The organism is Labilibaculum antarcticum (assembly GCF_002356295.1).
In the GTDB taxonomy this organism is placed as follows: Bacteria; Bacteroidota; Bacteroidia; order Bacteroidales; family Marinifilaceae; genus Labilibaculum; species Labilibaculum antarcticum.
The window spans coordinates 230,686-346,028 of record NZ_AP018042.1 but is presented as its reverse complement, the minus strand read 5'-3'; the positions used below and the strand labels follow the sequence as shown (position 1 = coordinate 346,028).

95 protein-coding genes, 1 other RNA gene and 1 pseudogene (1 of these 97 running past the window's edge) are annotated in these 115,343 nt (G+C 35.3%); 68 read left to right on the top strand and 29 right to left on the bottom strand.

Annotation, left to right across the window (positions count from 1 at the left end; all coding sequences use genetic code 11):
* Positions 1–722 precede the first annotated feature (722 nt).
* Positions 723–1,001: a hypothetical protein gene (locus tag ALGA_RS22725; RefSeq protein ID WP_145957556.1), complete on the bottom strand. Its 279-nt coding sequence runs from the start codon at positions 999–1,001 to the stop codon at positions 723–725.
* A 952-nt stretch (positions 1,002–1,953) separates the two neighbouring features.
* Between ALGA_RS22725 and ALGA_RS01310 the strand changes: the two genes are divergently transcribed.
* The 5 genes and pseudogenes from ALGA_RS01310 to rnpB all read left to right on the top strand — a co-directional run bounded on the left by ALGA_RS01310 (position 1,954) and on the right by rnpB (position 6,874).
* Entirely contained in the window at positions 1,954–3,843 is a 1,890-nt protein-coding gene (locus tag ALGA_RS01310; RefSeq protein ID WP_096427583.1) for an OmpA family protein, read from the top strand.
* Positions 3,844–3,982: 139 nt separating this feature from the next.
* Entirely contained in the window at positions 3,983–5,170 is a 1,188-nt protein-coding gene (locus tag ALGA_RS01305; protein WP_096427582.1) for an SPOR domain-containing protein, read from the top strand.
* Between the two features lie 485 nt (positions 5,171–5,655).
* Positions 5,656–5,958 (top strand): annotated as a pseudogene (locus tag ALGA_RS01300) (four helix bundle protein); the annotation flags it as partial.
* The gene (locus ALGA_RS01295) at positions 5,959–6,342 is read left to right on the top strand and encodes a four helix bundle protein (RefSeq protein ID WP_096427581.1); all 384 of its coding nucleotides are present in this window, start codon (positions 5,959–5,961) and stop codon (positions 6,340–6,342) included.
* A 182-nt stretch (positions 6,343–6,524) separates the two neighbouring features.
* Positions 6,525–6,874, top strand: an RNA gene (rnpB, locus tag ALGA_RS01290) — RNase P RNA component class A.
* 1,971 nt (positions 6,875–8,845) lie between these two features.
* Here rnpB and ALGA_RS01280 read toward each other — a convergent pair.
* The gene (locus tag ALGA_RS01280) at positions 8,846–10,027 is read right to left on the bottom strand and encodes an MraY family glycosyltransferase (RefSeq protein WP_096427579.1); all 1,182 of its coding nucleotides are present in this window, start codon (positions 10,025–10,027) and stop codon (positions 8,846–8,848) included.
* Positions 10,028–10,683: 656 nt separating this feature from the next.
* On the opposite strand from ALGA_RS01280, the gene ALGA_RS01275 reads away from it, so the two are divergent.
* From ALGA_RS01275 to ALGA_RS01140, 29 genes are all read left to right on the top strand, one after another.
* On the top strand, positions 10,684–13,104 hold the full coding sequence (locus tag ALGA_RS01275; protein ID WP_096427578.1) for an SLBB domain-containing protein: 2,421 nt from the start codon (positions 10,684–10,686) through the stop codon (positions 13,102–13,104).
* Positions 13,105–13,194: 90 nt separating this feature from the next.
* The gene (locus ALGA_RS01270) at positions 13,195–13,584 is read left to right on the top strand and encodes a GxxExxY protein (protein ID WP_173803983.1); all 390 of its coding nucleotides are present in this window, start codon (positions 13,195–13,197) and stop codon (positions 13,582–13,584) included.
* Positions 13,585–13,658: 74 nt separating this feature from the next.
* Positions 13,659–14,822: a Wzz/FepE/Etk N-terminal domain-containing protein gene (locus ALGA_RS01265; RefSeq protein WP_096427577.1), complete on the top strand. Its 1,164-nt coding sequence runs from the start codon at positions 13,659–13,661 to the stop codon at positions 14,820–14,822.
* 73 nt (positions 14,823–14,895) lie between these two features.
* Positions 14,896–15,021: a GxxExxY protein gene (locus ALGA_RS23530; protein WP_145957555.1), complete on the top strand. Its 126-nt coding sequence runs from the start codon at positions 14,896–14,898 to the stop codon at positions 15,019–15,021.
* A gap of 106 nt (positions 15,022–15,127) precedes the next feature.
* Positions 15,128–16,546: a UDP-glucose 6-dehydrogenase gene (locus tag ALGA_RS01260; protein ID WP_096427576.1), complete on the top strand. Its 1,419-nt coding sequence runs from the start codon at positions 15,128–15,130 to the stop codon at positions 16,544–16,546.
* 211 nt (positions 16,547–16,757) lie between these two features.
* Positions 16,758–18,059 (top strand): MOP flippase family protein, encoded by a 1,302-nt coding sequence (locus tag ALGA_RS01255; RefSeq protein ID WP_096427575.1) that lies wholly within the window; start codon positions 16,758–16,760, stop codon positions 18,057–18,059.
* A 10-nt stretch (positions 18,060–18,069) separates the two neighbouring features.
* Entirely contained in the window at positions 18,070–19,170 is a 1,101-nt protein-coding gene (locus tag ALGA_RS01250; protein ID WP_096427574.1) for a hypothetical protein, read from the top strand.
* Positions 19,167–20,420: an alkaline phosphatase family protein gene (locus tag ALGA_RS01245; RefSeq protein ID WP_096427573.1), complete on the top strand. Its 1,254-nt coding sequence runs from the start codon at positions 19,167–19,169 to the stop codon at positions 20,418–20,420. The genes ALGA_RS01250 and ALGA_RS01245 overlap by 4 nt, the downstream gene beginning before the upstream one ends.
* 94 nt (positions 20,421–20,514) lie before the next feature.
* Positions 20,515–21,420, top strand: a complete 906-nt coding sequence (locus ALGA_RS01240) for an SDR family oxidoreductase (protein WP_096427572.1) — start codon at positions 20,515–20,517, stop codon at positions 21,418–21,420.
* Between the two features lie 24 nt (positions 21,421–21,444).
* Positions 21,445–22,494: a glycosyltransferase gene (locus ALGA_RS01235; protein ID WP_096427571.1), complete on the top strand. Its 1,050-nt coding sequence runs from the start codon at positions 21,445–21,447 to the stop codon at positions 22,492–22,494.
* Positions 22,495–22,987: 493 nt separating this feature from the next.
* Positions 22,988–23,983, top strand: a complete 996-nt coding sequence (locus ALGA_RS01230; protein ID WP_096427570.1) for a glycosyltransferase — start codon at positions 22,988–22,990, stop codon at positions 23,981–23,983.
* A 45-nt stretch (positions 23,984–24,028) separates the two neighbouring features.
* Positions 24,029–25,135, top strand: a complete 1,107-nt coding sequence (locus ALGA_RS23525; protein WP_096427569.1) for an EpsG family protein — start codon at positions 24,029–24,031, stop codon at positions 25,133–25,135.
* 25 nt (positions 25,136–25,160) lie between these two features.
* A complete protein-coding gene (locus ALGA_RS01220) occupies positions 25,161–26,249 on the top strand; it encodes a glycosyltransferase (RefSeq protein WP_096427568.1) in 1,089 nt (362 codons plus the stop codon).
* A complete protein-coding gene (locus tag ALGA_RS01215; RefSeq protein ID WP_096427567.1) occupies positions 26,236–27,159 on the top strand; it encodes a D-glucuronyl C5-epimerase family protein in 924 nt (307 codons plus the stop codon). The genes ALGA_RS01220 and ALGA_RS01215 overlap by 14 nt, the downstream gene beginning before the upstream one ends.
* A 13-nt stretch (positions 27,160–27,172) precedes the next feature.
* A complete protein-coding gene (locus ALGA_RS01210; protein WP_096427566.1) occupies positions 27,173–28,162 on the top strand; it encodes a glycosyltransferase family protein in 990 nt (329 codons plus the stop codon).
* A complete protein-coding gene (locus tag ALGA_RS01205; protein WP_096427565.1) occupies positions 28,140–28,931 on the top strand; it encodes a hypothetical protein in 792 nt (263 codons plus the stop codon). The genes ALGA_RS01210 and ALGA_RS01205 overlap by 23 nt, the downstream gene beginning before the upstream one ends.
* Positions 28,921–29,667, top strand: coding sequence for a glycosyltransferase family 2 protein (locus ALGA_RS01200; RefSeq protein WP_096427564.1), 747 nt, complete (start codon positions 28,921–28,923; stop codon positions 29,665–29,667). The genes ALGA_RS01205 and ALGA_RS01200 overlap by 11 nt, the downstream gene beginning before the upstream one ends.
* A gap of 5 nt (positions 29,668–29,672) precedes the next feature.
* On the top strand, positions 29,673–30,827 hold the full coding sequence (gene gmd, locus ALGA_RS01195) for a GDP-mannose 4,6-dehydratase (RefSeq protein WP_096427563.1): 1,155 nt from the start codon (positions 29,673–29,675) through the stop codon (positions 30,825–30,827).
* 1 nt (position 30,828) lies between these two features.
* Positions 30,829–31,755: a GDP-L-fucose synthase family protein gene (locus ALGA_RS01190; RefSeq protein WP_096427562.1), complete on the top strand. Its 927-nt coding sequence runs from the start codon at positions 30,829–30,831 to the stop codon at positions 31,753–31,755.
* Positions 31,748–32,917 (top strand): DegT/DnrJ/EryC1/StrS family aminotransferase, encoded by a 1,170-nt coding sequence (locus ALGA_RS01185; RefSeq protein ID WP_096427561.1) that lies wholly within the window; start codon positions 31,748–31,750, stop codon positions 32,915–32,917. Before ALGA_RS01190 ends, ALGA_RS01185 begins: the two co-directional genes overlap by 8 nt.
* Positions 32,838–33,026, top strand: a complete 189-nt coding sequence (locus ALGA_RS23520; RefSeq protein WP_394339908.1) for a sugar phosphate nucleotidyltransferase — start codon at positions 32,838–32,840, stop codon at positions 33,024–33,026. Before ALGA_RS01185 ends, ALGA_RS23520 begins: the two co-directional genes overlap by 80 nt.
* A gap of 1,522 nt (positions 33,027–34,548) precedes the next feature.
* A complete protein-coding gene (locus ALGA_RS01175; protein ID WP_096427559.1) occupies positions 34,549–35,286 on the top strand; it encodes a DUF6261 family protein in 738 nt (245 codons plus the stop codon).
* 2,072 nt (positions 35,287–37,358) lie between these two features.
* A complete protein-coding gene (gene rfbA / locus ALGA_RS01170) occupies positions 37,359–38,237 on the top strand; it encodes a glucose-1-phosphate thymidylyltransferase RfbA (RefSeq protein ID WP_096427558.1) in 879 nt (292 codons plus the stop codon).
* A gap of 174 nt (positions 38,238–38,411) precedes the next feature.
* Positions 38,412–38,789 carry a GxxExxY protein gene (locus tag ALGA_RS01165; RefSeq protein ID WP_096433312.1) on the top strand — a complete coding sequence of 126 codons (378 nt, stop codon included), beginning with the start codon at positions 38,412–38,414 and terminating at the stop codon, positions 38,787–38,789.
* Between the two features lie 113 nt (positions 38,790–38,902).
* A complete protein-coding gene (rfbC, locus tag ALGA_RS01160) occupies positions 38,903–39,478 on the top strand; it encodes a dTDP-4-dehydrorhamnose 3,5-epimerase (protein WP_096433310.1) in 576 nt (191 codons plus the stop codon).
* Positions 39,466–40,329 carry a dTDP-4-dehydrorhamnose reductase gene (gene rfbD / locus ALGA_RS01155; RefSeq protein ID WP_096427557.1) on the top strand — a complete coding sequence of 288 codons (864 nt, stop codon included), beginning with the start codon at positions 39,466–39,468 and terminating at the stop codon, positions 40,327–40,329. Before rfbC ends, rfbD begins: the two co-directional genes overlap by 13 nt.
* Before the next feature lie 208 nt (positions 40,330–40,537).
* Positions 40,538–41,587: a dTDP-glucose 4,6-dehydratase gene (gene rfbB, locus ALGA_RS01150; RefSeq protein ID WP_096427556.1), complete on the top strand. Its 1,050-nt coding sequence runs from the start codon at positions 40,538–40,540 to the stop codon at positions 41,585–41,587.
* Between the two features lie 42 nt (positions 41,588–41,629).
* Complete coding sequence (locus tag ALGA_RS01145; RefSeq protein WP_096427555.1) at positions 41,630–41,986, top strand: four helix bundle protein; 357 nt, start codon at positions 41,630–41,632, stop codon at positions 41,984–41,986.
* Positions 41,987–42,079: 93 nt separating this feature from the next.
* Positions 42,080–43,189, top strand: coding sequence for a mannose-1-phosphate guanylyltransferase (locus tag ALGA_RS01140; protein ID WP_096427554.1), 1,110 nt, complete (start codon positions 42,080–42,082; stop codon positions 43,187–43,189).
* Positions 43,190–43,441: 252 nt separating this feature from the next.
* On the opposite strand, the gene ALGA_RS22895 is transcribed toward ALGA_RS01140, so the two are convergent.
* A complete protein-coding gene (locus ALGA_RS22895; protein ID WP_153244834.1) occupies positions 43,442–43,579 on the bottom strand; it encodes a hypothetical protein in 138 nt (45 codons plus the stop codon).
* 1,869 nt (positions 43,580–45,448) lie between these two features.
* On the opposite strand from ALGA_RS22895, the gene ALGA_RS01135 reads away from it, so the two are divergent.
* A complete protein-coding gene (locus ALGA_RS01135) occupies positions 45,449–46,849 on the top strand; it encodes a capsule assembly Wzi family protein (protein WP_096427553.1) in 1,401 nt (466 codons plus the stop codon).
* A gap of 1,834 nt (positions 46,850–48,683) precedes the next feature.
* Positions 48,684–49,853: a hybrid sensor histidine kinase/response regulator gene (locus ALGA_RS01125; RefSeq protein WP_096427551.1), complete on the top strand. Its 1,170-nt coding sequence runs from the start codon at positions 48,684–48,686 to the stop codon at positions 49,851–49,853.
* 179 nt (positions 49,854–50,032) lie between these two features.
* On the opposite strand, the gene ALGA_RS01120 is transcribed toward ALGA_RS01125, so the two are convergent.
* The 4 genes from ALGA_RS01120 to ALGA_RS23125 all read right to left on the bottom strand — a co-directional run bounded on the left by ALGA_RS01120 (position 50,033) and on the right by ALGA_RS23125 (position 53,562).
* Positions 50,033–50,392 carry a four helix bundle protein gene (locus ALGA_RS01120; RefSeq protein WP_096427550.1) on the bottom strand — a complete coding sequence of 120 codons (360 nt, stop codon included), beginning with the start codon at positions 50,390–50,392 and terminating at the stop codon, positions 50,033–50,035.
* A 152-nt stretch (positions 50,393–50,544) separates the two neighbouring features.
* The gene (locus tag ALGA_RS01115; protein ID WP_162845359.1) at positions 50,545–52,467 is read right to left on the bottom strand and encodes a DUF3857 domain-containing protein; all 1,923 of its coding nucleotides are present in this window, start codon (positions 52,465–52,467) and stop codon (positions 50,545–50,547) included.
* A 267-nt stretch (positions 52,468–52,734) separates the two neighbouring features.
* Positions 52,735–53,397, bottom strand: a complete 663-nt coding sequence (locus tag ALGA_RS01110) for a DUF2461 domain-containing protein (protein WP_096427548.1) — start codon at positions 53,395–53,397, stop codon at positions 52,735–52,737.
* A 9-nt stretch (positions 53,398–53,406) separates the two neighbouring features.
* Positions 53,407–53,562, bottom strand: coding sequence for a hypothetical protein (locus ALGA_RS23125; RefSeq protein ID WP_197705662.1), 156 nt, complete (start codon positions 53,560–53,562; stop codon positions 53,407–53,409).
* Between the two features lie 726 nt (positions 53,563–54,288).
* On the opposite strand from ALGA_RS23125, the gene ALGA_RS01100 reads away from it, so the two are divergent.
* The 5 genes from ALGA_RS01100 to ALGA_RS01080 all read left to right on the top strand — a co-directional run bounded on the left by ALGA_RS01100 (position 54,289) and on the right by ALGA_RS01080 (position 60,823).
* Positions 54,289–55,461: a hypothetical protein gene (locus tag ALGA_RS01100; protein WP_096427547.1), complete on the top strand. Its 1,173-nt coding sequence runs from the start codon at positions 54,289–54,291 to the stop codon at positions 55,459–55,461.
* A 91-nt stretch (positions 55,462–55,552) separates the two neighbouring features.
* Positions 55,553–56,842: a YaiO family outer membrane beta-barrel protein gene (locus tag ALGA_RS01095; protein ID WP_096427546.1), complete on the top strand. Its 1,290-nt coding sequence runs from the start codon at positions 55,553–55,555 to the stop codon at positions 56,840–56,842.
* A 6-nt stretch (positions 56,843–56,848) separates the two neighbouring features.
* The gene (locus ALGA_RS01090) at positions 56,849–58,162 is read left to right on the top strand and encodes a CotH kinase family protein (RefSeq protein ID WP_096427545.1); all 1,314 of its coding nucleotides are present in this window, start codon (positions 56,849–56,851) and stop codon (positions 58,160–58,162) included.
* A gap of 97 nt (positions 58,163–58,259) precedes the next feature.
* Positions 58,260–59,357 (top strand): HEAT repeat domain-containing protein, encoded by a 1,098-nt coding sequence (locus ALGA_RS01085; protein WP_162845358.1) that lies wholly within the window; start codon positions 58,260–58,262, stop codon positions 59,355–59,357.
* Complete coding sequence (locus ALGA_RS01080) at positions 59,354–60,823, top strand: glycosyltransferase family 2 protein (protein ID WP_096427543.1); 1,470 nt, start codon at positions 59,354–59,356, stop codon at positions 60,821–60,823. The genes ALGA_RS01085 and ALGA_RS01080 overlap by 4 nt, the downstream gene beginning before the upstream one ends.
* On the opposite strand, the gene ALGA_RS01075 is transcribed toward ALGA_RS01080, so the two are convergent.
* From ALGA_RS01075 to ALGA_RS01060, 4 genes are all read right to left on the bottom strand, one after another.
* Positions 60,807–63,866 (bottom strand): ABC transporter substrate-binding protein, encoded by a 3,060-nt coding sequence (locus tag ALGA_RS01075; protein ID WP_096427542.1) that lies wholly within the window; start codon positions 63,864–63,866, stop codon positions 60,807–60,809. The genes ALGA_RS01080 and ALGA_RS01075 overlap by 17 nt on opposite strands.
* Before the next feature lie 127 nt (positions 63,867–63,993).
* On the bottom strand, positions 63,994–64,575 hold the full coding sequence (locus ALGA_RS01070) for a DUF3332 domain-containing protein (protein WP_096427541.1): 582 nt from the start codon (positions 64,573–64,575) through the stop codon (positions 63,994–63,996).
* A gap of 174 nt (positions 64,576–64,749) precedes the next feature.
* Positions 64,750–65,991, bottom strand: a complete 1,242-nt coding sequence (locus tag ALGA_RS01065) for an ammonium transporter (protein WP_096427540.1) — start codon at positions 65,989–65,991, stop codon at positions 64,750–64,752.
* A gap of 36 nt (positions 65,992–66,027) precedes the next feature.
* A complete protein-coding gene (locus ALGA_RS01060; RefSeq protein WP_096433308.1) occupies positions 66,028–66,375 on the bottom strand; it encodes a P-II family nitrogen regulator in 348 nt (115 codons plus the stop codon).
* 819 nt (positions 66,376–67,194) lie between these two features.
* Here ALGA_RS01060 and hisG point away from each other — a divergent pair.
* The 8 genes from hisG to hisIE are packed head-to-tail and all read left to right on the top strand — an operon-like array spanning position 67,195 to position 74,313.
* A complete protein-coding gene (hisG, locus tag ALGA_RS01055; protein ID WP_096427539.1) occupies positions 67,195–68,055 on the top strand; it encodes an ATP phosphoribosyltransferase in 861 nt (286 codons plus the stop codon).
* Positions 68,056–68,072: 17 nt separating this feature from the next.
* Positions 68,073–69,365 carry a histidinol dehydrogenase gene (gene hisD, locus ALGA_RS01050; RefSeq protein WP_096427538.1) on the top strand — a complete coding sequence of 431 codons (1,293 nt, stop codon included), beginning with the start codon at positions 68,073–68,075 and terminating at the stop codon, positions 69,363–69,365.
* Positions 69,365–70,429 carry a histidinol-phosphate transaminase gene (gene hisC, locus ALGA_RS01045; protein WP_096427537.1) on the top strand — a complete coding sequence of 355 codons (1,065 nt, stop codon included), beginning with the start codon at positions 69,365–69,367 and terminating at the stop codon, positions 70,427–70,429. The genes hisD and hisC overlap by 1 nt, the downstream gene beginning before the upstream one ends.
* Positions 70,426–71,580, top strand: a complete 1,155-nt coding sequence (gene hisB, locus ALGA_RS01040) for a bifunctional histidinol-phosphatase/imidazoleglycerol-phosphate dehydratase HisB (RefSeq protein ID WP_096427536.1) — start codon at positions 70,426–70,428, stop codon at positions 71,578–71,580. The genes hisC and hisB overlap by 4 nt, the downstream gene beginning before the upstream one ends.
* Positions 71,581–71,582: 2 nt before the next feature.
* Entirely contained in the window at positions 71,583–72,173 is a 591-nt protein-coding gene (gene hisH / locus ALGA_RS01035; protein ID WP_096427535.1) for an imidazole glycerol phosphate synthase subunit HisH, read from the top strand.
* Between the two features lie 8 nt (positions 72,174–72,181).
* Positions 72,182–72,913 (top strand): 1-(5-phosphoribosyl)-5-[(5-phosphoribosylamino)methylideneamino]imidazole-4-carboxamide isomerase, encoded by a 732-nt coding sequence (gene hisA, locus ALGA_RS01030; RefSeq protein ID WP_197705661.1) that lies wholly within the window; start codon positions 72,182–72,184, stop codon positions 72,911–72,913.
* Positions 72,914–72,916: 3 nt separating this feature from the next.
* On the top strand, positions 72,917–73,672 hold the full coding sequence (gene hisF, locus ALGA_RS01025) for an imidazole glycerol phosphate synthase subunit HisF (RefSeq protein ID WP_096427534.1): 756 nt from the start codon (positions 72,917–72,919) through the stop codon (positions 73,670–73,672).
* 20 nt (positions 73,673–73,692) lie between these two features.
* Entirely contained in the window at positions 73,693–74,313 is a 621-nt protein-coding gene (hisIE, locus tag ALGA_RS01020) for a bifunctional phosphoribosyl-AMP cyclohydrolase/phosphoribosyl-ATP diphosphatase HisIE (protein WP_096427533.1), read from the top strand.
* Between the two features lie 2 nt (positions 74,314–74,315).
* Here hisIE and ALGA_RS01015 read toward each other — a convergent pair whose 3' ends face one another.
* Positions 74,316–75,959: an ATP-binding protein gene (locus ALGA_RS01015; protein ID WP_096427532.1), complete on the bottom strand. Its 1,644-nt coding sequence runs from the start codon at positions 75,957–75,959 to the stop codon at positions 74,316–74,318.
* Positions 75,960–76,113: 154 nt separating this feature from the next.
* Positions 76,114–76,632, bottom strand: a complete 519-nt coding sequence (locus ALGA_RS01010; protein ID WP_096427531.1) for a nitroreductase family protein — start codon at positions 76,630–76,632, stop codon at positions 76,114–76,116.
* A 218-nt stretch (positions 76,633–76,850) separates the two neighbouring features.
* Between ALGA_RS01010 and ALGA_RS01005 the strand changes: the two genes are divergently transcribed.
* The 8 genes from ALGA_RS01005 to ALGA_RS00970 all read left to right on the top strand — a co-directional run bounded on the left by ALGA_RS01005 (position 76,851) and on the right by ALGA_RS00970 (position 88,029).
* Positions 76,851–77,882: a carbohydrate-binding family 9-like protein gene (locus ALGA_RS01005; protein WP_096427530.1), complete on the top strand. Its 1,032-nt coding sequence runs from the start codon at positions 76,851–76,853 to the stop codon at positions 77,880–77,882.
* A 388-nt stretch (positions 77,883–78,270) separates the two neighbouring features.
* On the top strand, positions 78,271–81,453 hold the full coding sequence (locus ALGA_RS01000) for a TonB-dependent receptor (RefSeq protein ID WP_096427529.1): 3,183 nt from the start codon (positions 78,271–78,273) through the stop codon (positions 81,451–81,453).
* A gap of 276 nt (positions 81,454–81,729) precedes the next feature.
* Positions 81,730–83,427 carry a gamma-glutamyltransferase gene (gene ggt / locus ALGA_RS00995; protein WP_197705660.1) on the top strand — a complete coding sequence of 566 codons (1,698 nt, stop codon included), beginning with the start codon at positions 81,730–81,732 and terminating at the stop codon, positions 83,425–83,427.
* Positions 83,428–83,792: 365 nt separating this feature from the next.
* Positions 83,793–84,134 carry a helix-turn-helix domain-containing protein gene (locus ALGA_RS00990; RefSeq protein WP_096427528.1) on the top strand — a complete coding sequence of 114 codons (342 nt, stop codon included), beginning with the start codon at positions 83,793–83,795 and terminating at the stop codon, positions 84,132–84,134.
* A 388-nt stretch (positions 84,135–84,522) separates the two neighbouring features.
* Positions 84,523–85,047 (top strand): NUDIX hydrolase, encoded by a 525-nt coding sequence (locus tag ALGA_RS00985; protein WP_096427527.1) that lies wholly within the window; start codon positions 84,523–84,525, stop codon positions 85,045–85,047.
* Between the two features lie 4 nt (positions 85,048–85,051).
* Complete coding sequence (locus ALGA_RS00980) at positions 85,052–85,801, top strand: hypothetical protein (RefSeq protein WP_096427526.1); 750 nt, start codon at positions 85,052–85,054, stop codon at positions 85,799–85,801.
* Positions 85,802–85,808: 7 nt separating this feature from the next.
* The gene (locus tag ALGA_RS00975; protein WP_096427525.1) at positions 85,809–86,861 is read left to right on the top strand and encodes a glycosyltransferase family 9 protein; all 1,053 of its coding nucleotides are present in this window, start codon (positions 85,809–85,811) and stop codon (positions 86,859–86,861) included.
* Between the two features lie 64 nt (positions 86,862–86,925).
* A complete protein-coding gene (locus ALGA_RS00970; RefSeq protein WP_096427524.1) occupies positions 86,926–88,029 on the top strand; it encodes a CDP-glycerol glycerophosphotransferase family protein in 1,104 nt (367 codons plus the stop codon).
* A 33-nt stretch (positions 88,030–88,062) separates the two neighbouring features.
* Here ALGA_RS00970 and ALGA_RS00965 read toward each other — a convergent pair whose 3' ends face one another.
* The 6 genes from ALGA_RS00965 to ALGA_RS00940 all read right to left on the bottom strand — a co-directional run bounded on the left by ALGA_RS00965 (position 88,063) and on the right by ALGA_RS00940 (position 93,778).
* Positions 88,063–88,788 (bottom strand): SDR family NAD(P)-dependent oxidoreductase, encoded by a 726-nt coding sequence (locus tag ALGA_RS00965; protein ID WP_096427523.1) that lies wholly within the window; start codon positions 88,786–88,788, stop codon positions 88,063–88,065.
* Complete coding sequence (locus ALGA_RS00960; RefSeq protein ID WP_096427522.1) at positions 88,789–89,259, bottom strand: adenylyltransferase/cytidyltransferase family protein; 471 nt, start codon at positions 89,257–89,259, stop codon at positions 88,789–88,791.
* A 919-nt stretch (positions 89,260–90,178) separates the two neighbouring features.
* Positions 90,179–90,991, bottom strand: a complete 813-nt coding sequence (locus ALGA_RS00955) for a glycosyltransferase family 2 protein (protein WP_096427521.1) — start codon at positions 90,989–90,991, stop codon at positions 90,179–90,181.
* Between the two features lie 59 nt (positions 90,992–91,050).
* Positions 91,051–91,764, bottom strand: a complete 714-nt coding sequence (gene ispD, locus ALGA_RS00950) for a 2-C-methyl-D-erythritol 4-phosphate cytidylyltransferase (protein WP_096427520.1) — start codon at positions 91,762–91,764, stop codon at positions 91,051–91,053.
* A gap of 133 nt (positions 91,765–91,897) precedes the next feature.
* Complete coding sequence (map, locus tag ALGA_RS00945) at positions 91,898–92,677, bottom strand: type I methionyl aminopeptidase (protein WP_096427519.1); 780 nt, start codon at positions 92,675–92,677, stop codon at positions 91,898–91,900.
* A 243-nt stretch (positions 92,678–92,920) separates the two neighbouring features.
* Positions 92,921–93,778: a PPK2 family polyphosphate kinase gene (locus tag ALGA_RS00940; RefSeq protein WP_096427518.1), complete on the bottom strand. Its 858-nt coding sequence runs from the start codon at positions 93,776–93,778 to the stop codon at positions 92,921–92,923.
* Positions 93,779–93,984: 206 nt separating this feature from the next.
* Between ALGA_RS00940 and ALGA_RS00935 the strand changes: the two genes are divergently transcribed.
* Entirely contained in the window at positions 93,985–97,026 is a 3,042-nt protein-coding gene (locus ALGA_RS00935; RefSeq protein WP_096427517.1) for a hypothetical protein, read from the top strand.
* Positions 97,027–97,312: 286 nt separating this feature from the next.
* Positions 97,313–98,017, top strand: coding sequence for a queuosine precursor transporter (locus ALGA_RS00930; RefSeq protein WP_096427516.1), 705 nt, complete (start codon positions 97,313–97,315; stop codon positions 98,015–98,017).
* A gap of 20 nt (positions 98,018–98,037) precedes the next feature.
* On the opposite strand, the gene ALGA_RS00925 is transcribed toward ALGA_RS00930, so the two are convergent.
* From ALGA_RS00925 to ALGA_RS00915, 3 genes are all read right to left on the bottom strand, one after another.
* Positions 98,038–98,220, bottom strand: a complete 183-nt coding sequence (locus tag ALGA_RS00925; protein WP_096427515.1) for a hypothetical protein — start codon at positions 98,218–98,220, stop codon at positions 98,038–98,040.
* Positions 98,221–98,610: 390 nt separating this feature from the next.
* Positions 98,611–99,036: a large-conductance mechanosensitive channel protein MscL gene (gene mscL, locus ALGA_RS00920; RefSeq protein ID WP_096427514.1), complete on the bottom strand. Its 426-nt coding sequence runs from the start codon at positions 99,034–99,036 to the stop codon at positions 98,611–98,613.
* Between the two features lie 678 nt (positions 99,037–99,714).
* Entirely contained in the window at positions 99,715–100,980 is a 1,266-nt protein-coding gene (locus tag ALGA_RS00915) for a metallophosphoesterase (RefSeq protein WP_096427513.1), read from the bottom strand.
* 189 nt (positions 100,981–101,169) lie between these two features.
* Here ALGA_RS00915 and ALGA_RS00910 point away from each other — a divergent pair, with 189 nt between their 5' ends.
* On the top strand, positions 101,170–101,742 hold the full coding sequence (locus ALGA_RS00910) for a nitroreductase family protein (protein ID WP_096427512.1): 573 nt from the start codon (positions 101,170–101,172) through the stop codon (positions 101,740–101,742).
* Between the two features lie 138 nt (positions 101,743–101,880).
* Positions 101,881–102,828 (top strand): NAD(P)-dependent alcohol dehydrogenase, encoded by a 948-nt coding sequence (locus ALGA_RS00905; protein ID WP_096427511.1) that lies wholly within the window; start codon positions 101,881–101,883, stop codon positions 102,826–102,828.
* Positions 102,829–102,896: 68 nt separating this feature from the next.
* On the opposite strand, the gene ALGA_RS00900 is transcribed toward ALGA_RS00905, so the two are convergent.
* Both ALGA_RS00900 and ALGA_RS00895 read right to left on the bottom strand, forming a co-directional pair.
* Complete coding sequence (locus tag ALGA_RS00900) at positions 102,897–103,496, bottom strand: thioredoxin family protein (RefSeq protein WP_096427510.1); 600 nt, start codon at positions 103,494–103,496, stop codon at positions 102,897–102,899.
* A gap of 11 nt (positions 103,497–103,507) precedes the next feature.
* On the bottom strand, positions 103,508–104,002 hold the full coding sequence (locus ALGA_RS00895; protein WP_096427509.1) for a TlpA disulfide reductase family protein: 495 nt from the start codon (positions 104,000–104,002) through the stop codon (positions 103,508–103,510).
* A 511-nt stretch (positions 104,003–104,513) separates the two neighbouring features.
* Here ALGA_RS00895 and ALGA_RS00890 point away from each other — a divergent pair.
* A complete protein-coding gene (locus ALGA_RS00890; RefSeq protein WP_096427508.1) occupies positions 104,514–105,353 on the top strand; it encodes a prephenate dehydratase in 840 nt (279 codons plus the stop codon).
* Here the strand turns inward: ALGA_RS00890 and ALGA_RS00885 are convergent.
* Together ALGA_RS00885 and ALGA_RS00880 are read right to left on the bottom strand one after the other, a co-directional pair.
* Complete coding sequence (locus ALGA_RS00885; RefSeq protein ID WP_096427507.1) at positions 105,350–105,619, bottom strand: 4a-hydroxytetrahydrobiopterin dehydratase; 270 nt, start codon at positions 105,617–105,619, stop codon at positions 105,350–105,352. The genes ALGA_RS00890 and ALGA_RS00885 overlap by 4 nt on opposite strands.
* Positions 105,620–105,739: 120 nt before the next feature.
* Positions 105,740–106,705, bottom strand: coding sequence for a hypothetical protein (locus ALGA_RS00880; protein ID WP_096427506.1), 966 nt, complete (start codon positions 106,703–106,705; stop codon positions 105,740–105,742).
* Positions 106,706–107,115: 410 nt separating this feature from the next.
* Here ALGA_RS00880 and ALGA_RS00875 point away from each other — a divergent pair, with 410 nt between their 5' ends.
* Positions 107,116–109,107 carry a monovalent cation:proton antiporter family protein gene (locus tag ALGA_RS00875; RefSeq protein ID WP_096427505.1) on the top strand — a complete coding sequence of 664 codons (1,992 nt, stop codon included), beginning with the start codon at positions 107,116–107,118 and terminating at the stop codon, positions 109,105–109,107.
* Positions 109,108–109,121: 14 nt separating this feature from the next.
* Here the strand turns inward: ALGA_RS00875 and ALGA_RS00870 are convergent, their stop codons facing one another.
* Together ALGA_RS00870 and ALGA_RS00865 are read right to left on the bottom strand one after the other, a co-directional pair.
* The gene (locus tag ALGA_RS00870) at positions 109,122–109,700 is read right to left on the bottom strand and encodes a tetratricopeptide repeat protein (protein WP_096427504.1); all 579 of its coding nucleotides are present in this window, start codon (positions 109,698–109,700) and stop codon (positions 109,122–109,124) included.
* A gap of 117 nt (positions 109,701–109,817) precedes the next feature.
* Positions 109,818–110,168 carry a hypothetical protein gene (locus ALGA_RS00865; RefSeq protein ID WP_096427503.1) on the bottom strand — a complete coding sequence of 117 codons (351 nt, stop codon included), beginning with the start codon at positions 110,166–110,168 and terminating at the stop codon, positions 109,818–109,820.
* A gap of 185 nt (positions 110,169–110,353) precedes the next feature.
* Between ALGA_RS00865 and ALGA_RS00860 the strand changes: the two genes are divergently transcribed.
* From ALGA_RS00860 to ALGA_RS00845, 4 genes are all read left to right on the top strand, one after another.
* Positions 110,354–111,622: a sensor histidine kinase gene (locus tag ALGA_RS00860; RefSeq protein ID WP_096427502.1), complete on the top strand. Its 1,269-nt coding sequence runs from the start codon at positions 110,354–110,356 to the stop codon at positions 111,620–111,622.
* Positions 111,623–111,631: 9 nt separating this feature from the next.
* A complete protein-coding gene (locus tag ALGA_RS00855; RefSeq protein WP_096427501.1) occupies positions 111,632–112,330 on the top strand; it encodes a response regulator transcription factor in 699 nt (232 codons plus the stop codon).
* Positions 112,331–112,402: 72 nt separating this feature from the next.
* Complete coding sequence (locus ALGA_RS00850) at positions 112,403–113,068, top strand: YggS family pyridoxal phosphate-dependent enzyme (RefSeq protein WP_096427500.1); 666 nt, start codon at positions 112,403–112,405, stop codon at positions 113,066–113,068.
* Between the two features lie 110 nt (positions 113,069–113,178).
* Positions 113,179–114,183, top strand: a complete 1,005-nt coding sequence (locus ALGA_RS00845) for a dihydroorotate dehydrogenase-like protein (RefSeq protein WP_096427499.1) — start codon at positions 113,179–113,181, stop codon at positions 114,181–114,183.
* A gap of 37 nt (positions 114,184–114,220) precedes the next feature.
* Here ALGA_RS00845 and ALGA_RS00840 read toward each other — a convergent pair whose 3' ends face one another.
* Complete coding sequence (locus tag ALGA_RS00840) at positions 114,221–114,742, bottom strand: hypothetical protein (RefSeq protein ID WP_096427498.1); 522 nt, start codon at positions 114,740–114,742, stop codon at positions 114,221–114,223.
* Between the two features lie 383 nt (positions 114,743–115,125).
* Here ALGA_RS00840 and ALGA_RS00835 point away from each other — a divergent pair, with 383 nt between their 5' ends.
* On the top strand, positions 115,126–115,343 hold the 5' end (the start) of the coding sequence (locus tag ALGA_RS00835) for a hypothetical protein (RefSeq protein WP_096427497.1). It continues 640 nt past the right edge of the window; 218 of the gene's 858 nt are visible here — the first part of the coding sequence; the start codon lies at positions 115,126–115,128; the stop codon falls past the right edge of the window.

Here is a 115,343-nt window from a genome sequence, read left to right as displayed (position 1 = left end):
CCATGTGGCTTTAGCCCATGGTTTTGGGAAGATATCTGTTTTGTAACTTTTATAATATTGCCAACTGCTTTAGCTGTTGCAGGGAAGGGGGTTTGTAAGTCTAGAAGAGTCTTGAAAGGTCCAATAGTCCAATAGTCCAATAGTCGAAAGTCGAAAAGTCCAATGTCTAATGTGATTGTAGTTTTGATAAGATCCTGAAGAACTCAAAGATCTTAGCCCAGGGTAAAGGAGCGAAGCGAATGCCACCCTGGGATTAAATGATGAGATACGGGATCGGCGCAAGATGGAATGCATTTATAGAAAGCGATTCTCATTTGCGCCGGAAAATACAAAGGTTTAAGAGTCGAAAGGTCCAATAGTCCAATAGTCGAAAGTCGAAGGTCCAAAAAGTCCAACGGTACAGAAGTCAAAAGTCCTGTGTCTAAATTGAAACTTGCATGTTTCGGAGCCTGAAGGGCTCGAAGATCTTAGCCCAAGGTAAAGGAGCGAAGCGAATGCCACCCTGGGATTAAATGATGAAATACGGGATCGGCGCAAGATGGAATGCATTTATAGAAAGCGATTCTCATTTGTGCCGGAAAATACAAAGGTTTAAGAGTCGAAAGGTCCAATAGCCCAATAGTCGAAAGTCGAAGGTCCAAAAAGTCCAACGGTACAGAAGTCAAAAGTCCAATGTCTAATGTGATTGTAGTTTTGATAAGAGCCTGAAGGGCTCAAAGATCTTAGCCCAGGGTAAAGGAGCGAAGCGAATGCCACCCTGGGATTAAATGATGAGATACGGGATCGGCGCAAGATGGAATGTATTTATAGAAAGCAATTCTCATTTGTGCCGGAAAATACAAAGGTTTAAGAGTCGAAAGGTCCAATAGCCCAATAGTCGAAAGTCGAAGGTCCAAAAAGTCCAATGGTACAGAAGTCAAAAGTCCAATGTCTAATGTGATTAAATGATGAGATACGGGATCGGCGCAAGATGGAATGTATTTATAGAAAGCAATTCTCATTTGCGCCGGAATATTCAAAGGTTTAAGAGTCGAAAGGTCCAATAGTCCAATAATCGAAAGTCGAAGGTCCAAAAAGTCCAACGGTACAGAAGTCAAAAGTCCTGTGTCTAAATTGAAACTTGCATGTTTTTGGAGCCTGAAGGGCTCAAAGATCTTAGCCTAGGGTAAAGGAGCGAAGCGAATGCCACCCTGGGATTAAATGATGAAATACGGGATCGGCGCAAGATGGAATGTATTTATAGAAAGCGATTCTCATTTGCGCCGGAAAATACAAAGGTTTAAGAGTCGAAAGGTCCAATAGTCCAATAGTCGAAAGTCGAAGGTCCAAAAAGTCCAATGGTACAGAAGTCAAAAGTCCAATGTCTAATGTGATTGTAGTTTTGATAAGAGCCTGAAGGGCTCAAAGATCTTAGCCCAGGGTAAAGGAGCGAAGCGAATGCCACCCTGGGATTAAATGATGAAATACGGGATCGGCGCAAGATGGAATGTATTTATAGAAAGCGATTCTCATTTGCGCCGGAAAATACAAAGGTTTAAGAGTCGAAAAGTCAAATAGTCGAAAATCTAAAAGTCCTGTGTCTAAATTGAAAATTGCATATTTTTGGATCCTGAAGGGCTCAAAGATCTTAGCCTAGGGTAAAGGAGCGATGCGAATGCCACCCTGGGATTAAATGATGAGATACGGGATCGGCGCAAGATGGAATGCATTTATAGAAAGCGATTCTCATTTGCGCCGGAATATTCAAAGATCCAAAGGCCTCTAAGTCTTGAAAATTTGATTGTTATAGTTTTCCCTTTTCAGGTGATTCCGAAATCTTTCGAGGGCCCGATAGGGAGAGGGGTGTTTGAATATCAAAAGCTTAGGAAGTTCCCGCTTTTTATTAATCTCTGTTTTGTTATTGTGTTTAAAACACTTAAATTTAGTTTATGTTTTTCTTAAATCTAGCCGGATATGATTCACAAGCTAAAACTACTAGTTCTATTCTTACTCCTTTACAATGTCCTCTTTGCTCAAAGTAAATTCGAAAAAAAAGGGGATAAAGCTTTTCTAAAAAAAGAGTTCGCAGAAGCCATCATTCACTTTAAAAATTCCAAGGAAAAAAATACTGTAATCATTCGAAAGATTGCTGAATGCTACTTTATTTTGGGGAACTACGATGAATCGGAGAAGTTTTTTAATAGCATTAAGGAAGAAGAGAAAATTTCGACGGATTTACTTCATCTTTCTCAAATATATCTGGCTAAAGATAATTTTGCGGCAGCGGTTCTTTTTATCGAAAGAGCCGGCGAGTTAGGGGCAGAGCCTGCCGAAATTCAAAATAGGGTAGGTGTTGTCCGTGAATTGATTGAGTTTAGAAATGAAAATCAGGATTCGAAAATTATACCAATAGGAGTGCAGCCCAAGGGAAAGTGTTTGGGTATTTTTTTGCAGCCGGAAGGAATTATTTATTCTGATACCGGCAGTAGTACAATCAAATCAGATAAAAATTACCAGTTGTTTATTGCTTCAGGTGAAGGTTTAGAATTTGCTTCTTCAAAATCTTTTGCCGGTACATTGGAACCTAAAACAGATCTTGGAGCAGTTTGCATTTCTCCCGATGGAAATACGATGTATTATACCCGTTGGTACGTTCGAAAGGGGAAACAGCAAATGGAAATTGCGATTGCCAAAAAGCAAAAGGGAGAGTGGATCTCGAAGAAGAGTCTGGCTTTTTGCAATCGTAAATATTCCTGCTGCTATCCATTTTTATCCCCCGATGGAAAAGCGATGTATTTTTCCTCAGATATGGAAGGCGGGTATGGTGGAATGGACTTGTATGTAAGTCAACAAGAGGGTCGTAAATGGACCGAGCCAAAGAATTTAGGGGTATCTATCAATTCGGCACAAAACGAGATTTATCCACGAATGCTGTCTAATAATCAGTTGTGGTTTTCGTCCGATGGGCGCGCGGGTTATGGTCAGTTAGATTTGTTTTTCACTTCAAAAAATGAGAATGGTGCTTGGGCTCAGGTTGTGAATCCGGGAGCGCCTTATAATTCTCAATATTCTGATTACTCTATTCTAGATATTCCTGATGGTAACATTCAATTATTTGTTTCTGACCGTGAGGATAAAGGCTTGCGGGATCGAATTTATCAATTGAAAAAAGAGACTACGGAAAGTGTTCAGATTCTTGTTCAGGACAAGCAATCTAAGCAGTTCATTAAAGATGTGAATATCTCTGTTCGGAAGGCTTTTGAAAATAAGGAAATTACTCTTCAAAATAAGGAGAATAGTGAAGGTGAAATCTCTTTTAAAATCCCAAAATCTGAATTCGATAAGGGGATATTGTACGAGATCGCAGTTAAAAAATCAGGATATATTGATCAGATCATCGAGTATTATCCATCCAATAAAAAGATGAATGTAGAAGTAAATTTGGATCGAATAGTTGAGACGAATCAATTTAATTTTGTGTCGGAATTGATGCCAATAGCATATCCTGATAAGAAGATTACCTTTCAAAACATCTATTTTGAGAAGAACGTGGATGATTTTAGCGAGGATGCTAAAAAGATCTTGGATCGCTTGTACCGGTTCTGGAAAGAATTTCCCGAATTGGGCATCAAGATAAATGGACATTCCGACTCAAAAGGAATGGAGCAAATGAATTTGGATATTTCCTTACAGAAAGCAGCAGAAGCCAAAAAATATTTGGTGGGCAAAGGGATGAAACCTTCTGTTATTGAGCTTGGTGCTTGGGGTGAGGAGTTTATCCTGAATGGCTGTTTTGATGATTCGGAATGTTCTGAAAAAGAGCATCAAGAGAATCGAAGATTGGAATTGATTTTTGTATTGTAAAGCAATTAGTTGCTGCCTCTTATGCAGAGATTCACTTTTATAATATTAATTTTCATTAATTAATGATTTTATTATATTTACTACTGTTAATTTTTGTTATTTTTAAGCATTAATCCGACACTCTATACTGCCATCTGTTATGAGGAATATCTATTTTTTACTTTGTTTTTTCTTGACCGTGGGGACGATTGGTTTCTTTTCTCCCTTTTTCGATATTAATTTGACTAGCTCTACCGCAGGAGGTTCAACCTATGGCGTGGAAATAGCTAAATTTAAATATCCCGTATACACGGACTATTTTGAGGAGATGGATGATGTTGTTGAGTTGAGTGGGAAAGATGGTGAGTATCATTATGTAGCCGGTTTAACCAATTCGATAAGTAGCGCAGAGAAGTTAGCCGAAGAAATAAAATCGTATGGTTATGCTGACGCAAAAGTTTTAGATTTAAATTCCGAATTCTCCAAGGAGCAAATTGCAAGAGTTCTTGATAATGAAAGTATCGATCAGGATCAAACAAAAAAGCAGAATATTACCACTCAAACGGTTCCAAAAAATAAAGCCGCCGAAATTGCAATTGGTAAGCTGACAAATATAGGCAATGCCTATTTTTACACAATTCTTCTTCAAAAGAGCAAAGATATTCTGAATGCAGAAAGTTTTTCCCCTCATAACTCAGTGAAAATTTTAGAGGCGAATGGAAAGTTTCAATACGTATTGGGTCGATTTGAAGATGTAGGTGATGCCAAGAAGTATCTGAAAGAAAAAATTATAGTAGATTTTCCAAATGCAGTAGTTGCTGTAGTCAACAAAGGCAAGTTAGCGGAAGTAAGAGAAGTACAAAAAGTGAATACTAAGATGGAAATAGCCTCGAATCAAACCGGATCCTATAACATGGGGCGAAAAATGAGAGGGAAAGAATATGTTGACTATTATTATGAGTTGGGCCGATTAAAGATATCCGAAAAACCACTCTATGTCATCGAAATTGGAGAATTTAACGATAAAGCGCTTGCTGACGAAGCAGTTCAAAAATTGAAAGATCTCGGGTTTACTCAAGCAAGAGTTAAAACTCCATCAAGTTCGAAAGTTGGTGCTGTTACAGAAAGCCTTTCGGTAAATGCACATTTTACCATACAGGTGTTTGCAAGCAAAGCGGAGATGAGTGTGAAGCGTCTCACAATTAAGAATCTGACAAGAAGATTCGATCAGGAAGATGAATTGTATCGCTATTTCTACGGTGACTACGATAATTATTGGGTTTGTCGTCGCGAATTGCGCGAAATACGCGAAAAAGGCTACGGCGATGCGTTTATCGTGAAGTTGTAGGAACAAGTAACAAGTAACAAGGGACAAGGGAAAACAAGGAACAAGTTTCAAGTAGCAAGGGACAAGGAACAAGTTTCAAGTAGCAAGGGACAAGGAACAAAGGAAAACAAGGAGAAATCAAGGAACAAGGAACAAGGAAAAGGGAAAAACGAGTAATAAGTTTCAAGGGATAAGGAAAATTGAAGGAAAAAGGAAAAAATAAGGAACAAGTTTCAAGGAGCAAGATAAATTGAAGGATAAAGGGAATAATAAGTAACAGTAATAAGGGGTAAGGAAAAAACAAATTCCAAGTTTCAAGGAAAAAATCAAGTAACTGGAAAAACCGAAGGAAAAGTAAAGGGATAAGGAAAGAATTAGGTGAGAAGTTGGTGGTTAAGGAGGTTAATGGAAAAATAAATTAGATGGAGAATAATTTACAAAAGCGTCTTTTCCAGTTTTTAATTGATATAATTAAAGAAGTCTGAAATCTTCTAAATTCGAAAGAGTATCAGGTGATATCCTACCAAATTCTTAAATCAGCAACTTCTGTCGGGGCAAATTATGAAGAAGCTCAGGGAGCTGTTTCAAAAGTCGACTTTGCCAATAAAGTTGGCATCTCTCTGAAGGAAATCCGTGAAACCAATTATTGGATCAGAATTATTATTGCCATTGATAATCAAAAAATAAATTGGGTTGTCTTGGAAAAAGAATCCAATGAGTTAATCAGGATACTAGGTACAATTTATAACAAGACTTCCAAGAAAGGAGTATCCCTTAAGGTGTGTAAGCTAAAAGGAAAAATAAATTAGATGGAGAATAATTTACAAAAGCGTCTTTTCCAGTTTTCAATTGATATAATTAAAGAAGTCCGAAATCTTCCAAATTCGAAAGAGTATCAGGTGATATCCTACCAAATTCTTAAATCAGCAACTTCTGTCGGGGCAAATTACGAAGAAGCTCAGGGAGCTGTTTCAAAAGCCGACTTTGCCAATAAAGTTGGCATCTCTCTGAAGGAAATCCGTGAAACCAATTATTGGATCAGAATTATTATTGCTATTGATAATCAAAAAATAAATTGGGCTGTCTTGGAAAAAGAATCCAATGAGTTAATCAGGATACTAGGTACAATTTATAACAAGACTTCCAAGAATAAAAAAGTAGTATCCAGTAGAATTCCAGACACTATCTCATAAAGTGTGTAAATTATTGTTCCTTGATCTTTCCTTGTTCCTTTCTCCTTGTCCCTTGTTTCTTAATCTTCCCTTGGTTCTTGCCCCTTTCTCCTTGTCCCTTGTTCCTTAATTTTTCCTTACTCCTTTCCCCTTGTTCCTTCCTTTTTCCTTGTTCCTTGAATCTTTTTGACTTACTTTTGGCCTCGGCAAACCGTTCTATCGCTGCTTTGCAAAAAGGAGAGGAAAGTCCGGGCAACAAAGAGTAACATACTTCCTAACGGGAAGAAGGTTGAAAGGCCTTAGTAGTGGAACAGAAAATAACCGCCTTCGGGTAAGGGTGAAAAGGTGAGGTAAGAGCTCACCAGCACTGGTGGTGACATTGGTGGCTGTGTGCCTTATGTGTTGCAAGATCAAGTACACCGGCGTATGTAGGCTGACTCGGCTGATGTTCGGGGGGTGGATTGCTTGAGGCATTTGGTGACAAATGTCCTAGATAAATGATAGAAATTCTTTTCGGAGAATACAGGACCCGGCTTATAGGTTTGCCTTTCTTTAAAAAAACACAAATGACTGACTCATGATTGAGTTGGTCATTTTTGTTTAGAAGGGGCTTGAAAAGTCGAAAAGTCAAAAAGTCAAAAAGTCGAAAGTCCAAAGTCCAAAATCCAAAAGTCCTGTCTATAATTGAAAATCGCATGTTTTTGGAGCCTGAAGGGCTCAAAGATAATAGCCCAGGGTAAGGGAGCGAAGCGAATGCCACCCTGGGATTAAATGATGAGATACGGGATCGGCGCACGCTAAAATGTATATTAGGAATTCGATGCTCATTTGCGCCGGGAAATACAAAGTCCAAAAGTCGAAAAGTCGAAAGTCGAAAGTCAAAAAGTACAATCAGAGCATGATTTTGGGAAGATATTCCTGTTGTAACTTTATCCATTGCCAACTGCTTTAGCTGTTGTAGGGAAGGGGTTTGAAAAGTCAAAAAGTCAAAAAGTCAAAAAGTCAAAAAGTCAAAAAGTCGAAAAGTCGAAAGTCCTGTCTATAATTGAAAATCGCATGTTTTTGGAGCCTGAAGGGCTCAAAGATAATAGCCCAGGGTAAGGGAGCGAAGCGAATGCCACCCTGGGATTAAATGATGAGATACGGGATCGGCGCACGCTAAAATGTATATTAGGAATTCGATCCTCATTTGCGCCGGGAAATACAAGGTCCAAAAGGCCAAAAGTCTAAAGTCCAAAAGTACAATCAAAGCATTATTTTGGGAAGATATTCCTGTTGTAACTTCATCCATTGCCAACTGCTTTAGCTGTTGTAGGGAAGGGGTTCGAAAGTCTTGAAGGGTCTGGAAAGGTCTGGAAAAGTCCAAAAGTCTAAAGTCCAAAGTCCAAAAGTCCAAAAGTCCAAAGTCCAAAAGTCCAAAGTCCAAAAGTCCAAAGTCCAAAAGTCCAAAGTCCTGACTATAAATTGAAACTTGCATGTTTTTGGAGCCTGAAGGGCTCAAAGATAATAGCCCAGGGTAAGGGAGCGAAGCGAATGCCACCCTGGGATTAAATGATGAGATACGGGATCGGCGCACGCTAAAATGTATATTAGGAATTCGATCCTCATTTGCGCCGGGAAATACAAAGTCGAAAAGTCGAAAGTCTAAAGTCTAAAGTCGAAAGTCCAAAAGTACAATCAAAGCATGATTTTGGGAAGATATTTCTGTTGTAACTTCATCCATTGCCAACTGCTTTAGCTTTTGCAGGGAAGGGGTTTGAAAAGTCGAATGGTCGAAAAGTCCTGTCTATAATTGAAAATCGCATGTTTTTGGAGCCTGAAGGGCTCAAAGATAATAGCCCAGGGTAAGGGAGCGAAGCGAATGCCACCCTGGGATTAAATGATGAGATACGGGATCGGCGCACGCTAAAATGTATATTAGGAATTCGATCCTCATTTGCGCCGGGAAATACAAAGTCGAAAAGTCGAAAAGTCGAAAGTCGAAAGTCGAAAGTCCAAAAGTACAATCAGAGCATGATTTTGGGAAGATATTTCTGTTGTAACTTCATCCATTGCCAACTGCTTTAGCTGTTGCAGGGAAGGGGTTTGAAAAGTCGAATGGTCCAAAAGTCGAAAGTCCAAAGTCCAAAAGTCCTGTCTATAATTGAAAATCGCATATTTTCGGAGCCTGAAGGGCTCAAAGATAATAGCCCAGGGTAAGGGAGCGAAGCGAATGCCACCCTGGGATTAAATGATGAGATACGGGATCGGCGCACGCTAAAATGTATATTAGGAATTCGATCCTCATTTGCGCCGGGAAATACAAAGTCCAAAAGTCGAAAGTCGAAAGTCGAAAGTCGAAAGTCGAAAGTCCAAAGTCTAAAGTCCAATCAGAGCATTGTTTTCCAATTCTCCCATTTTGAAGATATTTCTCTTGTAACTTCATCCATTGCCAACTGCTTTAGCTGTTGTAGGGAGGGGGATAAAAATCAAAAAAAACGCCTCCGTTTTCACGAAAGCGTTCTGTTGTGTATTATAGGATGTTCTATGTCGTTTGAAAAGCGGATTCTTTTTTTGTTTTCATTTCAGATTCTCTTTTTGTTTGTACTGCGGGTTCTTTTTTTGTTTGCAATACTTCTTTTTTGATTTGTAATGCAGCTTCTTTAGCTTTTTTTCTATTTAATAAGTAAGAAGGAAACCAGGAGAAAAATGATCCCATGCAGATAACTAAACTTAAAAGGATCGCATTTCCAGTCCAGTCTAAAAGAAAAGCAGTGACTATAAAAAGAATGTTTACGGCCATAATGCGAAAAGTTGCAGCTGCATGTTTGTAACCTAAGCTGACCATACGGTGATGCACATGGTTTTTATCTGGTTGAAAAGGTGATTTTTTGTTTTTAATACGAATTAGCATTACGCGTATTGTATCAAATAAGGGAATTGCTAAAATTCCAATTGATACTGCAGGGGCAGCTACAATCGCATATTTAAAATCAGGATTAATATTAAGTTCGTTAAATTGAATGGTCAGTATTGAAATTAGCAAACCTAATATCATGGAACCGGTATCACCCATGAAAATTTTCAGATCCTTTCCAAAGACATTAAACTTGAAAAATGAAATTAAAGCTCCCAATAAACTTGCTGAAAGAAGAGCATACTGATAGTTTCCTGTAAGATAGAACCACAATCCAAAACTAAAGGTGCATAAACCACTAATTCCAGAAGCTAAACCATCAATTCCATCGATCAAATTAAAGCCATTGGTTACAACGATAATAACAAAAATGGTAAAGACGACACTCGTAAAATAGTTGAGTTCATGAATGCCAAAAATTCCGTGGAAATTGGTGAACCGAATACCACCCATGACAATAACAACAAGAGCCGCGAAAATTTGTCCAGCCAATTTTTTCTTAGCCGAAATATCCATAAGATCATCTTTAATTCCCAATCCAAACATGATTAGGGTGGCAGCAATAATGTATTTCAATTCATGAATCATGTATCCATTACTAAATATCAATACGGATAATGTAAATCCAAGGAAAATGGCAACACCTCCCAATGAGGGAACCACTTTTTTATGAGAAGATCTGTGATTGGGTTCGTCGTAAAGTTTCTTTTCCCTAGCCAACTTGATAACAGATGGAATTACACGGTAACAAACGAGCAATGAAAATAAGAAACTTGCAATGATGTAGAAGTAGTGTGTGAAAGGGTACATAAAATATTTTGTTGATTATAGACTTAGCTGTAATGTATGTTTTGCAAAAGTATAAATAATACATTTAATATAGACCTGTCAAATCTGCCAAGTTGAAAAAAAGAACAGTTTGTAATGATTTACCGAACATGCAATTGTTTACCCTACGCAAAATTACAGAATTATTTTCGGGCATTATAATTTAATCGGTGTTTTTGGCCTGTTTTTTCTTTTAAGTACAAAAAAGAGCCTTTAATCACCGTCATAAATTTACTAATCCTGTTTTTTTTGCTCCACGGGATCGTTTGCAATTACATATTGATGATGTAGTTAAGACTTGCAATAGGCCGTTTGATAGTTTTAGGAGATTCGGTTATTGTTAACAGAACTTCACTACTATTGAATGCTGAAAAAGGAAGAGAAAGGTCAGTTGGCACATTTGACAGGCCGTATAAAGGGTGAAAAATACTACTATTGCACCCAATTAATTAGTCAATTGAATATGTTCGTTAAAAATTGGAAGTAAAATGGCTAAAAAAATTAGGGAATTGGAGATCGGTTGCTTATTTTTGCGCTACGAAAAAAAACTTTCGTCTTTTTGAAATAGGGTTTTGTCAAAACAAAACGGATATAGCTGATAAGAATTAATAGTACACACTATAAATGTTATTGAAATTATGATTGGGTCGATTAAAAAAATGTTTCTGACTTGCTTGTTTGCGCTACTAGTACTTGGGGCTGCAAACTCTCAAAACACAAATATCAATCCTGCAAGTGTAAATGTTGAGGCAATGAGCGACGCTCAGATAGAAAAATTGATTGCCGAAATGGAGAAAAATGGCATGAGCATGGAAGGGGCAATGGCATTGGCAAGAGCCAGAGGAGCTTCTCAGTTGCAGATCGATCAAATGGTGAAAAAGATCAGCGAGTATAAAAGTGGAAAGAGAAACGGAGTCACCAAGGACGATGAATTGGAAGAGATTTTGGTGCCGGAGGAAAAGCTTTCTGAGAAAGTAGCCTTTAAAGCCACTGATAAAAATAAAGAGATTTTTGGCTTTCAATTTTTCAATTCAAAAAATTTAAGTTTCGAACCGACAATGGACGTACCGGTTTCTGAATCCTACGCTTTAGGAATAGGCGATGAGGTGAATATTGCTGTTTATGGAGCCTCTCAGCAAAATTATCAGTTAACAGTTCAAAAAAACGGCGCCATTTCTATTCCAGACTTAGGGCCTGTTCATGTGTATGGTATTTCTTTTAAAGATGCACAGCAAAAAATTAAAAACAGATTGATTTCCATCTACAATGGCATGGGTGACGATCGTCCAAATACGTTCTCTGATGTTAGTATGGGTAACCTAAAAGGGGTGAAGGTAAACGTAATTGGTGAAGTGAATTTACCAGGCACCTACTCCTTGCCAGCCACAGCATCAGCTTTTAATGCCTTGTACTTGGCCGGAGGGCCCAATGAAAATGGATCGTTTCGTTCCATTGATGTTTTGCGCGATGGAAAATTGGTGTGCAGTGTAGATGTATACGCTTATTTAATTGATGGAAAAACTCAAAACAACATACAGTTACGCGATCAGGATGTGGTTTTGGTTCGTCCTTATGCCAAAAGAGTGAGAGTGGAAGGCGAATTTAAACGGACTGGCTTGTTTGAGGCGCAAAGCGATGAAACAGTAGCCGATTTGCTTCGTTTTGCAGGTGGCTTTACGGATAAAGCATACACTCACCGTTTGGAATTGTACCGTAACAATACCCGAACACTTACTTTTAAAGGAGTCTCTTCAGATCAATACGATCAGGTTCAATTGATGAATGGTGACAGATTGGTTGCAGGAATGCTTACCGAACGTTTCGAAAACCGGGTAAGTATTGATGGTGCAGTATACCGACCAGGGAATTACGAATTAACCGAAGGTTTGCAGCTTTCGGAATTGATTCAAAAAGCGGAAGGACTCAAGGAAGAAGCTTTTATGGAACGGGCAGTAATTACAAGAAAGCAGGAAGATCTGAGTCTGAAGGCTGTTTCTTTTTCAGTTCGTGATGTTGTGAATGGAAAAATTGATTTTGAACTTCAACGGGAAGATCGGGTTCAGATTTCATCCATATTTGATATGCGTGAGGCACGCACGGTTGAGATTGTTGGTGAAGTTCAGTTTGCCGGAACCTTTGCATGGGCAGAGAATTTACGCATTGGAGATTTGATTTTTCAGGCAGGTGGTTTTAAAGAGGAAGCCGAAGTTGCGGGTATTGAGGTGAGTCGAGTGTTGGATTATGACGAAACAAGCGAATTGACAAAATCTTTACTGCATACCTTCCAATTTTCATTGGATCGAAATTTGAAATTAAATCCTCAGGATGATTCCTTTCTCTTACAGCCTTTCGATAAGGTATACGTTCGCCGTGCACCGGGATACCGCCCACAAGGAGTTGCCAACATTCAGGGAGAAGTAAAATATGCCGGCGATTTTGGAATTACCCGTAAGGATGAAAAAATATCGGATATCATCCGAAGAGCAGGAGGAATTACTCCTGAAGCTTATGTGAGGGGAGCCTCTTTGCGAAGAAGAATAGAGATGAGTGAGGCCGAATATCAGGCCAAGTTGGCCATTGTGGCTCAGGATACCACCATGATGGGTCAAGAGATTGAAAAGGTGAGCTATCAGATTGTAGGAATCGATTTGGCGACTATTCTTGCAAATCCAGGAGCCGTACAAGATTTACAGCTGCAGGGCGGCGATCAGATCTTGGTGCCTTCCAAGTTGGAGACCGTAATGGTATCCGGTTCTGTTTTGAGCCCGGTGGCACATACCTTCACCCAACAGAAAAAATTAAAAGATTACGTGAACGGCAGTGGTGGTTTTTCAGAACGGGCCAAAAAAGGAAAAGTATACGTCTTGTATGCCAACGGAACTACTCAGGCTACCAAAGGAGGACTTTTTGGCCGTCGTTTCCCCAAGGTAGAACCAGGTTGCGAGATCATCGTTCCTGAAAAACCCGAAGTCGATAAAGCCGCGAGTGCAAGTAAATGGTTGGCCATTGCATCCACCTTAGCAGCATTAATTACCGCCATGGCGGTGGCTACCAGATAAAGTTCCCCCTCTCAATGAATGTCTTTGCGAGGAGGTACGACGAAGCAATCTGCATACTATGAATTGCACGAATTTAAACTAATTACGCTAATGGTTGACTTGTTACATAAGGATGAGTGTTATGCAATTGTTGGGGCTTGTATGAATGTTCATAGTCAATTAGGATCTGGCTTTTTGGAAAGTGTTTATGCTGAGGCGTTGGGTAAAGAATTTAAGAAGAGAAATATACCATTTGTTAAAGAGAAGAAACTTGAACTTTATTACGATGGCGAAAAAATGAATAAATACTTCAAAGCAGATTTTATTTGTTTTGGTTCAATTATAGTTGAACTGAAAAGTAAAACGATTTTATTGAAAATTGATGAGCAACAGACGATAAACTATCTGAAAGCGACAAACTATCAATTAGGCTTGTTAATCAATTTTGGTGAACGTTCACTAAAATATAAGCGATTTGTTAATACAATTGAAAAGAATTAATCACTAACGATAAATTAACGCAAAAAGGATCCATTAGTGTAATTGGCCTTAATTAGCGTCATCATTATAGAGCAATGAAAGAAATACAAGAATCCAAACATACAGAAACAACTAGTGCCAACCGTGAGGATGAAATCGACTTAATTCAGTTGGCTAAGACCCTCTGGAACGGCCGCCGAACCGTAATCCGTACTACCCTTATCTTTATGGTACTGGGCTTATTCATCGCCATTTTTTCGGCCAAGGAATACACAGCTACCACCACCATGGTACCACAATCGGCCGAAGGCGGATCAAAATTGGGTGGCTTAGGCGGACTGGCAGCCATGGCAGGAATTAATTTGGGAAGCATGGGCGGAGGATCAAGCATCCCCCCAACATTATACCCCAAAATAATCAAAAGCATTTCTTTCCAAAAAGAATTGATGCAAACCCTTCTTTCTATTGAAGGACAAAGCGGGGAAGTAACATTTGCAGACTACTATCTGGAAATCAAAAAGCCTGGATTATTGGGCTACATTAAAAAATACAGCATCGGCTTACCCGGCCTCATTATTGGAGCCACCATCAAAGCCATTAAAGGAAATAGTACAGACGCAACGCTTGCGTCTTCTTCAGATGAAATTTTATCTATTTCCATGGAAGAAAAGCAGCTCATCGAAATCCTAACAGCTCAATTGTCTTTGGAAGTAAACGACAAAGACGGTTACGTATCCTTATCTGCCTGCATGCCGGAGGCTAAAGCCGCCGCTCAACTGGCCAAAAAAGCCCAGAAGCTTTTGCAGCAAGCTATTATCGATTTTAAAATTCAAAAAGCAAAAGATCAATTGGATTTTGTGGAGGAACGTTTTGCCGAAAAGGAAGCCGTATTTAATGCAGTACAAGTTAAATTGGCCCGATTTCGAGATCAAAACAAGAACGTAAGCTCGGCTGTAGCTCAAACCCAATTGGAACGCTTGCAATCAGATTTTTCCATGGCTTCATCGGTGTATACCGAACTGGCCAAACAATTGGAAACCCAAAAAATACAGGTAAAAGAAGATACGCCTGTTTTTACCATTATTGAACCGGTATCCATTCCCCTCGAAAAATCAAAACCTAGACGAACTATAATTCTGGTGATTTGGACTTTTTTGGGTGGAATTGTTGGTGTGGGGATGGTGTTTGGGAAGGAGTTCTTTGTCAGTATTAAGGATAAGTGGAAGGAAGAAGGTGTCAATTCCACGAATGAAAGCTAATTGCGCTAATGGGAGATTTACTATATAAAGAAGGATCTTTTACAATGATTGCCTAAGTAAAATTTATTAAACGATGTTGAAAATTGACGAACAACAAACTATAAATTATCTAAAAGCAAGCAATTATGAATTAGACTTACTAGTTAATTTTGGTGAACGTTCATTAAAATACAAACGATTCGTGAACACAAAGCACTAACGCCACATTCGCGAAATTCGCTCTAATTCGTGAAATTTGCAATAATTAGCGAAATCTGCTAATAAAAGAGAGAAACATAAAAACAATACGATACACTGGATAAACAATGACTAAAGTAAAAACAATAACAAACATCTGCTGCATAGGCGCCGGTTACGTAGGTGGCCCAACCATGGCCGTGATCGCTCAAAAATGTCCGCACATAAAGGTGACAGTGGTGGATGTAAATGAGCAACGCATTGCAGATTGGAATGATGCTGATTTAAATAAATTACCAATATACGAGCCAGGATTAGCCGATGTGGTAGCCGAAGCCCGTGGAAGAAACCTATTCTTTTCTACGGATGTGGATCAAGCCATTGATGAAGCGCAGATGATCTTCATTTCGGTAAACACTCCAACCAAAACTTATGGTGTGGGTAAAGGAATGGCTGCTGATTTGAAATACATAGAATTGTGTGCCCGTCAAATTGCCAAAGTTTCTAAAGATGATAAAATAATTGTTGAAAAATCAACCTTACCTGTTCGCACGGCAGAGGCATTGAGTACCATTTTAAATTCAACAGGTAATGGAGCGAATTTTGATATTTTATCGAGTCCTGAATTTTTAGCCGAGGGGACTGCAATAAGCGATTTGCAAAAGCCCGACAGAATATTGATCGGGGGAGACGAAACTGAAAAAGGTCAGTCTGCCATTAAATCTTTAGTTGCTGTTTACGAAAATTGGGTACCTCGCGAAAACATCATCACCACTCGTGTGTGGTCTTCCGAATTATCTAAACTAACGGCGAACGCCTTCTTGGCACAGCGGGTCTCTTCCATCAATGCAATCTCAGCACTTTGTGAAAAAACAGGAGCTGATGTAGATGAGATTTCACGTGCAATTGGTGCGGATTCTCGTATTGGTTCAAAATTTTTAAAATCTTCCGTTGGTTTTGGAGGGTCTTGTTTTCAAAAAGACATTTTAAACTTGGTTTATCTTTGTCGTCATTTCAATTTGCCAGAGGTGGCCGACTATTGGGAGCAGGTGATTAAAATGAACGACTACCAAAAGCACCGCTTTGCAAAAAATATCATTGATACCCTATTCAATACCGTTTCGGGTAAGAAAATCGCCTTCTTGGGCTGGGCTTTCAAAAAAGACACCAACGACACCCGCGAATCTGCCGCTATTTATGTGGCTAAAGAATTATTGGAGGATCGTGCAGAAATACACATATATGACCCTAAGGTGAGCAAAGAACAAATTTTTGCAGATCTTAAAAGTGTATGTCATCCTGAGGGAAGCGAAGCGACGAAGGATCTGTTTAAAAACGTAATCGTCCATAAAGATCCCTACACCGCCATGCAATCCGCCCACGCCATTGCTATCCTCACCGAATGGGACGAATTTAAAACTTATGATTGGAATAAGGTTTACGATGAAATGTTGAAACCTGCTTTTCTTTTTGACGGACGTAATGTGGTTTCAAATGAGGAACTCGAAAAAATCGGCTTCCAGGTTTATAATATTGGGAAGGGTTAAGAATCTATTGTTATAGCGAGGAGGTAGGACAAAGCTATCTCATAATAAAAGAGCTATTGCCAGTTGTCTGTTATTGGATGAATGATTTGAATTTTTTCATCCCGTCATCCTGAACTAGTTTCATGATCTAATAGCCGATAAGTAGAGATGCTGAAATAAGTTCAGCATGACGTCTAAATAATTTGAAAGCACAAATAAGTTATATCAATTTATGAACCTAAAAAAAAAGAGTATAGATGGAGCAAAGTGGACGACATTTTCTACTGTCGTTGTAGCATTGTCTGCAATTATAAAAGCTTCAATACTCACTAGAATTATTGAAGTTTCTGATTTTGGTTTAATGGCGTTGGTTACTTTTATTTTAGGGTTTATCATTATATTTATTGATTTAGGATTAACAACTGCGATTCTTCATAGACAAAAAATTACTAAAAATGAATATTCTAGTTTATTTTGGTTAAATCTAGGATTTAGTATATTTTTGTTTTTTATTTTGTTTTTGGTTACTTCTTTTATATCTGAATTTTATAAGGAAAGTGAATTGATGACTTTAATTCCATTAGCGTCTATTGGGTTAATAGTGAATGCGATGGGGTGCCAGTTTAGAACAGTTGAACAAAAAGAATTAAACTTTAAATTATTGGCTTTAGTCGATATTTTTTCATCTGTAGTTTCTTTAGGTGTAGCAGTAATTTTAGCAATAAATGATTTTGGGGTATATTCGTTAGTTTATTCAAGTTTGGCATATACTACATTAGTCTCTTTCTTTTATTTTATAAAAGGATTAATAGCAAAGAGGTTGAAGTTTCATTTTATGTTTTCTGATGCAAAACCATTTTTGAAAATTGGAGTCTTTAACATTGGAGGGCAAGTAATAAATTATTTTATTAAAGAAGTAGATATCCTAATTGTTGGAAATGTTTTTGGAACAGAAGTTTTAGGGGGGTATAGTCTGGCGAAGCAATTGGTTGATAGGCCATTGAGGGTTATTCGTCCTGTAGTTCTAAAAGTGATGGCACCTATATTATCACTTATTCAAGGAGATAAAATAAGTCTTCGCGAAAACTATTTGAAGATTATAAAGTTTGTGTCATCAATAAGTATTCCAATTTACTTATTATTTATCCTTTTTGCTAAACCAATAGTATTACTATTTTATGGTGCCGGATATCAGGAAATTGAAATTCTTGTAAGAATATTGTCAATATATATGTTTTTTATATCAATAAAAATACCATCTGGAAGCCTAATAATTGCAACGGGTAAAACTAATTTGGAATTTTATTGGTTTTTAGCATCGTTTATTATCATGCCAATTGGAATATTAATCGGATCAAAATTTAGTATAGAAGCTGTTGCTTCGGCAATGGTAATAGTAATGGTTATTTATTTTATACCTATGTGGAAATTCTTAATTAATCCCTTAATTAAAGTAGAATTTAGTGATTATTATAAAGCTCATATTCCTAGCCTAAAACTGTTGAAGCAAGTTTTTATTAAAAAAAACGATTAAACTAAATAGTATGTGTATTATAGAAGAGGTCGATATTAACAATAAATTAAATAATGAAATACAAATTATTGTCAATGAATCTATCAAGTTAGTGAGTGATTCTCTCCTTGCGATAGTTTTATATGGAAGTTATGGAAGAGGAGAAGGTGCTTTTTTTTCTGATGAAGAAGGAAAGATTCGTACTTACAATGATTTTGATATAATACTAGTTGTCAGTGATTTGTTAGAACAAGAAATAATTAATGAAATATCAAATACATTAAGTGATAAGTTGGATGTAAAATGGATAGATATTTCACAAAAAAGTAAAAAGACTTTAAAGAATTTGAAATTATCGATATTTAATTATGATTTTAAATACGGTAGTAGAGTTATTTATGGCGACAATTTAATCTTAGAAGATATACCAAAATTCCAAAATATTCATTTATCCTTAAAAGAAGCTGAAACTTTATACTTCACACGTATATGGACTTTTTTGGGATCTTTGCCTAAAAATGGATTTGAAAGTGGTGTTTCAGGTGAAGATTCAAGGTTTTTTAAAAATCAAATGGCTAAGGCTATTTTAGCTATAGTTGATATAGTTTTATTGCAAAAAAAATGTTATGACACTAGTTATAGAAAAAGAGTTGAATTAATAAATAATACATGTCAGAATAAACCAGATTTAATTAAATGGTCAAATTGGGCTATAAAAGAAAAATGTAGGCCTAGTGGTAATAAATTAAGTCCGTTGGATGTTGAAACTATGTATAGCGAGATTGCGAATATATTTTTAGTAGAAATGTTCCATGTGTTAAGTATATATTATAAAAAGAAAATAAATTGTTCTAAGGATATTGAGTCATCTTTGAGGTTTTCTTTTTCGGAATTTGTAGTCACTACAAAATTATTTTTAAAGAATAAACGATTAAAATACATTAAAAATAAAAAAATTGGACTTGCACAATCCTATTTGCTGGAAGCCTATATAAAGGAAGGTAAGCAAAAGGTAGACTTAATTAATAAATCAAAAAAAATAGTGAAGAGTATTGATTCTTCGATAGATTTGCGTAAGCTGGATTGGAATGAATTAAGATTATTAGTTTCTGAATTAAGAATGTATTTATGAAAGTAGTATTTTTTTTGTTAGATGCATTTAAGGAAGAGTATTTATCTGAAGATATTACTCCATTCTTATTTGAAAAAGCTAAAGAAGGAAAGCATATTAAGAAAATTATACCAAGTGCTGGGTTTTGTGAGAGAACTGAAATATTTTTTGGTTTACGACCAAAAGAATCTGGTTTTTTTACAGCTATTGGCTTTGATTATGAAAAAGGATTGTATAAGAATTTATGGACATTGAATTTTTTTGGCTGGATTGAAAATGTAATTTCTTATCTGGCTATTGTCTTATTGAAAAGGAAGAAAAACATAATAGATAAATATTGTCATAGTATTTTACTCAAAATTTATCTAAAGTTTTTTGGAACGTCTAAAAAATTAAAACCTTATAAAATTCCGTTAAGTTTTTTAAGCTATTTTAATTTAACGGAGGATGAGTTTGATCTGTATAAACGAGATGAGATTAATTCTAAAAAATCGCTTTTTAAAGTAGTAGAAGAATTTAAAGGAAGAACTTATATCGATGCATTTACTTCTTTGGGTGGAATCTCCAATGGGGATGATGAAAACAGAATCAAATTAGCTATAGAAGCTAGTAAAAATGTGGAGAATGTTTTTATTCCAATATACATAAGTATATCTGATTCAGCGGGCCATTACCACGGTCCTAATTCGGAAAGACTTAAGAGTGAGCTTTTGAAGTTGGATAGCTTATTACAAAGTAGTGTTGAGAAATTTAGCGAAATTGATTCGTCTACAAAATTTTTATTTCTTGGAGATCATGGAATGACTGAGGTCGTTAAAGATATAGATGTAAAGATGAAAATTTCAGAAATAGCAATAAAGCATAGGCTCAAAACGGGCACTGATTTTATATATTTTCTGGATTCAACATTGCTGAGGATGTGGTTTTTTAACGACAAATCCAGAAATATATTTAGTGAAGAAATTAAGAATGATTCTTCGTTTAATGAAAATGGAATTGTGATAAATGCTGACGTCTCAAGCAAATATTATTTGCCTGTAGGTGATAGAAAATATGGCGATCTTACATGGTGGGCAAATGAAGGGGTCTTAATATTTCCTGATTTTTTCCATAATGATAAAGCTTTGAAAGGGATGCATGGATATCGACCTGATACACAGTCTACATATGGGACTTGTATTGTTTGGGATGAGCATAAGGTTAATGATGAGGTTGAAAAATTAGAATTATTTCAAGTTTATGATTTGATTAATAATTTATTAAAAGATTAATATATGAGTATAAAAAATATTCTTGTGTTTTTTATTAAAGGATATGTTTTTATAATGGAATTAAATAGTAATTGTAGTACTAAATAGTTTAAAGATGAAAAAAATTTACATTGCTGGTTCTGGTGGAATGCTAGGTGAAGGATTTTATAAAATATTTAATAATGAATATAAGTTAAAATGTTCTGATAAAGATGTTAATGAGGATTGGTTAACTTTTTTGGATTTTAGAGATTTTAACGCCTATAGAAAAGATGTGTTGGATTTTAACCCTGATTATTTGTTTCATTTAGGTGCCTATACTGATTTAGAGTATTGTGAAGAACATTCTGATGATACTTATATGACAAATACTTTAGCTGTTGAGAATGCGGTAAGAATTGCCAATGAACTAAACATTCCTTTACTGTATATAAGTACTGCAGGTATTTTTGATGGAAAAAAGGATTTTTATGATGATTGGGATATGCCTAATCCTTTAGGTGTATATGCAAGATCTAAGTATATGGGCGAAAGGTATGTATGTGAGAATGCAAATCGATATTTAGTTTGTAGAGCAGGGTGGATGATGGGCTCAGGTCCAAAAAAAGATAAAAAGTTTGTTCAAAAATTAATGATGCAAATTAAAGATGGAAAACAAGAATTATTCATCGTAAATGATAAGGATGGTACTCCTACTTACACACACGATTTCGCTAATTCGGTTAAAGAGCTGATACAAAAAGAATATTGGGGGTTATATAATATGGTATGTGGAGGACAGACAAGTAGATTTGAAGTTGCCAAAACATTAGTCAAATATTTACAGCTACCATATGATATTAAAATTACTCCAGTAAGTTCAGATTATTTTAAGGAGGAATATTATGCTCAGAGACCTGCTTCAGAAAGATTAGTTGCTAAGAAGTTAGATTTAAGAAAGGTTAATAAAATGAGGGATTGGAAAATTTCTTTAAAAGAATATTTGGATAGTTATTATCAAGGGTTTTTAGATAATAAATAGTTTTTGTTTTACTTAGTGATAATTATGAATGATATAGTTAATAAGCCTAAGATTTCTGTAATAGTTTGTTGTTATAGGGGTGAGGATACAATTGTAGCGTGTTTAGAAAGTTTGTTACATCAAGATATACAAAGTGAATTATTTGAAGTAATTATTGTTGATGATGGCTCAATAGATAGATCTTCTGAAATAATTAAAAATTTCCTGAAAACTCATCTAGATTCAAAACATCCAGATTTTAAATATTTTAGTAAAATAAATGAAGGGTTAAGTATTGCCAGAAATTTTGGAATTGATAAAAGCAATTCAGATTTGGTTGTATATATCGATGAAGATGCAGTTGTTTATGAAGATTATTTAAAAATCATAATAGATTATTTTGATTGTAATCCAAGTGTGAACTGTTTGGGGGGGGAGGTCGAATTGTATAATAACAATATTTATTTTGCTCGGGTACTACAGGATAGTATTTTTTCACATTATATGAAAAACGAAAAATCTGTTATTGGTACAAATATGGCTTTTAGAAAAATATTTCTGAATGATGTTGGTAGATTTCAGCCAGAATTTACATATAGAGGGGATGAGACAGCTTTATTTGCAAAAGCAAATGATAAATTGGTTATAGGGAGGTCACAAATGATGAGAGTTAAACATTTTCAGCCTCCAAATATCAAATCTTGGTTAAAAACAAGATTTGAAAATGGATATTTTACAGCGGCTATTGATCATTTTATTGGAAAGTCTACACGTGGAATTTTACTAAAATTATTGAAAAGTTCCTTATTCGTTTTGGTTCCACTATTTCTTTTAATAGCATTAATTTTATTTGGTTTTTCAAATTCACTTGCTCTTTCATTATTAGTTATTATTGTACTGATTATTCTTAAGAAGTTCTTTTTGAATGGTTTTGTTATGGATGTTATAAAAGAGTTTCGAGTAAAAAGAAACAATCGGAATCAACTTAAAGATGAAATATTTATCCTTTATTTAATAATAATTGGTACTTATAAAGAGGATTTTGGTTATATAAAAGGGTGTTATTTTTTTAGGAATCAAAAATGGTGTTCCTAGATGCAAGTTAAATGGAGTGTTTACTAGTTCTAGCAAGATTAATATTTGATTGAGTATAATTATCACTGTATACAATAGGAAAAATAGTGTTGTGAATTGTATGGGTAGCGTATTGATGGGTACAGCAAAAATGAAGCGTGGGTTTATTTTAGTTATCCATGCGCTAATTCATATGGACAATCTATATTGTTAACAATCAAAATATATTTATCAGTTATTTGAGTTTAGAATATGCAAATATTCAGGTGTTCTGCGGAAATTATTATTAGCAATTTAAACTATGTTATATTTATTTGCATTTTTTCATATTCTTGTTGATTTTATTTATTGTCGGGTTTTGATAATAGGTCGAAGCGGGTTGGGCAGGTTATAAATTCTATATAGGAATTAAATGATGATTTGACACATAGATTTTAATAATGTAAATAAATCTTTTAAAAATGAGAAGGAGAAATCTCAAAATTTCATTTTTAGTTCATTAAAATAATTTAAAATGATTTGTAAGCTTTCATTTATTATTCCTATGTATAATGCAGAATTGTATATAGATAATTGTATTAGATCTCTAGAAAAACAAGATTTATTAATTGAAGAATATGAAATAATTATAATTAATGATGGCTCTAGTGATTCGTCGATGGGTTTGGTAAACCAATTGCAAGTAGAGTTTTCCAATATAAAACTTTTTTCCAAAAAGAATGGAGGAGCTAGTTCTGCAAGGAATCTCGGACTAAAGAAAGCTAAAGGTGAATATATATGGTACATTGATTCGGATGATACAGTTCTTCCTAATATATTATCTGAGATATTAAACATATCGATTTTTAATAATCTTGATGTTTTAAGCTTTGGTGTAAATTCTATCAAAAATGGAGAAGAAAAAAAAGGGAATCTTGAGAATAAACCATTGGGTATAGTTTCTGGATTAGAATATATTAAAGATTATGATGTGGAACATTCCCCATGTTTTTTTATAATAAAAAGAAAGTTGTGTATTGAAAAAATGATTTATTTTATTGAAGGTATAACACAAGAAGATTATGAATTTACGCTTAAACTTTATAGTTATTGTAATCGAATAATGCATTTTAAAAAAGCATTATATAATTATATGCTTAGGTCAGGTTCTGTTAGTCGACCAACAAATTATTCAGATCTATATAAAAACATTTTTAGTTTAATTTCTATTTTACAAATACTTAAAGAACAATTCCCACTTAATAAGAAATGCAAAAATTTTTCTTATTATGCTAATGAATGGATAAATGCCTATAAGTATTTAGTTATATTGAATGTGCTTGGATTCCCTCTTAAATTAAAGGATAAATTATATTTTTATAGTCTTTTTAAAGATCATGAAATACTGAAAATAGGAAAAATGAGAATATATACAGGAAAACATAGAATTGTTCGGTCAATATTGACAGTTCCTATTGTATATAAATCAGCTATCTACATTATTCATAGAATGAAAGGCTCAATTAATTAAATTCCAAATATTGGTACGAATATAATTTACCTTCACAAGTCAAATATGATCATAAGTCTTTTATTATATTTTATATTGCTATCACTAATGGTGATTTCTTCACATATTTCAGTTTCGATTGCTCGATCTTCAGTATATGATGATAAGTTATTAGGTAAGGGTTTTTATTATTTACCAATATTAATATATTCATTATTTTGGGGGTTAAGGTATAATGTTGGAACTGATTTTCAGTCTTATGAGAATTTCTTTAGAAGTGTTAAAATGAATACTTCTAATATTTATAAACTTGAACCAGGATATCATTTCTTAAATGAAATCCTGGCAAACTTAGACTTAACAAGCACTAGTATATTTATTGTAACATCTTTTATAGTCGTATATTTTTTATACAAGTCAGTTAGTACTAAATCTAACCTTTTACCTATAGTTATATTCTTTTATTTTACAACTTCGACAGTTTTGTTCTCTCAGAATGGAATCAGACAATCAATAGCGCTTTGTATTTTATTTATAGTAATTAGATTTTTTGTTGAAAAAAAATATATAAAATCAATTATACTATTGATTCTTGCTTTTTTATTTCATAAAAGTGTATTAATTCCAGCAATGTTAATTCCTATTTTTTATAGGAACATTTTTTCTAGCCGAATTTTAGTCCTTATTGCAATGTTATTCACACTGATTTTTGGAACTGAACTACTACCTTATTTACTTAAACAATCAGCTTTTATTTTTACGGCATTAAATTACGACCAATTGGATCGGATTTTAAAATTTAGCGTAACCTTTGAAAAAGGATCTGGAATTGGATTTCTGCTTAAAATTAGTATATATATATTAACTATATACCTAAGTCCTTATGTAAAAAACTATTTTAAATTAAGTCCATACATTATTTTTTACAATTTTTTTATTTTAGGAATAATACTTGAACCAATCATTTCTCAGAATTATTTTTTAAACCGTATAAATATGTATTTTTTACCAATGCGAATATTTGTATATGCCTATTCATGTTTGTATTTAATGAAAAATAACACTACGAAGAATTACCTATTTGCTTTGTATTATTTCATTGCGCACATTTTATTCTTTATTGCTTCTGTATATTCTAATTCTAATGATTGCGGATATTTTCAATTTCGATAAGATCGTATTTTAACAAACTATATAAATGAAAATTTTACACATAACTTTAGATTTCGGAGATGGCGGCGCCGAAAAGTTTGTTGTTCATCTTAGTAATGAACAAGTAAAACAAAACGATGTAACTGTTTGCTCATTTTGGGATTTGAGAGAGGAAGATTATTTTCATAATCAATTACACCCTAATGTTAAATTTATTTCGCTTGGCAAACGAAAGGGATTTGATATAGCCATTTTTTTAAAGGTATATCGATTATTAAAAGAAGTAAAGCCAGATATTGTTCATTCACATCGATCTGTTGTTAATTATCTTGTTTTATTCACAATTTTATTTAAAAACATTAGATTTATTCACACTATTCATAATGATGCATTCAAAGAAACCCAGTCAAGATTAATTAGATTTGTGAAAAATATATTTTTTAAAGTTGGATTGATAAGGCCTGTAACAATATCTGAGGATTCACATAAATCCTTTAAAGCCGCATATAGTTCGAACGCCACTTTAATATATAATGGTATTCCAATGCCAACCAAGAGCTCTCATTTTGATGATGTTAAGAAAGAGGTAAACAAATTGAAAATAAGTATTAATACTAAAGTACTATTAAATATTGCACGAATAAGTACACAAAAAAACCACGAACTCCTGGTTAATGTAACAAATAGGTTAATTGATGAGGGATATGATATTGTATTATTAGTGATTGGTAAGTTGGATAAATCTATTATAGATGACAGATCAATGAGTAATGATCGAATTAACTTTTTGGGTTCGAAAGGTAATGCAACTGATTATTTGTTTTTTGCTGATGCTTTTTGTTTGTCCTCTTTGTATGAAGGTATGCCTATTTCGTTAATTGAAGCTTTAGCTGTTTCATGTGTTCCTGTGGTAACTCCTGCTGGTGGTGTTAAGGATATGATTACAGACAAATTAAATGGATTTATTTCAAGTGGTTTCGGTTATAACTCATATCATGAAACTCTTAAAACTTTTTTAAATAGCGAGAGTGAATTAGTTCAAGAAATTAAGAATCATTGTATTATGGATTATGAGAAAATTTATAATATATCAAATACAAACCAAAATTATTTGAAATTATATGAACAAGGATAAATTGATTTATAGCTTTAATCGATTACTAGATGAGATATTAGACCGACCAGATTATTGGCATCCAAGATTAAAGTTTCGTCAAGATATTTCTTATAGAGAATATTATTATTTGGATTTTTCAGCAAAAGGGAATTACCCTTATGAGTTAAAAGATGGTATTCCTTTAGTTGAGATGAACAATGTATCTCGGGAGTTTTCTATCACAATTCTAAATTATGGATTAGGATTGATTGACTTGTATACAAATAAACATAGTGATCTTTTAGCAAAGAGAATTGAATCGATACTGAGTTGGGTTTTAGAAAATCAGGAGAAGGATGGAGCTTGGCGAAATTATTATGAAGTTGATTTTTTAGGATTAAAAAGTGGATGGACATCTGCAATGGGACAAGGATTGGCGATTTCATTTGTATATCGATGCTATAATCATGGTTTTTTATACTATGATGTTGCCTACAGTGTTATAGATAAAGCCAAAAGTTACATGTTGACTGAGGATTTGAATGTCTTAACTGATTCTGGATACGTGTTACAAGAATTTGGAGGGACATCCGAAAATGTTTTGAATGGATTTATTTTTGCGTTATATGGGATCAGAGATTACTGTTCTTTCATTAATGATATGTCCCTGTTTAAACAATATGTTTCGACTTTAAAAATATTAAGTAGTAAATATAATTATTTTAAAATATGGTCTTATTATAATACTAATAAAGCTATTTCTAGTTCATTTTATCATCAACTTCATATTGAGATGATGAATAGTATGTTTTTTCTAACATCTGAGAAAGCATTTTTTAGCATTGCAAAACGATGGGAATTAGGAAAATGGATAAAATTACCATTTATTGTTTTAAAGTCGACCCAAAAGTTAATTAATCATAATTCAATAACAACTTTGTCAAGTTAGTAAATATCAAATTATGAAGATTTTATTTATTTCGAATCAAATTTCAAATAGTGATGGAGTTGGTAACCCTGTGATAAATAATTTGATGTCTGAGATGAAAAGACTGAAGCCAAAGGATAAAATTGATTTTGTTGGTTTTAGTTATAAGTTTGAGACTTTAAGAGAATTGTATATTGCACGAAAGAAAAAATATGATATAATTCATTTTCAATTTGGAGGGATTTATATTTATCTTGCTTTGTTACCTTTTGTTTTTCAGAATAATAGGCGAGTTGTGACTTTTCATGGTACTGAAATTCATGGTGTTTTAGTTAATCAAAACAAAAATAAATATCGAAAATTTAAAGTAAAATTAAATAGGCTCTTTGCTTTATTCTCTTTTGTGATGTTTTCTAGAATTGGTTTCGTTTCTCATGTATTGATTGATTCGGTTCCGAAATACTTCAAGTACCTTTATAATTCTAAATTTTTTATTCAGCGACTTGGAGTTGATTATAACTTATTCAAACCAATTCCTAAGAGTTATGCAAGAGAGTACTTAGACTTAGATTCAGATAAAAAATTATTTCTTTTTTCTTCTATTAGTTCATCTCCTGTAAAGAGATTAGATTTGGCGGAAAAAATAGTTCAATACATGGGTGAAGGTTATCAATTGCTTCTAATGAATGCGGTTCCTTCGGATGAGGTGCCATTTTTTATGGCAGCAACGGATTATGTCTTATTAACATCAGATGCAGAGGGTTCACCTAATATAGTTAGAGAGGCATTAGCCATGAATAGACCTGTGTTTGGTGTTAACGTTGGTGATGTTAAAGACCAAATAAGTAATTGCAAGGAGTCACTAATAATAAGTGTGAATCCCGAAATAGCGTCAGGGCAGATAAAGCAAAAATTGAAAAATTCTCACGAAGAAAATACAAGGGATCGTTTTAAGTTTAAAATTTCGTTGGAAAATACAACTCGTGAATTAATAAGTTTATATGAAAAATGCATTTTTAAATAATACAGCGTTCTTAGTACTATCATGTGATAATTATAGTGACCTTTGGACAACATATATTGATACATTTGAAAAATATTGGCCAGATTGTCCTTTTGATAAATATTTTGCTACTAATCATAAGGATATTCCAGAATCTTCTTTTTTTTCAATAAAAATAGGAAATGATGAATCATGGTCTGATGGAGTAATGAAGGTCTTAATTGAATTGAAAAAGAAATATGAATTTGTTCTAATTACATTAGAAGATTCGGTTCTTATAAGAAAAGTGAATAATGAAGAATTTACAAAAATTATATCTGAATTTGAGAAATGTGAAGGGAATTATTTGAAATTCATTAAGAAACCCAAACCGACAAAAGTTAAAAATAAATTTTTTGGAGAAATAGAAAAAGGTTCTTTGTATCGTCCTACTTGTGTGTATGCTCTTTGGAATATTGATGTGTTTTTAGATCTTCTTAAGGAAGAAGAGAATGCATGGGAATTTGAAAGGTTTGGTGCTGTTCGTAGTGATTATTATGATGGTTTCTATGTGGTTAACAAGAATTTTTTCAATATTCTAAATACTGTTGTTCAGGGGAAATGGGTTCCGTCAGAATTAAGTAGGTTAAAAAAGATAGGTGTATACCCTACAATTAGTAGAGAAATATTAACCTTTTATGAGGCGTTAATTTTGAGTTTTAAAACTATTTTATTTAAGATCTTTACCCGTTGTGTATATTGGAAATGGCGTAGGTTTATTGTATTTAAATTGAAAGGATATGAAGGTTAGTATTATTACACCAACTTATAATTCAGAAGCTTATATTGTACAAACAATTTTATCCATTCAGAGGCAGACTTATGATAATTGGGAACTCTTGATCACTGATGATTGTTCATCGGATAAAACGATTGATTTATTAAATGAGTTTGCTGGAGAAGATAATAGAATAAAAATCTTTCAATTAAATATTAATAGTGGAGGAGGAATAGCTCGTAATAATTCTATAGAGAATGCTACAGGTAGGTTTATTGCCTTTTGTGATAGTGATGATCTATGGACTCCTGACAAGTTGGAGAAGCAGATAAAATTTATGGCTGAGAATGATCTGGCATTTACTTATTCAGCTTATCAAAAAATAAATGAAGATAATGAGAAGGGTGGTATTGTAAATCCTAATCCTAAATTAACTTACTCAGATCTTTTGAAATCATGTCAAATAGGATGCTTAACGGCTATATATGACACATTCAAATTAGGGAAAGTTTATTTGCCAGAAATAAGAAAGAGGCAGGATTATGGTTTATGGTTGAAGATTTTTCAGGTAATTGGTGAGACAAGAGGACTTAATAATAATGTTTTAGGTTACTATAGAGTTCGTTCAAACTCTGTCTCGAGTAATAAATTTAAGGCTGCAATTTACCATTTTAAGGTATTAAGGCAAGTTGGAGAATTAGGAAAAATAAAAGCCTGTATGTATTTTTTTAATTATACTATTAAGGGATTGTTAAAATATTTAAAATAAAAAACATGTCAAAAAAAATAGCATTAATCACCGGAGTAACTGGTCAGGATGGAGCTTATCTTTCAGAATATCTATTGAAATTAGGCTATATTGTACATGGTATAAAACGTAGATCATCTTTATTTAATACTGATCGTATTGATCATTTATATCAAGATCCTCATGTTGAAAATCAGAATTTTATTCTTCATTTTGGTGATATGACGGATAGTATGAATATTACTCGTATCATACAAGAGGTGCAACCGGATGAAATTTATAATTTAGCGGCAATGTCTCATGTTGCAGTTAGTTTTGAAATACCGGAATATGTTGGTAATGCCGATGGTCTGGGGACTCTTCGTATTTTGGAAGCAGTACGGTTTTTAGGTTTAACAAAGAAAACACGTATTTATCAGGCATCAACATCTGAGTTGTATGGTTTGGTGCAGGAAGTGCCTCAAAAGGAAACTACTCCCTTCTATCCACGCTCACCTTATGCAGTAGCTAAAATGTATGCCTACTGGATGACGGTAAATTATCGAGAGGCTTATGATATGCATGCCTCCAATGGAATTTTATTTAATCATGAATCTCCATTACGAGGGGAGACATTTGTTACTCGTAAAATTACCCGTGCAGCCGCTCGCATTGCTTTGGGTGTGCAAGATAAAACATATTTAGGTAATCTTTCTTCGAAGAGAGATTGGGGACATGCTAAAGATTATGTAAGAGCCATGCATGCCATTCTTCAACAAGATGAACCTTCTGATTATGTAATTGCTACAGGGGTTACAACAACTGTGCGTGATTTTGTGAAATTTGCTTTTGCTGAATGTGGTATTATTGCAGAATTTAAAGGGGAAGGGAAAGCAGAGAAAGCTTATATTTCTTCAATTGATGAAAAACTATTTATTCAAAGTGTTGGCGAATTCTATTTGTCATCTATTAAATCACGAATTGGTGACTGTTTAGTTGAGGTAGATCCGCGATATTTCCGTCCAACTGAGGTTGAATTGCTTATTGGTGACCCAACTAAATCAAATACTGTTTTAGGATGGAAGCCTGAGTATGATTTACCTGCTTTGGTTAAGGATATGATGGAGTCAGATATCAAACTGATGAAAAAGGAAGACTTATTGAAGTCGTCTGGATATAAAACATTAAACAATTTTGAATAACATGAAGATTCTCCTTACAGGTGGCTCAGGATTGGTTGGCCAGAATATTATTGAAAGGATACCAAGTCAAATCAAATTATTAAAACCTAGCTCCAGTGATCTGGATTTATTAGATTTATCTTCAGTTCAGAATTATTTGCAAATTCATCAACCTGAGATAATTATTCATGCAGCAGGTATTGTTGGTGGTATTCAGGCAAATATTGCTAATCCCGTTAAGTTTCTGTTTGAAAATACAGAAATGGGAAAAAATATAATAAAAGCTGCTTTAGATAACGGGATTAAGAAATTCATTAATCTGGGTAGCTCATGTATTTATCCAAGAAATGCTACAAATCCTTTGGTAGAAGAATATATTCTGCAAGGGGAATTAGAGCCTACCAATGAAGGTTATGCACTTGCAAAAATATTTGCATTACGATTCTGTGAATATATTAATAAGGAATATCCTGAAATGCAATACAAAACTCTTATCCCATGTAATCTTTATGGTCGTTGGGATAAGTTTGATCCCAAACACAGCCACATGATTCCAGCAGTTATTCGGAAAATTCACCTTGCTAAGAAAAAAGGAGATTCTGAAGTTGAGATTTGGGGAGATGGCTGTGCACGAAGGGAATTTATGTACGCTGGTGATTTGGCTGAATTTATTTGGTACAGTGTGAATAATTTCGATGAGATTCCTGATTTGATTAATGTTGGATTAGGGTATGATCATTCTATTTTAGATTATTATGAGGCCATTAAAGAGGTTATTGGTTTTGAAGGAACATTTAAGTTTGATTTAGATAAACCAGTTGGGATGAAGCAAAAATTGGTTTCAGTATCAAAACTAGAATCATTAGGATGGAAAGCCAAGCATAATTTAAAGGAAGGTATCGAAAAAACATATCAATTTTATCTTGAAAAATTTGAACAATATGATTAATTATCCTTTAGCGACTTCATCTTGGGGAGATGAAGAAATTGACGCAATACAAAAGGTTATTTCTACTGGAATGTTTTCAATGGGAAAACACGTTAGTCAATTTGAAAAAGAATTTGCTCAGCATTTTGGGAGTAAATACTCCGTGATGGTGAATTCAGGCTCTTCCGCAAATCTATTAGCGGTGGCAGCTTTGTTTTTTAAACAAGAGAATCCTCTAAAAGCCGGAGATGAAGTAATAGTGCCTTCAGTGTCGTGGTCTACAACATATCATCCTTTGCAGCAGTATGGCTTAAAGTTGAAATTTGTTGATGTTGATATTGAAACCTTAAATATCTCTGTTGATGCTTTAAAAGAAGCGATTACTGACAAAACGCGTGCCATTTTTCTTGTTAATCTTCTTGGTAATCCTAATGAATTTGAAAGAATAAATGAGCTAATAAAAGATAGAGACATTTATCTTCTAGAAGATAATTGTGAATCTATGGGTGCTGAATTTCATGGACAGAAGACAGGTACATTTGGCTTGCTTGGAACTTATAGTACTTTCTTTAGCCATCATATTTCTACAATGGAAGGTGGAATGATTACCACTGATGATGAAGAGCTTTTCCATATTTTGCTTTCAATAAGAGCACATGGTTGGACTAGGAATTTACCAGAAGTTAATAGAGTTACTGGACAAAAAGATACAAACGCTTTTTTGGAGTCTTTTAAATTTGTTTTACCAGGATACAATGTTAGACCTATAGAAATGAGTGGGGCTGTTGGTACAGTTCAACTTTCAAAATTGAACGATTTTGTACAAAAGCGAAGAAGTAATGCTGAGGTATTTATTGAAGAACTTCAGAATCAAAATAAATTTATTTTACAAAAAGAGATAGGACTTAGCAGTTGGTTTGGATTTTCTTTTATCGTAAATCCAGAAATTGGGATATCACGCGAGTTTGTAATGAATAAATTGCAGAGTTCTGGAGTGGAGGTTAGGCCTATAGTTGCTGGCGACTTTACTAAGAATCCTGTGATTAAATATTTTGATTATGAAATTCATGGCGTATTAATTAATTCTCAAAGAATTGATAGAGATGGATTTTTTATTGGAAATCATCATATTGATTTACAATCAGAAATTCGTAAAATTGGATCTTTGCTTAAATCCATTTAACAATATGAACAACAACTACATCGTTATCATGGCTGGGGGATTAGGTTCCCGTTTTTGGCCCATGAGTAACGAAGAAAAGCCAAAGCAGTTTTTGGTTATTCATTTTTAATTGTGTGGAATTATAATTAGCTATTTTGTTAATGGTATATTCTATACGCTTTTTTTCAAAAATGAGTCAAAAAAATTGACTTTAAAGGTTAAGTTGATTTTGATACAATAAAAACAGACGGAACCATACGCAAACTAACCGTTCCTTCAAAACTGCATACTTGAGGCTGGAAATACAGCATTGAGCTCGAAGAAGGAATCAAATTGATGTATGAGTATTATTTGAAATAAAACGAACCTTACGAAGCCGAGGAATGAGGCTGCGGCAATCTCCTCGCGAACAGTAAAACAAAAAAAAAGAAGGAGTCTCACATTTGGCAGTTTGCCACTTATCTGAGGCTCCTTTGCAATGCCAATGCTTGCTGTCATTGAAGCATGAGGTGGCAATTTATTCACAACCCGCATAACTTCATAATCAATCTGATTTCCTTACATGAGTAGACTCTACTTGCAATCTAGATAGGCTACTCCACAAAAGAATGTTTGTGGAGTAAGCTTGGTAATGATTGCCTGCTATGGGAAGTCTTATAGATTTTTATAGCGTGGGAATGCGTTTCCAGATTGATGGGTAAAAGAAAGTAAAGCCGAAAGAACATGAATTCTTTCGGCTTTTCCTTTGTAGTTCTGACTTTCCAGAAGGTCCTGATTGCTAAACTCTAGGCATAGATTAGAGCGATTTTGCTTTGGATTGCTGTACTCTAGGCGTGGATCAGTGCGTTTTTGTTTTGGATTGCTGCGCTCTAGGCATGGATCAAAGCGATTTATGCATGCTCTCATGAAGGAGTCAGGAGGAGGCTTTTTCTTCTGTATCCCTTATTATATAAGGCTTTTCTGCATTTGAAAATTTCAAAATACTAACTCCAAACTTTTTGGAGAGACTAAAAATCTCAAAATGTTGTCTCCAAACTTTTTGGAAAGGCTAAAAATCTCAAGATGCTATCTCCAAACTATTTGGAAAGAGTAAAAATCTCAAAATGCTGTTTCCAAACTTTTTGGAAAGGTTGAAAATTTCAAAATACTATCTTCAAACTATTTGGAAAGAGTAAAAATCTCAAGATGGTATCTCCAAACTATTTGAAAGGGTAAAATGCTCCAACAAAAAAAGAAACTTATCATATGATAATAATTGTATGTTTTTGCCATATAGCCTGTCCCGAATTTATCGGGAGAACTTACCATGCTGGTATAATCATCTCCTTTTGTGTCAAAATCGCTTAGGCATGTACGTTTCAGAATTCCATTTCTTTTTTTCGATGTAATCGGAACTTTTTATTTTTTGCTACTGCCTGGGGGGGACAGCTTTAGCTTGCGATTCTCTTGTCATAACAAAAGATATTCGATCTTTGTGTTTTTTAGTAGGAAAAATATGATCCTGGATTATCATCAATAAGGAGCTGTTCAGAGCTTGTGTTTTTATTCGGTGAAAAAATACATATAAATAGTATGTGTTTACTTCTAAAATTTCTATTTTTATTATTCTGTTAATAAATGGTGGGAGTATTAATCATTAAAAATCTAGAAGTATGTTTGTTAAAATGATTTTTAGTTTTCTGCGTATCAACGAATTGTTGGGGTATTGCAACGAAATTAAAACGTTCCTTAGCTCGTTGAATTTAGAGGCTTTGCCTGTAAAAGATCCAGCCGGGAAATTAAGTTTAAAGTTAGAGGAAGCTCTTGCAGCTTCGAATCGAAGTCGTTCGAGTGAATATACCGAATGGTTGAATGTGAAAGATCATCGTCGTGATGAATCTTTTCTTGCTTTCCGCAATTTGATGGAAGCTTTTACTCACCGTAAGGATGAAAGTATGCTTGCGGCTGCCGAAAAAATAATCCTCATCATTAAAGGTCATGGCTGGACTTTGCAAAATGGAGGGAAGAAAGTGCAATCGGCAAAAATGGCCAGTTTAGTCAAGGAATTGAGTTCGGAAGAGAATCAAGCCCTAATCACCAGTTTATCAGCCAATGATTGGTATCAGGATATGGTAGCCGACAATGCTGTTTACGATCAGATGTTGGAAGAGAAATCAAATACGAATAACAATCAGACTGTTTACGATATGGCTACTGTTTATCAGGAATTGCAAACGGCTTGTGAAGAATTGTTCGAGGCCGTTGAGGTGTTGAATCGTATTAGCCCGGATGTTGCTTACACTCAGATTGCTACTTTTAGCAACGATTGTACGCAAAGGTATTTGGCTGCTGCACGCACTCGAAAAACCAAAAACGAGAATTCAGCAGTCGAAAAAACTGAGGCAGAATAAAAAGCCGAGGCTCCTTAAATTCTCCAGTAAACCGGCGAAAGTTTAAAACGGGAATTGAGGGCCTCGGCTTACTAGCAAAAGTAATATCATTTTGTTAGTATTTATGACTCCTCGAAATTTTAAGTTATACCATTTCATTTGTAACAGAACATCCCCCTTGAGAAAGGGGGATTTTTTATGAAAACGTACAGTTTAAGGGAAAGGGAAACAAGGCTAAAGGAAAAAAAAAGGAACCACAAATTCCACAAATGAACACAAATTAAGGGTAAAGGAAAGAATGATCATCATTGCACGTCATCCTGAGGGAAGCGAAGCGACGAAGGATCCCTAACAAATTAAGGAAAACAAGGGTAAAGTGAAACAAGGTTAAAGTGTAAAGGGAAAAAAATGGAAAACCACAAATTCTACAAATTTTCACAAATTAAATCTAAAGGAAAGAATGATCATCATTGCACGTCATTCTGAGGGAAGCGAATCGACGAAGGATCCCTAACAAATTAAGGAAAACAAGGGTAAAGTGAAACAAGGATAAAGGGTAAAGGAAAAAAGAGGAAAACCAAAATTTCACAAATGAACACAAATTAAGTGTAAAGGTTAAAGTTTTATATTCTGCAAAATGGGAACAGATTGCCACGTCGTTCCTCCTCGCAAAGACAGCCATTAACAAATTAAGAATTAACAATTAGAAATTAATAATTGGACGCAAATACCGCATAAAAAAAGGAAAACCACAAATTTTACAAATTCCACAAATCTCAATAAGGAGGATTCGGAATTTAGTCCGGAGACCGGGACCCATTTGGTGAAGAAGGCGTGAAACAAAAGACTGTCTGAGCGAAGCGAGTTTCTTTTGTTTAGCCTTCGAGCTTTAATGGGTGGTTGAGGACGCCACCGAGGATTTTTTGCTTACTTTTTCATCGGAAAAATGTAAGAGCCCCTCTGGCTTGAGGAGAAAGAAGAGACATAAAGGCTAAAGGGAAACAAGGATAAAGGAAAAAAATGAAACCACAAATTCCACAAAGTTTCACAAATTAAGGGTTAAGGAAAGAATGATCATCATTGCACGTCATCCTGAGCGAAGCGAAGCGACGAAGGATCCCTAACAAATTAATAATTCAAATGTTCAAACAGGGCCGTTCGACATGGACAAGGCATCCCGAAAGCTTTCGGGAGGGGTCCCCATAGCAGAAAAAGTCGTGAAGAAAAAAATCCGTTTTAAAAATGGACTTCATTTTTGATAGAAGCAGTAAGCTGGAAAATGACCAGTATTCGAAAAAGGAAAATAGGATGAATCATTTTTTAAACATTACTTTTTTTTAGCCTTTGAGGCGTAATGGGTCACCGATTGTCGAGGTCTTGATCTTTTTGCTTCGTTTTTGTATTAAGACAAAAATGAAGTCGGGTTTGGGCGAAGCGCCAAAAGGAAGAAATAGAAGGATCAAGTGTAAAGAAATTCAATGAAATAGCCTCCCGCCTATTTATTTTGCCCCGTACTTTAGCATCGGGGATGCAGAAATGCTTGAACAAATAGGGTGGAATGGTCGAACAGTCAAGCAACATTTCTGCAAGATTGAAACAGATTGCCACGTCGTTCCTCCTCGCAAAGACAGTCCCTAAGTAGAAATTCTAGGGAAAACTACGAAGAATGGAAGGTTAATATAGATAGTTGGAAATTTGTAGGCTGTTGAATTTGTCCGTAAATTTGATTTTCTTTTTCGGGAGATGTCTGAAATTTGCAGATGATGGATAGGAAGGAGGGTTTCAGCCCTATTGAAAGCAAGGATTGACACAGAAGAACAAAACAAATCGGACTCAAAAGTAGGGAGTAAGGGGCTGTTTTGAATTCGAATGGAGAATCAGTAGAGAAAATTAAGCAATTATTGGATGTTTAGGTCATAAAAATAAGCTGTTTACAGTGCATAGAATATTGAATTAGTGTATCACACGATCATAAATAAAATTTCATGAAACGTCCATGCCAAAGTGATTTTGACACACAGGGGATGATTATTTTAGCATGGTAATCCCGGAAGTTTTCGGGACGATATAGCAACTAAAAAACACATTATTATATGAAAGGAATCATTTTAGCAGGAGGCAGCGGAACCCGTTTGTATCCAATAACCAAAGGAGTTTCGAAACAGCTTTTGCCTGTTTACGACAAACCGATGATTTATTATCCATTATCAGTTTTAATGCTGGCAGGGATTCAGGAGATACTTATCATTTCCACTCCTGAGGATCTACCTAATTTTGAAAAATTATTAGGATCTGGTGAAGATTTGGGATTAAAATTATCTTACAAAGAACAACCAAGTCCTGATGGATTGGCTCAGGCTTTTATCATTGGGGACGAATTTATTGGCGATGATTCGGTTTGTTTGGTATTGGGAGATAATATTTTCTACGGTCACAACCTTACGGGCATGTTGAGAAATGCGCGTAAAAATGTAGAGGAAGAAGGCAAAGCTACTGTTTTTGGATACTATGTAAGAGATCCTGAGCGTTATGGCGTTGCTGCTTTTGATGAAGATGGAACAGTAACTTCCATAGAGGAGAAACCAGAGAATCCTGCATCGAATTATGCTGTTATTGGTTTGTATTTTTATTCCAATGATGTGGTGCAAGTCGCAAAAAATGTGAAACCCTCTCATCGTGGCGAGCTGGAAATTACCACTGTCAATCAGGAATATTTAAAGCAAGGTCGACTAAAAGTAGAATTAATGGGTAGGGGGTATGCCTGGTTGGATACAGGAACACATGAATCTTTACTAGATGCAGGTCGTTTTATCGAAACCATCGAAACCCGCCAGGGCTTAAAAGTGGCTTGTCTGGAGGAAATAGCCTACAATATGGGTTACATAACTGCCGAACAAGTTAAAACATTGGCCGAGCCATTGAAAAAGAATGGGTATGGACAGTACCTTTTAAATCTTGTTGCGGACAAATAAAACCTCAAATAATATTAACCACAAATTTCACTGATTGTCACAAATTTTTAAGTGTCAAAATGGAGTCTTGCCTCCCTTATGATGGAGGATTGATCATTTTGCTTATTTAAATAAAGCTTTTTTCATTTGTGAAAATTGGAGAAATTTGTGGTTCGAAATTTACTTTTTTACAAAATGAAGCAAGACTATATTCTGAAGAAAGAATGCTACAAAATTATTGGTAGTTGTATGGAAGTTCATTCAGAACTCGGATGTGGTTTTTTGGAAGCGGTTTATCAAGAAGCTCTGGAAATAGAATTAGTAGAAAAAGAGATTGATTTTGAAAGAGAGGTAGAACTTGGAATTGTATATAAAGGAAATCAGCTTGATAAGAAATATTACGCTGATTTTCTTTGTTTTGATGAAGTTATTGTTGAGTTAAAGGCTGTAAAAACTTTGGATGATATTCATACTGCTCAAGTTTTAAATTATTTGAAGGCTACGGGTAAAAGAGTAGGGCTATTAATCAATTTTGGAGCAACAAGTTTGCAGTACAAAAGATTCATTTTGTAGTTAAAAGTTAATGAATCACAAATTACACGAATGAGCACAAATGAATTTAATCTGTGTAATTTGAGAAATTTGTGGTTGTTATTTTGAATTTAAAAGTGGTTGAAAAAAAAACTATGAATTTTATAAAAACAGAAATACCCGAAGTAGTCATCATCGAACCTAAAGTGTTTGGGGATGATAGAGGCTACTTTTTTGAATCTTTCAATCAGAAAGAGTTTGAAGAAAACATAGGGAAAGTTGATTTTGTTCAGGACAATGAATCAAAATCATCAAGAGGAGTGTTGAGAGGTTTGCATTTTCAAAAACCTCCTTTCAATCAAGCCAAATTGGTTCGTTGTATAGAGGGAGAAGTATTGGATGTAGCGGTAGATCTTCGAAAAGATTCAGCAACGTATAAAAAATATGTAGCGGTGAAATTGAACGGGGAAAACAAACGACAGTTGTTTGTTCCCAGAGGATTTGCACATGGCTTTGTAGTATTGAGTGAGAAAGCAACTTTCGCCTATAAAGTTGATAACTGGTATGCTCCTAATCACGATTCAGGCATTGCCTGGAATGATGAAGAGATTGCTGTTGATTGGCAAATTGCAGCAGAAGAAGTTCAATTGTCGGGAAAAGATCTGCAATTATTGCCATTGTGTGAGACTGAAAATCCTTTTACTTTAAAAATGGAATTATGCGAATATTGATATGTGGTGCAAATGGTCAATTGGGTTCAGAAATAAATGAGCTTAGTGCATCATTTTCAAATTTGGAATTTGTTTTTTCCGATCTACCGGAATTAGACATTTGCAATAGAGAAATGCTTGCCCGGTTCGTAAGCGAAAATCAAATAAAAGGAATCATTAACTGTGCAGCTTATACGGCTGTGGATAAGGCAGAAGAAGATTCTAAAACTGCTGAATTGGTAAATGCAACTGCTGTCGGGAATTTGGTGGCTATTGCTGAAGCTCAGAATTTGAAACTGATTCACATTTCTACAGATTACGTTTTTGATGGAACTGCTCATTTTCCTTACTCAGAAGATTGTGAAGTATCACCAATCGGGGTGTACGGAAAGACAAAAAGAAAAGGGGAGGAGTTTGTTCTTACTTCTTCGTCTGAATCTATTGTAATTCGAACGTCATGGTTGTATTCTTCGTTCGGGAACAATTTTGTGAAAACCATGCTTCGTTTGGGAGCTGAAAGAGCTGAACTAGGTGTGATCTTTGATCAGGTAGGAACTCCTACTTATGCAAGAGATTTAGCTAATGTATGTCTGGAGATTTTTTCCAAAGAAGATAAAATGGATCAAAAAGGGAAGGTATATCATTTCTCGAATGAAGGTGTTGCTTCCTGGTTCGATTTTTCCAAAGCGATCATGGAAATGGGAAATGTAGATTGTATTGTAAATCCAATTGAAACGAAAGACTACCCAACTCCGGCGCAACGACCACATTATTCAGTACTAAACAAGGCAAAGATCAAAGCGGTTTTTGGAATTGAAGTTCCTTATTGGAGAGATTCTTTAAAAATATGTATTGAGAAATTAATGGAATAGCCACGAATTACGAGTGTTTAAAAGAAGTATGATTTCAAGAGGAGTAAGTATTGTTTGCGATGTTTTCTTTTTAATTTGTGAAATCAGTGGTTTAAATATTTTGTAACCGAAATTAATGAAATAACAGCAAATGACACTAATGAATACAAATTTTAGAATATTATAATTTGTGAAATTGGTGTAATTTGTGGTTTTAATTTGTAAAAATATGAAATCAATCCTAGTTACCGGAGGTGCCGGATTTATCGGTTCGCACCTTGTTCGTTTGTTGGTCAATAAATATCCTGATTATAAAATTATTAACATGGATGTCTTGACCTATGCAGGAAATTTGGCCAACCTAAAAGACATTGAAGACAAAGAAAATTACGAATTCGTAAAATGCGATATCTGTGATTTCGAAAAGGTTCAGAAGATCTTTCTTGACTATAAAATTGAAAGTGTGATTCATTTGGCTGCCGAGTCTCATGTTGATCGTTCGATTAAAGATCCATTTTCCTTTGCACAAACCAATGTAATGGGAACATTGAGTTTATTGCAGGCAGCAAAGTTTGCCTGGGAAGGAAATTACGAAGGGAAATTGTTCTACCATGTATCTACGGATGAAGTGTACGGCTCTTTAGGGGAAGAAGGATTCTTTTTGGAAACAACAGCTTACGATCCTCACTCACCTTATTCAGCATCCAAAGCTTCTTCGGATCATTTCGTGAGATCATTTCAGGATACCTTTGGATTGCCAACCGTAATTTCCAACTGTTCGAACAACTATGGTTCTTATCAGTTTCCTGAAAAATTGATTCCTTTGTTCATCAACAACATCTGTAACAACAAAGCACTTCCGGTTTATGGAAAGGGTCTAAATGTTAGAGATTGGTTGTATGTGGAAGATCACGCCAGAGCCATTGATGTGATTTTCCATGAAGGAAAAGTAGGAGATACCTATAACATTGGTGGATTCAACGAATGGACGAACATTGATCTGATCAAAGTGATGATTAAAACCGTCGACAGATTATTGGGTCGTGAAGAAGGCGAATCTGAAAAACTGATTACCTATGTTACCGATCGTGCCGGTCATGATTTGCGTTACGCAATTGATTCGACCAAATTGAAAGAAGAATTAGGTTGGGAGCCATCTTTGCAATTCGAAGAGGGAATTGAGGAAACCGTAAAGTGGTATCTGGAGAATAAGGAATGGATGGAGAACATCACCAGTGGAGAATACGAGAAATACTACGCGGAGATGTATAAGTCGTAAAGTATAAAAGTCCAAGAGTCGAACAGTCAAAAAGTCGTTAGCATGGCAAATGTCGAGAAGTTTGAAGATTTAAAAATTTGGCAGGATGCCAGAGTACTTGTTGGTGACGTTTATTTAATATTGAAAGAAAACAGAGATTTTGGTTTTCGGGATCAAATTCAAAGAGCTTCAGTATCTGTCATGAACAATATTGCAGAAGGTTTTGAACGGAACTCAGATGCTGAATTCAAAAGATTTCTGGATATTGCAAAAGCCTCATCAGGTGAGGTGCGTAGCATGCTTTATTTGGCTGAAGACCTTAATTACCTTACTATAGAAAAAGCCCAGGAACTAAGAGTACGTTCCAGTAATTTATCAGGTGCAATAAGCAATTTGATGAAGTATCTATGCAAAAAATAGTATTCGACTGTTTGACTCTTTGATTCTTCGACCCTTAGTCCGTTTAACCATTCGTAAAATAGCGCTATTGCTAACGCCTAATTCTAGAAATAAATGAACAACAACTACATAGTTATCATGGCCGGGGGAGTCGGTTCCCGTTTTTGGCCGATGAGTACAGAAGAAAAGCCAAAGCAGTTTTTAGATGTTTTGGGAATTGGAAAAACGCTGTTGCAGCAAACCGTAGCTCGTTTCAAAACAATTGCTCCGGCTGAGAACATTCTGATTGTGACTTCAGCCAAGTACAAAGCATTGGTAACAGAACAATGTCCTGAATTGTTGGAGAGCAACATATTATTGGAGCCATGCATGCGAAACACAGCACCCTGTATCGCTTATGCAGCTTACAAAATAAAAGGATTGAATCCTGATGCCAATATGGTGGTAGCTCCGTCGGATCATTTGATTACCAATGAGGCGGAGTTTATTCGTGTCATCAAAAATGGTTTGGAATTTACAGTGAACAATGACACTCTACTAACTTTGGGCATTCAGCCTCACCGTCCCGAAACAGGTTATGGATACATTCAAGCCGATTCAATTAATAATGAAAAATTAATAAGTAAGAATTTTGAAACCGATAACAGACAAGCGATAACAGACAATCCGTTAAACGTAATCGCTTTTAAAGAAAAACCTGATCTTGTTACAGCGAAAGAATATTTAGCTGCAGGAAACTATTATTGGAACTCTGGTATTTTCTTGTGGTCGCTAAAGAGCATTGTAAAAGCTTTCGAAAAGGACTTGCCTGAAGTGGCTGAGCTATTTCAAAAGGGGGCAGCTGTTTACAATACAAACAAAGAGCAAGCCTTTATCGACGAAATGTTTCCAACATGCATGAAGATCTCCATTGATTATGGCATCATGGAAAAGGCGGATAACATCTATGTTCAGCCAGCTGATTTTGGATGGTCTGATTTGGGTACCTGGGGATCGCTTTGGGAAAAGCGCGAACGTTGTGAACAGGGAAATACTGTAGTTGGCGAAAAAGTTCATGTTTTTGAATCAAGCAATTGTATTGTGAACATGCCAAAGAATAAAAAAGTAGTGATTCAAGGTTTGAACGATTGTATTGTGGTTGAAGACAATGATGTTTTGTTGATCTGCAAAAAGGAGGAAGAACAGAGAATTAAGGAATTTAGAGCTGCTGTTCTGAATGATTAATACTGTTTGTTCATCACTGCTGTCATTACTTTCAGTGATCTCGCAAGCTCGGTAGCGAGGAGGTACGATGCGGCAATCTTCTGGCATACTGCTAAACAAAAATAAGAAGGAGATTCATTAATTTTACAGATTATTTTGGTTGCCGATTCTCGGGTCCAGAAAAATTGGCGCAGGCGCTTTAGTAAAGACAAAATAAAAAAACAAATCCCCAAAAGAAAATATTCTTTTGGGGATTTGTTGTGTCTTGGATTTCTAGATACAGTATTCCAATACTCTGGCGGCATTTTTCTGATCCCCTTTTTCCAATAGGCGGGTAGCCATTTGAATGAGTTGGCTTTCGTCCATGCCATTTTTAATTGCATCTGCAATTTCCTTTGGTAAATTTTCCATTGGTAATAATTTTGTAGTAGTAGTGTTCTAATTTCTCTGTAAAACTAAACAAAAAAATTGACAAGACAAGATGTAAATGTTGCCAACTTAAATTCTTCATCCTAATTATTAGTGGTTTAGAAGGTGTTTAATGCTTGTTCGTGGAATACTTATAATCAGTATAATTACGAGCGGAATTACAATCCTTTGCAAAGAAAAGAGGAAAAAGTCTGGAAAGGTCTTGAAGGGTCTGGAAATGTCTTGAAGAGTCTTGAAGAGTCTTGAAGAGTCGAATAGTCAAAAGGTCGAAAGTCAAAGTGTAAAGTGTTGTTTTGCCACTTGGCTTTAGCCAGTGGATTTTTTTTAAAAAAAGAGTCGAAGAGTCTTGAAAGGTCCTGAAGAGTCAAATGTCCTAAAGTCAAAGTGTATAGAGTTGCTTTGCCACTTGGCTTTAGCCAGTGGTGTTAAGAGTCTAAGCCCATTGTAGTAATTCTCCCATTTTAAGGGGAGATGCCGACAGGCAGAGGGGTGTGTTTGAAGAAGAAGAAAGGTCTTGAAGAGTCTAATAGTCAAAAGTCAAACAGTCCAAAGAAACAATGTGTAGTCTCGTTTTGATTGTTATTTCTCGAGCCTGAAGGGCTCAAATATGATAGCCCTGGGTAAATGAGCACAGCGAATGCCACCCCAGAATAGGCATGAAACATCATAAATTGGCGCAGGTGAAAATGTTTTTATGAAACAGAATCTTCTTCTGCGCCGCAAGGTTCCATAGTTAAAAGTCGAAAGTCGAACAGTCAAACAGTCGAAAACCGGAAGTTGGTATTCACCCGGGAATTCGGGAGTGTAGTCTCGTTTTGATTGTTATTTCTCGAGCCTGAAGGGTTTTAGCGCTTATAGCCAGGGGTGAAAGAGCTAAGCGAATGCCACCCCGGGATAAGAATGTGTGATTTTAAATTGGCGCAGGTGAAAATGTTTTTATGAAACAGAATCTTCTTCTGCGCTGCACTATTCCATAGTCAAAATTAGGTATTGTATTGCCACTTGGCTTTAGCCAGGGGATTTTTTTGATTAAGAGTCCAAGTCTATTGTAGTAATTAGCCTCATGCTTTGCCCCGCAGCTTCAGCTCGGGGATTGCTGAAAAACCAGTAAATGAATAATTTAATGAGGCTCAATTATCAACAGATAGCTATGTAGCTGCGCTTCTCGCTATGACAAATCCAATGCTGTTATCCCGAGGAAGCGAACTAATGAAAAATTGAAAATTTTAAAGTCAAAACTACAGACTAGCCTAATTCTTTGCCCTGCAGCTTTAGCTCGGGGATTGCTGAAAAACCAGTAAATGAATAATTTAATGAGGCTCAATTAGCAACAGATAGCTATGTAGCTGCGCTTCTCGCTATGACAAATCCAATGCTGTTATCCCGAGGAAGCGAACTAATGAAAATTTTAAAATTTTAAAGTCAAAACTACAGACTAGCCTCATGTTTTGCCCCGCAGCTTTAGCTCGGGGATTGCTGAAAAACCAGTAAATGAATGATTTAATGAGGTTCAATTAGCAACAGACGGCCACGTCGCTGCGCTTCTTGCTATGACAAATTTAATGCAGTCATCCCGAGGCAGCGAGGGATCTGAAAGCACTAATGAAAAATCGAAATGGATGATAGTCAATGAGGAGGATTCGGAATATAGTCCGGAGACCGGGACCCATTTAGTGAAGAAATGTTCAGTGAAGATATTTAGGTAAATCAATAATAAACAACACTCGCTTGCGTTGTTCTAAAATATATATTGTGCAATAATGAATTTATGCTAAATTTGTGCTCGCAAATCACCAGATGATTCATTAGTACAATTGTACAATCTGTTTTAATTCGTGTAAATATTTTACCATGATCCATAAGAAATTAGTAATCGCTGCAGTCATTCTTTGTTTCGTAAATTTGACTTACGGGCAAAAGAAAGTCAATTACGAACTAGGCGCAACAACAAATATTTCATCCAAATCGAACTTGCCTTTTTGGTCAGTGAGCAATCAGAATGGTCGTATTCCCAATGAAAATTCTTTGGTGACTGATCTGTCGGTATTTACTCAATTTACTAATTCGGATGCTTCTGATTTCGATCATGAATTTGGATTGAGCTTATCAGGTTCAATCGCAGATGATGTTGATGGCATGATCAGTCAGGCATACGGTCGATTTCGCTGGAAGAAGCTTCAGCTGTCAGTTGGTTCGCGTTACGAAGACATTCAATTCGATAATTTGTCGGCTATCAATGGAAATTTGTTCCTGTCCAATAATGCCCGTCCCATTCCAAGAATTTCAATCGGGACACAAGATTATTGGGAGCTTCCTTATATAGGCGATTGGGTATCTGTAAAGGGAATGTTCTCAGAGGGAATCATGCTCGACGACCGCTATGTTGCCAATACCCGGGTTCATTACAAAAATGTGTATGTGAAATTGGGCGGAGATCGAAAATTGAATCTAGTGCTTGGATTTCAGCATTACGTTCAGTATGATGGACGTTCTTCTGATCCTGAAATAGGAGAAATTTCAACAAATCTGGAAAATTATGCCCGTATGCTGGTGGCCAAAGGAGGCACTGAAGGTCAATTGGCTGGCGAAGTCGAAAATGCCTTGGGCAATCACTTGGGCGGATGGGACATTCATGTTCATTACAAAACAGAGAAAGTAGATTGGGAATTGTACCGGCAAACCATGTTTGAGGATCATTCGGGCATTTACATCACTCGCCCCGATGGGGTAACTGGTTTGTTTGCCAGATTCAAAGCCGAAAAAGCTTTGGTGCAATCGGTGATGTATGAGAATTATTACACCAAATATCAATCTGGAAGTTTAGCTGGTGTTAAACCAGATGGAGGTCTTTATACTGGTCGAGATAGTTATTTCAATAATGGAATTTATCGATCTGGATGGACTCATTACGGCAGAACTTTGGGCATTCCTTTTTTCACTCCTAAAGAGGTAAACGAGGATGGTTTTACATTAGGTGTTAGCAACAATCGGATAGTCGCTCATCATTTGGGTATTAAAGGCCATCTATTTCATAAAGTTCCGTACCGCACGTTAATTAGCTATTCTCAAAACTGGGGAACATATGGTAACCAGGAGGGAGTGCGAGAGCAATTATCAGCTATGTTGGAGCTGCAATTGCCAAAAAACACACTCCCGTTCGAAATGAGTTTTGCCATAACAATGGATCAGGGAGAAATGTACAAAGACAATGTGGGGTGTTTTTTGAGAATTTACAAGAAAGGGATATTTTAGAGGAAAAGAGTCAAAAGTCTGGAAAGGTCTTGAAAAGTCGAAAGTCAAACAGTCCAAAGGTCAAATGGTCGAAAGTCAAACAGTCCAAAGACACAATACGTAGTCTTGTTCTGATTTTAAATTGGCACAGGTGAAAATGTTTTTATGAAACAGCATCTTCTTCTTCTGCGCCACAAGATGGCATAATAAAAATTAGGTGTTGCTTTGCCATTTGGCTTTAGACAGTGGATATTTTTTTAAGAGTACAAGAGTCTGGAAAGGTCTTGAAAAGTCTTGAAAAGTCGAATAGTCAAAAGGTCTAATGGTCAAACAGTCCAAAGGTCCAAAGGTCAAATGGTCGAAAGTCAAACAGTCCAAAGAAACAATGTGTAGTCTTGTTCTGATTGTTATTTATCGAGCCTGAAGGGCTCAAATATGATAGCCCAGGGTAAATGAGCACAGCGAAAGCCACCCTGGGATAAGAATGAAACATTATAAATTGGTGCAGGTGAAAATATTTTTATGAAACAGAATATTCTTCTGCGCCGCAAGATGGCATAATAAAAATTAGGTGTTGCTTTGCCACTTGGCTTTAGCCAGGGGTGTTAAGTCCAAAAGTCTTGAAGAGTCGAATAGTCAAATGGTCGAAAGTCAAACAGTCCAAAGACACAATACGTAGTCTTGTTCTGATTTGTCTGAGCCTGAAGGGCTCTAACACTTATAGCCCGGGGTAAAAGAGCGAAGCGAATGCCACCCCGAGATAAGAATGTGTGATTTTAAATTGGCGCAGGTGAAAATATTTTTATGAAACAGAATCTTTTTCTGCGCCGCAAGATGCTATAATCAAAATTAGGTGTTGCTTTGCCACTTGGCTTTAGCCAGGGGTGTTAAGATTCCAAAAGTATGGAAAGTCTTGAAGGGTCTGGAAAAGTCTTGAAGAGTCGAAAGTCAAACAGTCCAAAGACACAATACGTAGTCTTGTTCTGATTGTTATTTCTCGAGCCTGAAGGACTACAAAGCTTATAGCCCGGGGTAAGAATGAAACATTATACATTGGCGCAGGTGAAAATGTTTTTATGAAACAGAATATTCTTCTGCGCCGCAAGATGGCGTAATAAAAATTAGGTGTTGCTTTGCCACTTGGCTTTAGCCAGGGGTGTTAAGTTCAAAAGTCTTGAAGAGTCGAATAGTCAAATGGTCGAAAGTCAAACAGTCCAAAGACACAATACGTAGTCTTGTTCTGATTTGTCTGAGCCTGAAGGGCTCTAACACTTATAGCCCGGGGTAAAAGAGCGAAGCGAATGCCACCCCGGGATAAGAATGTGTGATTTTAAATTGGCGCAGGTGAAAATGCTTTTATGAAACAGAATCTTTTTCTGCGCCGCAAGATGCTCCGGTGAAATTCAACAATCTCTTTATATATAGACTTTTCGACTGTTCGACTGTTTGACTCTTCGACTGTTCGATTGTTCGACTGTTTGACTCTTCGACTGTTTGACCGTTCAACTGTCCGGCTTTCGACTGTTTGACTGTTTGACCGTTCAACTGTCCGGCTTTCGACTGTTCGACTGTTCGACTCTTCGACTGTTTGACTGTTTGACTGTTCGACTGTTCGACTCTTCGACTGTTTGACTGTTTGACTGTTCGTCTGTTTGACTCTTCGACTCTTCGACTGTTTGACCGTTCGACTTCCTGATAGAATAACCAGCCGCACAAAAAAAATATAGTTTGTAGTTTTATGTATAGAATTATGTGTTATATTTATGCATTGCAATTGAGAGATGATGTAAATGTTAAATACACAGAGTCTTGCTTGTTTTTTTATAACTACTGATGACTAATAAATTTACCGGAAATGAATAAATACCAGATTTTAATTGTTGATGATATACTGGATAATATTAAAGTTTTACAATCCATTCTTTCCGATGACTCCTACAAAATTAGTTATGCCCTAAATGGGCAAGATGCCCTTAAATTATGCGTTACTGAAAGTTTTGATTTGGTTTTGCTCGATATCATGATGCCTGAAATGGATGGTTATGAGGTTTGTGAGTATTTGAAATCGAAAGATAAAACAAAGGATGTTCCCGTAATTTTTCTTACTGCCAGAGTTGATGAAGAAGCTATTATTAAAGGCTTTGAAACAGGAGCTCAGGATTATGTGACAAAACCATTTAATCCGCAGGAATTAATTGCCAGAGTGAATACGCATCTTGATTTAAAATACAAGAATCAGGAGTTGAAAATGATGAACTTGGAATTGGAAGAGCGGGTTGCTGCCCGAACCATGGAGTTGGTCGAATCAAATAAAAATCTGGAACATGCAAACCATCAACTTTCTACTCTTGAAGATGCCAAGAATGATTTCTTGTCGCTCATGTCAACTGAATTAAGAGAGCCACTAAACGGTATTGTGGGGTTTGCTGAAATGTTAGAATTTTCCATCAAGAATAAGACTAATCTTAAATACGTACGTTACATTATTCAGGCATGTGAAAAACTGACTGGTGTTTCGGATATGGCATTATTGCTTTCGGCCTTGCGATTTGATCGTTATGAAATGAAAATATTAGGCATTTCGGTTTACGAGGTCGTAAAAAGTAGTATTGAAAAGTTAAAACCATTGATTTCGGAACGAAAGGTTAAATTAAAAATAGATATTCCTAAAAATTACATCATTCGTGGTGACGAGAAATTGCTTGGTATCAGCATGGAGAAAGTAATTGAAAATGCAATTACTAATGCACCTTCACGTTCGGAAGTTTTTGTTGGCGCTTCGCTCGAAGGCCAGAGTGTTAAAGTTTTTGTTCAGGATTTAGGAGTGCATTTTTCGCCATCAGAAGTAGACTATACCTTCCACTTTTTTGAGCTAAACAAGGAAGACAGAAGACAAGATTTTAACCGTTTTACAGCAGGCTTAGTGGTCGTTAAATTAGTAATGGATCTGCATAAAGCCAAAGTTGAGGTGGTCAATCTGAACGAAGGTGGTGTTCGGGTATCTTTTCACCTTCCGGTGTATTAATAGTCTAACAGTCAAACAGTCCAACGTCTAATGACTGAATAATCTCGAAAAAATCTTGAGAAGTTAAAAGGTCTAATGGTCTTGAAATGTCTTAAAAAGTCGAATGGTCGAACAGTCTAAAAGGTCAAAATCTCGAATGACGGTGTTAAGAAGCTCCCAATAATTCGGGAGTCAGATGATCATTTTTGGGATTTTAGGTATTTCATAAGATTTGCAATTCCTCCTGATAAATAACTGCATTTTGTGCGGAACTCTTCGGCTTCTTTTTTAGAGGTGTATTTTAAGTCTTCGGCTAGATACAACATGCTGCGTACTTCTCCACAGGAAGCTTTGGCAATATCCAGAAACCTTTTAAATTCTGCGTCTGAATTTCGTTCGAACCCTTCGGCTATATTATTCATGATGGATACAGATGCTCTTTGTATCTGATCTTTAAATCCGTAATCCTTATTTGTCTGCATTAAGTTATATATTAAAGCAACTAGACTTCGGGAATCTTGCCATATTTTTAAATCTTCAAAACTTTCAATATTTGCCATTTATTTTAAACTAATATTAATACTAACGTTTTATTATTCTTACTTTCTACATGGACAGTTCGACTGTTTGACCGTTCGATTGTTCGAATGTTCGTCTGTTTGACTATTCGATCGTTTGACCATTCGACTGTTTGACCGTTTGACTTTTCAGACTATGTTATCTTCTTCAACACCAATCTAAGCTTGTCTGCTTTTTCGAGCTCTTTTCGGAAAGTTCGAAATTCCTCGTAACGGGATGCTTTAAAGGTGTTTTTGTGTTTGCGGTAAATTCGGGTGTAGTAAACTTTATTGTCGAGCACCTCAATTGTTCTTTGGTAGTATCCAAAGTCCGATTCGATTATCTTTTTTTTGGGGATGCTTTCAATTTTGTAGTCTTTGGGAAGTATAAAACAGATGCTGTCTCTATCTTCCATTGATCGTGCGTAGCGAATATCAGTAAGTCTTTTTTTTAATTTTTTCGGAACGTAACTGATTCTGTTGATCTGATTGAGGGGAATAAATAGTCGGTCGCCGGTTTGTGAAGCATAGTTTCTCACATCAAGATCCAGTTTTAAAACAGAGGATGGTATTCTGCTCTTATTTTCTTCTAAACTATAGTCATTAATTGTAAAATCGGGCAGATTGATGTGTTCTTCGTAAAGGAATTTTTTCTGTTCTTCGGCGCTGCTTGTGCTGTATAGAGTTTCTATATTTTCATATTGAATTCCTGAAAATTGGGTTGTAATTTGAGCTTTTGCATTCCCATTGGTTTGTATGGTAAAAGTACCTGTCTGAATTTGCTGGTTTTCTTCCATCGAGTAAATAGGAGTATGACATAATTCTCCACCCTCATTATTAACACACAATACATCGCGGTCATCCGTAAAGGTTCCCAGGTAGCCAAAAGGCATTTTTTGACTCGTACATTCGAGCCAAATTGTGTCGTTCTGTATAGGAACACGTAAAATTACATGGTTGAAATAATCATGCACAAAATCAATATGTTGGAAACTATTGCTTTCGCCGGCCCGCACCAAAGTGTAGTTGGAGGGAATGTTCACAACCTTAAGCAGGGATTTCATGTAATTGGATAATGCCTTGCAATCACCATAAGCTTTTTCAGAAACCATTTCTGCCGGAAATGGTTGATTACCACCGATTCCCAATTGTATGCCTATATATCTCGTTTTTGATTGCATGTATTCATACAAAGCTTTCACTTTTTCAGTATCGGTCTGGCAATCTTTTGTGAGTTCAATAATATGAGCCTGTTCATCTGTTGGAATTTGATCCCGTCCCTTATTTAAACTTGCAAACCATTTCCCCAGACTGTTCCAACTTTCTAAACTGCCCGGATAATTATCCATTTCGAAATTGAGTGGAGCAAGAAGAATTTGAGGAGCTTGGGAAAGCACACCAGTAGAGTAGGGTTCCCTTTTTAAGGCTGGTAAACTGTCAATTCCCCATTGATATATTTTCACATGATTTTCGGTGCAGGTACTTATCGAATCGGTGTAATTGATGCATTTGTAACGTAAATTTTCTTCTTCAGGAAGTATTACTTTCATTGAAGAATTTTCGATACTTACTAAATATCCTGGATAAGCTCTCCAGCTTGGATAAACAAAAAGCCCCTTATAATTTGATTCTGATTCGTATTCAATGGTATATGGATATTGTTTTTGAAGTGATTCGTAAATTTTATAGCGCGAATCACCTATTAATTCGCCCGCCGAGCTATAGCTATAGTCTTTAATTTCGGAATCTTTTACTTTTTTAATTTGAATACCTGACGAATTGTATATGGTGATTTTTAAACTTTCGAGAGTCATGAATTTACTGTAACCAAATGGAATTGAAGCATACGATTCGCCCTTTTTATTTAGGATTGTTATCACCATTTTTTGCTTTAGACTTGAATTCTTTGGTGAGTAAACAGTAAATTCTGCCTGATCTAAACGAACTACGGCATTGGCATTTTTTTTAAGTTCAGTGGGAATCGTAAATGCAGGATATTTGATGCTTTCTTTTTTTGCAAAAGCAGGCGTGAGAAATAAAAGGCAAGAGAGTAGTCCTAGTAGTGTAATTTGTTTCATTAGCTTCATTTTAATTGCAGGTGATTATTGGTAAGCACTTGTAATATAGCAAACGAACATAAAAGAATGAATCTAAATCTCTGCTCCTGACTTTTATAATCAAAAATAAGTTGGTTGATGTTTAGTGTCTATTACTAATCAAAACTGAAAACCCTTTTCTTTCAGGAGGATGGCTTGCATCTGATCCTGTTAAGAAAAGCTTTGATTTATTTCTGATTTCGATGTAGAATTAGGGAACTTATTTCAACATAAAAAGATAGTTGAGTATTATATATCCTCCACAATATTATTTAAATAGGCATTAAGTGTATGCAAGCTTGAGAAGCATTTAGAAATCTCAATTGGAAATTGCTCGGATTGTACGATTTTATCCGGTATTGTTTTACCAACAGCGTAGTTTTTAAAATTAAGCAGATCAATGTATTTAAAATCTTTAGGATAACCCCGGGGAGCAGTCTTTAGTTTGTCACCATACATTTCAGGGAAATGCGAGATAAATTCTTTATTGGTGATGATTTCTTTGAATTCAAGTGGATTTTGGAATATTTCTTCGCGAATGGCTTTAAGAACATTGGGTGCAGGCATGTAGCAACCACCACCTAAAAAGCTTGCTTCCGGTTCTATATGAATGTAGTAACCTCCATATCTGCTTTTTCGGCCACTTTTTGCAAGGAAGGCTCCGAAATGTGTTTTATAAGGACGTTTATCTTTAGAAAATCTTACATCACGAAAAATCCTGAAAATGCAGTCTTTCGCGTGTAAGCCTGATATGTCTGGATCAATGTCTTTTATTTGTTCTATACTAAGTTCAACGAAAAGTTCAAAATCTTTCTTTGCCTTATCGTATTTTTCTTTATTCGCATGAAACCAATCTCTGTTGTTATTCTCTCTTAGTTCGAGAAGGAACTCATATATACTATTATTCAGCATGTTGTGTTGTTAAAAGGTGATTGTTTTATCGTTTTTTTGAAGATATCCGGTAAGTGGTTCTCTCATGAACTTTACAGCTATCCCCAATTTCTTGAGTTTAGGTGAAACACCATACATATCAGCGCAAGCTTTGTATGCAAAAATTGATATTCCTTCTTCCTGCATTTTACCAATGTAAGTTTGAAGTTCTTTATCTTGACTTAACAGTTTTGACGAAGGTCCCCAAATAATTAGATTAACCTGGTCCCACCAAGTGTTTTTTTCGCATTGTAAGTGTACATAAACACCATTTTAAGCGCCACCTCCCGGTTTCCGCTTGTTGAAACGACGGCTAATTTTTGTTTCATAGTTTCCTCTTGATTCTCTGTGTTTTGGTAATAATACCGATTGGATAAATTAGTGGGCTGCATTTTCACGACTAATTACAGAGGTGTTTCCCGATTCACGAAACAGGCTGTATGCTCTCCTAATAAAATCAGTGATCGGGTACGTCAAGCTCAACATAGCTTCCTATTTTATTATATCGGAATAACACGTAAGCTATTATGTAAGGTATTACATTGGCATTTGACCGTGTTTTTTTCGTTCTCCATAACTTACTAATTATTCAAGATTGCATAAGTAGTAGAGCTAAGAAAAAAGATTCCTGTTAGGAGTAAAAATGTTGCCTTAATTAATTTTTTCATGGAAAAATATAATTCTTTACTATATGAATAATGCGATTTAATCCCAGATATGTTCCACTTTTAATTAGTAATCAAAATACAGTCAAGCTTAAAAAATAGCCTTACATCTACAAATAAAAATAGCTTGTCAAATAAAGCTAACTTAATAGTACACAAAACCGTTAAAAAGTTAAATATTGCAAGTAATTTAAAAGAAAAATAGCGAATGTGGAAATTACTACGAATAATTATTTTCTTATTTTTACTGATTCCTGTTATTTCATGGATTAGCTGGAAATTAAAAGACAAGGTTCCTATAAATCTTTTGGTTGTTGATAAAACAACGCCAAACGAGAATTATTCGGAGCACTTATCTTTTTTTTGGGTTGCCAACCAAAAGCGATGGGTAAAAGCTAGTGGAGAGGAGTATAATTTCGCGGAGGATTTTTATGGCTTTCACCCCGGAGAAGATGGTAAGTACATCATAAAAGATTTGCGAATTCTCGAAAAGAAAGGTTTGGCTGAGCTTGCAGATTCCCTGGACCTTGCATTTTTTGCTGATACATACGGAATTTACAATTCCAATTGGAAAGATCATCCGGATTATGGAAAGGATACCATATCCTTATTTTATGGCGGACTGCAGCTCTCCGAGTTTAATCTGTTGCGGGAGATGAAGAGAAAAGGGAAAACGATTATTGCGGAATTTAATTTTTTCGCTTCACCTACCTCCGAAGTCATTCGTAAGCAAACAGAGCAATTATTGGGCGTAAAATGGAGTGGTTGGGTTGGTAAATATTACAACACTCTGGACACACTTGTCGATCCTGAAATTCCACGATGGGTGCCGGAATTGTATGAAAAGAATTACAGTAAAAAATATGATTTTAGAAATGCGGGAATTGTTTTAGTTGATAATAAAGAGAGAATTGTTATTCTGGATGCTAAAAAACATTTAAACAGGCGTTTTCCGGTGTTGGAGAGTGAATTGAGTACACAATTGCAATACAATGTTCCTGAATCAATATATTATCCGTTTTGGTTTGATATCAATTCAACAGATTCGCGCAATCATGTTTTAGCATCGTTTAACTTAGATGTGAATAAGGAGGGACAGGCTTTATTGGATCGGTTCAATCTGCCCAAAAGGTTTCCTGCAATTCTTGAACACGATAAAGATTATCGCTTTATTTATTTTGCCTGCGATTTTTCAGATAATGAAATGGGGATCTATTCATCCTACTTTAATGGGGTGAATAAATTTAGCGGGGCGTTTTACAATGCAAATCAGGTTAAGGACAGGAAAATGTTTTTTTGGAAATATTACCGTCCATTTATGGAGACTGTAATGGATAGTATATCAGCAGTAAAAAGTCGTAATCCTGTTTTTGTGGATTGAACTTAATTTTTTGGTGTTGTGAAATTAAAGCAGGATATTTGGGTTCTGTTTTGTGATTTTGATTTTTTAACGAATACATAATATATTTTGGATGGTAAAATCTCTATCTCTTATTGTACTTATATTATTTTGCTTAATTAACCAAAGCTTTGCTCAGGAAACTGTAGAGCCTGGAAGAACTAGCTCTGATGATTTTAAACGTGCCAGAGAATTAGCATTTGCTGGGGATCGTGAAGAAGCCAGAAGCATTTGTTATGAGATTTTGAAACAAAATCCCGACTTTTACGATGCTGGAATATTGATCGGAAGAACTTTCGCCTGGGATAAAGATTTTAAGGCGGGAAGAGAGCAATTGCAAAAAGTATTGGACGTAGATTTTGATAATAGTGATGCCATTTTTGCCATGATTGACCTGGAGAAATGGGCGGGAGATCCCAACAAGGCAATTTTTTATTGCGAGTACGGGCAGTCGTTCTTTCCCAATGAAGAGGCTTTTTTAGTTCAGAAAGTAAGTTTGTTGCAAGATATCGGTGATGAGAATAAGTCTTTACAAGTGTTGGATGAATTATTGGTACTAAACCCAAGTAGTGAAGACGGATTGGCTTTGATGAAAAAATACAAGTCGTCCCGTATGATTTACAAAGCAATTTATCAGCATGATTACGAATATTTTAATGAGCCATACACGAGAAAGTGGCACCTGAGTTCCTTCCAATTAGACCGGCGTAATGCTTGGGGAAGTATTATTGGAAAGGTCAATTTGGGCGACTTAATTTCTGATGAAGAGAGCTTTTGGTCAAATGAAGTGGCAAAACAATTCGAAGTTGATGCATATCCTCGTGTTTCCAAAAAGAGCTATGCTTATTTGAACTATGGCTATTCTCCCGATAATTTATTTCCCACACATAGGGCAGGTGCTGAATTGTATCACAAATTGCCTAAAGCATTTGAAGTTTCAGGAGGTATGCGGTTTCTTTATTTTAATTCTGATGGAAGAAATAAGAATATTTTCATTTATACAGCATCAGTAGGGAAATATTACAGGAATTACTGGTTTTCATTTCGTTCCTACCTTACCCCAAAAAGCGGTACTGTTTCTCAGTCTTATTGGTTAACAACGAGAAGATATTTAAGAGATTCAAAGAATTATATTGGACTTGAATTAGCCACCGGAGTCTCACCTGATGAATCATGGGTAAACCTTTCTTCCATAGGTGTATATAAATACAAAAGTAAAAGATTCAGACTGTCTTATCAGGATCGATTGTGGACAGATCGCTTGCTGTACCTATTAAAATTTGGTTATGAGCGGGAAGAGTATCGGATTGACAAGAAGCGAAATATACTTTCCTTGTCTGCGAAGTTATCGTATCAATTTTAGTGTGTTATGCATAGATTATTACAAATTGTAATTTTGTTCATTTTATATCCAAGCTTGACGTTTTCTAATGAAAATTCGGGTCAAAAGGATAGTCTTGCCGGAGGGCGAATGTTTGATGCAGATATCATTCATGAAATTCGTATTCAGTTTCTCCAGTGTGCGGCTTGGGATAGTTTATTTGTGATGAAAAAGGAAAGGGATTCTCTAAGTATCAGGCGTTATTTGCAAGGGAATGTCATGGTAGATGGAAATCAATATTTTAGTTGTGGGGTGCGCATAAAGGGAGAATCATCTTTTGATTTTTATCCGGGAAAGAAAAAATCGCTGAAAATTAAATTTGGAGAATTTATTAAAAAGCAAAAGTTGGATGGTTTAAAGACAATAAATCTGAATAATGCTTTTAGGGATCCTAGTTTTATGAGGGAAAAGCTATATCTCGATTTTATGAGAGAAGAAGGCTTGCCGGTTCCGCGTTGCACCTATGCGAACGTTTATTTTAATGGAGAACATTTGGGTCTTTATTTAGTAACAGAGGAGGTTGACAGAGGTTTTCTGGAGCGAAATTTTCAAAATAAGAAAGGTGCGTTTTTTAAGGGAGAGCCCAATTCAACCTTTACCTATTTGGGTGAAGATCAGTTGTTGTATGAGCAGGATTACAAGAATAAAAATGAATCGGCAAATGATTATACTCATTTAATGGAGTTGATTCGGGTGATTAATGGAACGAGCGGAATGGCAAGCTCAGATTCACTTAAAATTGACGATGTTTTTAATGTGGAAAGTTGTTTGAAGATTTTTGCGATTAGCAGTTTATTTTTAAATGTAGATACATACAATCTGCTTTATCCACACAATTATTACCTGTATAAAAATACAAGAACTAAAAAGTTTGAGTGGATTCCATACGATGGAAATTATGCATTATGTGCCTTTAGTCCGGTTTTTAACTTAAATGAAGCGGAAAATTTAAGCGTATTTTATGAACATGATTCATTTGATCATCCATTAACAAAACTACTTTTTAGCAAGGCGGAATATCGAAAATTTTATACCGATTATATTGCCTATTTAGTAAAGGATAAATTTACCAATAGAGCTTTGAGTAATGAGATTGAAGTCTTAGCAAGAAAAATTAGACGCTCAGTATATTATGATTCTCATAAGATGTATAGCAATGCGGAATTCGAGAAGAATATTAAGTCATCAATTGGAGATGAGAATGACGCAGGTGCCTTTATACCTGGTTTGGAATCGTTTATTAAGCAACGAATAAAGGCTGTGAAAAAAGAGTTGGGAATTAAAGAGGAGGGAAATCAGTAAGATGCAATTGCAATTTCTACATATCAATTTAATAAGTGTTTTCGAATATACTGCTGGTATGCTCGATGTTATGCTTGTTTTCTTTGATTCTTTCAAGATGTTCTTCGAGAGAATTCACTCGTTTATTGAGTATATATTTGAGCGTTTACCCTATAATGTATTGAATCGATTGATCATTTACATGATCATTGGTTTCTTTACTGCATTGGTTTTATTGCTTCCATCTATCTTGTTTTCAAAGTTATACATCACCTATCGTAAGAATAAAAAGAAATTATTAATTCAAAAGTACTCCAAGCTAGTTGTTCGGTTTCTGATCGATGATTTGTCTGACAAAGAGTTGTCTGATTTGAAAAGGATTAAATCGAAATTTCATAGAAAGGTAATTACTTCCGTTTTAATTGCTATTGATACTGCTGAGAATAAAGTGGTTAGTAATCAAATTAGAACGTTGTATCTGGATATGAAGCTAAATGAAGATTCCAGTCGTAAACTTCGCAAGAGATGGCATCATAAAATTAGGGGAATTCGTGAGCTCAGTCACATGAGGGTGAAAAAAGATAATAAATACATTATGGATTTTCTTCAAAAACCTAATGAAATCCTTAGAATTGAAAGTCAGTTGGGTTTGATTAAGTTGCTGCCTTTTGTGCCCTTTGCCTTTTTAGATTCTCAGGAAAAGCCATTTACTGTTTGGGAGCAAATCAATGTATTCGATTTGATTCGTAAAAATAGAATTGAAATTCCTGAGTTTACTTTGTGGCTTGATCATTGGAATGATTCTGTTGTGATGTTCTGTTTGGATATGATTCGTATATTAAAACAACGAGAGTCGGTACCAAAATTGATGGAGTTGTTGAATCATGAAAATGATTTAGTGAAAGGAAAAGTAATTAGAACGCTGGTTGATTTAGAGAGTAAAGAAGCCGTAGTTAAGCTTAAAGAACTTTTCGTTTTGGAGGAGCTGCCTAATCAAATTAATATTATACGATCAATTGGTCAATTGCGCTTGGAAAGTGAAATGGATTTCTTAGTTAAAAAAAGCAATGATGAAGAGTTTAAGATAAGGATGGAGTGCTGTAAGTCTCTTGCTCTAATTGGTGAATCAGGTCAGGAAAAATTGAAAGTTCTTGCTGAAAATGGAGATGAGGAATTGAAGAGGATAATTAAGCATGTTTTAGATCCACGAATATGAATTACGACGAGTTTATAAGATTTATAAGTTATTTTTTGGATAGGATTTTTATTTCCTATGCATTTCTTTTGATCTTTAGTTATACAGTATTGAGCATTATTTCGGGGATTTCTTTAAATTATTATTTGAAGAAGAATAGTTTTGTAGATTACAATGTTATCCTTGATTCTCCTTTAGCACCTTCGGTTTCGGTGCTTGTCCCTGCTTTTAATGAGTCTAAAAACATTGTTGATAATGTTGAGTCTATTTACACGATTCATTATAACAATTTTGAAGTGATCGTTATTAATGATGGGAGTACAGATTCAACTTTTGAAGATCTGCAAAAAGCCTTTAAATTAGAGAAGGTTGATTTTGCTGTTAATATGGAAATTCCCGCCAAGGAGGTGAGGGGAATTTATAAATCGATGCTTTCCACATATTCCAATTTAGTGGTTGTTGATAAAGAAAATGGTGGAAAAGCTGATGCTTTAAATGCCGGAATTAATGTTTCGAAAAATGCTTTATTTATGGCGATTGATGCAGATTCAATTTTGGAGCCTGATGCTGTATTGAAGTTAGTGAAACCATTTTTAGAAAGGACAGACAGAAGAGTTATTGCTGCAGGTGGTGTTGTGCGGATTGCTAATTCATGCATGGTTAAAAATGGAAGAATAACCGATGTTAAGGTCCCTAAGAACATTTTGGCCAGAATGCAGGTTTTGGAATACACGCGTTCATTCTTAATGGGCAGAATGGCTTGGGCTCAGCTTGATGGATTGATTATTATTTCCGGAGCAATGGGGATGTTCGACCGGGATGTGGTGGTTCAAAGTGGCGGATATGCTCATTCTATTGGTGAAGATATGGAGTTGGTGGTTAGGATTCGAAGATATATGTCCGAGAATCGCGAAAAATATAAGATCGAATATGTTCCGGACCCATTGTGTTGGACTGAAGCTCCTGTGGATGTAAGAGTATTTGGTCGTCAGCGAAGCCGATGGACACGTGGAACGATTGAAACTCTGACCGATCATTCGAAAATATTCCTTTCTCCACAATATGGTGCGATGGGCTTGTTGGGGTATCCTTATTGGTTTTTATTCGAATGGCTGGCTCCTCTTGTGGAAGTACTGGGTATTATTTACATGATTATTTTATTTTTTACAGACAATCTGAGTCTGAATTTTATTTTGATCACCTCTTTGTTTGTCTATACTTTTGCCGTATTTTTCTCCACTTGGGCAATTTTGTATGAGGAATTGACTTTTCATCGTTACGAGCGAAAAATGGATGTTTTTCGCTTGTGGGTAGCTGCTTTATTAGAACCATTTATTCTTCATCCAATTAGTTTGTTTTATGCTGTAAAAGGGAATATTGAATATTTAATGGGAAATAGAAGCTGGGGAAAAATGGAACGCAAGGGATTTCTTCATCAGAAAGATAAAACTAAAACACAAATAAAAAAGATCAAGTCGAAGTCGTAAAATACTGATTGATAAGATCGAATAATTGGTTTGGTTCCAGTGGCTTTGACAAATAATCATTACAGCCTGCTTTTAGCGCCTGCTCCTTGTCTTTGTTTGATGTATATGCGGTTTGAGCTATTATTGGCGTAGTTGTGAGGCTTTTTCTAATGATGCTTGTCGCCTCAATTCCGCTTATTTTAGGTAGCTGTATATCCATTAGAATTAAATCGGGAATATATCCTGATTGACATTTGTCAATAGCTTCCTGTCCATTGTAGCAAACCGATATCTCTGCATTTGTTTTGGTAAATAGTTCTTTTAAAAAGACAATGCTGGTGTCATCATCTTCTACTATAAGAATTTTCTTGTGGTTCCAAATGTAGCTGATGGTTTCTAATTTGCTTGTTCTTATCTTCTCTTTATTTCTGGTTATGGGAATGTGAAATTCAAATCTGGAACCAATTCCTGCTTTGGATTCGAAATGCAATTCACCATGCAAAAGTTCTATTAATCCTTTTGAAATAGGCAGTCCCAAGCCTGCGCCACCAAATTGACGGGTATAAATGTTTTCTACTTGCCCGAATCGTTCAAAAATTATGCTTTGTTTTTCCAGAGGTATGCCAATCCCGCTATCTTCTACTGTAATGGATAGTATGGTGTTTTCAATTCGTGAGCTAATGGTAATTGTCCCTGTTTCGGTGAATTTAAGGGCATTATTAATTAAGTTGATAAGAATCTGTTTTATTTTCCCGTGGTCGGAACATATCTGATCTTGCTCTTCAGAGATTGTATTGTTAAAAACCATTTCTAAATGATCTTTCTTGTATCGGTTTTTATCGATTCCAAATAATAGTTGCAGATCGTTAAGCAGTTTTTGGATGGAAAAAATGGAAAGATTTACTTTTAGTTGATTAACTTCCAGATAAGCGATATCGATAATGTTATCGATAATTCCTAAAAGTTGTTTTCCATTTTGTGTTAGTATGTCGATGTATTTTTCTTTTTTCTCCTGGCTGAGATTCTCTTTTAACAGTAACTGGCTAAAGCCTAAAATACCATTCATAGGAGTTCGTATTTCATGACTCATATTAGCCAAGAATGCAGATTTTAGCCGGTCACTTTCTTCTGCTTGTTGTAAGGCTAAGGTTAATTTGTACTCTACTGCTTTTATTGCAGATATATCAACAATAAAAGCAAGGAATTCTTGGTTAATTAACTCAACAGCACTTATGTATACGGTGATATCTTTCCCTGCAGTTGTTCGAAGAACTATTTCTCCTTGGGTTTTACCTTTAGTTAATAGTTGGTTAAAAAGATCTTGGTTTTGTTTTAGTTGTGTGGGCGAAAAGAAATCGGGCAGGAATGCCTGATTCAAATTTTCTTCTGGAATTTCTACCAGGTCAATAAATGCCTTGTTGGCAAAATTCACCTTTGCGTTTGAATTGAAAATGACCAATCCGTTAGGAGATTCCTCTATGTAAGTTCTTAGTTTATTTTCGCTTGAGATCAGAGCATTTTCAGTTTTTAATCTTTCTGATATGTCATTCATCAGCCAAATTTCCTTATTGTCAAATTTATAGGCATGGAATTCAACTTGCTTGCTCTCGCCATTTTTACATTTTATGCTGGCTATGGATGTATTTTTAAAGTTGTTGATTTTGTTTTCCAGGTATATTTGAATGTTTTCCTTCTTGCTCTCTGGGTAAAGGGTAGTAAACCACGAGTTGATATTCGACAACTCCGAATTGGTATAGCCGGTTATTTCAAAGACTTTTTTATTGGTGAATAAGCTTTCATCTTTTTCTACCAACATGGCTCCTGATGGAAGATTTTCAATCATCTCACGAAATCTCTTTTCAGATTGCTTTAAAGCGGCTGCAGTTCGGATTCTTTCTGATATTTCAGATTGTAATTCAATATTTTTTTGACTTAAACTGGAAGTTTGCTTCTTAACAGCCTTTTTCAATTGTTTATTGAAAAAAAACAGATAAGATGACATAGCAATTACAATAATACTAAGAGAAATAACAATTCCAAGAGTCCATTTTAGCCAAGTGGGGGTTTCGTATTTTTCTGGCTGGTATATAAAACCGGTTAAATCGTAGTTTCTTGGGATCATCCCCATTTTAGAGCATATTTCGGCAATATTATCCCATCTGCCTGGGTTGATGTGACCAATCTCTACATATTCGTTTAGAATTAATTTTTTAATTTGATCTGCTTCAAACTCCAGATGTTTTCGGCTTTTGTTAACCGAGTATTCCGAAAGAATTAAATCGATGATTTCATCCTGATTCTCTAATGCATATTCCCAGCCTTTTTTGCTTGCCTCCAAAAACGCTTTAACTCTTTCCGGATTGTTTGCTATCTCTTTTTCGCTTGTGAATAAACAGTCGCCATAAAAATCAATTCCATACGTTTTTGGCGATATAATCGTGTAGGGGATGTTTTTTTCTTCCAGATAATACGCCTCGTTAGTAGTGTAGGCATTTAAAACATCTGTTTTCCCATCAATTAAATCATTGATGTTGTAAGTTGTTGAAATTCGGTTGATGTCATTTATATGGATGCCTTCTTTGTAGAAAATAGCCATTAGTTCAGGATCTCTGTATTCATCCAACAGCATTATTTTTTTGTGGATCAGATCGTGCGCTGTATGAATGTTTGATTCTTTCAGACAAATAAATACAGATGGGGAACTTTGGAATATGGCTGCGAGTAAAACAAGCGGTTTGTTGTTTACACGTTCTATTAATAAATCATTCGCTGCGATACCGTAATCAGCCTCTCCGCTGAGGACCTTATTTATTGAGTTAATTGTGCCTCCTTCAATTAATTCGACACTTAGTCCCGCATCGGCATAAAATCCTTTGTGAACGGCCGCATAATAGCCGGCAAATTGAAATTGATGGAAGTATTTAAGTTGTAGAGTTATCTTGTCGTTTTCACGAGATATCCTGAGCGGTGTGCTGAAAACGGATAAATTTAATAAAAGTAATAGCAGGACAAAAAAGTACTTTGAAAAAATACTTCTGATACATTGAATTTCTTTTGTATACATATTGTCCTAAAATTGAATCGATTGCAAATAAAGTTACATTTATCAGTTAAAGGAAAAAAATTTTAGGAGCTAATATTTTATGCTAAAGCCCCAAAGCTGTTTTTAATTTCAGTTTGGGGCTTGTTGCTTATTTTTGCGCCCAGTTTAATGATTCTGTTTCAAGTTGAGCTTTAATGAATGCAAGATTATTTGTGTTTTGGTCAAAAGTTACAACCTGGCCATCAGGTTTGTAGATGTGAATTAGATTCGCTTCTACGTTTAGATCTACCAGTTTTTGAAGTTCCTTATTGCCATCTTTTAGGCTCCATGAGTTATTTTCAGGAGAAAAAATCAATTCCGCAGTATCCCCTTTGTTCGCACCTTGGAGTTGTTCGATGTGAAATTTATTTTGAGTGGCTGTAATACGGTATTTATTGCCGTCTTTTTTTACAATTTGAACATCTTTGTCATTTTCGCTCATTGCAATAGGATTATCTCCAGTCCAAAATTCAATTGTATTTAATACAACGCCATCAACGAAAACGGCAACTTCGTATACTGGAATTACGATAAAAGCAAAAAAGACCAAAGCATTAATAAATTTGTCACCAACGGTACCATTCCATTCATGCAAATTTTTTGTTAGGCGAAAAGGTCCATAACATCCGGATTGTCCAATGCTTAGCACTAGAAAAAAACAGGCCAATAAAAATACATTTACTTTCTTCATTTGATTCAAATTTTATTTGGTTTAAAGTAATTGAAATTACTCAGACTAAGTTAACGCTGAATTTCATATGAAATTACAAAGTATATTGAATAAAAACATACAGAAGCAAAATAAAATGGCAAGGAACAGTAATTCTGCCTTGCCATTTATGAGAAACGAGTTTATTAGTAAGTGTTATTGGTATGCTTTTTCTCCATGTTCGTAAATGTCCAAACCTTCTTCTTCGACACGAGCAGATACTCTTAGTCCAACTGTTTTTTGCAAAACTTTAAAGATGATAAATGCTGTTCCTAAGGCCCATGCTGCAACAGCAACAACTCCTAATACCTGAACTCCTAGTAAAGTGAAACCTCCTCCGTAGAATACACCACCTTCTTTGGCGAAAAATCCTACTAAAATTGTTCCAAGAGCTCCATTAATACCGTGCACACTTATAGCGCCTACCGGATCATCTATTCGTAAAACTCTGTCGAAAAATTCAACTCCAAATACAAGAGCTGTTCCTGCTAGTATTCCAATAATAATCGCTGCTTCTGGTGATACGATATCACAACCTGCAGTTATCGCCACTAAACCTGCCAATGAGCCATTCAAACTTAACGAAAGGGAAGGGCGTTTGTAGCGCATCCAGCTGATTATTAATGCAGTCAAGGTACCTGCTGCAGCAGATAGATTGGTTGTTAAGAAAATATGAGATATTGCAATAGTGTTTGCCGTTCCGTTAGCTGCTAACTGAGAGCCAGCATTAAAACCAAACCAACCAAACCACAGAATAAATACACCAAGGGCGGCAAATGTAAGGTTATGTCCAGGAATTGCATTTACTTTCCCATTGTATTTTCCAATTCTGGGACCGATCATTGCGGCTCCAACCAATCCCATCCATGCTCCAACCGAATGAACAACGGTAGATCCGGCAAAATCATGAAAGCCAAGTTCGCTTAACCATCCACCACCCCAAATCCAGTGTCCCGAAATTGGGTATACAATAGCAGTCGTAAAAATACTAAAAAGCACATAGGCTTTGAATTCTGTTCTTTCAGCAACAGCACCGGATACAATTGTGGCTGCGGTTGCTGCAAAAACGGTTTGGAACATTAAAAATGATAAATCGATATCAGGTCTTACATCTTCCATAAATGGAAGCTTTCCAATTAATCCTCCAATATCAGTTCCGAACATTAGAGCGTATCCGATAAAGAAAAATGCAATGGATCCAACAGCAAAATCAACAAGATTTTTCATGAGGATGTTGGCTGTGTTTTTTGATCTGGTAAAACCAGCTTCAGCCATGGCAAATCCTGGCTGCATAAACATAACAAGTGCGGTTCCTAATAAAACCCAAACAACATCAATTGAGTGTCCCGTTTCAGTAACGGCTGCTTGTAAAGTATTTAAAGTAAGTATTTCTTCCATAATAGGTAATTTAAATTGTGAAAAATTAGTAGTTGATTACTCTTCGTCGTATAGTGAACGATCACCTGAATCTCCTGTTCGAATGCGGAAAGCATCCTCTACATTGTAAACGAAGATTCTTCCATCTCCAATTTCACCGGTGAAAGCATTTTCACGAATGGTGACAACGCAGCTATCAACATATTTATCTCGCACAATAAAAGAGACTAATGTCCTTTCAATACTGCTGGTGTCGTAGATTACACCTCGGTAAACTCTTTCTTCTACTGATTTTCCTACACCTCTAACATCCCAGAATGATAGATAATCTATCCCTATGTTGTGCAGGCCTTTCTTTACGTCTTCAAATTTCGTTTTACGGATAATTGCTTCGATCTTTTTCATAAACCAATTGTTTTTGTCGTTTCTAAAATCATTTTTTTTACTTCTGTCTGATTGAAACACCGAGACTCCCCGGATTAAGGAATCTCGGGTTTCGGGTTTAGACCAAGCGTAAATTCGACCGTTGTCGAAAAATTGAAGAAGGGGATTTCTCTTTTTTTTCTTCGAAATGAACTGTGGTTTTGTTTCGAAGACCTGAATGATGATTTTGCATGTGGTAAAAATTTAGGTTTTCTATAATAGTTAGTAATAATGTTTTTTTTTAAATCGACCCATCATGAAAAGGGGGTGGGATTTTAATTTTGTCTGTTTTTTCAATGTCACCCCCTTGTTTTCACCTGTTGACTCTGTAAAAGTATCAAAAAAATCAAAACAACAATCAAAAAAGAGGGGGTAATTTCTAAAAAATGATGTTTTTTACATTTATAACGATTCCGAAAGGGGGTGTTGGGCGAAAAAAGTATGTTTTTTTCGGAACACACCCCATTTCTATGATTGTTCTGAATTGGAGTGAGGGTGGATGTGTTTATAGGCTCTTGCTTTATGGGGGTGGGGTTAATTTAATCTTATATTAATGTAATTGTTTGTATCAAAGATTTGGATGCTTAAAATAATTTCTTAATCTTTGTGGCATACTAAAAAGAGATAAATGACATTTACTGCAACACATCATCATCATCATTATACTTACCAATCGGTGAGCTGAGGATGTTATGCAGTATTTATAAAGATATTTTAACTAACATTTAAACGCCCGCTGGTAACAGTAGGGCGTTTTTTTATGGCCTAAACTGATATCAGGAGGCACCAAAATTTTTAACCATGGGAGAAAAATTAACAATTGCAGTACAGAAATCAGGAAGACTACAGGAAGATTCATTGAGACTTTTGAAAGAATGTGGAATTTCTATTGATAATGGAAAGGATCAATTGAAAGCAAACGCTTCCAATTTTCCACTTGAAGTTTTATACCTAAGAAATTCAGATATTCCTCAGTATGTTCAGGATGGAGTAGCCGATATTGCTATTATAGGTGAGAATGTAGTTATCGAGAAGCAAAAGGAACTTGAGATTCTTCAGAAGCTCGGATTCTCGAAATGCCGCTTGGCAATGGCCTTACCAAAAGATGTAGAGTATACCGGATTAGAGTATTTTAATGGAAAAAAATTAGCCACATCTTATCCTAATTCTTTAAAACAATTTTTAGATGCTAATAATTTAGATTGTGATATTCACGTAATTTCCGGTTCTGTTGAAATTGCTCCTAATATTGGTTTAGCCGATGGAATTTGCGATTTGGTGAGTTCTGGAAGTACGCTCTTCAAAAATGGACTGGTTGAGGTTGAAGAAGTTTTGGTTTCAGAGGCCTGTTTGGTTGCGAATAAGGATATTAGTAATCTGAAGAGTGCAATCTTAGATCGCTTACTATTTAGGATGAAGTCTGTTTTAGCGGCAAAAAATAACAAGTACATTCTGCTGAATGCCCCTAATGATAAAATTGATGACATTATAAAGGTATTGCCAGGAATGAAAAGTCCAACAGTTTTACCTTTGGCTCAAGAAGGATGGAGTTCGATTCACTCTGTAATAAATGAGAACGATTTCTGGGGAGTCATTGATCAATTAAAGATAAATGGAGCAGAAGGGATATTGATTATTCCTATTCAGAAAATGGTATTGTAAGTTTAATTCCTACGAAAATGCAAGTAATAAAATACCCGTCGAAAGAATCTTGGAATGATATTTTAAGTCGCCCGCTTTTTAATGTAGATGAATTGGAAGGTGTCGTGAATCAGGTTTTTGGAGAAATTAAAAGTGATGGTGATACAGCATTGTTTAAATACACTTTGCAATACGATGGTGTCAAAATTGATACAACGGAAGTTAGTCGAGCAGCTATTGATGCTTCGGAAAATATGGTTGATGCGGAATTAAAAAAAGCATTGGCGGTTGCCGCAAAGAATATTGCCACTTTTCACAGCGCACAATTTCAAGAATCTAAGCAAATTGAAACCAGCGAAGGGGTTCTCTGTTGGCGGAAGTCTACGGCAATTGAAAAGGTTGGTTTGTATGTGCCAGGTGGAAGTGCACCCTTATTTTCAACTGTATTGATGTTGGGAATTCCTGCAAAATTGGCCGGTTGTGATGAAGTTATTCTATGCACTCCCCCAGGGAAGGATGGTCAAATTAATCCGGCAATATTATATGCTTGCAAATTGGTTGGTGTAGATCGTGTATTTCAGGTTGGTGGAATTCAGGCGATTGGTGGAATGGCATACGGAACTGAATCAATACCAAAAGTTCATAAAATATTTGGACCCGGAAATCAATATGTGACTGCAGCCAAGCAGCGGGCAAATAGAATAGGAGTGGCTATTGATATGCCTGCCGGGCCATCGGAGGTGATGGTTTTGGCAGATGAAACAGCAGATGCCGAATTCGTTGCTGCCGATTTATTGTCTCAGGCTGAACATGGTGCTGATAGTCAGGTTGTGCTGGTCACTTGGGCTGAGGGTTTAATTGAAGGTGTTGAGAAAGAACTTGAAAAGCAATTGAACGTTCTTTCCAGAAGAAATGTTGCAGCCAAGGCTTTGGAAAACTCCAAAATTATTTTGGTGAAATCACAGGAGGAAGCTCTTGAAATAAGTAATGAGTACGGACCGGAACATTTAATTATTTCGGTAAAAGAGGAAGGCTCATTACTTAATGGAATCAGAAATGCAGGCTCTGTCTTTTTAGGGAATTACACTCCTGAAAGTGCAGGCGATTATGCTTCCGGAACCAATCATACCTTACCAACAAACGGTTATGCCAAAGCATATTCCGGGGTCAGTCTCGAATCTTTCATGAAGAACATTACTTTTCAAAAAATAAGTGAGGAAGGACTTTTAAATCTGGGTCCGGTAATTGAAATAATGGCAAAAGCGGAACAGTTGGATGCTCATTGCAATGCCGTAACCGTTCGGTTGAACAAGATTAAAACAAACTCATAATGGGATCAAAAATAAAATCAAGTATAGACTTGAACAAATTGGTTCGGGAGAACGTGAAAAAACTAGTGCCGTATTCTTCAGCTAGAGATGAATTTACGGGAAAAGGATCTGTCTTTTTGGATGCCAACGAAAATCCTTATGAAAATGGAGTGAATCGATATCCTGATCCTTTGCAAAGGGCTTTAAAAGTACGTTTAGGAGATTTGAAAGATGTGAATCCTGAAAATATGATTCTTGGAAATGGAAGTGATGAAGTTATTGACCTGCTTTATAGAGTATTTTGTGAGCCGAATATCGATAATGTAATTATTTGCACACCAACTTACGGAATGTACGAAGTTGCTGCAGGCGTAAATGCGGTTGGGATCAAAGAAGTGCAGTTAGATGCAAATTTTCAGCCTGATGTTGACGCTGTTCTTTCCTCCGCTGACGATAACACAAAAATGCTGTTTCTGTGCTCGCCAAATAATCCGACTGCAAATTTATTAGATGAAAGTAAGATTCTTGAATTGCTGGATAAATTTCAAGGGATTGTTATTGTTGACGAAGCATATATTGATTTCGCTCCAGGTAAAACCTTAGTGGATAAATTGACTGACTACCCCAATTTGGTGATTTTACAAACTTTATCGAAAGCTTGGGGAATGGCAGGGATTCGTTTAGGAATTGGTTTGGCATCGAAAGAAATCATTGATGTTCTGAATCGAATAAAACCTCCTTATAACGTAAATTGTCTCACTCAGACCAAAGCATTTGAATTGCTCGAAGCCGTTGATGATTGCAATGAGCAGGTAAGTACTATTGTTAAGGAGCGAGATCTGCTATCGACTTTTTTGAGTGGTTTAAGTTTCGTTGAGAAAGTATATCCTAGCGATGCTAATTTTATTTTGGTGCGTGTGAATGATGCAAAAGGCTTGTATAATTATTTGCTTGCGGATGAAATTATTATTCGAGATCGCTCAAAAATAATAACATTGGAAGGTTGTGTTCGGATTAGTGTCGGCACAAGTGAGGAAAATGAAATATTGAAAAATACATTAACGAAATTTGAATCGAAATCATGAAGGATATAAGTGCAAAAAAGAAAGTTCTCTTCATAGATAGAGATGGAACTTTGATTCTTGAGCCTCCTGTGGATTTTCAAGTTGATAGTTTGGAGAAATTGGACTATTATCCTGGCGTTTTTAATGGTCTTGCTAAAATTGTAAAGCAGCTTGATTTTGAATTGGTGATGGTAACCAATCAGGATGGTTTGGGAACCGATTCATACCCTGAAGATACATTTTGGCCAGCTCAGAATAAAATGATACAGGCATTTTCAAGGGAAGGAATCGAATTCTCGGATGTGTGTATCGATAAAACTTTTCCGCATGAAAATGCATCAACAAGAAAACCTGCTACGGGCTTGTTGACCAAGTATCTTTCGGAAGAATATGACTTGGAGAACTCATTTGTAATTGGGGATCGTTGGACTGATGTTGAATTGGCAAAGAATTTGAATGCAAAGGCCATCTTTATTTCATCAAGTGGAAATATTGGAGATGATGAGTTGTCTGATTCTAAACAGGAATTAGAGGCATGTATTGAATTGCGCACTGAGTCGTGGGAGAAAATATATGAATTTTTACGTCTAAGTGAGAGAACTGCGATTGTTGAAAGAAATACCAACGAAACGAAAATAAAAATTGTTTTGGATTTGGATGGTGAAGGAAAAGGAACATTTGATACGGGCATCGGATTTTTCGATCACATGCTCGATCAGATTGCAAAACATTCCGGAGTTAATTTGAGCGTCATTGTAAAAGGAGATCTGGAAGTTGATCAACATCACACCATAGAAGACACTGCAATTGCTTTGGGAGAAGCGTTTAAACAAGCACTTGGAAACAAATTGGGATTAGATCGTTATGGTTTCTGTTTGCCAATGGATGATTGTTTGGCGCAGGTTGCTATTGATTTTGGTGGAAGAAACTGGTTGGTTTGGGAAGCTGAATTCAATCGGGAGATGATTGGTGAAATGCCAACTGAAATGTTTTACCACTTTTTTAAATCATTCTCCGATGGCGCTTCCTGTAATTTGAATATTAAGGCAGAAGGACAAAACGAGCATCATAAAATAGAAGGCATTTTTAAGGCATTGGCAAGAGCCATTCGTATGGCGATTCGCCGAGACGCTAACTGCTTACAGTTGCCATCAACAAAAGGAACATTATAGATATGAAGGATCAGAAAATTGTAATTATCGATTATGATGCAGGAAATATTCAATCTGTAAAATATGCTTTAGAACGTCTGGGAATTACTCCTGTTGTCTCGAATAATGAGGAAGTGATTCGCAGTGCAGACAAAGTAATATTTCCGGGAGTTGGTGAAGCTGCCTGGGCAATGAATTCACTACGCAAGAATGGTTTGGATAAATTGATCCCTCAATTGACACAACCTGTGTTGGGTATTTGTTTGGGAATGCAGCTGATGTGTGAAAGCTCCGAAGAAAGCAATACAAAAGGATTGGGCATTTTTCCACTCCAAGTAAAACGCTTTACCAATGAACGCAAAGTGCCTCACATGGGATGGAATCAGTTGGATGAGTTGAAAGGAAGCTTGTTTGATGGTGTTCAGGAAAAAGAGTACACTTATTTTGTACATTCCTACTATGTTCCCTGTTCCGAAGAAACTGTTGCTTCGTGCAACTATATTTTAGATTTTAGTGCATCTCTTCAGAAAGATAATTTCTATGCCTGTCAGTTTCATCCTGAAAAATCGGGATCGGTAGGAGTGAAGATCTTGGAGAATTTTGTCAATTTATAGAAAACATCATGAGCAGAATAAAAATAATACCAGCCATCGATACCATAAAAGGACGATGCGTGCGACTAACAAAAGGAGATTACGATACCGAAAAAGTATATAGTGAAGATCCATTACAGGTAGCTAAAGGTTTTGAAGAATTAGGAATTACCCGTCTGCATTTGGTCGATTTGGAAGGTGCAAAGTCAGGACATATTTGCAATTCGGAAGTACTGCGAAGAGTAGCTTCAGGAACCAATCTGAAAATTGATTTTGGAGGAGGAGTGAAATCTGATGAAGATATTGAATTGGCTTTTCAATGCGGAGCCAATCAGGTCACTGGTGGAAGTATTGCCGTTTCAAATCCTGAACTGTTCGAAAAATGGATGGAGAAATACGGATCTGAAAAAATGATTCTGGGAGCCGATGTTCGAAACGAAATGGTTTCAATTTCGGGATGGAAAGAAGATTCCGATTATCACTTGTTCAAATTTTTGGATAATTATCAGAAAAAAGGTGTGAAAACAGTAATCTGTACCGACATTTCGAAAGATGGAATGTTGCAAGGACCTGCCGTTGAGTTGTATCAATCTGTAATGAAAGAATTTCCAAATTTGGAATTGGTGGCAAGTGGTGGAGTTAGTAACATTGAAGATGTTCGCATTTTGAATGAGATTGGTTGTTGGGGCGTGATTATTGGTAAGGCGATTTACGAGAAGCGAATTGATATGAACGAATTAGTTAACGAATTTATCCTGTAAAGTATGCTGTCGAAACGAATAATACCCTGTTTGGATGTAAAAGACGGAAGAACAGTTAAGGGAGTTAACTTTGTTGATTTAAGAGATGCGGGTGATGCTGTCGAGTTGGCTGCCTACTACGCAGAACAGGGAGCCGACGAATTGGTCTTTTTAGACATTACAGCCACTCATGAAAAGAGGAAAACACTTGTCGATTTGGTTCAAAAAGTAGCCAAAGAGCTAAATATACCTTTTACTGTTGGTGGCGGAATTTCTACTCCTGAAGATGTTGGGATTCTTTTGAATGCCGGTGCTGATAAGGTATCAATAAATTCTTCAGCTGTTCGTAATCCAAAGCTAATATCAGATTTGGCTTCCCGATTTGGAAGTCAGTGTGTTGTTGTTGCTGTAGATGCCCGCTTTGCTGATGGCAAATGGGAAGTCTATTTGAATGGCGGAAGACTAGCGACAGGAATTGACCTGTTCGATTGGATTTTGGAAGCGGAGAGATTGGGTGCAGGTGAAATCTTATTTACCTCCATGAATCACGATGGAACCAAGAATGGATTTGCGAATGAAACTTTGGCGAAGCTATCCGAGATGATAAATATTCCGATCATAGCTTCGGGAGGAGCAGGAAATATGGAGCATTTTGCGGATACATTTACCGAAGGAAAGGCTGATGCCGCTTTGGCAGCCAGTGTTTTTCATTTTAAGGAAATAGAAATTCCCAATTTGAAAAAGTATTTAAAAAGTAAAGATATACCAGTTAGAATATAAACGAACCACAATTATAAAAGATGAATTTTAAAGATCTGACAAACCAAATTGATTTCGAAAAAGGAGAAGGACTTGTTCCTGCAATTATCCAAGACGTAAAAACACAAAAGGTGTTGATGTTGGGATACATGAATAAAGAATCGTACGAAAAAACCATTGAAAGCGGAAAAGTAACTTTTTATAGTCGTACGAAGCAAAGATTGTGGACAAAGGGAGAAGAGAGTGGTAATTTTCTGAACTTGAAAGACCTGAGTTTAGATTGTGATAACGATACTTTGTTGATTCAAGTAGATCCTGTGGGACCTGTTTGCCACAAGGGAACAGATACTTGTTGGGCTGACGAGAATAAGGCTTCATCCATTGATTTTTTGTTGCAGTTACAGCAGGTGATTAATGAGAGAAAGAAGAATTTGTCAGAAAAATCCTATACCGCAAGCCTATTTCAAAAGGGAATCAATAAAATCGCTCAAAAAGTAGGAGAAGAGGCTGTTGAATTGGTGATTGAAGCCAAGGATGAGGATAAAGAGCTATTTATGGGCGAAGCTGCCGATTTGATGTTTCACTATTTGGTGCTTCTTGCAGCAAAAGATTATAAGTTGGAAGAAGTTGTTCGTCTTTTAGTAGAGCGCCATAGTAAGTAGAATTAATAGATTGGAAGGGTAAAATAGAATGATGAGCCATGGCCCATTGTTGATTTTACCCAAATTTCCCCATTCATTAATTCCAATAGCTTTTTACAGATATTAAGTCCCAGCCCCGATCCGCGGTACAAAATTGAAGCGTCTTTTTCAATTTTCATAAACCGATCAAAAATTAAAGGGATCGATGCTTCTTCAAGACCAATTCCTTCATCTTTAACACAAAATAGCAATTCGTTAGCATTTTTGTAGTTCACACTAATGGTAATGTTTCCTTGTCTGCTGAATTTTATTGCATTATTTATAAGGTTGTGAAGAATTTGCCTGAATCGAAAAGGATCAGTATTTATTTCGAATGAATCTTGTTTTAATAAATTTGAAAATTGAAGCTGGACGTTTTTATCTTTTGGAATAGCAAGCTTATTGGTATTTATTACCTCTTCAATACAATTAATCAGATCAATTTTTTGATTTTTGATTGAAATAAGTCCGGATTCAATTTGAGATAAATCAAGAATTTCATCAATTAGTTTGCTTAAGGAATCGCAATTAACACTTATTATTTGTGAGTATTTTAATTTCTGTTCTTGTGTCAGCTCATCGCTTGTGATTAGTTCTGAAAATCCCTGGATTGCATTCATTGGCGTTCTAATCTCATGCGACATATTGGCAAGGAAAGAGGATTTGAGTCGATTACTTTCTTCAGCTTTATCTTTTGTTTTATTTAATTGGTAAGTTTTAGTGGCTACACTTCTTCGTAACGATTTATTCCATAGGTAAATTGTTAATCCTATTAGAATAAAAAGGATGAAGAGTATAATTACGATACTTTTAAAGATGTATGTACGATAAAACGGAATAGCTTGAATAGGAATCCATTTATCTAGAATTTTATCTTGTTCTTTTGGACTAATACGGGAAAGTCCTTTGTCGATTATTCGGGTCAACATGGCCCAATCTTTCCGTATGGCAAATCCCAATTCATTGTCGTATCCAATATTTCCTACAATTTGGAGGTTGGATAAAACTTCTTTGTGTATTTCATAAATAGCATATCCTTGTTGCGTTATAACTGCATCAACTTTCTGGTTTGATAAGGCTAACAAGCAAGCTAAATCATTCGGAAGCGGATAAAGCTTTAATTCCGGATATAAAGATTTTAAATGTTCATGCACTGCATAGTTATCTACTACGGCGATTCGTAAATTTTCCAATTCATCAATTGTAATATTGTCAACATTGTTTTTTCTCATGATAATGACATGAGGAATGGAGATGAATGGTTTGGTGAAATGAAAGTAGTTTCTTCTGTCTGCAGTTTCCTGAATTTCCAGAATTACATCCACCTGTTTTGTTTTTCCAGCATCCAGAATATTTTTCCAGTTATCGTAGTATGCTTTTTTAAATTTGTAGCCGATGTTATTCTCTAAAAGAGTAAGAATATCTATTGAAATACCAACTGAATTATTGTTTGCATCGGTAAATTGGAATGGAGGGAAAGTTGTGCTTACTGCAACTTTTATACTTGGATGATTGTGTAACCAAATCCTTTCTTTCTGCGTGAGAATATCTTCCTGCTTGTAATTACAGGAAGATGTAATAAGAAGAAATCCGGCTGTTAGCAGGATCAAATATTCTTTAACCCTCATGTTGCTAATTTATGTTTTAAATATTACAGAATAGTCCAGGTTTTGTTGTATGAATATTTAAGTATCAATATAGCTTTTTTTTTAACAGGAATAAAATAGTAAAATTGGGAAGGTGAAAAAAATGAGGATCAATTTGATCCTCATTGGTAGTGCATTAGAATGAATTAGTATGGAGTTTTTCTTTTTTGAGATGAGTCTCGTCACGACCAGCTTTCTCGCCATCTTTATAACCAATAGCGATAATCGCCAGTATTTTAATATTCGAAGGAATGTTTAATACTTCCTGAATATAGGATTCTGCAGATTGTTCATCATTGTATTCTCTTTCCCTTATTTGAATCCAACAAGTGCCTAATCCTTCTTTTTCAGCTTGTAACTGTATAAAAGAGGCTGCAATGGCGCAATCTTCTATCCAAACATCACTTTTGGTAACATCGCCTGCCACTATTATTGAACAGCTTGCGTTTTTTAGAAATCCAGCGCCAAGAGGTTTGCAGACTGAAAGCTTCTCATTAATCTGCTTTTCATCAATAACTACAAATTCACATGGATATGCGCTTTTTGATGAGGGAGCTAATAAGGCTGCCTGCAGAATACGGTCAAGCTTTTCAGCTTCAATGTCTTGATTGGTAAATTTTCGAATACTTCGTCTTTTGTATAGTAGATCTAACATGAGTTCAATTTTTTATCTTTTTTTCAAAAGTAAGAATAATTGATTTTTTTTCATCATACTAAACCAGATTAGTATTGATGGTTTGGAGGGTTAGGCTTTAAACTCCCGTAAATGTTGCAATGTTTGGATTTGAATGCTGAGATTTATCCTTAAATTTGAAAAGAGTAAAAGAATAAATTTACGTTTGATTTAAATAAATTTTAAATACACTGGCTTATATGAGAACGACTTTACTAATAGCTTTATTACTAACTGTTTTTTCATTGGGGAAGGCTCAAAATCATCCCAGTTCATATCTCTGTTATAAAACTTCAAATCCTATAAATATTGATGGGCTTATTGATGATCTAGAGTGGGGAGATGTGAATTGGTCTGAATCTTTTGTAGATATTGAAGGAGATACAAAACCTTTGCCAACATACAAAACACATGTGAAAATGGCATGGGATGAGGATTATTTTTATGTAGCGGCTGAACTCAATGAGCCTAATGTGTGGGCGAATTTAAAACAGCGGGATACCGTTATATTTTACGATAATGATTTCGAAGTATTTATTGATCCTCAAGGGGATAATCACAGATATTATGAGTTCGAAATGAATGCTTTAAATACCATTTGGGATTTACTGATCGCAAAACCATATCGTGATGGTGCACCAGCAATAAATGCTTGGGATATAAAAGGCTTAAAATCGGCAGTAGCTATATATGGAACCATAAATGATTCTTCGGATAAGGATGATAAATGGACATTGGAAATTGCTTTTCCCTGGGAAGTATTAAAGCAATGTGCTCCGGAACAGCGAAAGCCAAAAAATGGTGAGCAATGGCGTGTTAATTTTTCCCGTGTAAATTGGGATGTGAAAGCAGAGAAGGGAGCTTATGCAAAGTGTATTGATCCTGAAACAGGAAAATCTTATCCGGAACACAATTGGGTGTGGTCTCCGCAAGGAGTTGTTGCAATGCATCAGCCAGAGACTTGGGGTTATGTGCAGTTTTCAACAACAAAGGCAGGAGAGGGAAGTGATGCTTTTAAAATTGATGAAGATTATTCATTGAAAATGGAGCTTGTTAGATTGTATAATCAGCAGAAACAATATTTTAACAAAAATACTTCCTACCAAAAAAAATTGGAATCAGATTACCCCATTCAAGTAGAGATTACAAAAAAGCAATTTCTAATTTATGCAAAAGGAGAGTCTGGAAAAATTTGGTACATCGACCATGAAAGTAGAATTTGGAGCGAATAAAATTTAGGTGTTGTTTTTACAACACTTTTTTTGTTTTATGTTCATTTGAATTTATTGAAAGAAATATTGAATTAGGGCATTTTTGAATCAAAAATGGAAATTTACAGAAATCAGAAGACTGTTTTAAGAGATATTTGGCATGAATTTAAAAAAAACAGCAATAGAAAAGTTATTAAATTACATGTTTGATTATGATTATAGTAATCATGTTCAATCAAGGATTTTTAACATCTATTAACATTTGCGGTTGTTGTGTTTAGTTAACAAAATAACTCGGGTGTGGTTGTGCAATGAGTTGATTGTTAATAATTATGAATAAAAGATTTGAAGGTTTGAAATAGTATTTTGTATTTTAGGGTAACCTAATTATAATTTAATCTATTTTAATATGAAGAATGTTAAATTACTATTTCTGATTATTGCAATGGCAGGTTTCTTGCCAAATGCTTTTTCTCAAGGGGTGACAACCTCATCAATGCGTGGGAAAATTGTTGATCCAGGCAATGTTCCTGTTTTTGCCGCAACCGTAGTCGCTACCCATACTCCAACAGGAGCACAGTATGGAACCATTACCCAAGACGATGGTCGTTTCGATATGCGAAACATGAAAATTGGTGGGCCTTATACTGTAACTGTAACTTTTATTGGTTACAAGGAAACAAAGCAAGAGAATATTTATTTACAGTTGAATAAAACTGCGGAAATAAATTTGGTTCTTCACGAAGACAACGTTCAGATTGATGAAATCACAATTGTTTACGATAAGAACGATGTGATAAGTCAGGACAGAACTGGTGCCCAAACAAATATAAACCGTGAGAAAATTGTTGCCTTACCTACAATTTCAAGATCTCAGGGAGATTTAACTCGATTAACACCAGAGTCGGACGGAAATAGTTTCGGAGGACGAAATAATCTATATAACAACTTCTCGTTGGATGGTTCTATTTTTAACAATTCTTTCGGATTGGATGTTTCGACTCCTGGCGGTCAGGCCGATGCTCAACCTGTATCTTTAGATGCAATTGATCAAATTCAGGTTTCATTGGCTCCTTTTGATGTTCGTGAAGGTGGTTTTACAGGGGCTGGTGTTAATGCAGTAACAAAATCGGGTACTAACGATTTTAAGGGGACAACTTACTACTATTTTCGTAATGAGAATATGATCGGAGATAAAGTGAATGGTCTTAAAGTTAAAAACACCGATTTCAGCACAAAACAATATGGTGTTAGTGTTGGAGGTCCGTTGATTAAAAATAAATTGTTCTTTTTCGTTAATTACGAGCAGGAAAGAAGAGACCAATTGGCTCACGGTTTCGTGGCTGATGACGGTACTAATAGCAATAATTCAAACACAGCACGGGTTCCAGAAGCTGATGTTAAAGCAGTTCAATCCCATTTAAGAGATCAATGGGGATACGATCCCGGAGCGTACCAAGGATACAATCACGAAACATCAAATGATAAGTTTTTGATTAAACTGGATGCGAATATTTCTCGAAATCATAAGGTAGTGCTTCGTTACAACATGTTGGATGCATGGAAAGATATTCTTCCTCATCCCGAAGCTGTTGGTGGTCGTGGCGCAACAAGTTATCGTTTGCCATTCGAAAATTCTTCTTATCGGATTTTTAATAAGATCAATTCTGTTGTTGGGGAATTAAACTCAAGATTCTCAAGTAAAATTTCTAACAAATTACTACTTGGGTATACATCTTTCCGTGATAAGCGTACTCCTAAATCTGCACAATTCCCGGTTATTGATATTTTGAACGATCAAGGTCAGGTTGCAATTACTGCTGGTTCCGAAATGTTTTCAACCAATAATGTTTTAAATCAGGATGTATACCAAGTTTCTGATAATTTAACTTACTATTCAGATCGTCATGCGATTACAGTTGGATTTAATTACGAGCGTTTTAAATTTGAGAATTCATTCAATCTATTCTATTATCCTTGGGTTACTGCATTCAGTACTCAAAACTTCTTAAATGATGATTTTGCTTATTTTGTTGGTAATCCAACAAATGATTTGAATCAGGATGTGACAGATGCCAATAAAAATGCTTTTGCATGGTCGGATGTTGATGTTGCTCAAATTGCATTTTATGCTCAGGATGAATTTCAAGTGAATGATGATTTGAAATTGACTTTAGGATTGCGTGTCGATCTTCCAAAGTATTACAATGATATACCACAAGATGAGGCTACTGATCGGGCTAAGAATTTCGAGGGTTGGGTTACTGAAAAAGGAAATTCTGTACGATTGGATCCAGCTACATGGCCAAATTCCAATATTATGTGGTCTCCACGATTTGGATTTAATTACGATGTAAAAGGGGATAATACCATGCAATTGCGAGGTGGATCAGGAATTTTTACCGGTCGTATTCCTTTTGTATGGTTAGGAAACCAATCTACCAATGCTCGAATTGATGCGGGTTATGAATTTCAATTGAATTCAACTGCCGATGATTTTAAATATCCGCAGGTATGGAAAAACAACCTGGCAATGGATGTGAAATTTGGAGATGGCTGGTTAGCAACTGTTGAAGGAATCTACTCGAAAGATGTTAATGCGGTTGTTCACCATAATTACAACATGCTGCCTCCATCAGGAAATTTATCAGGAACAGGAGATACCCGTGCTCAGTTTGCAGGTTTTAATGAGGTGAATATTTATTCTGCTTCCGCAGGATCAGAATCGTTTTTGGAAGCGGGTGCGATTGTTCTGGATAATACCAGGAAAGGCTATCAGTTTACAACAACGGCTAAATTATCCAAAAGATGGGATTCTGGTTTATCTGCAGATGTTGCCTATACTTATTTAAGTGCAAAAGATTTAACTTCTATTCCTGCTGAGATTGCAGCAGATGCATTCCAAAGAAACCCTGTGGTGGGTAATCCTAACGATCCTGCTTACTCATGGTCAAGATATGGTTTGCAGCACAGAATTATTGCTTCGGCTATGTATAAAGTAAGCTACGGTAAATTTGCTTCTTCATTTGCTATGTTTTACGAAGCTGGTAAAGGAAATCGTTACTCTTATACCTATACTGGTGATATTAATGGCGATGCCATTGCAAACAATGACTTAATCTATGTTCCAAGAAATTCAAATGATATTAATTTTGGTACTGTTGATGGCAGCGGGGTTGGTGTTGTTGCAGCAAATGCTTCGCAGCAGTGGATTGCTTTGGATAAATTTATTAGTCAGGATGATTACCTAAAAGACAGACGTGGTGAGTATGCTGAGCGCAATGGAACTATGACGCCTTGGTTTGGTCAAATGGATTTCCGATTCATGCAGGATTATAACTTTATGGTGGGAAATAATAAAAATACACTTCAATTTTCTATCGATGTATTAAATCTTGGAAACATGATCAGTTCTAACTGGGGAGTTCGTCAATATGCAAACACAACCAATCCAATTACTGTAAATGGAGTTGATAATAATGGGACTCCATGGTTGCAGTTCGATCCCGATTTAAAGGATTCGTACATTGATGATATATCTGTTAACTCAAAATGGCAGTTACAAATTGGAGTACGATACATTTTCAACTAAAAAGAATTTGGCTTTAAAAAAATGAAGCTGACATAAGTCAAAGAGCTGTTGCAATGCAACAGCTCTTTTTCTTGAAATGTATTGTATCAATAGTTTCTTGAAATTTTGTAAATCCTTGATTTCTATTGTGATTTACTGAATGGATATCTCAATGTGAAGATCAGAAAACAAGCATTCTGTAAACCAATCGAATATCTCATGTCTGATATCTAACAATCTATTGTTGTAATGAACAAATCCTATTTATCTTTAGGAGATTTTACTAATCTACTGACCATGCGCACTACTAAATGTCTATCAATTCTTTTATTTATTTCTCTGTTTGTCTTTTCATGCAGTAGTCCTCAAAAGCCCAAATCCTATAAAAATGGGATTGTGGTAACCGCTCATTATTTGGCTTCCGAAGTTGGAAATGAAATACTGCAAAAAGGGGGGAATGCCTTCGATGCAGCTATTGCAGTTCAATTTGCATTGGCAGTGGCCTATCCAAGAGCTGGAAATATTGCCGGAGGAGGTTTTGCAGTAATCCGTACTTCTAAGGGAGAATACAATTCTCTCGATTTTAGAGAAACAGCTCCAAGAGCAGCCTATGAGCAGATGTATTGCGATAAGAAGGGGAATGTAAATTCTGATTTGAGTCAGAAAGGGCATTTGGCAGTTGGAGTTCCCGGTACGGTTGATGGAATGGTAAAACTACATCAGAAATATGGAAAAATGGAATGGAAGGCATTAGTTGCCCCAGCAATTAAATTGGCCATGAATGGTGTTGCTTTAAGTTTGTCGGAAGCGAATAAATTAAATGATTATCGAGATCAAATCAGAAATCAGAATAAAGGGAAAGAGACAAATCCTTATGTGAGAGAGAATCTTTTTGAAGAAGGAGATACATTGATTAATATAGCTTTGGGAAGAGCGTTATTACGGATAAAAGAAAATGGACGAAATGGTTTTTATGAAGGTGAAACTGCTGATTTAATTGTTTCCGAAATGCAAAAGAATGGCGGTATGATTACGGCAGAAGATCTTCAGGGATATCAATCGGTATGGAGAACACCTGTAATGGGTGAGTACCGTGCACACAAAATCATTTCAATGCCTCCGCCATCAAGTGGAGGAATTGCATTACTGGAATTGTTATATGGTGCAGAGCAGTACAAAATGAATGAATTTGATTTTGGATCTTTTGAGCACATCCATTTAATGGTCGAGCTGGAGAGAAGAGTGTATGCCGATCGGGCTACCTGGCTTGGTGATCCGGATTATTACGAGGTTCCTGTTGATCGATTAATCGATGAGGCGTATTTAGAGAATCGTTTTTCTGACATTGAGATGGATAAGAAAACAAACTCTCAGGATATTAAAGCGGGAACTGTTGAACTAATAGAAAGTTTCGAAACAACTCATTTTTCTATTGCTGATTCAAAAGGGAATGCAATTGCTGTTACCACAACATTAAATGGCAATTACGGAAGCAAAGTGGTCGTTGATGGCGGTGGCTTTTTCCTAAATAATGAAATGGATGATTTTAGCAGCAAACCTGGCTTCCCAAATCAGTTCGGATTGGTTGGCGGTGAAGCGAATGCTATAAAAGGCGGAAAACGGATGCTAAGTAGTATGACGCCTACAATTGTGGAGAAAAATGGGAAGTTGTTCATGGTATTGGGCTCCCCGGGAGGATCGACAATAATCACATCAGTATTTCAAAACATTATTAATCGCATTGATTTTGAAATGGCACCTCAACAAGTTGTAAATGCTCCAAGAATCCATTCGCAATGGTTACCCGATGAGGTATATGTTGAGACAGATTTTCCATCGAAAAATGTTTTAGATAAACTCAAAGCAGCAGGACATGTAATAAAGTCTCAAGCAAAAATAGGCGTGATGTCCAATATTTTTGTTTCAGATTCGGAGGAATACATTGGTGTGGCTGATACTAAAAGACATGCCGATAGTAAGGCCACCGGATATTGAAAAGTGATTCTAAAATTCAGATTTTACACCAATCTAATTATTTGATTTTATTCAATAAACACAGGATGTCTCTATTCTATAATAGAGAAAGCATACAAGAAAATAGATAAGCTACATGAAGCAATAGAAATGTGATGTGTAAAAATAGAAATGTACTGAGAAGCAAAAGAGATGCTATTTGGAAAAATAGGAATGTACTATGGAATAATATAAATGTACCATTGGATAGTAGAAATGATGTTTGGAATAGTAGATAAGATAGGGTAAAAAATAGAGTAAATATGAATAGTTATCGCTTATTTGTTTGATATTTAGATAGATTTGAATAAATTAGATCCTGTTAATCGTAAAAAAAACATTTCATTATGAAGAAATTGATGCAAATACAATCCGATCTTAAGGTGAATGAATTAATTAAGGAGGAAATGAAAAAACAAGCAGTTTCGTCAGTCGAACTTGCTGAACGATTACACATCGCACCTTCATCGGTATACAATATTTTAGAAAGCGATAGTATTCAAGTTGCCCGACTTGAAACCATTAGCAAAGCCCTAAAGATCAATTTTTTTCGAATTGTGGCTGAGCAGATCAATATTCACGAACCTGCTAATGAGAAAATTGAATCATTGGAAGAACAAGTAAGAGATCAGAGAAAAGAGAATGAGATCTTAAAGGAAGTAATAACTTTACTGGGAGGTAATAAATAAAAAAGACAAATTCCATACGGAATTTGCCTTTTTTGGTCTTATGGTAGTTGGGTTAGATTTTTATTCTTGTTTTCAATTTAGCAAATAAAAATAATGGGCGGCCAGAATATCTTTTCTTAATCAGTAATAGCGACTTATTGAAACATGAAAAAGATAAACCTCAATAAAAGGGTTAGGATAGAAACGAGGTTGGCTCGTCCCATTAGTTATTTACTTCGTTTTAAAAGTAATAACTTTTTCAAAAGATCAAACAGCTAAATAGGATTTACAGGCTTATTTTTTGTCAATCCAAATAAATATAATGTCAATATTCATTTAAAAATAAGCTTTGATTTTTGTGAAACTAATTTCATTCAAGTAGATTTGCGGTTCATTAAAAAAATGGAAGATGAGTCCTACGTTTCCTCAAAAGGTAATAAAATATTGTCCCAAATGCGGAGGAGCTAAGTTTCTCTATAAAAGTGACAATTCATTTTTGTGTGAGAACTGTAATTTTCATTTGTATGTAAATGCCTCTGCAGCAGTCGCCGCTTTAATCGTTAACGATAAAGGGGAGTTGATGCTTGCCCGAAGAGCTGTTGAACCCCAAAAAGGAATGCTCGATTTACCCGGAGGATTTGTGGATGTAATGGAAACAGCAGAACAAGCTCTTTGTCGGGAAATTATGGAAGAATTGGGTGTGGAAATTACCGAATTATCCTACTTCATGTCTTGTCCAAATGAATATGTTTACGGAGGATTAAGCGTATTCACCTTGGATTTAGCCTATATTTGCAAAATTGAGTCTTTTTCTAATTTAAACGCAAAAGATGATATCTCAGGATTTGAATTTTATCCTCTTGATAATATTCCTTTCCCTGAAATAGGATCGGTTTCGATGAAGGAAATTATTAAGGTATTTGTAAATAAATAATTGAATGAGAGTACATGTTAATCCTAAATACAATAAGCTAAAAAGCTTTTTAATCGAATTACCCGATAAATTTGAAGAAATTGGTACATCCATATACAAAGGACGCAACGAAATAAAAGTAATCGAAGTTGAAGGAATTAAAATAAATGTTAAGTCTTTTAAAATTCCACATCTAATTAATAAAATTGCATATGCCTGGTTACGAGGGTCTAAATCTAAGCACTCTTATGAGTATGCAATGAAAATGATTGATTGTGGAGCAAATACACCAGAACCTGTTGCTTGTGTTGAGCTATTGAAGGGGGGATTATTCAACCGGAGCTTTTATGTATCATGTCATTATGAATATGATTTAACGATAAGAGATTTAATCGGATTTGATTATCCTGACAAGAATAATATTTTAAAACAATTTGCCGTATTTACCTACAATAAGCTTCATAAAAATGGGATACATCATCTTGATTATTCTAGAGGGAATATACTTATTAAGAAACTTGATGATTGTAAATATGAGTTTAGTGTTGTGGATATTAACAGAATGAGGTTTGAAGAAATAGACTACCAAAAAGGACTTCAAAACTTTTCTCAGATTTGGGCAAACGAAGAGGAATTGGAAGTTGTTGCTCGGGAATATGCAAGAATAAATGGCAAGGATGAGAACGAAGCAGTAAAGTTACTGATTCAATTTGATAAAGAGCACAAGGCAAAAATCAATCGGAAAAAGGCTTTGAAATCCAAATTAAGAAAATAGAGCAATCATGAAAAATAGTATTGTCCCTATAAAAAATGCAAAGAAGATCATTGTGCGACTACCCAATTTTTTGGGAGATTCGATAATGAGCACTCCTACTTTACAACTTTTGCTTACAGAATACCCAACTGCTATGCTTACCATAGTCTGTAAGGAGCCAATCTCAGAATTATTTCAAGATTTTACTAGAGTTGAAGAAATTATTATTGATGATACGAAAAAGAAAGGGAATCGAATTCTTAATGTTATAAAATTGATTGGAAAAATAAGATCTGAAAAATATGATTTAGGGGTATTGTTTCATAATAGTTTTTTAAATGCCCTGATTTTTAGATTGGCCAGGATTAGTCATGTGATCGGTTATAAGAATGAATCAAGAGGTGTTTTACTTACTTATGGGCTGAAGATGGAAAGGAGAAGACATTATGTCAATCATTATGCTGAACTCGTAAATTCGTATTTGAATGATAAATATAAAATCTTACCTGAATTAAACATTTCTATTCCGGAAGGTAATTTTATTGGTGATTTCGATGAGAAACGTCCTATAGTTGGATTAAGCTTAGGGTTTGATGAGCAGAAAGGTAGATCATATCCGAAATCAAATAGCATTTCATTAATTCACGAGTTACTAAAATTGAACAAATATAATTTGGTAATATTAGGTGGAAAGTCGGAGGTCAGTCGCGGATCAGAATATATCAATCAAATTTCTGCTTCAGATCACAATTTTGTGAGAAATCTGACGGGTAAATTAACTGTTCCACAGTTTGTAAATGTTATCTCTAATTTGGATTTACTGGTTACCATTGACTCTAGTCCAATGCATATAGCAGCATCGGCAGAAACCCCTTTTATTGTTCTTCTTGGTAAATCTACAAGTCCTTTTTGTACCGTGAAGCCTAAAGTTGATTTCGGAGTTTATTTGAAAAATGAAAATAGTTTGCTTGATGAAAGCTTATTTATTTCTCAGATAACACCACTTGAAATTATTGAGCAGATTGAAGCTTTTTTTTGTAATAAATCCAATTGTATAACTAACGTTTTGACAAGTGTGTAGTTTTTTGTTAATGATTGGTTGGGTGGCTTTAAGAGGTCGTTTACTAATAGTTAAATAGATATTTATGAATGTGACGAAGTATTTTGCAGTTTTTTATACTGAGCAAATTTATTTTTTGCCACAATTCTTACCCGTGGCGAAGGAAATGAAAAGGAGAGGGTTGCCATATCTGATTGTTTTGAAGGGAACTACGAGTAGGGATATGTTTGACCAAAATGAAAGAATTATCAAGATATGCGAAGATAAAAATCTTTCATTCCAACTTGGAATTAATGGGCTTGATAATGCTAGCATTGAGTATTTAATTTGTGGAGGAGACGAACATCCAGATGTAAATATACCTTATAAGAAATCGGTATTAATCGTACATGGTATTGGAACTAAACGAAGTGCTTTTGCCGAGGAAAAGAATAAATTTGATATCCGTTTTATTGAAGGCGATTTCAGGTTACGAAAGTTAAAAGAGTTATATCCAGATGCGAAAACAATTTTGGAAAATGTTGGTTTCTCGAAGTTGGATGATGTATTGGCCATGAGTAATGAAGAGGTCGACAAAATGTACGAAACGTACGGATTTGATCGATGTAAAAAGACATTGCTATATGCTCCTACTTTTTATCCAAGTTCATTGGAAAGAATGCCAAATAATTTCCCTGAACAATTCAAAGACTACAACTTAATTATTAAACCACATTTCTTTTCTTATATTCGAAAAAAATATAAACGTCAGAGAAGAAAACTTGATATTTGGGCAAAGTATAAAAATGTATATGTTGCAGGTTTCGACGATTTTAATATTGTTCCTTTCTATGCTTTGGCTGATTTATTAATATCCGATGAATCATCAGTAGTATTTGAATTTGCAGCACTTGATAAGCCCGTTATTCTAAATCGATTCTTAAAATTGAGGCTGACTTACAGGTTATTTGGTCAACGAAAATTGAGGAAGAGAATGGAGCCTGCAATGGATCAATTCCGTGATTTGGGTGAGAATATATGGCATTACAAAGACCTAAAGAAGGGCGTAGAAAAAGAGCTGGCAAGCCCAGAGAATTTCAAACAACGAAGAGCTGAATGTACACATGAAATTATTGGACTTGTTGATGGAAAAGTTTCGGTTCGAATGGTTGATGTTTTAGAAAAAAACCATTCTGATAAAACGAAATAATTACGAATAAGAAAGAGGGCATTGCCCTCTTTCTTATTCGTAATTATAGCCTCCGTCGAGCTGAATGACTTGGCCTGTAAGGTATTCGTTTTGTGTTATTTGATGACAAATATTTGCTACTTCTTCCTCTTTGGCAAACCTCTTAAGTGCAATTTTTGATTTGATCTTTTCACGAAGCCATTCTGGTTTATCCTTTTGCCAATCAGTATCTACAAAGCCTGGAGCAATTGCATTTATCCTAATTTTATCCTGTGAAAGGAATTTCACCATATTTTTGACCAATGAATGAATTGCACTTTTAGTAACTCCATAAGATATAGAAGCAGAATGAGGAATATTGCCTAGCATCGAACCAATAAAAATAATATTTCCTCCTTTGGTAATGTTTGGTACTAATTCTTGTAGTAAGAAAAAGGGAACATTTACATTGGCATTAAAAACGCTAAGCCAATCTTTTTGTTTTACCTCACCCAAAGGACTTCGATCAGTTAAACCAGCATTAAAAACCAGCAAATCAATTTTGGGGAGAAGTTGCCTCAATTGAGTCGCAACTATTTCTACCTGATTTAAATCTGATAAATCTGCTTTTAAAATTGAAAAATGATCAGAATATAAAACACTGATTTCTGCTTTTAAATGCTCTGCTGATTCTTCAGAATTACTGTAATTAAAAACTACAAAATACCCTTCTTGTAGTAATTTAAGTCCAATAGCTTTTCCAATTCCTTTGGTAGATCCGGTTACGAATGCATATTTCATTTACTTTTTATTTGGGATTTTGATAATGTCAGGATTCTCATGATTATCTATTCTCTTTTTAATCTCAGAATAGCTTTCATAGATTTTTTCCTTCAGAACAGTACTGCTTGTTCCTGCACCATATGGGAAATAAAAAACTTTTACTCCTTGGTCTTCAAGATAATCGTACTTGCCTGTCCAATCGTCACCAACCACAAAAATGTCAATATGAAGTTTCTTTACTATTTCAGTATGGTCAAGTGATCTTTGTGGAATAACCATATCAGGAGCTTTCATTCCTTCAATAATAGCTAATCTTTCTTCAAAGGGGACAATTGGAGGTGCTTTGTAGGAACTAACTAGCTCGTCAGTACTAACACCAACAATAAGAAGATCACCTAAGGCTTTGGCGTAGTTAACCATCTTTAGATGATTGCTGTGAAACATGTCAAATGTCCCCGAGGTATATACTATAATTCTTTCTTTACTCATGTGATTTAGTTTAAGTAATCAAGCCAATTAAATAGAATTGTGGGGCTTGATTTGTGTTATTGTTTGCTCTAAAAATAGTTTTTTTTTATGGAATATTTCTTTAATCATGATTAATAAGAAAATGACAGGTAATAACAAGATTGCTTATTTGTTAGGCAGAAAAAATTGATATGATATTAATCGAATTAATTTCTGCTTTTTAATATTTACTCTTCCTGCACTAAATTCTGCTCAAAGGTAGTTTTATATTCGATTCGTTTCCTTCAACAAGAAGGATCTATTCGTTAGGGAGGCATTTTATAACAACACGATAATGATCTGTCTAAATAATATTAGGATCTTGTAGAGCTATACTGTAAGGTGTAAAAGTGAAAAACGAACCTATTGTTGTTCTTGGCAATCGCAGGTTTTTATGTCCAATTCACACTAATGTGCGCTTACAATTTATGAGCTTTAGCAAATAAAGTACCAGTGATTGCAACAATGGCTGGAGCTATCCCAGAAGCTATAAAACATGAGTCGTCTGGGCTTTTATCGGAGACTTGGGAAAGTCGTTATCGGAGAATACTTTAAGGTTAAGGGTTGACGGCCAATTAAGATATGATATAATGGTTAATGCTGAAAAGTTACTGAATGATCGGTTTACTGATGAAGTAATGGGGAAGAATACTTATGAGATTTATTGTGAGTGCATTAAGGGTTGATAATTAAGTGCTCTGCTTGCGGTTTAATTCTTAAAATAAATAATCATTCTTTTTTTGTATATGATACTATAAGAATATTCATATATCTATCCACCAAACAATCAATTGTAAATTGGTGAAGTTCAATCAGGAAAGGTGAACAGTATAATCAGTTTGTCATATTAAAAAAAAAGGTTAGACTTCGTTAAAGTCTAACCCTATATTATTTATACATTTTACTGGATCGTGTCAATATATTTATTAATTCCATTTTCACAGAAGGACAAGCTTAGATTTTTACAATCGTAATACATTTTCTTATTCTTTATAGAGCTAGCTCTTGAACTTTTAGGATGATACAAATGATATTCTACAGCCATAAACAATAAAGTTGTTTTTCTTACTCCTGAGTTCATTAGGCGCTCGACCATTTCAATATCTTCGTATCCCCAACCAACAAAACCTTCGTTATAACCATTAATTTTCACAATATCTTCTTTCCAGTAGGCCATATTACATCCCACATTTCCCTTTCTTGAGGTATTACTTCGTTTGTTTCTGTAAAAGGGAGATAAGCATGGGATTCTGAAAAATCTTTTGCGTTTTTTTATGTCCAGAATATTAAATGATAGTTTATCAGGCTTATCAATTAAGCGACTAGTTTTATTTTTACGAACGAAACTTCTGTTACCGCAAACAAATTGTCTTGGTTTTGCTGCGGAAATATGATCCTCTACAAATTTTGGATGCATTATGATATCGCCATCTACTTGCAAAATATAGTCAGAGGTGACCTGAGCTATGGCTTTGTTTAATATTCTACATCTCTGAAATCCATTGTCTTCTTGCCATACATGTTTGATTTTACATGGTAATTTATCACGGTAAGAATCAATAATATCTTTTGTCTCTTTTTTTGAGCCGTCATCGCCTATAACAACTTCGTCAGGCATAACAGTTTGTTTCATTATACTTCTAAAAACTAAATCTAGAAACTTAGGACTATTATATGTAGTTATAAGAAGTGAGGTTGATATATTATTTTCCATTTGTTTTATTTGTTGCTATGTGATTTAGTTGTTCTATCAGTTTGTGCAAATATATAATTTTACTTAGGAAATTTTAACTTCGTATTTATTAAAATCTGCTCCCCAAATACCAAATCTCCTTCAAAAGTAATTTTGATATTTGATTCATCGCCTTCAACAATATAGATGGCTTCATTTGGCAGGTATTTCAATACCACTCCACAATCATCGGTAGCAACAAAATTAGCATCTTGCATGGCAATGTCGTAGGCTTTTTTAATCACCTTGTATGAAAATGCTTGCGGGGTTTGAGCTCTTCTTAAAAAGCTTCTTTGCGGAACAGAAACAATTCGATCATTTTCGTCGACCTGAAAAATCGTATCGACTGTTGTTATAGCAACGGCAACCGATTTTCCTTTTTTAAGCTGAGAAATTACATTAGTAATGATCTTGTCGGTTACGAATGGACGAACGGCATCGTGAAAGATTAAGTTGATATCTCGATTTTCTTGATATGCATTAATAGCCGCAAGACTTGAATCACTTCTTTCTTTACCACCCGGTAAAATGTGCATCACTTTTTTAAATTGATTGTTCTGAACAATACTGTCAATCTCCTGAATAAAATCAGAATGAATAATAATACAAATTTCATCGATTAAGGAATGCTTTTCGAATGTTTCAATAGAATGCTGAATGATTGGTTTTCCGCCAAGCAGTAGAAATTGTTTAGGTATAGATCCACCCATACGTTTTCCACTTCCTCCGGCCAATATAACAGCTATATTTTTCATTTTTCTGATTTAAATTAACGAATCGAATTTACAACAAAATAGGCTTTTGTAAAAGCAAAAAAAGAACCGTTCCAAAATTGATTTTGAAACGGTTCCTCTTGATATTTATATAGAAGTAAGTTATTACTGATATTTACTTGAAAATATCATAATCACCTACATCCGAAAGAATTTCAAATCCATCTTCAGTTACTAAAATTGTATGTTCGAATTGTGCGGATAACTTCTTGTCAATAGTACGAGCTGTCCAGCCATCTTTTTCATCAACAATGGCTCTTGGTTTACCCAAATTAATCATTGGTTCAATGGTGAAAACCATACCTGCTTTCATCTTTGGTCCGGAATTTTTGGGAGCGATATGCTCAACTTGAGGCGCTTCGTGAAATTCGATGCCAACACCATGACCACAAAATTCGTAGACAACACTGTATTTTTTTCCTTTGGCAAAACGTCCTATCATAAAACCGATGTTGCCAAAGTAATTGCCAGGTTTAACTTGGTCAATTCCCAAATACATGGCGTGTTCAGTATCTTCAACCAAATTAGCTGCTTCTTTTGAAACTTCTCCAATAGTAAACATGGTACTGGTATCTCCAAAGTAACCATCTAAAATTGTAGTCACATCAATATTCAAAATGTCACCATTTTTAAGAATGGTTTTTTCATCCGGAATACCGTGGCAGATTACATTATTTAAAGAAATACAACATGATTTTGGAAAACCATGATAATTAAGAGGTGCAGGTATTGCATTATTATTTCGAATGTATTCTTCAATCAACTGATCTAAATATTCTGTGCTAACTCCTTCTTTAACGAAATCGCTAATATATTTTAGAGTATTTCCTGCTAATTGAGAACTTTTTCGAATTCCCTCAATTTGTTCCGGTGTTTTAATGATTATTTCACTCATAGTCTTGTGTTCTTAAGAACCTAATGGTTCCTTCATTATTTAAGGAGGCAAAGGTCTGCATAGAAATCGAATATTGCAAATCAAATCAGGCTTATAATGTGAACTGTTCGTTGTGAAAATATTGATTGTGATGGTTAGTAGGGAAGTACATAAAATCAAGATAAAAGAAGATTTATCTTGATTTTTGTATTTTGAGACTTTGTTCGCCAATATGATTTTGGCATTACTCATTAATTCGTATTATTAATCATTTTCAAGTTGCTTTTTAAACTCATCTAAATGCGATAAAGTCTCTTTGTCGAGACTAGGTTCCACCATGTCTTTATAAGATTGCAAGCTTTGAAGTATTGTTTCAGCTACAATAAGTCTTGCTGTAGCTTTGTCGTCGGCAGGAACAACATACCAGGGAGCAAAGTCCTTCGAGGTGCGGTTAATTGCATCTTCGTAGCACTCCTGATAAGCACTCCACGATTTTCTTTCTTTCAAATCATCTTTGGAAAACTTCCAGTTTTTTACTTTCATTCTAAGTCTTCGAAACAATCTCTTTTTCTGTTCGTCTTTTGAAAGGTGTAAAAAGAATTTTAAAATAATAGTCCCACTTTCGGCAATGTGCTCTTCAAAATAAACAATTCGTTCCATGCGTTTGTGATAAAAGGCATCATCTAAATCATCAAGACCAGTTACCGAAGGAATGTTTTCTCCCAAAATATATTGGGGATGTACTCGGGTAACCAATACATTTTCGTAATGTGTGCGGTTAAAAACACAAATTTTACCTCTTTGCGGAAGTGCAATGTAATGCCGCCACAAAAAATCATGCTTTAGTTCATTCGAAGTAGGTGCCTTAAAACTGTGTACCACAACTCCTCTGGCATTCACATCTTTAAAAACCTCACGCACTAAACTATCTTTTCCGGATGTATCCATACCTTGCAAGCAAATAAGCATGCTGTATTTTCCATGTGCATACATGACATCCTGCAATTCGCTAATTTCTCTGCGAATGTGCTTTAATTTGTCCTTAGCATCTTCAATTTCTTTGAAAGTGTCGGTATTGGCTAAGCTTACCTTTTTCGTGATTTTATATTTATCGATATTCATATGGAAGTTTAAATTCAATTAAAAATAAGTATTTTTAGTCGTTTGCAAAATTATTATTTATTCGGAGCAGTAATGTATCGTTTAAGTTTTTGATATTACTCTACTGCAAGTCTAGTTATCAGACTTTAATAAGAGTGTTTTGTTGTACAGCTCAGTCTTCTAACTTGTTTTTGTTAAAATTTAAAATACACGATCAATATTATTATATGATGAAATTTGTTAAAATAGGTTTGGTTTTCTTTTGTTTGATAACAACTTGGGGACTTGCTAAGGGACAATATTTTACTACCGGACAAGATCCTGCTTCCATTAGCTGGAAACAAATTAACACGAATGATTTTCAAATTATATTTCCTGAAGCTTATGAAGAAAAAGCCAAATATATGGCTGCTATTTTTCAGGATTTACTTCAAAAGGGCGGAAAAGATCTCAATCATCAACCTAAGAAATTTTCAGTAGTTGTGCATACCCAAAGTGCTACAAGTAATGGGATGGTGGCATGGGCTCCTAAACGAATGGAGATTTATAATACTTCTTCGCCCGATAACGACGCTCAGTTATGGATTGATCATGTAACGACTCATGAATACCGGCATGTTATTCAGTTGGATAAATTAGAACAAGGATTTACTCGTTTTTTAAACTATATATTTGGCCAGCAATCGACCATGGTAGTAGTCGGTTTGTATTTGCCAGCTTGGTTTCTGGAAGGCGATGCTGTTTGTGCCGAAACAGCCTTAAGTGAGTTGGGCCGTGGACGATTGCCATTTTTTGAGCAGGAGCTGCGGGCTCAATTGATTGAAAAGGGCAACTATTCTTACGATAAAGCAATCAATGGATCTTATCAGGATTATGTGACTGATCGGTACAAATTAGGCTATTATTTGGTAGGCAAAGCAAAAACCCATTACGGAGATGAATTGTGGGAGAAAACACTCAACCGGGTTGGGAGAAGACCTTTAGGCATTACAAGTTTTGCCGATGGAATTAAAAATGGAATGAATGCGAAGCGAGATTCTGTATTTGTTTCTTTATCCGATAAGCAAAAAGAGATTCTGGCCCAAGGAATAAGTGTAGAGGATATTGATTGGGAACAGGTAAAAGAGCAAAATACCCGGGCTGATGGCAAACTGATGTTGTATTACGATACCATGAAGGAGTTGCAGTGGGAATGGAAAGTTCAGGATGCACAATTAAATCTTACGAAATTTGAAGCATTGGCAAATCGTGAGCAGGTATACACAAACCAACGCTTTCCGCATGTTGGCACTTCAGGAGAAGTGATTGTATTGAAAGAAGGCTTGGCAGATGCTGCTTACTTTGAAATAATCAGCGAAGACGGCAGTAAGAAAAAACTTTTCGTTCCCGGATACGATTTTAATTCGGGTTTCGATTACAAAAACGGCAAACTGATTTGGTCAGAACGAAAAGAGAATTTACGTTGGGAAAAGGCCGATAAAAGTGTGTTGGTGATGTATGATACCAATTTGAAAAAAAGAAGTAAAATCAAATATGAAAATTCTTTGTTTGCACCTGCTTTTTCAGATGATGGAAAGCAAATTACAGCTGTTGAAATTGATGAATTGGGCGATAATCATTTGGAGATACTCAATGCCGAAAGTAAACTGCTTGAGAAAAGAATCACGGCAGGGAAAGATGAATTTATATTATCACCAAAGTGGAACAAGAACAATTCGATATTATATATTCTTTTAAATAAAGAAGGAAAGCAATTGGTATCTCTCGATTTAAATTCAGGAAGCAGAACCAGCTTGTTTTCTTTTGGAGCACATGAAATGTCTCAGCTGGAGGTAACCGATGATCATGTCTTTTTTACAGCCAGTTTTACGGGAATCGATAATGTTTTTGCTTTCAATAAATCAAGCGAAAAAATTTATCAGGTTACTTCGTCAAGGTTTGGCGCACGCGATCCACATGTAAATAAAAATCAGCTCTATTATTCCGATTACACATCCGATGGCTATCTGCCGGTTAAAACTACCAGTCAAGCTGATAATTGGACAGAGTGGGCTGGCAATTTCAAGACATTCCCATTAGCCGAAAATTTATCGGAGCAATTGGGTGAAAAGTTATCTCCGGATACTACTAATTTGGATCGATTCGAAGTGAAGAATTACTCAAAATTGGGACATCTGTTCAATTTTCATTCCTGGGCTCCGGTTTTTATCGATGGGCTGGAACAAGAATCCGATATAGGCGTGTCTGTGGCTTCACAAAATAAGCTGAGTACATTGCTGACCACAGTTGGTTACAAAAAAGAACAGGGCTATCAAAACGGGCAGTTTTACGTGAATATGTCCTATCAGGGACTGTTTCCCATTTTCGATTCGAAACTGACAGTTGGCAATAAAGAATCACAGTTTTGGACGCTTGCCGATCGAATTACTCCTTCTCAGATAGATACAGTATTGGTGAACCGCGCTTTAAAACAATGGGGATGGGAAAATAGTATCCGTTTACCATTCGATCTTTCGGGAGGGAAATATTCCACACGCATAATACCAAAAGTAACCTACAGTTTGGCTAAGCTGGCAAACATGAAATATACAACTTTAGCTACTACACAAGCAAATCCTTTACCATTGGGCGAGTACGATTTTGGTGATAAGGATTTTACTCAGGAAATTATGGAGTATCAGATTTTTGCCTATAACATTGTAAAAACAGCTCCTCGCGATGTGCAGTACCAATGGGCTCAGGTGCTGGAATTGAACTATAGACACACACCATTTGGCGATTCGAAGCTGGGAGAAACATGGTCGGCCGAAAGTTACCTGTACTTCCCAGGTTTCGCAAAGCATCATGGCATTAAACTCTATGGCGGGTACCAAAACCGTTCAGTCTATAATTCCCGATTCTCAAATACGATTAAAAGTCCTCGTGGTATGTATGATATTTATGGTGAGGATATTTTCTCCACAGGAATTGATTACGCCTTGCCATTGTTTTATCCCGATTGGAATATGGGACCATTGGCCTATTTTAAACGAGTAAAGATGAACGCTTTTTTCGATTACGGATATCAAAAAGGTAAATTTTCAGATATGAATCAGAATTTATATGAATATAAGGATGCATTTACATCTTTTGGTGCTGAGCTAAGTACCGATTTGCATGTGCTTCGCTTTTCTGCACCTGTCGATTTGGGAATTCGGGTTGGGTATGAGGATCAAACGGGGAGCATGTTTGCAAATTTACTGATTTCCTTTTCTTTGAGTGCGTTTTAAATTTCCCGTTGAGGCTCAAAATTCTGCGTCTCAACGATATAATTATCTCCTTAACACACTGTAGTTTTAGCATTTAGCCTAACTAAACGCGATAATCGCGCACCAGCAGGGGGCGTTTGTGCGATATTATTCATGGAATTTATTCGCGATGAATTTTTCCTTACATTTGCATCCTGAATTTAGTACAAACAAAGCAGGTGGCATCTCCCTGCAACGAAGTAAAAATAAGGCCTAACAACAATTGTTTGTGAGTATCCTTTCCTGCTTCAGCAAAAAAAATAAAAAAATGCAAAACGAAATTTTATGGCTGGTCATGTTGCTGGCAAACTTCCTGTTAATTATTTTAGCATATCGCATATTTGGTAAATGGGGACTTATTATATGGATTCCAATTTCTGTTATTGTTGCCAATATTCAAGTTATTCAAACCGTTGAGCTTTTTGGACTTGTTGCAACTTTAGGTAATATCGTTTATGCCTCGTCGTTTTTAGTGACTGATATTTTATCGGAAAATTACGGGAAAGAAGAGGCAAAAAAGGCTGTTTGGATAGGATTTTTCAGCCTCATTTCCATGACCCTATTAATGAATCTGTCCTTATTTTTTATACCCCTGGAAGGAGATGAGTTTGCAGGCCTTGCACACAAAGCAACCAGTACAATATTTAGTTTAATGCCCCGCATAGCTATTGCCAGTCTTGCTGCATATTTACTTTCCCAACGGCATGATATCTGGGCTTATCATTTTTGGCGCAAACATTTTCCAAAAGACAGCCAAATTTGGATACGCAATAATTTAAGCACATTTGTTTCTCAGTTTATTGATAGTACTGTTTTTGTACTTATTGCTTTTTGGGGAGTATTTGAAACTGCTGTTATGTGGGAAATATTTATAAGCACGTATTTCTTGAAATTTATTGTTGCTGCAGCCGATACCCCATTCGTATATTGGGGCAAACGGATTTTCAAAAAAGAGAAGTTCTATTTAGATTGATGCCTTCTTTGGATAGAAGTTTAGAAATAGAGTTTATGTTGTTTGCGTTGCAATTTGAGTCCATCGCGTTGAAGCAGTCCGCCATTGTGTTGCAATTCATGATCATCGCGTTGCAATTTACGACCATTGCGTAGAAGTATTCCGCCATCGCGTAGTAATTTACGACCATCGCGTAGCAATTCATGACCATTGCGTTGAAGCATTCCTCCACCAGTTTATGGGTGGTAACAACTTTATGTTTTAAAGCAGCCTATTTTAAACACAACAACCTAAAGGCAAGTGACTTGTATTTCTAAATTTCGGTTAAAACAGCAGGGTGTAAGCTGAACGCCTTACAGTCAGGACTAAAGTTAATTTGCTGTAAAACAGCAACTTAAAGAAATGATGCATCTTATTTGGCATCAGTAATATGGCGACTAGTTACTATGCACTTTTTATTTAGATATTCGTTACTTGTCGTAATTCAGATATTTATTTTGTGTTTTAAAATCGAACTGAAGTTAGTAGTAGTTCGATAATAGAACAAGGGATTCGAAAGATACGGTACAAAAAAAAAGGACTCTTTCGAGTCCTTTCTGTTTTGGTTCAGTTATTTATTTTTTGAGCAAATCGCGTATTTCAGTTAATAATACTTCCTCTTTACTTGGAGCAGCAGGTGCCGCAGGAGCTTCTTCTGCTTTCTTTTGCATTTTTGCTTTCATTTTATTGAAAGACTTTACAATCATAAAAATAGCGAAAGCAACAATCAGGAAGGTGATAATTGCATTAATAAACAAGCCGTAAGCAATTGCAACTTCGCCAACAGCATCACCCGCACCAGGAACTGATTCTATTACTGCCGATTGCAGAATAATTTTTAGATCAGAGAAATCAACTCCGCCTAATATAATTCCCACAGGGGGCATAATAATATCATTCACCAATGATTTTATTATGGCACCAAAATAAAGTGCCATAATCAGACCGACAGCCATTTCAAGTACATTTCCTTTGGCTATAAATTTTTTGAATTCATTCATGGGAAAATTGTTTAGTTACTAGTTAATAATTGATGGTATTGATTCAATAAACTTGACAGTTTATGACAATAGGTGTTTGGAACTGTCAATATATCAAATCACTAAGGCTATTAAATGTACAAAATAAAAATTAATCAGCATCAATTTATTTTGTGCGTTTGCTTCTCCCTGCTTATCAAGCAGGAGGGCTGGAATGAGGCGTGAAATAAATTTAGGAAGACAAATCCACGATCCTAAAATCAAGCTTTGACTCACGAATTATCGGTACTGCCCTAACGTTTGGGTTTCAACCTTTTAAGCTTTAAGGATAAGCTTTTTGCTATTCCGACGCAAACGCGATTTGCTTTCCAAATATTTTTTAAAACCTGCGTCGGTACTTACTGCTACATTAATATCCCAGGGTGGCATTCGCTGTGCTCATTGACCCCGGGCTATTATCTTTGAGCCCTTCAGGCTCGAGAAAAAAATGATAACAAAGGAACGAATGTAAAATACTTCCCTTTTCGCTTGACTACAATTTATGCCTGATTAGTAAGGAGACCCAAAATTATCTCCTAATCCGTGTTTTGCGGAAATTCCAGTGTAGAATAAAAAAAGGACACGCCAAAGCGCATCCTCATTATATATAATTTTAAAATCTGTGTTAAACCAAAAATGTTTGTGTTAATCAGCGTCTCATTAGGTCAACTCCACCAAGGTAATTTCCGGTGGCATCCCAATTCTACCTGGGAACCCGATGTATCCAAATCCACGATTCACATAAAGATATTGATCCTTTTGCTGATACAATCCGCCCCAGCGAGGGTATTTGTATTGTATGGGACTCCATTTTATACCTGCCCGTTCGAGCCCAAATTGCATGCCATGTGTATGGCCGGAAAAGGTAAGGGCAATATCTGTATCCAAAACTTGCGCATCCCAGTGTGAAGGATCGTGACTCATCAAAATTTTAAAGGGTAGATTGGCTGATCCGTTGATTGCTTTATTTAAATCGCCATGTTGAGGAAAAGGAGGTTTACCCCAATTCTCTACGCCAACCAAAGCAATTTGCTCATCGTTAATTGTTATGGTTTCCGATTCATTTAAGAGCAACTTAAATCCCATTTCTTTATGGAAATCTTTAATTGCCTGCAGGTTTTTGGCTTTGTCTTCAGGAGATTTCCAATACGAATAATCACCGTAATCGTGATTTCCCATTATTGAATATTTTCCAATTTTAGCTTTCATTTTATCCAAAATAGGAGCCCATCCATCCGTTTCTTCAGCAAAGTTATTTACCAAATCACCTGTGAATAGAATCAAATCAGGTTCTTGTTCATTAATAAGATCGACAGCTAGGGCAATTTTTTCAAAATTCTTATTGAAACTGCCTAAGTGCATGTCTGATATTTGAACGATTTTCAGTCCTTTAAAAGATTTGGGAAGGTGATCGAAACTGATTTTCTCACGCATTACCCGGAAATTAAATTTTCCTTTAGTTACTCCATATAATATAGATGCAAACGGAATCGCTGCAAGAACTAATCCCATTTGATACAAAAATTCGGATCTCTCCATTTTTTTCGTTGAATTAAATTGTGGTACACTTTTTTTCTTTCTCTCTCGAAACCACTTTGTGGTTTTAGCAATCGCCCCTAGTATATCCTTTAATAGAACGAAAAGTATAAATACAAACTTTGGAATGTAGAACAATGCAAACCCAGCTACCAGGTAACCTACGTATATGTAGATTTCAGATTGTTGTACATATTTAATCCCAAACATGAACAGGGTAAAGCACGAAAAAATAAAAAGTGAGATTCCCCAGAAAAGTATGGTCAATGTTTGTCTTGCCAAAGCATTTTTAAATCTGGCAATCAGAGGTTTTACTCCGCGGTAGGTATAAATGTCTACCAACAGCATAAATAGTAACAGAGGAATCAATAGAAATACACTTGCTTTCATTTATATTTTTAATAAGTGATTCATTGATTAATAATTAGGCCCAAAGGTATGCAATAAAATACAAGCAAGTCCTTAATTTTTGTTAAAATATACTTACCTTCAAAAGCATGAGGTAAATGATCAATATAAACTTGGCTGATCTTGTTTTGTTGATCGGGAAACATTATTCCACTATAAATCGATACCATTATGAGCGAAAAAATTCATGATTTAGTAGATCAGCGATGGAGTCCCAGAGCTTTTTCTGAGAAAGAAATTGTAAGCGAAAAGATTGAAAAGTTATTTGAGGCCGCATCATATGCCGCTTCTTGTTTTAACGAGCAACCGTGGAGGTTTATATACGCGACAAAAGATTATCCGGAAAGATACGATCAGCTTTTATCGTGTTTAGTTGAATTTAATCAGATGTGGGTGAAAACTGCTCCAATGATTATAATGACGCTTGTTTCAAAAAAGTTCGCTCAAAATCAAAAAGATAATCATCATGCCCGTCATGACCTGGGGTTAGCCATTGGAAATATGTCTGTTCAAGCCATGAGTATGGATTTGTATATGCATCAAATGGCTGGGTTTAGTGTTGAAAAAGCTCGTGAAATGTTCGAAATACCTGCTGATTTTGATATTGTAAGCATGATAGCTGTTGGTTATTTGGGTGATCCGAAGCAATTACCTGAGAATATCAGGGAAATGGAATCGAATAAAAGGGTGAGGAGATCATTGGGTAAAATCCTTTTTGATGGGGATTGGGATGATATGAAATAAAATACAGATAGAGTATATAATCGGGCTTATCCTTACGGGTGGGCCTTTTTTCTTTGAAGATATTGGAAACTTGTTGTAACTTGAATAAAGCACAAGGGATTCATTATAAGTGTTTTGAATTTTTTAAATATCGGAGATATGAAAGCGGTAGTAATGAAAAAATATGGAACGCCGGATGTATTGGAGATCGCTAATATTTCTCGTCCGCAAATAGATGATAATCAGGTTTTAGTTGAGGTTTATGCTTCTTCGGTAAATCCGGTTGATTGGAAAATCCGTAAAGGAAATTTAAAACTATTCATGAGAAAGAAATTGCCCTGTGTTTTAGGTGGCGATATTGCTGGCCGGATTGTTGAGGTTGGGAAAAATATTCAGTTCTTTCGAATTGGTGACGAGGTTTTCGGGAAAATCGATATTGCTAAAAATGGCGCATATGCTGAGTATGTCGCGACCTCAGTAAACCACTTGGCTTTAAAACCGCAAAATATGGATTTTGATGAGGCCGCCACCTTGCCTTTGGCAGGATTAACGGCTTTGCAAGCACTTCGGAATATAGGCAAAATTCACAAAGGAATGAATGTGATGATAAATGGTTGCTCGGGAGGTGTTGGTTCTTTTGCCGTTCAGTTAGCGAAAGCTTTTGGATGCAAAGTTACAGGTGTTTGCAGTAGCCGAAATATTCAGTTTGTAAAAGATTTGGGAGCCGATTGTGTGATTGATTATATGGAACAAAATATTGTTTCGCTTCAAGAGGAGTATGATATCTTTTTTGATGTGGTTGGAAACCAAGAATACTTAAAAGTGAAGCATATTTTGCAACGAGGAGGTGTTTTTGTGACTACACTGCCTTCGTTCAATATTCTCTTACTTGGTTCCATTCATAACCTGGTAAGTTCTAAAAAAATGAAGACGGTTTTTGTAAAGGAAAGTAAAGCAGATCTCGAAATGTTAGCCGATTTTGTTGATGCCGGTCTGTTGAAAACACACATCGATAGATCCTATGATTTGATTGATGTTGCAGAGGCCCATCAGTACAGTGAATCGGGCAGGGTGGTTGGAAAACTCTCTCTTAAAATTGCCGAATAAACCTGATCTAATTTTGGTAAAGATCCAAGCATCATTTGATACTTGGATCTTTTTCCTTCATACTTCCTTTATCCTTTGGTTTTAATGCCGCAGCCAATTGCCTTGGTTGATGTAATTTCTGGTTTCTTATTTTGCAGTAATGCATCTACAGCATTATCTACGTAACGACTTGTAACTTCTGATGCATCTTTGTAATTGTTATCGATAGCGCCAATATATTCTACCGTATATTTTCCCGAATTATTGCTAAGAATAAAAACATGTGGTGTTTTTGTTGCACCATATCTCTTGAATACTTCCTGCGTTTCATCAATAAGATAAGGAAATGTGAAGCTTTTTTCCTTTGATCGTTTAATCATGTTGTCGAAAGAATCGCTTTCATATAATTCAGGATCATTTGGATTGATTGCTATAACAGGGTAGCCCTTTGATTTGTATTTCTTGTCTATTTCAATAATTCTGTCTTCGTAGGCCACTGAAAATGGACAATGATTACACGTGAAAATTACAATGAAGCCTTTGGCATCTTTATAATCCGCAAGCGAAATATGTTTTCCATCAACATTTTTTAGTTTAAAATCTTTTGCCTCGTCACCAACCTTATAGGCTTGGGCATTTACCCCAATTGTGGCCAATACAAACAGACCAAGAATCAATATTTTCTTCATAACTATAAACTTTAATTCATTTTTTTATTTAAATTATCAATAGACTTCGCCAGTTCGTCGTATGAAATCTGGCGGGTAAAAACTTCTCGAATATCTTTTTTATAAATAACAGTTGCAGGAAGAGCCCCATCCCAGTTTTTATCCACTTTTCCGATCCATGAGTCAGCATCCGGATCGTCAAGTAATATTACCCTAGCATGAATGTCTTTTCGTTCCAAAAATTTTGTTAGCCGATCTGTAACATTTTTCCCAAAATCGAGACTTATCAGAATCACCTTTACTTTTTGGTTCGAGTAATCTTTTCGGATATCTTCAAACTCGGGGAGTTCCTCAACGCAAGGTTTACACCACATGGCCCAAAAGTTAATCACGTAAGTGGTATCATTCTGATGATGGAAAATAGGTTCCAATTCATTAAAATTATAGGTTTTTATTTCTTGAGCCTCTGCCAATTTTATTGATAGTAGCAGCGCTAAAAATAATAATAGTTGCAATCTAATTTTCATTTTTTATATATAAAGACATTGAGGTATTAAATATACGACTATTGACTGATAAAGAACAGCGAAGATTGTTATTGATCTGTTAAATATCTGACGATCTAAAAATTGTAGAACTCCATATTTATGCCGATATCATCTACTAAATTTGGGCTGTTTAATTAGCATTAGTTTATGCATGAGTATGATAATTGTCAGGTTGTATGAAATATTTTTTTATCTTTGAAGCAAATTAGTACACTACATATGAACCAAAACATGCATATCGAGCGATTTTTCTTTTTTAGCAGCTGTTGTTAGAAGAGGATTTTCACGTACTATTAACTGATGATGAGCCTCTATAAAGGCTCTTTTTTTTTGACCCTATGAGAACAGTATTTTTTAATAATTGGTTTTTTATTTTTTTCTTTTTTAAAAGAGAGAAGAACAGGATTCTGATGAAATAAAATTTAAAATATTCATAAAGAGTCCTGATTAATTGGGACTCTTTTTTATGATGTAAAATCTAACTATAACCATGAACAAACGAAAAATTGTAATCCAAGGTGTTGAAGGGTGCTTTCACCATTTAGCTGCGAATGCTTATTACGGAGAAGATGTTGAATTTATTCCAGCCGAAAATTTCGCTACGCTGGTTCAATTAACCCAAGATGAATCTGTCTGTGATGGAGGAATTATGGCAATTGAAAATTCTATTGCTGGAAGCATACTTCAAAATTACGGATTATTACAAGATTCGGGCCTTGTAATCGAAGGTGAAATATTTTTAAGAATTAAGCAAAACTTGATGGCATTGCCCGGTCAGAAAATAGAAGACTTGAAAGAAGTTCATTCTCACCCAATGGCAATTAATCAGTGTCGTGCCTTTTTTCGTAATTATCCGCAAATTAAAATGGTGGAAACGGCAGATACTGCTTTAAGTGCAAAAAATGTAAGAGATAATGAGCTGGTGGGTGTAGGAGCTATTGCGGGTGATTATCCTGCAGAATTGTATCAGTTGGAAATAATAGCCGAACAAATCGAAAGTATTAAGGACAATCAAACCCGTTTTTTTCTACTAAAAAGACAAAAAGATGTCGGACCTAATGGTGGTTACAATAAAGCATCGCTTTATTTTAGTACCAGCCATGAGCCAGGAAGCTTATCGTATATTTTAGATTGTTTTGCTAAGGAAAACATCAATCTCTCAAAGATTCAATCTCTTCCAATTCCAGGTATCAATTGGCAATACTTTTTTCATGTCGATTTAGAATTTGAAGGTCCTCGACAGTTTAATAATGCACTGGCGAAAATAAAAGATTACACCAAAGGAATGCAAATCTTGGGCACGTACAATAAAGGAATTGTGATTACTTAAAATACTTTCATCGAATCATAAACTTTATCGATGAGTTTGGCAAGTACAATGTCCTTTTTGGTGATTTTCCTTTTGGCGTGAGTGGTTAATGTAAGGCGTACGTTCTTGTAGTTATAGAGCATTATATCAGGATGATGATCTATGCTTTCAGCTTCTTTAGCCACTAAATTTATAAAATTGATAGCTTCAATGAAGTTAGGAAGTAAATAATTTTTAACCAATTTACTATCAATTTCGCTCCAACCTTGATCCAATAATATATTCATGATATTTTCGTTTAGTAATTAAAGATACGGAAAGTCTGAAGCAAAGTAAATAGAAAAGAATGGGCAGCTAAATAAGCTGCCCAATAGTAAATATTCCTTAGTGCTGTAATTGAAGTGCGGTCACAAAGCAATTTCACGATCTAATTCTTCCCCCATGATCTGGGCTCCACTATACAGTACTGACCTTTCCTCAGCCTCCATATATAGGTCGAATGGCAATGAAATATCATAGGCCGATTGAACTATTGTTGCGATATCATCTCGGGCACCTAAGTGCGATCTCCAGTTTGTTTTGGTATCATCCAGAAGGTATGCATAAACCGGTCCTGAGAAATAAGCAAAACAGTTAACGAACGAGGGAGATTCCCACATTGTCTGTAACTGATTTTGCAAATATGCCTTGAGATCTTTATCGTTTCTGCATAATTTTTGAGCTGTATATTCTGCCATACCTTCATGAATCTCAAATCGATTTTCACAGCCGTCGCATTTGCTATACAAAGCTCTCCGATAATATCGAAAACAGATTGCATCAGTGATCGCTTGTTTTTTAATTTCCCCTTCACTTTGTAAGGCTAACTCAAGAGCTTTCCATTCAAGCTTCAGCCAAAATCGAGCTTCCATTTCGTCCATGTGGTTGTTATTATATGGCTTAGGTTTTAAATCTATTTCAGGTTGAACACAATGAAAAGCTTCATGAAGAATAACACATTGTCTCTTAATTTTATCCACTGGCAGTGGAAGTGGGATAACAGCCCAAATTTGATTGCCGATTTTTGCCGGGCCTTTTATCACATCAACGAAATCAGGTAAATTTCCGGTATAAATATCATTATAGGACTGTAGGTCTAGTTTTTTGCTGTTCTTATTAGTGTAGATTTTTCCATTTTCTTTATCTACTAAAAGAACTGGAACATCAAGAGTTCTTCCCCAAAGCATTCCATTGTCTTCAAAACACAATGCTTTAGTTTCCTTGAAAATGCTTTCTATTTCTTTCACATCATATGATTCTGCTATGGTCATTGAGCTGAATACTAACTGAAGTGCAAGAAAGATAGAGAGCCATATAAAGCCGTATTTTTTCATCTTGTTTGCTTGTTTCGTTCCTAACTTTTATTCAAATTATGCTTTGTTTTAAAACATAGTAGTTTTACACTTTAATTATATCAGTATTTGTGCCAATTGTAGTAATGCTTTGATGTTCAGTCTATAATGTATATTTCATTGTTTTGGCTTACTCTTAATAGTGTTGATTACCGTACAGTTTGTGTTCGTATTTGAACGTTTTTATTGTTAATTTAAAATTAAATAGGTGATGGATTTTTAGCTGAGCTCAACCATAAATTAACCATCAGAATTAGCGGTCTTGTATAATTACAAATAAAGAAGCGAATCGTTTTACTCAATTGCATGGATAAATATAATTCTGTATCTTAAAATTGAAATTATAAAAATTGGGAAAATGCAATGACCTATAAAACCTAAATCAAGATTGAATGAATAATTATCTGGAAATAATTGTATTTATTGCAGGATTTCTGATCGTAGCAACGGCCGCTAATCGGATTTCTAAGTATTTCCCTAAGGTAAAATTACCGGTTATCACCGGTCTTTTAATTATTGGTATTCTTTCCGGTCCTTTTGTATTAAATCTAATTCCAAAACCAGCCATACCTAAACTGTATTTTTTTAATGAAATTTCGCTCTCTTTTATTGCTTTCGCTGCAGGTGCGGAACTCTATTTAAAGGAGTTAAAGGGACGAATGAAAAGTATAAAATGGATGACCTTTGGACAATTGTTTTTCACTTTTGTTTTAAGTGGCATTGCAGTTATTCTTTTGTCGGATAGTATATCTTTTTTGTCGGGTGCGAGTTTTAACATGAAGCTTGCTGTTGCACTTCTCATAGGAACCATATTTGTTGCCAGGTCACCGGTTTCTGCAATTGCGGTGATAAATGAAATGAGGGCTAAAGGACCATTTACGCAAACAGCTATAGGTGTAACGGTAGTAAAAGATGTTTTGGTAATCATTTTATTTACTATTTGTTTCGCTTTAGCAGATGCCTTACTATCTGATATTCATTTTGACATTTGGTTGTTGATTATTTTAATAGGAGAGTTGTGCCTTTCTCTTTTACTGGGCTTTTTACTTGGGGCGCTTATGAATTTTATTTTATCGTTAAGATCATCTACCTGGATAAAGTCTTTTTTACTCCTGCTATCTGGTTACAGCGTCTATTTATTAGCAGATTTTGTGCATAAAAAAAGTCAGATGTATTTTGGTTTTGATTTATATATAGAACCACTATTAGTATGCATAATTGGAAGTTTTGTGGTTGTTAATTTTGGTAATTTCCGCAGAGAATTCGTAAAGATAATTGAACTGGTTGTTCCTTTTATTTATGTTATTTTCTTTACACTCACAGGTGCTTCTATTTCAATAGATATTTTGAAAGATACATGGGAGATTGCTCTTTTATTTTTTACCATTCGTTTAGTAAGTATGGCAATAGGTGCATTTGTTGGAGGCACACTGGGGGGCGATCCATTACATTTTAATCGTATTTCCTGGATGCCATATGTTACTCAGGCTGGTGTAGCTATCGGATTAGTTGCAGTTGTTTCTGCTAAATATCCGGAATGGGGATCAGAGTTTTCCACCATTTTAATCTCAGTAATTGTATTGAATCAAATATTTGGGCCGCCTCTTTTTAAGTGGTCAATATTATTGGTAGGCGAAAGTCATAAGAAAAAAGGGTTATTGCATGAAAATAAAATTCAAAAAGCAATTATTTTTGGTTTAGAAGGTCAATCACTTGCTTTGGCTCGGCAATTAATGGAGCATGGCTGGTTGGTTAAATTAGTAACCCGAAACGAGGAGAGGGCCAAGTTAGAGTATCATGGTGTGGATGTTACCCATGTGAAAGAATTAAATCTGGTTGAATTAAAGAAGCTTGAAGCCGATAAAGCGGATGCGATTGTGTTGTTGAATAAAGATGAGGAGAATCTTAAATTTTGTGAATTGGCCTACGAACATTTTGGTACCCGAGATGTGGTTGTTAGGGTAAATGAGAGGAGCTATGTGAGTAAATTCCACGAGCTTGGAGCACTCATTGTTGAACCTTCTACGGTAATGGTAAGCTTAATGGATCACTTGGTGCGATCACCAGTTGCCACATCATTATTACTTGGCATGGAGAAAGATCAGGATACTGTGGATATTGAAATGCAAAATCAAGAATTACACGGCATTACCTTAAGGGATATACAACTTCCTACTGATGTTATTATTTTGGCTACTAAACGGAATAATAATACCTTAATTTCTACTGGATATACTCGACTTCGATTGGGTGATGTATTAACCGTGGTTGGTTCTGTGGAAAGTCTGGAAAAAGTCCGTTTAAAAATGGAAAATACAGACATACCCAATTATAATAAAACACGTTTTATGGGGAAATCAATTCCATACAAAAAAAATCTCTAAAGACCGATCCTGATTTACCAGCTTAAAAAAACAGTAGTCCAGAAGGCTAAGGGAACAACTGTATTCCAAATAATTTCTTCTCGATGACGAGCTCTGTATATCCGTTCATTTTCGACTTGAAACCGAATTGATTGAAGCATCTCGTAATAATCTTGTTGAGCTGTAATTTCTCGCTCTTTTCGAATATTATCTAGATAAATAATTGCCTCATGACTTTTATTTGGATTGCTGTTTAGTACTTCCAGTAAGTCTGATTCCGAATCATTTAATCGATTAACATGATAGAGTGCCATGCCTCTTTGTAGTCGGACTTCGGATAGATATGGTTTTTTATTGAGAACATGATCAAAATCTAGAATAGCATCTTCGTATTTTTTAACTTGCATTTTTGCATATCCTCTATCTTGAAAAATCGTAGAATAGTAAGGCATAATGTTAATAGCAGTGTCTAAGTATGATATGGCTTTTTCATATTTGCCTTGTAAAATAAGGGCTCTTCCATTGTCATGATATTCCTTATATCGTTCTACATTCTGAGAAAATACTCCAGAAAAATAGAATATACCTACAATTAAAAAAAATATGTTTTTCATATCGGAAAAGTTTAGACCCTAATAAATGAACTACTAAACAAGAACATAAATTGTACCAAACTGCATAAAAAAGCCCCTCAATTTACTTGAAGGGCTTATAAGATATCTTTACTATCCTTATGATTTTTTACAACATGCTTTTGTGCAATCTGCATCACATTTTTTTTCTGCTTTAGCTTCCTTTGTGCTACAATCTTTTTTAGAGGCTTTATCACATTTTTCAGCTTTAGCTTCTTTTGAACAGCAAGACTTTTTTTCTGCCTTGGCTTCTTTAGTGCAACAGGCTTTTTTACAATCCTTATCACATTTTTTCTTTTCAACCTTTTTTTCCTGATCTTGTGTTTGATCCTGATCCAGATCCTGAGACAAAGAAATCTCGTTGTCTAAAATTGAAATAACCGGCTGGCTGGCAAAACTTACCACATTTATAGCAAATACAAATAGAAGTCCGAATAATAATTTTTTCATGCTTTTAAATTTAAATATTAATTAATCTGTTTTTAGTCTTATTTTGAATTGTCCTATAAAGAACGTAAAAGATCTTTTTGTCTCTTGTTAATGATTTGTTAAAGCATAAATATTTCTTGAAAATTAAATTAAATTTGAATTGTGAGAACGACTGCAAAATAAAGATGTTCCGAAAGTAAAAGTCTATGAGTTTATCCTTTAAAACGTTATTGAAGAAAATTAAGGTTTATAGAATTCAGATATTTATTATCATCTCGATAATTGTTCTGTTACTTCTTCTATTAATTCAAATCAGCTGGATTAGTAGAGCCAGAAGTTTAAACGAAGAGCAATTCAATCATCGGGTTGGTTTGGCATTGCACGAATCGGTTGATGAGTTTACAAAAGATCAGCAAAGTTGCGAGAAGATGCGCAAATTTATGAACAAAGAGAAATACAATGCATCTGATAGTGAACTTTTAAAGCTGGAGGTAGGGCGATTGGATTCCATCATTCATCAACAGTTTAAAAATTATCAGATTCAATCTCCATATACTATTGAAGTGTTGAGTACCGCCGATGAACAACCCAAAAGCAAATGCTTTTATTATAGCTTGCGTAAAGCATTAAGTCATGATAAAGCAATATTAAATGTCTATTTCCAAAAAAGAGAGCAAAATTTAATGGATAGTATGGGAAGCATGTTTATTTGCTCACTAATACTCATTATTATTCTTTGTGTTTTTTTCGGAATTACGGTTTTTTCATTAATTAATGATAAAAAGATTTTGGGTCGAACGACGGATTTAATCAATAATATCGCACATGAGTTTAAGACACCAATGGCAACAATATCATTGGCTAGTGGAATGTTAAAGCGCGATAAAGTTCATGCTAATAAGGATCAAATAATTCATTATTCAAATATGATTTCTTCTGAGAATAATCGATTAAAGATTCAAGTTGAGCAGCTCTTGAAATTAGCATGTATGGAAAGAGGGGAATTAAAGTTGAGTTGGAATGAAATGCATTTGCACTCCTTGTTACTAGAATGTTCCGATTGTATATCTGTGCAATTAGCAGAGCGGGAAGGAACAATAAATTACAAGTTGAATGCAAAAAATGATATGGTTTATGGCGATAAAGATTTGCTTCAAAATGTATTGTTGAATTTGTTGGATAATGCAGTAAAATACTCCGGGGCTAAACCTGAAATTGAAGTTGAGACGAAAAACACAAACGGGCATCTTTACATTGCAGTATCCGATAAAGGGATTGGAATGACTAAGGAGGAACAGAAGCTTGTTTTCGATAGATATTACAGAGCCCCAACTGGTGATTTACATGATGTAAAAGGTTTCGGCATTGGCTTGTCTTATTCAAAAATGATAATAGATTCTCATAAAGGATCGATAAATGTTTTGAGTAAAAGGAACTTTGGCAGTACCTTTACTGTTGTATTACCATCAATCTAAAATTGTTTTATGACTAATTCTGATTCAAAAAATATATTACTAGTTGAAGATGATCCTAATCTAGGAATCATTTTGAATGATTTCCTGAAAATGGAAGGTTTTTCGGTTAGTCTGGCGAGAGATGGGGAGATGGGATTTGAGTCTTTCTCTAACTCGAAATTTGATATTTGCTTACTGGATTGCATGATGCCAAAAATGGATGGTTTTACTCTGGCAAAAAAGATTCGTAAAATAGATCAAAATATTCCCATTATTTTTTTAACCGCAAAATCTTTAAAGGAAGATAAATTAAAAGGATTCGATTTGGGAGGAGATGATTACATCACAAAACCTTTCGATGAGGATGAGTTAGTACGCAGAATTAATGCTGTATTAAAGCGGGTAAATACAGCCACCGAAGCAAAAGAGCAAGTATTCACTATTGGCCAATTTAATTACGATCATTCAAATCTCACGCTTACTTTTAATGGAGAGATTTCTCGCATTACCCAAAAGGAAGGTGATGTATTGTATCTATTGCTTCAGAATAAAAATAATGTGTTGCGAAGAGAAGATATTCTGGTAAATGTGTGGGGCGAAAATGATTATTTTATGGGCCGAAGTTTGGATGTTTTTATCACCAAATTAAGAAAACATCTGAAACTTGATACTCATATAAAAATTGAAAATGTACATGGAGTTGGTTTTATTTTATCAGAAAATAATTAAAGCTCCAAATAAGACATCTAAATCCATAAAAGTTGTAATTTTGAATCTGAAATTTAAAATCTGCAATTTGCCATGAGTATATCTCAAAACATAAATTCAATTCTTGAAAAAATTCCTTCTAATGTACAATTAGTGGCTGTATCTAAAACCAAACCAAAGGAAGATATCATTGAAGCCTACGAAGGTGGTTACCGTGTTTTTGGTGAGAACAAACCACAGGAATTAGCACAAAAATACAAGGATCTTCCTAAAGATATAGAATGGCATTTTATAGGTCATCTTCAGACTAATAAGGTGAAGTATATTGCTCCATTTGTGCAACTTATCCACGCAGTTGATAGTATTAAATTATTGATAGAGATTAATAAACAGGCAGAGAAGAACGATAGAGTTATTAATTGCTTGTTACAATTTCATATTGCTGCGGAAGAAACAAAATTTGGGCTAAATTTAGAGGAAGCAAAAACACTTCTAGGTTCGGAAGATTTTAAGTCGTTACAATCAATTAGAATTGTTGGTGTAATGGGAATGGCTACATATTCCAATGATGAAAACCTTATCCGAAAAGAATTTCGAAGTCTTGCATTTATTTTTGAAAGTTTGAAATCCTGGTTTTTTATAAATAAAGAAGAGTTTAAGGAAATTTCAATGGGAATGTCGGGTGATTATATGCTCGCAATAAAGGAAGGAAGTACCATGATTAGGGTCGGAAGTAGTATATTTGGATCTAGATATTAAAATCTAAGTATTTTAATAGGTTAAGTGAGTACTTTGGATGTACATATCTCTTTCAAATTACTATATTTGTTTGTCAACGATTGAAAAAACATAAAAAAAATCAAAATAGCATGATTAATCTTGAAACCACTTATATGGGATTACAATTAAAGAATCCTTTAATTGTTAGCAGTTCCGGACTTACAAATTCGGTAAGAAAAATTAAAATTATTGAAGAAAAAGGAGCTGGTGCTGTTGTTTTAAAGTCTTTATTTGAAGAACAGATTCGCAACGAAACAAAAAATCTGATTGGTAAAGATCCTGCAAATAGGAGTTATCCTGAGGCGGAAGATTATATTAATACTTACATTAAAGGGAATTCTATTTCAAATTACTTGACTCTTATTAAGGAGGCGAAGGAAGCCGTTTCGATTCCCGTAATTGCAAGTATTAATTGTATTTCTTCATCGGATTGGACTTCCTTTGCTAAGGAAATTGAAAAAGCCGGAGCTGATGCTATTGAGCTAAATGCGTTTATCGTTCCTAACGATAGAAACATGAGTTCTATTGAATACGAAAAATTATATTTTAATATATTTAATGCAGTTAAAAAGGAAGTGAATATTCCAATATCAATGAAAATTGGGATTTATTTCACTAATCTGTTTTCTGTTGCTGATCGATTAAATGCTGATGGAGCAGATGCTTTGGTGTTGTTTAATCGATTTTATGAGCCCGATATTGATATTGAGAAAATGAAAATTACAAGCGCTGAGGTTTTGAGCTCTGCAAGTGATATTCGTAAATCTCTTCGTTGGGTAGGTATGTTATCAGATAAAATTAAAGGTCTTGATATTTCGGCCTCTACCGGAATTCATAATGGAGAAGCCGCAATAAAGCAATTATTGGCAGGTGCCACAACTGTTCAGATTTGTTCCACAGTATATGAGCATGGATTTGATCAAATCACAACTATTTTGGAAGATATTACAAAATGGATGGTAAGAAAAGAATTTAAGACCGTTGGTGAATTTCGCGGCAGCTTAAATTATGGAAGTATTGAGGATCCGGGCTTATATGAAAGAGCACAGTTTATGAAATACTTTTCGAATAATGAAAAAGACGTTTTAATATAAAAAACAAAAGCCGCTTTTAAAGCGGCTTTTTCTTTTCTTATAGTTGTTCAATTATATGAATTGCTTCATGAATTAGTCCCTTTTTTTCAGGAGATGCTCCTGAAATGGCATCTTTAAGTTTAGCCATCTCTGTCGGTTTAACTTCTTCCGATATTTTCTCTGTTAGATTTTCGATAACTGTAAAAGCTTCAAATGAAATTTCAAAATCCGATTCAATTACCAAATCGACAAAAGTTGAAATGTACTTAGAGAAATCAATGCTGGCTTCCCAACAAATTGCAATTAGAATCTTTCTAATCGCAATGTATTTATCATCCCCGATTGCTTTTATAATAATCTTATCAGTGTCCTGATTTTTTAAATCGGCAAGAAAACTGTGGATCGTTGATTGTATCTCCCTTCCGGAATTGGAAATCATTAGATCCAACAGAAGTGTAATATCTTCTGATTTTCCATCTTTTCGTAATTGATTGATTGAATCGAGTACCACTTTATCATCCGTAGAGTTAAGCCCTAAGATTATAGCGTTGTGTAAATCCTTTTTACTAATATTGCTCATTAAATTGTTGATTTATTCGATGCAAAATTAGCAATTTTTATTCGTTTTTATTACTTCAAAAAATCACCGGTTTAATATTTGTCTTATCTATGGGTATATTTCTGATTATCAGGCAGTATCTCTTTGAGAAGAGCATTGCGATGGAATGGTATAAAAGTTTTTTATACGTAACTATTTTATCCATAGAATTCTTAAATGAATCCTATGATAAATTCAAGGTATTCGCCGGATTTATTGTCGGTTCGAGCAAGTTAAAGTCCAAATGATTATTTGCTTTTTCATTGTTTATTGTGAAATATTATTGAAAAAAGCGTCGGTTGTTTCCTGAAAAATTGTAATTTAAGTTCTTCGAAAGAGATATATTAATCTTCAGACCAGATTCTATGAGAAAAATTATTTGGAGTCTTTGTATTTTACTACTGTTCAATTCGTGCAATTTGTTTTCATCAAAAAATAAAGAGCAAGTATCTGAGGGGGATTTGCTGGAGAATCAGTTAATGAAGGAGAATTCTGAAAAGATTAAACGAATTTTCTTTATTCTGCCTAGTCCAATTGAAATTTCATTGCTGATAAAAAAAACAGGAGTCCATTTTAGGGAAGA

Bases quoted from the DNA above. Each gene is read 5' to 3' on its own strand.
- ALGA_RS00910 (WP_096427512.1), top strand. From the start codon at position 101,170: ATGAGCGAAAAAATTCATGATTTAGTAGATCAGCGATGGAGTCCCAGA.
- ALGA_RS01260 (WP_096427576.1), top strand. From the start codon at position 15,128: ATGACTAAAGTAAAAACAATAACAAACATCTGCTGCATAGGCGCCGGT.
- ALGA_RS01240 (WP_096427572.1), top strand. From the start codon at position 20,515: ATGAAAAAAATTTACATTGCTGGTTCTGGTGGAATGCTAGGTGAAGGA.
- ALGA_RS01145 (WP_096427555.1), top strand. From the start codon at position 41,630: ATGGCAAATGTCGAGAAGTTTGAAGATTTAAAAATTTGGCAGGATGCC.
- ALGA_RS01110 (WP_096427548.1), bottom strand. From the start codon at position 53,397: ATGCTGAATAATAGTATATATGAGTTCCTTCTCGAACTAAGAGAGAAT.
- ALGA_RS00990 (WP_096427528.1), top strand. From the start codon at position 83,793: ATGAAGAAATTGATGCAAATACAATCCGATCTTAAGGTGAATGAATTA.
- ispD (WP_096427520.1), bottom strand. From the start codon at position 91,764: ATGAAAAATATAGCTGTTATATTGGCCGGAGGAAGTGGAAAACGTATG.
- ALGA_RS00885 (WP_096427507.1), bottom strand. From the start codon at position 105,619: ATGAATATATTATTGGATCAAGGTTGGAGCGAAATTGATAGTAAATTG.
- ALGA_RS00980 (WP_096427526.1), top strand. From the start codon at position 85,052: ATGAGAGTACATGTTAATCCTAAATACAATAAGCTAAAAAGCTTTTTA.
- ALGA_RS01015 (WP_096427532.1), bottom strand. From the start codon at position 75,959: ATGAGGGTTAAAGAATATTTGATCCTGCTAACAGCCGGATTTCTTCTT.
- ALGA_RS23125 (WP_197705662.1), bottom strand. From the start codon at position 53,562: ATGCAGGAAGAAGGAATATCAATTTTTGCATACAAAGCTTGCGCTGAT.
- ALGA_RS00875 (WP_096427505.1), top strand. From the start codon at position 107,116: ATGAATAATTATCTGGAAATAATTGTATTTATTGCAGGATTTCTGATC.
- ALGA_RS01275 (WP_096427578.1), top strand. From the start codon at position 10,684: ATGATTGGGTCGATTAAAAAAATGTTTCTGACTTGCTTGTTTGCGCTA.
- ALGA_RS22895 (WP_153244834.1), bottom strand. From the start codon at position 43,579: ATGGAAAATTTACCAAAGGAAATTGCAGATGCAATTAAAAATGGCATG.
- hisIE (WP_096427533.1), top strand. From the start codon at position 73,693: ATGAATTTTAAAGATCTGACAAACCAAATTGATTTCGAAAAAGGAGAA.
- ALGA_RS23530 (WP_145957555.1), top strand. From the start codon at position 14,896: ATGTTGAAAATTGACGAACAACAAACTATAAATTATCTAAAAGCAAGC.
- ALGA_RS00865 (WP_096427503.1), bottom strand. From the start codon at position 110,168: ATGAAAAAATTATTATTCGGACTTCTATTTGTATTTGCTATAAATGTG.
- map (WP_096427519.1), bottom strand. From the start codon at position 92,677: ATGAGTGAAATAATCATTAAAACACCGGAACAAATTGAGGGAATTCGA.
- ALGA_RS00935 (WP_096427517.1), top strand. From the start codon at position 93,985: ATGATGAAATTTGTTAAAATAGGTTTGGTTTTCTTTTGTTTGATAACA.
- ALGA_RS00940 (WP_096427518.1), bottom strand. From the start codon at position 93,778: ATGAATATCGATAAATATAAAATCACGAAAAAGGTAAGCTTAGCCAAT.
- ALGA_RS00870 (WP_096427504.1), bottom strand. From the start codon at position 109,700: ATGAAAAACATATTTTTTTTAATTGTAGGTATATTCTATTTTTCTGGA.
- ALGA_RS00925 (WP_096427515.1), bottom strand. From the start codon at position 98,220: ATGCTTCAACGCAATGGTCATGAATTGCTACGCGATGGTCGTAAATTA.
- ALGA_RS01255 (WP_096427575.1), top strand. From the start codon at position 16,758: ATGAACCTAAAAAAAAAGAGTATAGATGGAGCAAAGTGGACGACATTT.
- ALGA_RS01085 (WP_162845358.1), top strand. From the start codon at position 58,260: ATGTTCTTCGAGAGAATTCACTCGTTTATTGAGTATATATTTGAGCGT.
- ALGA_RS00930 (WP_096427516.1), top strand. From the start codon at position 97,313: ATGCAAAACGAAATTTTATGGCTGGTCATGTTGCTGGCAAACTTCCTG.
- ALGA_RS01080 (WP_096427543.1), top strand. From the start codon at position 59,354: ATGAATTACGACGAGTTTATAAGATTTATAAGTTATTTTTTGGATAGG.
- ALGA_RS01100 (WP_096427547.1), top strand. From the start codon at position 54,289: ATGTGGAAATTACTACGAATAATTATTTTCTTATTTTTACTGATTCCT.
- ALGA_RS00855 (WP_096427501.1), top strand. From the start codon at position 111,632: ATGACTAATTCTGATTCAAAAAATATATTACTAGTTGAAGATGATCCT.
- ALGA_RS01165 (WP_096433312.1), top strand. From the start codon at position 38,412: ATGAAGCAAGACTATATTCTGAAGAAAGAATGCTACAAAATTATTGGT.
- ALGA_RS01125 (WP_096427551.1), top strand. From the start codon at position 48,684: ATGAATAAATACCAGATTTTAATTGTTGATGATATACTGGATAATATT.
- ALGA_RS01200 (WP_096427564.1), top strand. From the start codon at position 28,921: ATGAAGGTTAGTATTATTACACCAACTTATAATTCAGAAGCTTATATT.
- ALGA_RS00895 (WP_096427509.1), bottom strand. From the start codon at position 104,002: ATGAAAATTAGATTGCAACTATTATTATTTTTAGCGCTGCTACTATCA.
- ALGA_RS01000 (WP_096427529.1), top strand. From the start codon at position 78,271: ATGAAGAATGTTAAATTACTATTTCTGATTATTGCAATGGCAGGTTTC.
- ALGA_RS00975 (WP_096427525.1), top strand. From the start codon at position 85,809: ATGAAAAATAGTATTGTCCCTATAAAAAATGCAAAGAAGATCATTGTG.
- hisD (WP_096427538.1), top strand. From the start codon at position 68,073: ATGCAAGTAATAAAATACCCGTCGAAAGAATCTTGGAATGATATTTTA.
- ALGA_RS00960 (WP_096427522.1), bottom strand. From the start codon at position 89,259: ATGAGTAAAGAAAGAATTATAGTATATACCTCGGGGACATTTGACATG.
- ALGA_RS01245 (WP_096427573.1), top strand. From the start codon at position 19,167: ATGAAAGTAGTATTTTTTTTGTTAGATGCATTTAAGGAAGAGTATTTA.
- ALGA_RS01215 (WP_096427567.1), top strand. From the start codon at position 26,236: ATGAACAAGGATAAATTGATTTATAGCTTTAATCGATTACTAGATGAG.
- ALGA_RS01250 (WP_096427574.1), top strand. From the start codon at position 18,070: ATGTGTATTATAGAAGAGGTCGATATTAACAATAAATTAAATAATGAA.
- rfbA (WP_096427558.1), top strand. From the start codon at position 37,359: ATGAAAGGAATCATTTTAGCAGGAGGCAGCGGAACCCGTTTGTATCCA.
- ALGA_RS00915 (WP_096427513.1), bottom strand. From the start codon at position 100,980: ATGAAAGCAAGTGTATTTCTATTGATTCCTCTGTTACTATTTATGCTG.
- ALGA_RS00905 (WP_096427511.1), top strand. From the start codon at position 101,881: ATGAAAGCGGTAGTAATGAAAAAATATGGAACGCCGGATGTATTGGAG.
- ALGA_RS01220 (WP_096427568.1), top strand. From the start codon at position 25,161: ATGAAAATTTTACACATAACTTTAGATTTCGGAGATGGCGGCGCCGAA.
- hisB (WP_096427536.1), top strand. From the start codon at position 70,426: ATGAAGGATATAAGTGCAAAAAAGAAAGTTCTCTTCATAGATAGAGAT.
- ALGA_RS00845 (WP_096427499.1), top strand. From the start codon at position 113,179: ATGATTAATCTTGAAACCACTTATATGGGATTACAATTAAAGAATCCT.
- hisG (WP_096427539.1), top strand. From the start codon at position 67,195: ATGGGAGAAAAATTAACAATTGCAGTACAGAAATCAGGAAGACTACAG.
- ALGA_RS01185 (WP_096427561.1), top strand. From the start codon at position 31,748: ATGATTAATTATCCTTTAGCGACTTCATCTTGGGGAGATGAAGAAATT.
- ALGA_RS01205 (WP_096427565.1), top strand. From the start codon at position 28,140: ATGAAAAATGCATTTTTAAATAATACAGCGTTCTTAGTACTATCATGT.
- ALGA_RS01210 (WP_096427566.1), top strand. From the start codon at position 27,173: ATGAAGATTTTATTTATTTCGAATCAAATTTCAAATAGTGATGGAGTT.
- ALGA_RS00965 (WP_096427523.1), bottom strand. From the start codon at position 88,788: ATGAAATATGCATTCGTAACCGGATCTACCAAAGGAATTGGAAAAGCT.
- ALGA_RS01115 (WP_162845359.1), bottom strand. From the start codon at position 52,467: ATGAAACAAATTACACTACTAGGACTACTCTCTTGCCTTTTATTTCTC.
- ALGA_RS00880 (WP_096427506.1), bottom strand. From the start codon at position 106,705: ATGAAAAAATACGGCTTTATATGGCTCTCTATCTTTCTTGCACTTCAG.
- ALGA_RS23520 (WP_394339908.1), top strand. From the start codon at position 32,838: ATGGATTTTTTATTGGAAATCATCATATTGATTTACAATCAGAAATTC.
- hisA (WP_197705661.1), top strand. From the start codon at position 72,182: ATGAGCAGAATAAAAATAATACCAGCCATCGATACCATAAAAGGACGA.
- ALGA_RS22725 (WP_145957556.1), bottom strand. From the start codon at position 1,001: ATGAGAATTGCTTTCTATAAATACATTCCATCTTGCGCCGATCCCGTA.
- ALGA_RS00970 (WP_096427524.1), top strand. From the start codon at position 86,926: ATGAATGTGACGAAGTATTTTGCAGTTTTTTATACTGAGCAAATTTAT.
- ALGA_RS00985 (WP_096427527.1), top strand. From the start codon at position 84,523: ATGAGTCCTACGTTTCCTCAAAAGGTAATAAAATATTGTCCCAAATGC.
- ALGA_RS01305 (WP_096427582.1), top strand. From the start codon at position 3,983: ATGAGGAATATCTATTTTTTACTTTGTTTTTTCTTGACCGTGGGGACG.
- mscL (WP_096427514.1), bottom strand. From the start codon at position 99,036: ATGAATGAATTCAAAAAATTTATAGCCAAAGGAAATGTACTTGAAATG.
- ALGA_RS01010 (WP_096427531.1), bottom strand. From the start codon at position 76,632: ATGTTAGATCTACTATACAAAAGACGAAGTATTCGAAAATTTACCAAT.
- ALGA_RS01295 (WP_096427581.1), top strand. From the start codon at position 5,959: ATGGAGAATAATTTACAAAAGCGTCTTTTCCAGTTTTCAATTGATATA.
- hisF (WP_096427534.1), top strand. From the start codon at position 72,917: ATGCTGTCGAAACGAATAATACCCTGTTTGGATGTAAAAGACGGAAGA.
- ALGA_RS01270 (WP_173803983.1), top strand. From the start codon at position 13,195: ATGGTTGACTTGTTACATAAGGATGAGTGTTATGCAATTGTTGGGGCT.
- ALGA_RS01140 (WP_096427554.1), top strand. From the start codon at position 42,080: ATGAACAACAACTACATAGTTATCATGGCCGGGGGAGTCGGTTCCCGT.
- rfbD (WP_096427557.1), top strand. From the start codon at position 39,466: ATGCGAATATTGATATGTGGTGCAAATGGTCAATTGGGTTCAGAAATA.
- ALGA_RS00890 (WP_096427508.1), top strand. From the start codon at position 104,514: ATGAACAAACGAAAAATTGTAATCCAAGGTGTTGAAGGGTGCTTTCAC.
- ALGA_RS00850 (WP_096427500.1), top strand. From the start codon at position 112,403: ATGAGTATATCTCAAAACATAAATTCAATTCTTGAAAAAATTCCTTCT.
- ALGA_RS00860 (WP_096427502.1), top strand. From the start codon at position 110,354: ATGAGTTTATCCTTTAAAACGTTATTGAAGAAAATTAAGGTTTATAGA.
- ALGA_RS23525 (WP_096427569.1), top strand. From the start codon at position 24,029: ATGATCATAAGTCTTTTATTATATTTTATATTGCTATCACTAATGGTG.
- ALGA_RS01175 (WP_096427559.1), top strand. From the start codon at position 34,549: ATGTTTGTTAAAATGATTTTTAGTTTTCTGCGTATCAACGAATTGTTG.
- ALGA_RS01135 (WP_096427553.1), top strand. From the start codon at position 45,449: ATGATCCATAAGAAATTAGTAATCGCTGCAGTCATTCTTTGTTTCGTA.
- ggt (WP_197705660.1), top strand. From the start codon at position 81,730: ATGCGCACTACTAAATGTCTATCAATTCTTTTATTTATTTCTCTGTTT.
- ALGA_RS01265 (WP_096427577.1), top strand. From the start codon at position 13,659: ATGAAAGAAATACAAGAATCCAAACATACAGAAACAACTAGTGCCAAC.
- ALGA_RS01280 (WP_096427579.1), bottom strand. From the start codon at position 10,027: ATGTACCCTTTCACACACTACTTCTACATCATTGCAAGTTTCTTATTT.
- ALGA_RS01070 (WP_096427541.1), bottom strand. From the start codon at position 64,575: ATGAAGAAAGTAAATGTATTTTTATTGGCCTGTTTTTTTCTAGTGCTA.
- ALGA_RS00900 (WP_096427510.1), bottom strand. From the start codon at position 103,496: ATGAAGAAAATATTGATTCTTGGTCTGTTTGTATTGGCCACAATTGGG.
- hisH (WP_096427535.1), top strand. From the start codon at position 71,583: ATGAAGGATCAGAAAATTGTAATTATCGATTATGATGCAGGAAATATT.
- rfbC (WP_096433310.1), top strand. From the start codon at position 38,903: ATGAATTTTATAAAAACAGAAATACCCGAAGTAGTCATCATCGAACCT.
- gmd (WP_096427563.1), top strand. From the start codon at position 29,673: ATGTCAAAAAAAATAGCATTAATCACCGGAGTAACTGGTCAGGATGGA.
- ALGA_RS01060 (WP_096433308.1), bottom strand. From the start codon at position 66,375: ATGAAAAAGATCGAAGCAATTATCCGTAAAACGAAATTTGAAGACGTA.
- ALGA_RS01090 (WP_096427545.1), top strand. From the start codon at position 56,849: ATGCATAGATTATTACAAATTGTAATTTTGTTCATTTTATATCCAAGC.
- ALGA_RS00840 (WP_096427498.1), bottom strand. From the start codon at position 114,742: ATGAGCAATATTAGTAAAAAGGATTTACACAACGCTATAATCTTAGGG.
- hisC (WP_096427537.1), top strand. From the start codon at position 69,365: ATGGGATCAAAAATAAAATCAAGTATAGACTTGAACAAATTGGTTCGG.
- rfbB (WP_096427556.1), top strand. From the start codon at position 40,538: ATGAAATCAATCCTAGTTACCGGAGGTGCCGGATTTATCGGTTCGCAC.
- ALGA_RS01190 (WP_096427562.1), top strand. From the start codon at position 30,829: ATGAAGATTCTCCTTACAGGTGGCTCAGGATTGGTTGGCCAGAATATT.
- ALGA_RS01230 (WP_096427570.1), top strand. From the start codon at position 22,988: ATGATTTGTAAGCTTTCATTTATTATTCCTATGTATAATGCAGAATTG.
- ALGA_RS01310 (WP_096427583.1), top strand. From the start codon at position 1,954: ATGATTCACAAGCTAAAACTACTAGTTCTATTCTTACTCCTTTACAAT.
- ALGA_RS01095 (WP_096427546.1), top strand. From the start codon at position 55,553: ATGGTAAAATCTCTATCTCTTATTGTACTTATATTATTTTGCTTAATT.
- ALGA_RS00955 (WP_096427521.1), bottom strand. From the start codon at position 90,991: ATGGAAAATAATATATCAACCTCACTTCTTATAACTACATATAATAGT.
- ALGA_RS01235 (WP_096427571.1), top strand. From the start codon at position 21,445: ATGAATGATATAGTTAATAAGCCTAAGATTTCTGTAATAGTTTGTTGT.
- ALGA_RS01005 (WP_096427530.1), top strand. From the start codon at position 76,851: ATGAGAACGACTTTACTAATAGCTTTATTACTAACTGTTTTTTCATTG.
- ALGA_RS01065 (WP_096427540.1), bottom strand. From the start codon at position 65,991: ATGGAAGAAATACTTACTTTAAATACTTTACAAGCAGCCGTTACTGAA.
- ALGA_RS01075 (WP_096427542.1), bottom strand. From the start codon at position 63,866: ATGTATACAAAAGAAATTCAATGTATCAGAAGTATTTTTTCAAAGTAC.
- ALGA_RS01120 (WP_096427550.1), bottom strand. From the start codon at position 50,392: ATGGCAAATATTGAAAGTTTTGAAGATTTAAAAATATGGCAAGATTCC.